This window comes from Bremerella sp. JC817 (assembly GCF_040718835.1).
GTDB lineage: Bacteria > Planctomycetota > Planctomycetia > Pirellulales > Pirellulaceae > Bremerella.
Window position 1 is genome coordinate 1 of sequence record NZ_JBFEFG010000247.1, and the last position, 115,343, is coordinate 115,343.

A 115,343-nucleotide genomic window follows, 5' to 3' on the forward strand; every position below is an offset into this window, starting at 1 on the left:
CCGGCCAAGAAGGCACCGGCCAAGAAGGCACCGGCCAAGAAGGCACCGGCCAAGAAGGCACCGGCCAAGAAGGCACCGGCCAAGAAGGCACCGGCCAAGAAGGCACCGGCCAAGAAGGCACCGGCCAAGAAGGCACGGGCCAAGAAGGCACCGGCCGAGAAGGCACCGGCCAAGAAGGGCCGGGTTAACTAGTCGCAATTGTGTAAACTAGCTGAGCCAGTTTCTTCTATCAGTTCCATGATTTTAAGTTTTACTTTTTCCGAAAGTTGACTCCACTTGTTGAATATGAACCGAAGTTGGGCCCTATCATTTAGGATTGCGTCGGATTCTGCGTTGGTCTTAGCTGAAATGGCATAATTCCTCGAGAAAAACGGATCTTCTTCGACTCCCCTAGGGGGTGCCTAAAGCCGCAGCGATGCGGCTTTTTTTATGCGCTGATTTTCGTAAATCATCGTTCTATATGTGATTGCGACGAAGTGGAGAGGGCAGGAAGAACGCCGTCTTCATCGCAACATCGCGACTTTCAGGCCACGGGCCTGATTTTAGAGAATCCCAGAGCGACCGCAGACGCCAACGTCCAGGCTGCTTGAACCGCTGCCTGTTGGGTGCGGACATGCAGGTGCGTGCGCTTGGCGGATTGTTCGTGGGCAGGTTGAGTTCGCGTTTCGCACCGTCCATCGTATGGGCGAACTTCCGCGATTCGTCGGCGTAGCTGTCCGCCACGATTCACTTGCCTTTCGTCGGGCCGATCCGTGCGGGGCGTGGTAGGCACGTGATTACCACAGCACCAGCGTGAAGCTTTCGCCAAGGATCAGCCGGCTACCCGAACCAATTTGGTCATATTCACGCCAAAGCGTCCCGACCAAAATTGTTAATGATTACTCTCTCCGTCAACTGCTTTGCAATTTTCGGGGAGACAAGGTCGGTTTCCAAGTCCTGATTCAGACTGCGTTGCATTGCCGCCGCTGCATCACCAGATTTGTAGGCAGCAATAACAGATGCCTCAGTGGGCGCTTCCCCAAACGCAGCACGAATCGCATCGAAGTATTCTTCGGCTGGCTCGTTAGGGTATGGCCAGTTCGGGACAATCACAGTAATCCACTGAGATATGTCACACGCCATGTGATGAATGATGTTCTCGCTTGACATCGTTATGATTCTGCAAACTCCAAGTTGTTATTGTTATTCACCTCGAGGATACCCTTGCCGTATCCATTCGCGGATTCCCTCGGCATCCCAAGGCGTCCAATAACTCATCTTTAGCGGCTTGGACATTGTGCCGTTGTTCTCCCATCGCCGGATGGTCGAGGGGGCGCATACAAAACACCATGCCAGGCTACCGGCACCGATCGGGATTATCCGGTCGTCGTCTTAATCCTGGCGAGGTTATCGTTTGTCGGTGTCATGTATATCCGCACCAGGAGCACCTACCAGTGTATCCGTCGGAGGAACCGGGTGTAGGGCCGTGCCGACCGGAGTGGTATGTGCCGTACAAGAGGTGTTCCTGTAGTAATCTGTGCCTTCGTTCCATCGTCTCCTAAGGGGAGGCCAAAGCCGTAGCGATGCGGTTTTTTTGTTTCTTGTCTTACGGTGGGCTGGGGCTCGGCGGGCGCACTTTCTTTGGGGTGTCGCCGGAATGTTGTGGATGGCCGGGCTCCGGATGTCAATTGGCTAGATCATCGGTGCTGTTCGTGGCCGTTTTCCTGCAAGTGCAGTGTGCGTCCGTTCTTGTTGACTTCGCGTGACTTGCGACCGATGGGAGGCACGTTGAGTTCTCCTGCAGGAGGGTCGTGCCGAACCTCTCGGCTTCGGTATACCGCACGGTGTCAGGCCGGAAAGTCAGGCAATCAGAACTACGTTTACTGATGACGAGGTACGTCGTCATCAAAGGCAGAAAACCAATAGCTGGAAGGGGTGGTCCAGTGACAAGTGATGTTTTACAAGAGAAAACGCTGTCGCGTATTCTTGTGATCGACGACAATCCGGCGATCCATGCCGATTTTCGGAAGGTACTCGAGAATAAAGAACCAGATAACGCCTTGTCGGATCTCAGCGCCGAGCTTTTCGGGGTGCCAGTGTCGTCGCCGGAAATCAAGCCTCGATTCCGACTCGATGCCGCGCAGCAAGGGGAAGAAGGTCTTGAGAAACTAAAGCAGGCACTCAGTGACGGCTCGCCTTTCTCATTGGCGTTTGTTGACATGCGGATGCCGCCTGGTTGGGACGGCCTGGAAACCATCGAGCATCTCTGGCAGGTCGACCCGCAATTGCATGTCGTGATCTGCACCGCCTATGCCGACTATTCGTGGTCGGACGTCGTCGAGCGATTGGGAGCGAACGATCGCTGGTTGGTGCTGAAGAAGCCATTCGATAACGCTGAAGTTTGCCAAATGGCCTCGGCCCTGGTCGAGAAGCGTCGGCTGTCGGAAAAGCTGCGGGCTCACCTGGGCGAACTGGAAGATCGCCTCGATGAAGGAACGATCGCCCTCAAAGAACGCGAGCAGCGACTACGAAATATTCTGGATACCGCCCCGGACGGAATCATCACGTTTGACGCCGACGGTAACATCGAGTCGGTCAACAACGCCGCCTGCGAGTTGTTTGGTTTCGAGGTGAAGGAAGTTCTGGGGAACAAGGTGCAAGCCTTGCTGCACGACCAGGATGCCTGCGCTGCCGCAAACGTGCGCGACGCCTTCAAGCTGACCGAATCCCGCAAGACGGCATCGATCGAACTCGATTCGACGCGGGTCAATCGATCGGTCTTTCCTGCCCAATGGACCGTCGGGCATTTTCGTAGCAGTGAAAGGCAGTTCTTTATTGCCATCGTGCGCGACTTGACCGAACATCGCCAATTGCAATGTAACCTGGCCCAGGCACAGAAGCTGGAGTCGGTCGGCCAGCTTGCCGCCGGAATCGCTCACGAGATCAACACACCAACGCAATACGTCGGTGACAATGTTCGTTTCCTTCGCGATTCGTTTGAAGACCTGACGTTGGCGCTCGACAAACTGCAGTCGTTGCACGCGGCGTGCGAAAGCACAAATTACCTGCCAGACCTGGTGAAAGATATTCGCAAGGTTCTGGAAGACTCCGATATCGAATTCATATTAAGTGAAGCCCCAGACACGTTCTCGCAAACGCTTGATGGGATTAACCGTGTGGCGTCGATCGTTCAGGCGATGAAAGAGTTTTCGCACCCTGGCGATGAAGAGAAGAAGTTAGTGGATATCCACGCGGCGTTGACGACTTCGATCACCGTGTCGCGTAACGAATGGAAATACGTGGCGGACGTGCAGACCGATTTCGCTGCAGACATGCCTCGGATTCCTTGCCTGATCGGAAAGCTTAACCAGGTCTTTCTGAATTTGATCGTCAACGCGGCCCATGCGATTGCCGAAGCCAACGGCAAGCAATCGAAGCAAAAGGGAACGATCACCATTCGAACTTCATATGGCGATGGCTGGGCACAGATCGATTTCACCGATACCGGGACCGGCATCCCGGCTGAAATCCAAGATCGCATCTTCGATCCGTTCTTCACGACCAAGGGGGTCGGCAAGGGAACCGGGCAAGGCTTAGCGATTGCTCGGAGCGTGGTCGTTGACAAACATGGGGGCACGATCGAAGTTTTCACCGCCCAAGGACGAGGGACGACTTTCCGAATTCGTCTGCCTGTGGAGTCCGCTGATCGCCGGACTCGTGGAATGAGTGTCTAGGAGGGGTGTGATGAGAACGATTCTTTTCGTCGATGACGAGCCGAATGTGCTGTCCGGGTTACGCCGGACGCTGCGCCAGTTTCGTGGCCAGTGGGCACTTCTGTTCGCCAACGGAGCGGAAGAAGCGGTCTCGATTCTGCGAAAACGAAAGCTCGATGTCATCGTCACCGATATGCAAATGCCTCGCATCACAGGGGCTCAGCTTCTGAAGTATGTTGGCGACAAATATCCCGATATTGTGCGAGTGATGCTTTCGGGGCAGTCGGACGAAGAGAGCTTGCAGCTTTCCGTTTCGCGAACGCATCAATACTTTACCAAGCCTTGCGATCCGATCGAGTTGTTTCAGGCCGTGTCGCGCTCGTGTGCCCTACGCGACCGGCTTTCTAACGAGAAGTTGAAGGCGTTGATCTCACAAACGCGAAGCTTGCCAAGCGCTCCGCAGATTTACGCGAAGGTGGTGGACGAGCTTCAGTCGACCGATGCCTGCCTGCGGACGATCGCCGATCTGATCTCGCAAGATGTGGCAATGAGTACCAAGCTATTGCAATTGGTGAACTCATCCTTCTTCAGTTTAAAACGCCGAGTGGAAAGCCCAGCCCAGGCCGCGGCGTTATTGGGACTGAATGTCTTGCGGCCGGTGGTGCTGACCGTGGGGATCTTCTCGCAGTTCGACGTGAAGAACGAGAGTCCGTTTTCGATGGTGGCTTTCTCGGATCACGCCATGGCTGTTGGCCAGGTCGCCGAGATGATCGCCGAAGATCTGGAGGCTCCTAAGCAAATAGTCGACGATTCGCAGATGGCTGGCTTCGTGCACGATGTCGGGCAGCTACTGCTCGCTTCACGAATGCCAGATACTTACGAACAAGTGCATCGCGATGTCGTCGAACGGAAGCAAGACCTGTACGAGACCGAAGTCCAATACTTTGGTACGACGCACCTTCTGGTCGGGGCGCACTTGTTAGCTTTGTGGGGATTGCCACAACCAATTGTCGAGGCCGTGGCCTTTCATGCCAAGCCGCGTGAAATGGAGACAGAAGAATTCAATCCGCTGGTCGCGGTCCATGTGGCCAACGTGCTGGTGAATGAAACCACGCTACAGAATCCGATAGAAGTCGATGCCCAACTTGATCTCGAATGGCTGGATGGTTTAGGCCTGGCTGATCACATCGATCGATGGCGAGATCGCGTTCGGGTGATGGTCAGCAAAGGGGGGCGACATGAATAAGCGCGTTCTGTTTGTCGACGACGACCCCAACTTGCTGCGAGGTTTGAACCGGCAACTCCGAAAGAAGTACGAAGTCTTCACCGCGGTCAGTGGCGAAGACGCATTGGCGATGATGGCCGACCAAGGGCCGTTTGCCGTGGTGGTTTCGGACATGCAGATGCCTGAAATGGACGGGGCGGAGTTCTTGTCGCAGGCAAAGCAACAGAATCGCGACACGATCCGGATCATGTTAACAGGCGACGCCGGCCAGGCCACGGCGATCGAAGCAGTGAACAGCGGCGAAGTGTTTCGGTTCGCGACCAAGCCTTGCCCGATCGAAAAACTGACGCCATTGATTGACGCCGGAATCGAACAGTATCGCCTGATTACATCGGAACGAAGTGTACTGACGAAGACACTTGGTGGCAGTGTGGGGGTGCTGACCGAGTTGCTTTCGCTGAATAATCCGGTCGCGTTTGGTCGCACTGGCCGCATTCGCTCTTTGGCGAAACGCTTCGCCCCGCTGATGCCAGAAGTCGAGGCCTGGGAAGTGGAGTTGGCCGCGATGTTGTTTCCAATCGGAAGCATGTCGGTGCCAGAGTCCCTTCTGGTACGTGCCGCGAGTGGTGAGTCGTTAACCAATGCCGAGCGTGATCAGCTCGATAGTCAGGCTGCCGTGGCGAGCCGGTTGATCAACAAGATTCCACGGCTGAAGAGCGTCGCCAAAATTGTCGCTTACCAGGCGAAAGCTTTCGATGGTACCGGCTCTCCTAAGGACAACGTATCGGGGGAAGCGATACCAGTTGGAGCGAGGGTCTTAAAGCTACTGCTCGACTTTGATGCCTTAACCGAAGCAGGCATGGAAGAGAGTCGTGCCGTGGCGATATTGTCCGGCAAGAAGGGGCAATACGATCCTGATATCCTCGAACTTCTGCGCGAGATGATCGGTGTCGACTACGTCATTCGCGAGATTCATATTGGTCAGCTCGAGGACGGCATGCTACTGGAATCGAATCTCTGCACCGAAGATGGCGAGGTCCTTCTGGCTCGCGGACGCTACGTAAGCCCCTTGATTCTGGAGCGGCTGCAAGAGTTTAAGCGATCGCGCCCCGTCAAGAAGATCATCCAGATTCGTGAATTGCGTCAGACGACCGTGTCGACGTCGAAAGATGAAACTCCTGTGCCTGCGTAAGCCGCGGCCATCAGCCTTTGGATACCTGTAAGAATGAACTGCCGAGCCTTTCAGAATCTATTTTCGATTGCGATCGTCACCGCTGTGATGTGGCAGGCAATGCCGATCGTTGTGGTCCAAGCCGAGGACGATGTCGTGATCGGTATGTCGACCGCTCTGTCGGGGCCAACCGCCAGGCTAGGGCTCGATATGCGCGCCGGGGTGAATGCTGCCTTTCAAGAGATCAACAACCAGGGAGGCGTGAATGGTCGGATGGTCCGGTTGATTGCCTTGGACGATGCCTACGAGCCCCGTAACTGTCGCAACAACATGGTGCAGTTGATTGGTAATGAGAATGTGATGGCGATCATTGGGAACGTCGGTACGCCGACGGCGGTTGTGGCGGTGCCTCTGGCGAATGAACATCGTATTCCGTTTGTGGCACCGTTCACCGGTGCGAGCTTGTTACGAAAATCGCCACCCGATCGTTACGTGGTGAACTACCGCGCCAGCTATGCAGAAGAAACGGCGGCGATGGTGAAGGGGCTTGTGCAGGCAGGGATTAAGCCGAGCGAGATCGCCTTCTTCACTCAGGATGATAGCTATGGCGACGATGGGTACTACGGCGGTCTAGCCGCAATTCAAAGCATTCGTCCCGAGATCACGCAGATCGAAATCGCCCATGGTCGATACGAACGGAATTCGCAAGCCGTCGAATCAGCGCTGGCCGATCTGCTGGTTCATTCGCCCACACCGAAGGCCGTGATCATGATCGGCGCGTATGCGCCTTGTGCCGAGTTCATTCGACTATCGAAGGCGAATGGTTTCGAGCCCAGGTTCTTGAACGTGTCGTTTGTCGGCGTCGATCCGTTACTCAAAGCGCTAGGCACACTAAGCGAGGGAGTCGTGGTGACGCAAGTGGTTCCGCACTATGAGGGTAATACCCCCATCGCCCTCGAGTATCGCCAGGCGATGCAGAAGTTTCAGCCAGACGAGCAACTCTCGTTCGGTTCACTGGAAGGGTACATCGCCGGCCGCTTGTTGCTGCGGTCGATGCAATCGATCGAAGGTAGGTTGACCCGAGAGAAAATTGTGGAGGCCTTCGACCAGATGGGTGACTTCGACCTCGGGCTGGGAGTCCCACTCCACTTGAGCTGCAACGATCATCAGGCCAGCAATATGGTTTGGCCGACGATCATTCGAGATCAGAAAATCCTTCCCATGAACTGGAGTGATGGGGATGATCAGTAATAAATCGTCACGTCCGGGAGCGAAAGTGAACTCGGCGGAAATGGCTCAATTGCGTGTCCGGAGATTGAGCCAATTGGCACTGATCGCCGGTTTTGGCATGCTTGGGATCATCACTGTGCTGGTGGCGTACACCTATTCGATCCATGCCAGTTCGGCCCACTTGGAAACGCGTTTGCTCAATTGCCGGATTTCCATTCAGCGTGCGCTCGTAGGTATCAATCGTGACGCAACTACCAAGCTGGCGGACGTCGGCGAATTACCCCGCACCGAGGCTCGTCCTCGGTGGTTGAAAGAACTAGAAGCTGCTTCCCGGAGCGCCAACGATTTAGCCCATTCGTCAGCACTTTCCGATCATGAATCGGACCTCGAAATCTCGACCAACCGCTTGCGTGCCTGGCATGATCGGACATCGCAGTGGCAACTACGGCAGCGTCTGACTCGCTTTGCCGCGGAAGAGAAGTTGAATCGGCTTCAATATCTGACCGGCGAGTTGCGTTCCGAGATCGAACATGAGAAAGGGCACGAGCGACTCAATGCGATTCTTGAATTTCGCCAGGCCGCCCAAGCGGAAAACAACTTCGAGCACGTGTCGCAGTTGGCCAAGTCGGCCATTCGAGCTTCGCGGTCTTCGCATCTGGAAGGCGACCTGGCTCAGTTGCAACTGGCAATTCTGCAGTTGGCGGCGGAAGTCGACCGATCGGAGTTGGAAGACCGAGTGCAGAACCAGATTCGTCCACGATTGTTGCGAATCAAATCGAGCGTGATGAATCCGGAACTGCGGGAACTGGTTTATGAAATTGAACAATCACTGTTCGAGCGTGCGCCGGATAGCGATCTCCGAAACGCCCAGGAGAATGGCCTCGCCATTTTGCAGGCTCAACTGACCGATCTTCAGCGTGAGAAGCGAGCATTGCTGCAAGAGTTGCAAGATGCGATTGCCGCGCTGAATGTCGAGCAGGAACAAATCGATCAGGCCAGCGCGCTACTGTCGGAACGACTCGGTACCCACTTCGTGAGTGCCGTGGTGATTGTGTGGTCGATTATCTGTTTGTGTGCCTTGGCCTTGTCGATCGTGTTCTGGAAGATGGGCAAGCGAGTTTCGACCCATATTTGTAACCAGGTGAAAGAACTCGATACCGTCGCCCACGAGCTGAATCAGGAAAAGATTGTGCTGACGGTGACGCAGCAAAAGTTGCAACGCGAGTTCCAGTGTCACAAAGTGACCCAGGAAGAGCGTGAGCGTCTGTTCAGCGAACTGGCTTCGGCTTCTCGCCAGGCGGGCATGGCTGAAATGGCGACGAGCGTGCTGCATAACGTGGGGAATGTGTTGAACAGCATTAATGTCTCGACGCAAGTTGTGATTGGAAAGTTGAAAACGCGTCGGGCGGCGGCACTGAAGCAAGCCTGTCAGTTAATGGGTGAACATCAAGACGACTTAGGAGCTTTCTTCGCGAACGATCCTCGCGGCAAGAAACTACCTGAGTTCCTCGACCGCCTGGCGGATCTGATGAGCAAAGAAAACGAGGAAGTGTTGGAAGAACTGACGTGTCTCGATGGTCACGTCGATCACGTCAAGCAGATCGTGAATGCTCAACAACAGTTTGCCAAGGTGACCAACCTGCAAGAGCCAGTCGATTTGGAACGTTTGCTTGACGATGCCGTGAAGATCAACGAGGCGTCGATGAAGAAGCACGAGATCGAGATCATTCGTGAAATCGAAATGCTACCGCAGGTGATTACCGATAAGAACAAGGTTCTGCAAATCCTGGTGAACCTGGTGAAGAACGCCAAGCAGTCGGTCTGCAAATGCCAGGGCAAACGCTGGATCCGTCTTCGCGTGCGTGCCCGAGATGCTGACACCGTGGTGGTGCAGGTGATCGACAATGGCGTCGGCATCGCACCGGAGCATATGCCGAAGATGTTCACGCATGGCTTTACGACCAAGAAAGATGGCCATGGCTTCGGTCTGCATAGCGGGGCCCTAACGGCAAAAGAACTGGGTGGTTCATTAACCGTTCAGAGCGAAGGTGTCGGCTTAGGTGCTTCGTTTACGCTCGCGTTGCCTCGCAACGAGATGTCCATGCCGCAAGAGGAAGAAGTGAGCCAGGATGAGATCGATTTCCACCAGGCGAGTACGATCTGAGTCGCTTAAAGCAACCAAGTTCCGAACGAGGTTCTGGCCTGACGATCGGTCAGACCGGAACCTGTCGGATTCGGCGACGGCATATGCCCCGGCGCCGACGGCCTCTTATTTCTGAACCTGAACCAATGGAAAGGCATCCTTCAGCGTTTTGATTCCGCTGTTGGTGACGTCGGTTCCATTCACGTTCATGCTTTTCAGAAGATACATTTCTTTGAGCTTTTCCATTCCGTGATCCGAAATCTCGGTGTTGCTGACGTCGAGTTTCATCAGCACATAACGAATCGAAGTGTCGTTGATGACGCCCAGATGATCGTCGTTGCAGTTGGTGTTGCTCAAGTCGAGCTCGACGATGTAGCCGAGCGAAGCAAGCTGTTCAAAGGTTTCGTCGTTCAGCGTTTGGCCGCTGAGGTCAATCGCCCAGGCATCGCCTTGGGGGAAGTTCTTCAATTCAAACTTCGCCCCGATCGCTTCGAGCTGATCTTTGGCCTGGGTTTTCTTCTGCTCGGCCCGCTCGTAATCGCTCAGTCCATCGTTGTAGCAGCCGAGAATCAACAGAAGGGCTGCTACGTAGACGTAAGCGACAAACTTCAGCGGAGGCTCCGGCTGGTGGTCGTTGCGCATGGTGTCCTCGGAACGGTGAATGAAATCGATAGGTGATGAAAAACCGCCGATGGCAACTGCGTGATGTTCTCGTCGAAGCAACGAGGGAAGCATCACGCAGAAGATTTGCTGCCCTGGCGTAAACAGGCCCGTAGGGACTGCGACAGTTTAGAATTCTTCGATCGCCTGGCCGTCCGACATGGCACACAGCTTGTTGAACGTACCGAATTGTTCCTTCAGCGTCGCAGAGAATGGAAGCCAGTCGATGTTTTCACTGAGGAAATGGACCGAGCCATCCCCAAAGACGAACTGAACGCCGCCTGGGTGCATGCTCGAGAACGCAGTGTCCGGCTTTTTGCCGGCAGTCACCGATTCGCCGTCACCAATGCGGTACGAGCCATAGCCCTGAATGGCATCGGTGTTGACGATGCCGTCCCCACTTTGCTTAGTGCGTTCACCCATCCACAGCGAAGCATAACCCGCTTCTGGGCTGCGACGTTCGCCGACCATGATCGTGTTGCTTAGACCGTCGGTTACTTCTTTGAACTTGACGCCAATCTTGCCACTGAGCATCCCCTTGCTACCAAGCGTGCCGGCACAGCCTGGATAGTTCGACTTGGCGATGTCTTGCGAGCTGCCATCGATCATGAAGGGACGATTGTCATTCAAGCTACCGCCTGGATCGGATGGACAGAGGTAAGCGTTAAGGGATGTCTGAGCGACTTCCAGATCGTTATCCAGGATGTCCTGAAAGGTGTTCTTCGACGAATTGACGCGCTGGTACAAGTTGTCTTGTTCCAGGTAAGGCAGCACAAAAAACGACCAGGCAAAGCCCGACTTGTCGTGAGCGTCAATGAAGCTGGGTGGAAGCTTCTGATGCGTGTCGTGGTACATGTGGCACGCCAGGCCGATCTGCTTCAAGTTGTTGTTGCAGTGGGCACGGCGAGCTGCTTCACGTGCTTGCTGCACAGCCGGGAGCAACAGGGCGATTAAGACACCGATGATGGCGATGACCACTAAAAGTTCCACAAGTGTGAAACCTTTTCGGTTGTTCATTCGTAGATCCTTCGTAGATGGGGGGATGAAATGAATGCGTGACATTGAGCTGGCAAACTTTGCGACGGTAAGTGGATTGATCGTCTGCCGTGGCCGCAAAGAATCTCCTGAGGGTTGACGTCGAGTCGCAATTGAGATGCCAGATGAACAAAATGGCGCAGAATAGCAACTGCAATGGCACGAATTGATAATCGCTTCAAGGCTTCCCCACCAATCGGTCCACATGTGCCGTAGGACGCCCTTTTAGCTGTCTTTACCGCGAAATCTACATTCGCCCAAGGGAGCATTGGGAGAGGTTTCGTCGATTAGAACTGGCCTCTGTAAAAATTCATGGGTTTGCCCGTGCTTGGTAAGACGAACGGGTTGCTTTGCCCAAGCTGCATGCATAGGCATGCGACACGTGATATAAATTTGCGCAACCGCATCTCAAAAGAGGGAGAGAGCGTTTCGCTTGAAGAGGGGGCGATTAAGGGCGCTCGCTTGGCAAAACCGGCAGTGCGGACGGCTTCGATTGAATGGCCCGCCAGATTGCTTCAGCTGCCACGGAATGCCCCATGGCATTTAGATGATGATCGGCCGATCCGATTTTCAACGTCGTCGAGTCAATTCCTTCGGACCACTTTCGCAAGTCGAGGGTGACCATGCCCGAACGCTTTGCCACGCCGACGATCGCATCGTCGGAAGCGGTTTCTTCCAGGATTTCGGGAATCGGCAGGTAGATCCAGACGGGCAAGATCTCACGCTCTCGGCAGTCTTGGTTGATGCCGGTATAGATGCATTCCGTGATCGCTTCGGCACGCGCTTGCAGCAAGACTTCGACCGCGCCCTGCGATGTTTGGCTTGTGATACCAGCCTCGTCAAGGATCTCGTCGATACAGGGATAAAGGAGCGCGTGTCCCTTCTGTTGAAACTGAGCGATGTGGCGTGGTGGTCCCTGAAATTCCCCCTGGTGGGCAACGTACCAAATGGCATCGGGCTGGAAGTCGAAAACTTTGGCTCGCAGCGCGGCAGCGGTGTGCAGCGCATAGTATCGGCCGATGCCAAAGTTTAGTAGTTCGACCTGGGGCCCATCTTTCGGCATTGCCGCGTTGATTTTCTGCTCAAGCAGGCGGACGAAAGTCTCTTGTTCTTCGACCCCATAGCCCATCGTCACGCTCGAACCGACCACGGCAACGCGATACGTGTTGGGGGCTTTGCGGTGGGAAACCGGCGGGTTCCGCATGCCATGGCTGTTAATCTCAATCGGTTTATCGACCAATGTGCCTCGCCAACCTGGAATCATTTCCATTTCCAGCAAGTCGTCGCGAGGGCGAGTAATCTCCTCGAAGATCACCGCTTCACCAGCCGGCCGCGGGTTGCCTCCGCGGACTAGTGGATCGGATTGGAAGTTGACATTGGCCAACTGTTCGTAATAACCCTGGACGTCGCGCGAGACTTCCGCAGCAGTGAGCATTTCGCGCTGCATATTGACGATTTTCTCGCGAGTTCGCAGATCGAATTGATCCGCGAACCACGGCATTCCCATTAGTAACAACGCAGCCATCGCCGCGGATACCACAGCGGGCGCTCGCCAGGCCGTGGTGGCAAATGCGGCAGTCTTGTCCTGCATTGCGAGCTTTCCGCCACACTGCCAGTGCAGAAAGGTTCCGCTGACGATCGTTGCCACCACGATCAGACACACGCTGCCGAGACCTTGCCAGAAGTCGGTATTCGTTGAAGCCAGCAGACCGATCCACTGGAAGAAACCAGGCACGGTCCAGCAGGCCCAAAACGTCGCGACCGTCAGGAAGACGCCCATCACTTGCAAGCAATGACGTAGCGAGTGGAGCAGGGGAGCGGTCATCGGCTTCGCGACTGGCCGGGCCGCTCGGTTGTAGTCGAGCAGACCATTAACGGCGACAACGATCCCGGCAATCAGCCACAGGCCGGCTTCGTTGATGCTGATCGGGAATTCACCCACCAGCCAGAAAACCTGGTACGAATGCAGTGCCCACGTTACGACGAACACAAACGCAATCGCTCCGACAATTGCCGCACGATCGCCAAAACGGCGCAGGTGAAAGAAGGCGGGATAAAAGAACTGACGCTCAAGGAAGACCTTCCAATAGATGTTAATGCGACGCCAGATATCGATGAAACTGGACGCCAGAAAGTAGTTCTCGTGTGTGCGAGGAAGGTTGAAGCCGAATAGATGCAAGATTCCGGTGATGATGTGAAACGAGCCAGAGATCCGCAAATACAACATATAGTTGGTGACCAGAAACAGCCCCACATCACTGACCGTGCGGACATCTTCGGGCGAAGGTAGCAGGAAATATTTGATGCCGCGATACAGCAGCAAGTGCATCAAGCCGCGAGCAATCCAGTTGATACCGCGCTGGGCGATTTCAATGCCTGGCCGATTGAACCAGCTATCGCAGAACGTTTGATAGTCGACGATCGGATAAAACGGAAAGCTGGCGTTGGGCAGCATGAAGAAGTACGACAACTGCATCGAAAGCGGTGCCGAGGTTCGATTTCGCTGCCGCACGTAGACCAGCAGCCGAAACATGAACATCGACCCCAGGATCGCCCAGAACAATTGGTCTTCGGTCGATCGATACCATGCCAAAGTCGCGCCACCGCCAACCAGGAGCAGGGCACGCAAGAAGAACGGAATCGGCAAGTGACTGATACCAATCAGCACACCGCCCAGACCCCAAATCCAGGCCGTTCCGATCCAGCCCACCACCTGGATACATGCCACGAGTGAAAGCAGCAAGAAGCCGGGGAGACGCATGCTCAGAGGCAAAATCGCATAAAGAACAAAGCCCCCCAGCACCAGGTAAAGCAGTTCGGCCAGGCCCCGTCCCTTTTCAATTTCAAACTCGCGGACGACCAGCACGATCAGCAGCAGTTGAAACAGAATCAGCAGCAAGGGACGCGAGGCATAGCGCCCGTTGCCGTTGGTAGCGATCTCTGAAATGCGGTCCGAAGTGGTTTTTTGCGTCATGAAGCGGGCGTCGGTCTTCTGGCGAAAGTGCTTCTCGCAAGCGAATCGATACGATGGTTTTTCGGCACGAGACTGCGAATCAGTCTATATCGCGCCCAAGGTTTTACCAGGGGCGATGTAGTAATACGCGCAGGTCTGCGGAAGACATCCTCTTGCTGAAGAAGCAGTTACGCGACCTCACAATGGCATCCTTGTTGTCGGAAACCATGCTGCGCTATAATCTACAACTCGCCCAGGCCCGTTCGCGTTCCTTTCTCTGAAAACAGAAGCCCATGACCGCTGCTGCCGAGCCGTCGAACCCGAATCCTCGTTCTGCCGAAGAGATTCGTCAGTGGGTAGCGACATATTTGGCCAAGCACCTTCAGGTCGAGCCGGCGAAGATCCGCTTCGATGAAAAGCTGATGGATGTCGGGCTCGACTCCATGCAATTTCTCGTGCTGGTCGGGGAACTCGAGAAATGGCTCGGTTGCCAGTTCGTCGACCCCTGGATCGACGATTTCACGATCGATACCTTGGCCCAGTTTCTCGCCGAGCAGGTCGCCCAAGGGAAAACGAAGATCAATCCAGCCGATCGCAATTAGGCAGCGATCTACTGGGATTTGCTGCCAGAGGCTCCTACTTCCGCAGCACAGGATTCAAGGTTGGCAAACGACTTGCCATCATTTCTTGGCAGAAGCTCAGACGCACGCGAACGGTCGTGACGGTTGTCTTGATTAGCCGATGCGCTTACCCACATCCGCCGGCTCGAGCGATGTACATGGTGCAACGCCCTTTGCGCCAACGCCGAAAGCAGAACCTGACAGGGAAGGATCGATCGGCACACATAAGTCTTGAGGTGGACATTCGACCGCCAGGGCATCGACGTGGATCTTCAGGGGTAGCAGAAGATGAGACGCTGGTTTCAATGCGGCATCGTTTCAGCCGCGGTGGGGATGTTGTTTCTCGCCGGGGCGGATGCGCTGCTGGGGCAAGGCATCATGCAGCCGTCGCAACCTCTCCGAGCGATTGATGCGGAACTGAGTGCCGAGATCGATGCGTTGTACCAGCGAATCACCGAGTTGGAAGCAAGGATCGCCGAGTCGCATCCCGACCCGGGCCCGATCGAACCGATCGAGTTCTATCCTTGTGTCTCGCCAGAGCCTCCGGTCTGTCCTTTCTCGAAGTGTGTCGGCTACGACAATGGTTTTTATCTTCGCACGTGCGATAAGAACTACTCGCTCAAGATTCGCGGGCTGCTCCAGTTCCGGCAATACTCGGACTGGCGAAACGTTACTACCGGCGACGATTTCGAGTCCGGCTTTGTGATCGAACGAGCTCCGATCTTGTTCTCGGGCAACTTCATCACGCCGCAACTGAAGTATTGGTACATCTTGCAAGCCAGCCGAGCCAGTGGCACCGAGTTCCTGGAAGAAGGCAAGATCATCTACGAGTTCGACAACGGACTGGTGCTGCAAGCAGGACGCTTTCGCGACCCAGGCTTCCTGCGAGAAATGGAAGTCAGCTATACCCGGCAGCTTGGTGTCGAGCGTTCGTACTACAACAGCGTGTTCGCTTCCGGCGTGCTGGAAGGGATGTCGTTGTCGAAGCAAAACGAAGGTTACCGCTGGATGGCCTTTTTGAACGACGGTCGCAACTCCGGTTCCTCCGCCGTGAACAAAGACTTTTATCAGGATTACACCGACATTGCTTTGTCGGCCAGCTTCGACATCAAGTTCTTCGGCGAGTGGGCCCAGTATGGCGACTTCACTTCGTGGCCCGACGAAGGACCGGCGTTGTTTCTTCGCACCTCGATGTTCTGGGAAGCAGGCGAACATGGCGACTCGGTGCCGGCGAATAATCAGTCCGGTTTCATTTCCTACGCCGGAGAGCTGACGTACGAGAACCATGGCTTTGCGGCGTTCGGTTCGCTGGTCGGTCGCCACTCGAAGAACGATGGGCCTGAGATCAATCAGTATGGTGGTCTCTGTCAGATCTCGTACCAGGTAATCCCCAATCACTTCGAGCCATTCGCCCGATACGAACATATCTGGTTCGATGGCTATACCGATGTCGGATACAACCTGATGCCGGTGAATCAAAGTACGCTGAACATCATGTCGGTCGGTTTCAACTGGTACTTCCACCGTCACGGGCTGAAGTTCACGATGGAAGCGCTGCACGCCTTCGACGAGGTTCCGTTCTCGGCCCCGAACACCGGCTTCCTGCAGGATGAACCAGGCGAAAGTGGCCAGACGGTGCTGCGATCGCAGATTCAGATGTTCTTCTAAACGGCAAGCGAGCCGGATCTGACTTCTGTGTGGGGGTAAGCCCTGGAACATTTGTAGGGAATAGGCCGCTTTCTGTTTGGGGTGGGCAACTTATTCCGGCAAAGGGTGCGGTTTCGATTGAGCCAGGTGCCTAGGGGAATTAGAGTGAAATCAAACTTTTTCACTCCCCATTCTCCTAAGGGTTAGGTAATGATTCGCCGCCGCGTAGCCTTGTTTGTTTGTGCCGCTGTCTTTCTGTTGGGAACCTCCCTCGATCTGCAAGCTGGTCAGCGTTTCCGCATCCGTCGAAGTTCGACGCCTCATTACTCTTCGTATGCCGTGCCGCAAACTCGTTACGCGACGCCTGGCTACGAATACCAGACCAGTCGCTATCAGGCCCGCACCACGGCTGGTTACCTGATGCTGTTTGGCATGTAGGTCGCACCCCTTCGGTATCGATCGGCTCAAGAGAGCGAAAAACGCTGGCTGCCAGCGCCGGCGTTTCTGTCGCGTGTTCTTCCGACGTCGGTTTAAACTTTGAAGCCGCCGACCAGTTCGTCGATTTCGTGGGCATACTGGGCCAGGCTATCGCCATAGCTTCGTGTGGTTGCCGCACCCGTTGCCGTGCGACGCGTTGCTTCGTCGACGCCGTTGACGTTCTCGGTAATTTCACGACTGGCCACGGCCGAGTCGTTCACGCCAGATGAAATCGAAGTTGCCGAGGTCGCGGTCTGGTTCAAGTTCGACGAAATCTGCTTGGTCGTGAGACTCTGCTCTTCGACCGCCGTGGCGATCGAAAGGCTGGCTTCGCGAATCTGTTCAATAACATCGGTGATTGCTCCAATCGATTTCACGGCATCGGTGCTCGACGACTGGATGTCGTTGACTGTCTTACGAATGTCATCGATTGCTTCAGTCGTTTGGTGAGCCAGCTCTTTCACCTCGGTGGCCACCACGGCAAAGCCTTTTCCTGCTTCACCAGCTCGTGAGGCTTCAATGGTGGCATTCAAGGCGAGCAGGTTGGTTTGCTCGGCGATATCTTCGATCACACCCACGATCTGGCCGATTGCCGCGGCTGCGTCGCCCAGCTTGTTGATTTTCACATTACTTTCTTCAGCCAGGGTCGCCGCATTGACGGCCACCGCCGAGGCGGTCTCGGTATTCTTCGAGATGTCACCAATGGAACTGGTCAGCTCTTCGACAGCATGGCCAACTGACGATATGTTGTCGGTCAATTCGTGAATCGATTGTGCCATGTTGGTCATGGTGGTTGCCATTTCTTCCGAAGCGGCAGCCACGCTGGTGCTGCGTCCCTTCGCTTCGTTGGCACCAGTCGAAAGTTCCTCGGCGGTGGTTAGCATCTCGCTGGATGTCTTCGATAGCGACGAGGCGGTACTGGCGACTCGGCTGATGATGCCCTGCAGCTTGTCCATAAAGACATTGAACCATTTCGCCAACTCGCCGATTTCGTCTTTCGATTGAATATCGATCCGCATCGTCAGATCGCCTTCTCCCTGAGCGATATCGCGAAGCGAATCGGTCACAATGGTCAAAGGCTTCACCAGCATCTTCGAGGCGTAGGCCACAAAGATCGAAATCGCACAGACAACCACCAAGGCACCCACCACAACGTACACCAGCATCCAGTTCAACGAGCTGCGGGCGCTCATAGCCGAGGCGCGGAAGTCATCTTTGTAGGTGCTGATACCCACGACCCAGTCCCATGGCTCGTAATAGAACAGCGCCGCCAGCTTTTCGCGGGCATGCTCTTCGCCAGGGTTCTGCCAGAAGTACTCGTGGAGAACCACTTCTCCCGGCTCAGCGGCCAGCGACTTGTCGATCATTTCGCGAATGCAAGGTTTGCCTTCGGCATCGACGGTGTCGAGAATATTCTCGCCATCCCGGGCACCACCCTTCGAGACCAGATAGGTTCCCTTGTCTTTGCCGGTCCCTTTCACCACGAACACATAGCCGCTTTCGCCTAGGTGCAGCTTCTGTAAGCGTTCCGGCAAATCGGCGGCTTCCTCTTGCAGCAGGCCCACATACAACGCACCAATCACTTGGCCATCGTGATCTTTCACCGGGTGATAGGCGGTTGAGTACCACTTGTCGACCACAAATGCACGTCCGTAATAAGGTTCGCCCGAGATCAATTTCGCGACGACCGGGTTGCTCACGCCATCGGGATTCGTAGCTGGAATAAACGTGCCAATGGCGCGGTTGCCATCCTTCGCGACGACGTTGGTCGCCACGCGAAGCATGTCGCCAGATTCGTTCAAACGCTGAAAGATGGTACACGTGCCGCCAGACCATTTGGCGACTTCATCGACAAAGGGAACATGTTGATCGAGATTGCGAACCTGGCCCAACGATTGACCGTCGATGGTCATCGTCGGAAGCTCGGTGGCCTGGGTCTCGCCCGTGAATTGATTCTTGCAGGTCCATTCGACGCTCTCATCCTGTAGCGTCAGGCTCCCTTTTTGTTGCAGCAGTTCTTCGCTGAATTGAATCGTGGCGTGCAACTGCTGGCTGGTGAGGTCGTTTTGCGATTCGAGCAAAAGCCGAACGTTGCTGGCAGCGGCATTGCACTGGGTGCGTGCCATGTTCTCGGCCTCGCTCAGCACGGTCTTGTCGAGGTGAGACCCGTTGATAACGACAATCAGCACGATGATGATCGCACAGGCAATCGGCCCTGCTAAACTTACCCCGAGAATCTTCTTTCCAATACTCATCGAATCTGCCCTGCGTTCTGCATCAATTTCAGTGGTGGTTGGTCGTTCACAACGGCACTCAATGGTCGTTGCCAAAAACCTAGGTCGTGTGGCGGGCCAAAAAATGCGGTGCGTAAAGAAGGTGTCAACAGGCAGTGTCTGGCTGTCAAATCAGCCCGATTCGATCGAGGGGAATTGGCAATCTAGCAGATGGGTGTTACTTCCTTCCTGGTTTCTTGGGCTTCTGTCAATTCGGTAAGAACGGTGTGTTTTTAAATCATTAATTGATCAATAGTTACTGGGATGTTGCAGCGGGTAACTCGGTTCCCTATCGGCCGGGAATCGGAAGCGAAGCGAAGCCCGAATTAAGGTGAGGATAGCTTTGCTAGGGGAGCATGGTTTGGCTCTCAGGTACACCGTGTGGATCCCCGCAAAGGGGAGTCAGGTCGTGGTCGCTCAGCGAAGCTTGGCATTCGAATGGCCGTTGCTGCGACGCGTGGTTTGGTAATCCAGCATGTAACCCAAACGGATGAAACATCACGCTTCGCGGCACTGGGCCGTTAAGGAAAGATGAAGTCTGGCAGATAATGGCGATCTCTGGCCGGTTGCCATCACGCTTGGCCTGTTGGGGGCAAGAGACGCGATATCTCGTGGTTTATAATTAAACCGCCTAACCATGAGGTGGCTAACTTCGATTCAACCTTCAAGGGATCCAACGGACGATGCAAGCAGGTAAGTTTTTGGTGGCAGTGGCACTGGTGGGATCAAGCATGGTCGCGACGAGTGAGGCTCAAATGATCGTAGCGCACCGTGGGGCATCGTTTGATGCTCCCGAGAATACGTTGGCTTCGTTCCAGGAAGCCTGGAAGCAGAAGGCCGACGCCATCGAAGGGGACTTCTATCTGACCAAAGACGGCCACATCGTCTGCATGCACGATAAGACGACCAAGCGAACCACCGGCGGTGCCGCCGAATTGAAACCGGCCGAAGCGACACTCGAAGAACTGCGGGCACTGGAAGTGGGGGCCTGGAAGAACGACAAGTTCGCGGGCGAACGTATTCCACTGTTGGAAGAAGTCCTGGCGACCGTTCCCCAAAACGGCAAGATCCTGGTTGAGGTGAAGTGCGGTCCCGAGATCGTCGAGCCGCTGCGGGTTGGTTTGGAGAAGTCGAGCCTGAAGCCAGAGCAGATCGTCATCATCTGCTTCGACGATGAAGTGGTGAAGCAATGTCGCGAAAAGATGCCGCAGTACAAAGCAAACTGGCTGACCAGCTACAAGCAGAACGAGGCAACCGGCAAGTGGAGCCCCAGCGTTAAGTCAGTCCTCAATACGCTTCGGGAAACGAAGGCAACCGGTTTGGGAACGCAGGCCCGGGATGAAGTTGTGACGGTCGAATTTGTCAAACAGATCCGCGATGCAGGGGTCGAATGTCACGTGTGGACCGTGAACGAAGAAGCCCAGGCCAAGCGTTACGCCGGGCTTGGTTTCGATTCGATTACCACCGACAAGCCAGCCGCAATTCGCCATGCCTTGGCGGAAGGCAAGTAGTTCACCGTCTACGAGGAAGAAGTCGACTTCTGACTGTCTTGCAGATCGAACAGCGGACTTGGTTCCGGTTCGCTGGTTGGAAGTCGAATGGTAAAGGTGCAGCCATTTCCCTGGCCATCGGAATTCAACGCAATCGTTCCTCCATGGAAATCGACAATGCGTTTGACGATGGCCAGGCCGATGCCGGTTCCGTCTGATTCAGGATCGAGTTTGTCGAACAACTGGAAAATGCGTTCCTGGTATTCTAAGGCCACACCAGGACCATTGTCGGCAATATCGATCGTGACAAACTCGTCGTCAGCTTTCCGCGCCGAGATCGTTACACGCGGGTTCTCTTTTCGATTGTGCTTGATGCCGTTGTCGATCAGGTTTTGAAACAACTGACGAATCTGCACCGGGTCGGCATAGATCGTCATCCCTTCGACTTGACTCTGAATGTCCGCCTCCCGCGATTCGATTTCGCCCGCCAACAAGGTGATCGCCTCGCGTACGACATCGTCCAGGGAAATCTCCGTTCGTGATTTCAGGTTTCGGCCAATGCGTGAGAGCTCGAGCAGGTCGTCCAATAGTTGTTTCATGCCATCGGCGGCCGAGCCAATGATCGAAAGGTCTTCGTCAATTGCCGCTTTGTCACCGGACTCGATATCTTCGCTCAGGATCCCGAGGAAACCCTTGATGGTTATCAGAGGCGATTTCAAGTCGTGCGAAACCGTATAGGTGAACTGCTTGAGTTCGGTGTTAGTCGCCTCCAGGTCACGAATCAGCGAGTCGCGAAGCTTTTCGGATTCAATCCGCTCGGTGATGTCGGTCAAGGCGAATACCACGCCGTCGAACTCGCCATTCTCGTCAAACAGCGGAGCACCATTGTTCGAGATGATCGTGTAGGCATCGTCACCAAACTGAACACGATAACGGGCATCGTAAATCGGTTGTAAGGTGCGTTTGATCGTCGCGAAAGGACGATTCTCTGGGGGAAGCGGTCGGCCTGCCATGTCGTAGACTTCCCAGTCGAGTTTCAGCACGTTCTTTCCTAATACTTCGTCACGACCGATACGCAGGGTTTTCTCGAGGGCCGTGTTCATGAAGCGAACATTCGCGTCGGCGTCCAGCACCATGATCGCGGCCACGCTCGTTTCCATCACCTGATCGAGCAAGGCTTTTTCCCAGACCAGTTGCTGTTCGGCTCGCACGCGATCCGAGATGTTGGTCGCGATGCCCATGATTTGGGTCGCATTGCCATCTTTGTCTTTTTGAAACACGACGCGATGGAATTCAAACCAGACCCAGTTTCCATCGGTGTCTGCCAGGCGAAAGTTGTCGCGACGGACGAGCGGCTCGCCATCTTCTTCTTTCCAAACATCCTGGGCGATCTTTAGCCGCGGGAGGTCATCGGGATGGATCACTTCTCCATAGAACTTCGAGCCCAGCTCCTCCACATATTCGCGGGTATAGCCAAGCTGCTTTTGCACGTTGTCGTTAATGAACACGATCGACTGCGTCGTGAGATCGAAAATGTAGATGAGCCCCGGTGTCGCGTTGATCATCTTCTCGGCGAACTCTTTCGCTTCCTGCAACTGCTTTTCGGCAGCCTTCCGTAACGTGGCATCGCGGGCCGCTGACATCACATAGGCCTCTCCTTCGCGCTCGATCAACGTCAAGCGGATTTCAACCGGAAAGGTACTGCCGTCTTTGCGACGATGTACGCGCTCGACCAGGGGATGGTAGCGTCCCCCTTCGCGTGCCAACTGGTTCCAGAGCCGGTTGGCATCTTGCCGCGTCCACTTGGTGTCGATATCGGCCACGGTACGGCCGATCAGTTCGTGGCGTTCATAGCCGAGGCTGCGGCAGGCTTCCTGGTTGGCATCCAGGATGGTCCCTTCGAGGTTTCGGAGAAAGATCGCGTCGGCCGCCCCGTCGAACAAACGCCGAAAACGGTCTTCGCTGGCTTCGATCGTGCGAAGATGTTCTTCCTGCTGACGCTGCGCCGCGTCAAGCTCGTCGGCGAGGTTGTTGAACGAGTCGGCCAGAATTGCATACTCGCCGCGTGTTTTCTCGGAAACGCGAGCCGTTCGGTCGCCGCGAGCATACCGGCGGATCGCTTGAATCATCTGCTGAAGCGGACGCAATGCACGCTCGCTGAAGAACAACGCCAGGATCACGGCTACCGTAATGCCACAGCAAACCGCGGTCACCTTCGACCAGGCCATGCGATTGTAAATCGATTTCACCTCCGCTTCCGGAATGGCCGCGATCAGGTACCAAGAGCTTTCTGGAATCTCCGACAGCGAGACCAGGTACTGAATGCCATGCGAATCGGTGACCAGTTCTTTGCCTGGGTTAAGTGGTCGATTACGAAGGAAATCGGCTTTCTCGGTCGCGGCAATCAGGCGGTTCTCGTGGTCGACCAACGCATAAAAACCACCTCGATCAACTTCCATCGAATGGACGAACGAGACCATGTTCGATTCCGGGATCGTCAGGCTGACCGCTCCCTTCAAGGTACCATCCAGAGCGTGGACCGGATTGATCAGCAGCACCACGTCATTACCCGACGAGCGGCTTTTCAGGATGCGGGTGATGACTTGTTTACCGTCCAACACGTCGGGAAAGTACAGCCGGTCCGAGACATCGAACATCGAGCCATCGGTCGCGTGCACTGTTCCGTCGAGTTCGACATAGAATAGCCCTTCAACATTCGGGCGGACAACCGATTCCTGGATCTTCAAATAGTCGACGATTTGCGGGATCTTACCGTCGGCGATCTGCGGCGAGATACTCAACGCTTTCAACAGTGAGAGATGCTCGTCCATGAACAAACGCACTTCCTGACGTTTGGCCTCGAGTTTGGCGTTGAGTGTCTGGTCGATCTGTTCCTGGAGCAAGGTCTGGGTGATCTGGTAGTCCAGAATCGTTGCCAGGCCCACCGCGATCAGCGCGGGGATCGCGCCGAGGAGAAAGTATTTGCGAAGTAGATTCACGGTGGATGATCTTCAGCTTGGTTTGCCGCCAGGGGATGCGAGACGTCCCCGATTATCGAAAAACAGGGCGACAGCGTCAAAACCGAAAACCGAGTCCAACGCGGAAATCTTTTTCGTAGCTGGCTAAGAACCTGCCAATAGGCAGATACAAAAGACAATCAGCGTAAGCTGGCTAAGAGAGACCGCGATTAGAAACAATCGCAGCCCATTCCGCAGGCAAGGCGAAAGATGGAGCCCCAGCAGGGCCCGACGACGCTGCTCGAAGCTGGGATAAAGCCACGACTTTTGATCGGGCCGCATGCCAGAGAGAAGGGTCAGTTGTGAAAGTGCCCGGACCAATACGCGGGCATTCTGCAGTCGACTGCCGTTGCGGGACGAAAGCAAGTCGACGGCGAAGAAGTCGGCCTGAAATTCCAGCAGTGGAGCTACCATGTGTAGCATGATCGACATATATCCCATCGTGCCGAGAATCACCCCAAACTGAATCAACGCCTGCCAGCCTTCAACTCCTTCCAACTGGTGGACCATCGCCATCCCCAACAGACCGCCGGCGAAAACGATACTCAGCCGGATCGGTACGTGCCACAGTCGCATATGACCGACTTCATGAGCAACGATCGCTGCGGCTCCATGGGGAGAAAGGTGCCGGAATAGGGCGTCGCTGACCATGACGAACGAGAAGCCTGGTACGCAGCCCAATACGGCTGCGTTGCAGATCCGTTCGCCGGTGTCCCATACGCGCAGTTGGCTGGCCCACTGCTGGTCGCCTTCGGGCAACGCACGCAGTAGCTGCTGCTTCTGGCGAAGCGTCGGCTCGTCCAGCGACAACAGTCGCCGGGCAATCAGCGGATAGGCAACGACCGCGGTCAGTGGGACCAGCCAGACTAGCCAAATCAGTTGATCCCAACCACTGGATTGGCTGGCAAGTAACGTCAGTAAGATCAACTCGGACAAAGGGTTCGCTCGAACTCGGAGGACGAAAGTGGTTGTTCAACGTCTCAGAGTAATTCGTTGGTCGACGCGTTCAATTCCACTTCGCGCAAAGAAAAACCGGTACGATTCCGCATCGTACCGGTTATTCCGATTGTGACGATTATCGCGAAGTTATCGCATCCAGGTTGGCATCTCGCCAGCGGCTGGCAGTTCGATCACTTTGCAGCTGGTGATGTGATCGCTCGACATCACTTCCTTGACCGATTCTTCGCTCGGCAGGCCATCCAGGTTCAACACGCCGACGGCACCGCCGGGCTGATTGCTGGAACGTCCGACCGCCATCTGGGCGATGTTGACGTTGTGGTTGCCGAAGATCGTGCCAACGCGTCCGATGATGCCAGGGACATCGTTGTGGGCGAAGATGAACATCGTGCCGTCCAGGTAAGCTTCCAGACGCTGTCCATCCAGCAGGATCAGACGTGGCATGTTGTTACCGAACAGGGTACCGCCGACCTGGTGGGTCTTGTTGCCCTCTTCGATCGTCGCGGTGATGCTGCTGGTGAAACTGCCGGTGTCGGTGCTGGTTTCGGTCGACAGCTCGACGCCACGATCGAGAAGCAGCATTTCGGCGTTGATGATGTTCGGTTCGTCCTCCAGGGCCTTCGCCAGGAACCCGGCACAGAACGAAGCGGTCAGCAGCTTGGGGCTCTTGTTGGCGACTTCGCCACGGTAGCTCAGCTTGACCGACTTGACGCCACCGGCATGCACCTGGGCTGCCAGCAAACCAAGGCGGTAAGCGACGTCCAGATAGCCGCGGATGTTTTCCAGCGTCTTGGGATCGAGTGGAGCAACATTGACGGCGTGACGAATCTCGCCGGTGGTCAGGTAGTTGGTCACCAACTGAACCGCTTCGACGGCGACCTGGGTCTGAGCTTCTTCGGTGCTCGCACCCAAGTGTGGCGTGCAGACGACGTTCTCCATACCGAACAGTGGGCTGTCGGTGCATGGTTCTTCGGCGTACACGTCCAAGGCAACGCCACCGAGGTGACCTGATTTCAGGCCTTCAACCAGGGCTTCTTCGTTGTAGATGCCACCACGAGCACAGTTGATCAGGCGGGCACCTGGCTTCAAGGTCTTGATCGATTCGGCATTGATCATGTCCTTGGTTTCGGGCGTCAGCGGCGTGTGGACGGTCAGGTAGTCGATGTGCGGCAGCATTTCGGGAACGGTCGGTGAGAGCTGGATACCCAGTTCCGCGGCACGTTCCGGGCTAACGAATGGGTCGTAAGCGATCACGCGCATCTCGAAGGCGAGAGCACGCTTGGCGACTTCCATCCCGATACGACCCAGACCGACCACACCGAGGGTCTTGTCGGCCAATTGGGTGCCCATGTACTTCTTGCGGTCCCAACGACCTTCGGCCAGGCTTTGGTGCGCGGCCGGGACGTTACGCGAAAGAGCCATCATCAAGCAGAAGGCATGTTCGGCCGTGCTGATGGTGTTACCGCTTGGGGTATTCATCACCACGATGCCGTGCCGGGCTGCGGCCTTCGAGTCGATGTTGTCGGTACCGACCCCAGCACGAGCGATCACTTTCAGGTTGGTGTTACCTTCCAGCGACTCGGCGGTGATCTTCACTCCACTACGACAGATGGCCCCATCGAATTCGTTGAGGGCACTTCGCAGCTCTTCGCCTTTCAGGCCGGTGCGAACTTCGTATTCAATCCCAGGGGCTTGATCCAATAGATCGAGACCTTCCTGGGCGAGCGTATCGAGAACAATGACTTTGGGCATGATGCGTTTCTTTGGCGGTTGAGGGTTTGCCAGCGAAGTAAGGGATGGTTTGGGGGCGTTTACTTCATGAACTTGAGCATGAAGTCGCGAAGTTTCTCGACGCCTTCCACTGGCATCGCGTTGTAGATCGAAGCACGAACGCCACCGACGCTGCGGTGACCGCCCAACTGGGTCAGGCCGACTTCATTGGCTTCAGCCAGGAACTTCTTTTCCAAAGCTTCGTCCGCCAGCTTGAACGTGACGTTCATCTTCGAGCGGACTTCTGGAACGGCGTGGCCGATGTAGAAACCGTTCGACTGATCGACGGCGTCGTACAGCAGCTTGGCTTTGGCTTCGTTGATCGCTTGGATCTTTTCCAGGCCGCCCATTTCTTCCTGCAGCCACTTGCAAACCAGGCCCAGCAGGTAGATGCCGAAGGTTGGAGGCGTATTCCACATCGAGTCGTTCTCGGCATGGTTACGGTACACCAGGTAACCTGGCAGGTCGCTGCTGGCGTGTGCCATCAGGTCTTTGCGAATGATCACGACCGTCACGCCGGCAGGACCAGCGTTCTTCTGGGCACAAGCGTAGATCAAACCGTACTTCGAGATGTCGACCGGACGGCTCATGAAGTCGGACGACAGGTCCGAAACCAGTGGCACGTTGCCCACTTCTGGTTCGCTGGCGAATTGAACGCCCTGGATCGTTTCGTTGGAAGTGATGTGGACGTAAGCGGCGTCCGAAGTCAGGTTCAAGTCGGCTGCGGTTGGCAGCGTGTTGAAGTTGCACGACTTGCCGTTCCAGGCAACGTTCGTCTTGCCTTCCTTAACGGCTTCTTCCAGGGCCTTCTGACCCCAGCTACCGGTCACGATGTAATCGGCCGTCTTGTCGGTCCCTTTGAGCAGGTTGATCGGGATCATCGAGAACTGCAGACGCGATCCACCTTGCAGGAACAGCACGTCATGCGTGTCTGGAATGTTTAGCAGCGAGACCAATCGGGCCTTGGCATCCGCGTGGATATCCATGTAGGTCTTGCCGCGGTGGCTCAGTTCCATCACCGAACTACCCACGCCTGGCAGCGCGACCAGATCGCGTTGGGCTTCTTCAAGCACAGGGAGGGGCATCACAGCAGGACCGGCGGAAAAATTGTATACGCGTTCTGGCATGACTGTCGGCTCAATGGGGAAGGGCACCGGCTTGGGCGAAGGTCGTCTCCCGAGAGACATCCCTGAGGAAACCGGGGGATAGCAAGTAAACCCAGATTTTACGAGGAATTCCACTTCGATAGAAGCGGCCCCCATGCCGCCTGTACAGAAATGGACCTACGGTGCGCAAATATGGGTATGTCAGAGGGATACGAAAGAGCACCAGCGGTTCAGACCGTGGTGAAGTGATCCCTCGAAGAAGCTGAAAAACTGTGCCCAAAGCGGCGAAAGCTGCGCTTCAGTGCACATTAATATCGCTGGCGCGAGTTGGGCTGGTTCGCAAGCTGAGTGCCCATGGCGGGCGAGAGGGTCGAGTATTCGCTCTGAATCCCCTGTCGCTGAAGGGAAGCGATCCGCGAGCCAACGCCACTATCCAGATTGTTCAACTGGTACGAACGCTGGTAGTTGGCCAACGCCTGCCCCAGTTCGCCCGATTGTTCTCGCAGGCTCCCCAGGGCAGCCCAGGCTCGAGAGTTATTCGCATCGACTGCCAATGCCTGATTGAGCTGATTCTTGGCGTTCTCTTTGTCGCCGAACTCTTGATAGAGTCGAGCCAGTTCGATTTTCGGATCGGCCATTTGTGGCGAACGCTGCTCCCAGCGTTCCATCAAGGTGAATGCGCTGTCGCTGCGCTGGGTGTCGATCAAAAGCACAGCCAGGCCGCGGTGGCATTCGGTGTGGTTGGCATCCAAGTCCAGGCACTGGTTATAGAGTGCTTCGGCCTGGTGCATCATGTTGCGGTCGTTCGACTGCTTTCCCATTTGGTGATAGGTAGCCGCCAGGTTGTAATACGCATCGGGATTGGCTGGATCGTGACTCAGTGCCTTCTGGAACTGAGTCACGGCAACCTGAGGCTGACCTTCTTCAGCGGCGCGCACGCCGGCAACGTTGTAGCCAGAAGCTGCCATCTGGCAGCCAGCACTAGCTACGAAGAGAGAAGCGAGAATCGCTAAGGGCATCATTTGTTGCTGAAGAGTCGTTTGTCGATGCACGTCATCAACCCCATTATCCTGAAATCAGGCGACGGTTTCTTTGTGAGTCGGGGGAGAATAATGGCGACTTCTTCCTCAATCAATACGAATTCTCTCAAGAAAAGATTCAGGGAGGCCGAGAAGGCCTCCCCAAACCGCTAGCAACGTTGGTTTGATGTTCGAAGGTTTTAGTCTTCGATCGCTGGAACTTCGTCCGAGAACGCGGGCGTTCGCTCGGTCGCTTCCACTTCAACAGTTTCTTCTTCAGGCAGGTTGTTTCCGCCACGGCTGTAACCCAGACCGCGGATCACTTCCAGGATCTCGCTGCAAGTCGGGAACATACGGCCGCTGGAACGCTTGTAAGCATCCAGAGCTTGCATGAATTCGATTTCGTCATTGGTGTAGTCGCGTTCGCAGGTCGTTGGATCGATCTGGCGGCGACGGTTGACCTTAGCACGACGTTCCATCTTGGGTTCGGCCGTTTCGAGCTTTTCTTCCACGACATCCTGCTTCGTCGTCTTTTCAGCAGCGACCTTGCTGCGGCGATCGGTTCGGCGACGTTCCATCGTTACTTCCTGGTCACCAGCTTTAGGCTTGCTCGTCTTGGCTGCCTTGGTCGAGGTCTTGGTGGCAGCCTTCGAGGTCGTCGTCTTGCGGGTCGTCGTTTTTGCTTTGGCCACGATGGTAAGCTCCGTTGACTTGGATGGTTGGGGAGGATGCGTTGGGAATACTCAACCTATCGGAGTCTGATGTGGTAACTTTGCAACATTCCGTAAAGCCTACAGATTGTGCAGATTGTTCCGATTAGCCGGACCTATGGGGCTGCGCAAAGTATGCATGCGTGCCACCAGCGGGGATTTTCTGAACTAAAGAGGGCGGGAGCCAAAAGAAAAACCACACGTAAAAACGTGTGGCTTCGAGAGAATCTGGCTGCGAGAACGGCTGGAAACTACGGGGTTTCCGCTTCTGGAGGTGGCTTAGGAGGCTCTAGAAATGAGGAGCTCAGGCATTTTAAGTGTTCGTCCAGATAGCCGTCCATCTCTGTAACTAGATGACCGAAGCGTTCTCAGCGGCTTCCAGAGGAGCCGGCGCGGCGGGATCGACCTGGATGGCGGGAGCCGTGTCGGTCTTTTCCTGCAGGAGCGAGAAGGCATTGGTGAGCGAATGGGTGCCTGGCATCAGGCTTCGCGTCAAGGTGTTGATCAGCGGGGCCGCTTCCTGATAGACGGCAAACTGATCATCGATCGGGTTGAAGTCGACCGCGACGCTACCGCCGAACTGATTGAGCGACTTGAACGCCATGTCGGTTTGCGAGGCCATGCTGCGAGCAATCGGAGCAAACGAAACCGTCGTCAGCCGGGCATACTCACGCTGTTCGATTGGCAGCGTGGTTTCGATCGGGCGAGGAAGCAAAGGGGGCGTGACCGTCGTGGTGGTCAATGCATTAACCGGAGCGACCTGATCGCTCCCTGTTTCAGGAAGCATCCCAGGCACGAATGCAACCAGCGTCAGGCAAAGTGCCAATGCGAGGGCGAGCCCAGGCAAGGAAGCCTGGTTCCAGCGACTGCCGGCCGGAGCCGTGGCAACGGTCGATTGAGGCTGAGGACGTTCCGCGAGTTCTTCCGGCGCCGAAGCGGCCAGACCGGCGAACAGCGAACGGTAGGCGAACAAGAGTTCTTCGCACTGAGGCCGATCTGCCTCGCAGACCTTGGCTACCAAAGCATCCGCCTCGTCGAGGCGTCCTTCGTCGAGCCAATCCTGCAGCGTGTTTTCAAACTCTTCAAATGTCACGGAGGTGTTCCTGAGCAAATGACCCGCGATACAACTTACTTACTTTTCTTCGGTCGATTTCGATAGCTGACTGTCGCGATATTCTTGAGTAACTCCTCGGTTGATGAGCCGTTGAACTAACTCGCGACGGGCTCGGTGGACCCAAGTCTTGACCGTTCCGAGGGGGCATTCCATTTGTTCCGCGATCTCGCCGTAGCTCATTTGGTGATCGTGGAACAAGAGAAACGCAGTGCGGTATTCTTCGCGGACATGAGTCAGAGCCAGTTGAACTTCTTCGGCCAGTAGTTGACCGCGATGATCGATGCCACGGTGATCCTCGACATGATCCTGGGTTTCGCAAGCGATTGGTCGGCGATTGCGTTGAGCTAGGTGGGTTCGACAGCGGTTGCCGGCGATTGTCAGGATCCAAGGTTCGATCGGACGCGTTCGATCCCAGCGATGCAGGTTTCGGAACACACGCAGGAAAGTCTCCTGGGCCATGTCCTCCGCCTCGTGATGCTCTCCGAGCATTCGATAGCAAAGCAGGTACACCTGGTTTCGAAATCGACGTACGAACTCAGAGACGGCGCTCTGGTCACCTTCCATGCATTGGTCGACTAGCAGGCTGAAATTCGTCAAAGGGGCGCTCCTGGACTGATCAGATCCACTCTGCATAGTACTACCCCGAAGCGATTGGTTTGGTTTCGCAGGAAAAGAAAAGTGCGGAGAATTGACCAGTTATTCCAAGCTTAGCGGCAAATCTTGGGATCAACGACCCAGAAAGTAGAAGATGGCAGACATCGGCCAGCCAAGGTAATAAAAAAAGCCGCTCTGGGTGCCAGAGCGGCTCATGTGTTGAAAACGAAGCGTAGGTCTCAAGCCAGATTAGCGGCGGTTGTCCATCAAACGACGAATCGCGTCGTTGGCGGCAGCCTGGCTATCTTTGGCAGCGGAAGATTCCATTTTAGGAAGCTTGCCGTAGTTCTTCTTTTTGGAACCGAACATGCCGAGCAACCCAGACTTGGTCTTGGAATCGCCACCTTCTTCGGCTTCGGCAGCCAGTTCTTCTTCCAGTTCACGAAGTTCGTCGAGCGAAACGGTTCTGGTTTCGTCTACGCGGAACTGGCGAGTCTCGGGGTTCTCGAGACGATGGCTACGTTCTTCTTCGTCTGCTTCTTCCAGCCAACTGGCAACGTCGTTGCTCATGTCGGCGGATTGGGCCACGCGGCTGGCAGCTTCTTTGACGCTGCTAACCTTGGAACGCTTGGCAGCGCCCAGAGTGTGATCAATCAAAATCAGGAAATCGAGCGGTCCGACGCGGAGTTCGTCTCCCATCTTCAACTCGATGGTGCCCTCGACACGCTCGCCGTTGACGTAAGTGCCATTCTTGCTTCCGAAGTCTTCCAGAAACAGCTTGGAATCACGAATCGCGAGCGCACAGTGTTTGCGACTTACCATGTCGCTTTTGGGCTTGAGATGACATCCGTCACCTCGTCCGATGACGAAGTTGTCGACTGGGAGTTTAAACTCCTTGCCGGCACTTGGTCCTCGGATTACTTGTAGCATGACTTGCATATTTAAATCCTTCCTGTGCAACGGCTAATCCCACATTTTGAGAAACTCAATAATGGCGATTGAAAAGGATGATCTTGGGATTCACCGAGCCGACCGAAGGGTCTGTGTCGATATCAGTGCAATCAGCGCGCCAGGACTGGGAATTCAGGGAAATATCGCGGGTTGCTGATGGCGACAGATGAGTCTTATCACAATAACCGTTCGGAAACGGTTTGCAACTGGTTTGTTTCGGGGTGCGGACACCCGTCAGAATAGTGTCAGGAAACTTAATTTGGGTGCCGAACCATAACTCTGTTATCGGCATTCCGTTGGGTTCCCTTAAATAAGCATAGTCCCCCATTAGCCCTGAGGCAACGGAGTTTTCTGTTGCATTGGCTATCTCTTATGGGTCCACCCATTGGCTTGGAACTTATCGGTCTCAATCGCCTGGGCTGAGCTTATTTCCTCCTTAGTGAGGGGAATGTCCACATAACTTCTCTGAAACTTGTTCTTTAGGGCTTCGCTCCAGGCCTCGATTAGCTGACCTTCGGTTATTTTCTGACCAGTTAGGTCGACCAAACCCGGCAGTTCGGGGGCCGATACGGATTGATGCAAAAGGACACTGCCATGTTGCAAAATGGCTGCCTGATGTCGCCTTTGGGCACTACCGCAGATTTTGAAGTCCTTCACGATGACATCGACCTCGTGTCGCCGCTGGAAACAAAGGAACGGATCGTCGTGCGAGCCAGGCTGAGGAGTGCCACTCAAATGTGCACTTATGCGCCAAGATGCCAAAACTTCAATCAGCGTTTCATGGAAGAGATCGAACCAGCGTGTGTACTCGTCGGAGCGTGAATCTTTGACCGGAGCGACGAAGCTGTAGGTTAGTTCGCGATCGTGCATGATCGCTCCACCACCGCTCGCCCGGCGGACACACGCCGACTCGCGACTCGCTTCGTGCTGCCAACGATCCTCGTATTTTTGAAAGTACCCTAGCGAAAGCGTGGGTTCTTCCCACTGATAGAAGCGGAGCGTCGGCATACCGAACTGCTCGGCATTTCGCAGAATGGCTTCATCGATCGCCATGTTCCAACTGCCCCGAGCAGGCGGATCCAGGATTAAGCGCATCTCGTTCATCGATCGTCAGGTCCGTACATGCAACATGCCCACGCAAAGGTGGGCATGGCAAAGTTTGAATTCGGGGGTTTTTGCCGAAATTAGGTGCTGCAGAAGTCGGCTCGAAGACATGGGCTGCGGGCAGCTTGGACTTCGTTGGGCCGGCTGATTGGCGTGGTGTGCGGTGCGTCGTGCAACAGCGCCGCATCTTCTTCGGTAATCTTGAACAAGGTCTCGACAAAGGCGTCGAGGGTTTCCTTGCTCTCGGTTTCCGTCGGTTCCACCATGATCGCTTCTGGAATGGTCAACGGGAAGTAGACCGTCGGGGCATGGAAGCCGTAGTCCAGCAGTCGCTTGCCGATGTCCATGGCGGTGATGCCTCGTTCCTGTTTCAGCTTGGAAGCGGAAGCAACAAACTCGTGCATGCAGCGTTCGCCGCGTGGCACCGGCAGGAAGTGCTTCACCTTGCTCAGCAGGTAGTTGGCGTTGAGCACGGCGTTTTCGGAAACCTGACGCAGACCGACTGGGCCATGCGAAAGGATGTAGCAGTAGGCACGCACCAGCACACCGACGTTTCCGAAGAAGCTACGCACGCGGCCGATCGATTGAGGACGATCGAACTCGAGCTTGTAGTTATCTCCTTGCTTCTTCACCACTGGCGATGGCAGGAATGGTTCCAGGGCTTCGGTCACACAGATCGGACCGGCGCCAGGACCACCGCCACCATGCGGACCGCTGAAGGTCTTGTGAGGGTTGTAGTGCATCATGTCGGCACCGAAGTCGCCTGGGCGAGCGATGCCGAGGATGGCATTCATGTTGGCACCATCCAAGTAGATGAGGCCACCCTTTTCGTGAACCGCGTCGGCGATCTCGCGAATGTTCTTTTCAAACAAGCCGAGCGTGCTCGGGTTGGTGATCATCAACACGGCGATGTCGTCGGTCAACTTCTTGCGGAAGTCTTCCATGTCGACGCCACCATTCGGATCGCTTTTGATGCTGACCGCTTTGAAGCCAGCCATCTGAGCACTTGCTGGGTTGGTGCCGTGCGAACTGTCCGGAGCCAGCACGACCTTGCGGTCTTCGCCGATGCTCTTGAAGTACTTGGCAGCCACCATCAAGGCCGCGAGTTCGCCATGGGCGCCGGCGGCTGGTTGCAGCGAGCAAGCGGGCAGGCCTGAGATCTCCGAGAAGATCCCTTGCAGCTCGAACAGCAATTGCAGCATGCCCTGGATCGTCGATTCGTCCTGATAAGGATGCAAGTCGACGATGCCTGGCATCGAAGCCAGGCGTTCGTTGCGCTTCGGGTTGTACTTCATCGTGCACGAACCGAGCGGATAGTAATGCGTGTCGACCGACATGTTCTTGGTCGACAGGTTCGTATAGTGACGAACGACTTCTCCTTCGGTCAATTCCGGCAACTTCAGGGCTTCGCTGGCCAGGAAGTTCGAGGGAATCAGCTCTTCCAGAGGTTGCTCCGGAACATCGCAGGCCGGCCAGCTAACCGCCGTACGACCAGGACGCGAGAGTTCGGAAAGCAGTTGAGTAGCTTGTTGGTTACGCATGGATCGTGGAACCCCCGGAATGAATGAGGGAGAAAGTTCGGGCCAGAGCGTCGATTTCCGACTTGGTGCGTTTTTCGGTGACACACACCAGGAAGCAGTCATCCATTTCAGGGAAGAACTGTCCCAGTGGAATCCCGCCGAGGAAGCCTGCTTCGCGAGCTTCGGCCAGCAGTCCTTCGACGTTACCTTGCGTATCGCGAAGCACGAATTCTTTGAAGAACGGGTTGCTGCTGAACACGGGCTCCAGTCGTTCGACTTCGCTCAACTTGGTTTGAGCGTAGTGCGCCTTCTGCGTGCAGAGCGTCGCGGCTTGCTTCATGCCGCCTGGGCCGAGCAGTGCCATGTAGATCGAGGCTCGCAGGGCAAACAGACCCTGGTTGGTGCAGATATTACTGGTCGCCTTTTCGCGACGGATATGCTGTTCACGTGTTTGCAGCGTGAGGACCCAGCAGCGTTTGCCGCGTCGGTCTTCGGTCTGACCCACGATACGGCCTGGCAAGCGGCGAACGAACTGTTCGTTGCAAGCCATGATGCCGAGGTAAGGACCACCATACTGCATCGGCGAACCGAGCGAGTGTCCTTCGGCAACGGCGATGTCGGCACCCAAGTCACCAGGGCGCTTTAGCAGCCCGAGGCTGATAGGGTCGAAGCTCTGGATCACGACGGCGTCGTTCTTGTGGGCGATCTCGGCGATCGCGGCGACGTCTTCGATACCACCAAAGAAGTTCGGCGATTGAACGACGACGCAGTTGGTATCTGCGTTGACGGTCTCTTCAACCTTGGCCAGGTCGGCGACACCATCCACACACGGGATCTCGATGATTTCGATACCGAGGTGCGTGAAATAGGTTTGCAGAATCTGGCGGTATTCTGGATGAACGGTTCCCAGCACGACGACCTTCTCGCCACGCTTGCCGGTGTTCAACGCCATGATGACCGCTTCGGCCAAGGCGGAACCGCCGTCGTAAAGACTCGCGTTGGAAAGATCCATTCCGGTCAGATCGCAGATCAATGTTTGGTATTCAAACATGGCCTGCAGATTGCCTTGAGAAACTTCCGGCTGGTAAGGCGTGTACGAGGTGTAAAACTCGCCACGCGATGCCAACGCATCGACGACAGCCGGAACGAAGTGATCGTAGCTACCGCCACCCAGGAAACAGGCGTGCGTCGCTGGCGAAGCGTTCTTCGCGGCCAAAGCCGAAATATGCTGCGTCAGTTCCAACTCGCCCATCATCGGCGGCAAGTCCAGGTCGCGTTTCAGACGAAGGTCGCTAGGAATGGTAGCGAACAGCTCTTCGATCGATTCGACCCCGATCGACTTCAGCATGGCTGCCTGGTCGTCCGGCGTGTTGTAGAGATAGGTCATCCAATCTGTTCCAGAATTAAAAGAGGCGTTCCGTTCCCGAGCGTCGAGGCCCGGGAACTTGCAAGGGAAACCAACAGCCTGCTTAGCCTTCTTCGGCACACATCTTTTCGTAGCCGGCCTTATCCATCAGGCTGGCCAGGGCCGAATCGTCGCTGATCTTGATCTTGGCGATCCAACCATTGTCGTAAGCATCTTGGTGCAGCGAATCCAGGTTATCCGGCAGGGCGGTATTGGCTTCCACCACTTCACCGCTAACCGGGGCGTAGATGTCACTAACCGCCTTCACCGATTCGATTTCACCGAACGATTCGCCGGCGGTGACTTCCTTGCCGACTTCTGGCAATTCCAGATAGACCAGGTCGTTCAGGGCTTCAATCGCATGAGCACTGATACCAACCGTGGCAATCTTCGCGCCGTCCGATTCTTCCACTTTGACCCATTCGTGCGTCTTGGCGAAAAGCAAATTGTCCGTGGACATGATCGGGAAACTCCTAACTAACTGCGAATAAAATGCGATGAAGGAAACGGAGGGGATCGAGCCAATGAACTCGACTATTTCCGTTTGTAGAAGGGAAGAGGAACCACTTTGGCGGCATGTCGTTTACCACGCACGTCGACATCGACCAGCGTGCCTTCCGCGGCGAACTGCGGAGCGACATATCCCATGGCAATCGGCGAACCCAACGTTGGCGATTGCGAACCACTGGTGACTTCGCCGATCTGCTGATCGCCGGAATACAGTGGGTAGTGTTCGCGAGGAACGCGACGATCTTGCATCTCCAGACCGACTCGGACTGGCAACGCGTTTTGATCGATCGCTTCCAGAGCGGTCTTGCCGATGAACTCGTGATCCCACGAAAGGGCAAAACCAAGGCCGGCTTGCAGCGGCGTGATTTCTTCTGATAGCTCGTGACCGTAAAGCGGCATCGCGGCTTCCAGACGCAGCGTGTCGCGGGCACCCAGGCCAACCGCATGACCACCCACTTCCGCGGCGGCAACATGCAAGGCTTCCCACGTCTTGATGGCCTTCTCGGCCGGAACTGTGAGTTCGACTCCATCTTCGCCCGTGTAACCGGTGCGGCTCACGAGGCCTGGGTGGCTGAGGATGTTGGCTTCGCGTCCCTGGTAATACTTCAGGTCGCTGATATCCCCTTCGATGTATTCCTGAGCGATCGCTATCGCTTTGGGACCTTGCACGGCGATCATCGCCGTTTGCTCGGTGTAATCGGTGAAGGTGACGTCGGCTGGCAGACGCTCGTGAATCCAGGCCGCGATCTTCTCGCGATTGCCAGCGTTGACCACCATCCAGACATACGATTTGCCTTCGCTGTCTTGGAGGTGATAGGTAAGAATGTCGTCGAGAATGCCGCCGTCTTCTTTGCAGACGAGGCCATAGCGAATACGGCCTGGCTTCAGGTCGGCGACTTTGCGAGTCACCAGACCATCAATGAAGGCGAGGGCGTTGGCACCGTCAAAGCGAAAACGGGCCATGTGAGAAACGTCGAACAAGCCGACTGCGTTTCGGGTGGCGTTGTGCTCGTCAATGATCGAAGTGTACTGAACCGGCATAGACCAGCCGGTAAAGTCGACCATTCGTCCCCCGTTCGCAGCGTGCCAGTCGTATAGTGGTGTTTTCTTAAGTGTTTCGGTCGTCATCCGTCGAACGTCTCGTTTCTCGTCTATGCCTGTCACCGCGCAAAGAAAGCGTTCTGGTCGAGTCCCGATTTCGGAACAAGCCAGTGGGGGTGACGTAGGCTCCGCGAAGTTGCGGGGCTCAGTCGAGCTAAGATGCCAATAAGCGAAGGAACTAATTTGATAGCTTGGATTGTATACGATCAGACGCGAGTGAGAAGGGGCGAGCTTACCTAGTTTATTAAGGTAACAGTTGAAATTGTTACCATGGGACAACCGGAATCAGGCCCCTAGAGGTAACCATCACCCTTCGCTTTTGTGACGAGAGATCGACTCGGCCCGTCGGGCAAGCTGATCCCTTTCTTCCAGCAATTCCACTTCTTTCAGCTCTGCCGCAGCTCGATCTGGCGGAGGGCTTCTTCGGGAGACCGCATCGCGTTAGATGCCTTCTGTTTAGTTGCGTGGTTCGAGAAAACGCAGATGATGGGCCGCGTGGGTGGTGTAGACCCGCAGCATGTCGGCATGGTTCAAGCGTCCGAACCCCGGATGCGGATGGAAAGGAGCGGTGTGATTCTCCAGACGCGCGACGCTCTCCTTATATAAGGAGACTTCGGTTGCATCGTCGGCATCCTCCCCAGGAACGAAGATGGATGTGGTCGGCACACCGATCGGCGAGTTGCCCGCCATGATCCGCGGCAGAAGGAAGGGGCGCACAAATGGCCGCATAAAGGCGAACAGCCCGAAATACCACGGATAGCCATCGATGCTGCAATCTTGAACGACCCGCAGATGCCGACAGGCCTGACCGAGCGTCCATTTGCCACGGCGCTCGTAACCCGTTTCCAGCAGCGACTCGGTCTCGGCGACTGCCTGGCTTAGGTTTTCAAAGCGAAGATCACGGAGGGATTCAGCAGTCGGCATGATTGTGGGCGATTCAACGGAGCAGGGGAGTGTGGTTGCGAGGCTGCATTCTAGTTCACCATGCCCTGGCGAAAAACCGCCGCAACCGTCGACTAGCTCAGAAGTTCTGCCTTGTTATGCGGTGTCGCTTACGTCAATCCCGAGTCGCCGAGCGACCTCTATCGCGGTTGCCAGCCGCTGGGAAGTGATTCCGCACGTGTGTTCTCGAATATGGGCCACCGTTTCAGGCGATGCGACTTCCGGAGAACCGGACGAGAAAGGAGGCTCCGGTGCATATTGAATCGCCAGTTGAATCTGACGCGCGACCTCTTCGCCCCGCAACATCGCAGCCACGCGGAGGGCCCCATCGATGCCAGAGGTCAGGCCAGCCGCGGTGACAAGATCGCCGTCGACGACGACCCGCTCGTTGGTCGGTATCGCGCCGAAGTACTTCAGCAAATGGAACGCGGTCCAGTGCGTCGTCGCCTTCTTCCCTTGGAGTAACCCAGCTGCCCCGCAGACTAAAGATCCAGTGCAGACCGAGAAGGTCAGCCGCGCGGCCGCCGATTGCCGGGCAACAAACTCCAGCACTGTGTCGTCATTCATCAATGCCTGTTGGCCATAACCGCCAGGCACAAGAAGGAGGTCGAGCGGTGCGGCCTCTGCCAAAGTGGCATCTGGCGATAGTCGCAGCCCCGACTGATCGCGGATCGATTCCTTGGTTTTCCAAAGAAGTAGAACGGGAAGCGAGGTCAGTCGACACAAGACCGAGTAAGGACCGGTCAGGTCCATCTGGTCCATGTCGGGGAAGATCAAAGCACCAATCCGAATCGGCTGATCGGGCGAGAACCAAGGCTCCGGAGAAACGGTCGCGACCATGGTAAACTTCCTTATTCCACCAGATGGGTGGTCTGATGCAGCAGGGTGGTGCGATAGCCCGTCCGCCTGCGGGTGGTCATCTGTTGACCAGGCGGGCAACTATTTAGATCTCCGAGCTGCCAATTGCAGTCCTGGCAGGGGAGGGTCATTCAGAATTTTCAGCTGTCGTTTGAATCGCCATCAAGGCAAGTTCAAATAACTCGAAATCGATTCGAGATCAGTGGCCGAGGCGGGGATCGAACCCGCACGAGGGTTACCCCTCGCAGGATTTTAAGTCCTGTGCGTCTGCCAGTTCCGCCACTCGGCCTTTAAGGGTGCCGCACATCACATTGCTATTTTTCAGGAAATGTGCAATTTTTGCTTTCCCTGAAACCCAGGTGGGTGGTGCGGTGTTATATTGCTGGGCGTTGGCAACGACTGGCATTGTGACACTACTAAGAAAGTCCCACAAGTAGTTCGAGCCCAAACAGTTCGGCATAAGGCACTTATCGATGCTCTGCATCTTGCCGCCCGATCGTCTGGATTGACTTTCACCCCAAGAACGAAACGATTCACCCGAAGTAGCATCAGAACTTCATGTATCGCTGATATGGGATTCAAGAAAGAAATCTACAACCATGAACTACCGACAGCCTAACGTCGTAGAGACCGTAATTTGGCTTGTTGCCGCCGCTATCGCTATGTTTATGGCGGTTGGGGCGACTTTACTGATGGTGTTCATCGGGGCAACGATGCTACTGGCCAGGATGGCAGGTGAGGCGGTTCGCGCACTGTTCGCAGGGTTTACCTCGGACGGGGCGTTTCACAAACATAATTCCAAGGAACAAGGAGCTCGTCCGGCAGTTGTTGAAGGGTATGTCATCAGTCGGCGATAGGCATTTGGCACAAAAAATGCACTAGTCGCTGAGCCCGAAGTTAGGAAGGCAGCCACGCGGAACATCCGCGTGAACTTCTCAGGCAAGCTTTGGGTCCTATGGACATTGGCATCTTGACCCTTTGAGGACTGGCGAACGAAGACGATGATCGCACCTCGACATTTTCATTTAGCAGGTACATCCCTGGCGGAACGCTTGGATGTGGTGTTGTCCCCTACGGGCAAAACATTTGTTGGCGGGAAGAGCATCATCCTGCAGGATCTGCTCAACAAGCTGTGCGCTGGTACGGTGTGCACCGACACGCATGTTCGTATCTTCGCCGGAGCGGCGTGCCGCTTTGATCATCTCGCCGATGTCTATCGTTTGTGCAAAGAGCACGGCATCAACAACGTCGAACTGGTTGCCTAGAAAAAATTCTTGGGGCAATTTGCGATGGTCCTCTCCCCCTCGATCTGGCGAGAGGGCCTCGCTCCGGTCAATTGACCTCACGCGCCTGCCCAACCTAGAATGAGTCCGCACGTAACGACTCTTTGGGGAACCGAGCATGGCTGGCGATTTAACGAGTGACCCGGTTCGATTAGCAATCGCAATCTGCCCATTGGCGGCATATCTCGCGTTAATCGGGTTCATCAATCTACGCCGCGGCCCATTCATCACTTCTGGCGGCCGGGATACGCTGGCTTTAGCGATTGGTCTGAGTGGTTTGGCAATGATTGGTCCCCTGGCATTGATGATGCCCAGTTGGTCGGCCAGTTATTACGGCGCGTATGCCTGGCCGATGATGCTGTTTCTTTACTTCCTGATGGTTACGTTCTTCAATCTGATTCGGCGACCACGGATCGTTGTTTACAACACCACGATCAAGAACATGCGACCACTGCTGCGGGAAGTAGCCGATGGGCTCGATCCGACGGCTCGTTGGGCTGGCGAGACCTTGTTCCTGCCGAGCTTGCAATTGCATCTGATCATGGAAGAAGACTACGGCACGCGCAACGTTTTGATCAAATCGGTTGGGCCTCGCCAGGACCTGGGCGGTTGGCGTCAGCTAGAGCTCTCGCTGGTTCAGGCTGCCCGTCAACACGCACGGCAGACCATCAATCCTTACGGGATCTTCCTGCTGGTCGTCGGGGCGTTCATGCTGCTGTCGGTTTGCATGCAGGTCTATGTGCATGGCGACTTCGTCGACTCGTTCCAGCACGACTTCTACTTGGATTTGAACGTCGATCCCGACTTCTAAGGCTGCCTGCTTGGCTCGCCGCTAGTCGGCATAGGGCTCGCCCAGTTCATAGAGATACTCGAACGTGAAAATGCCCGAGTCATGCCCATCGCTGAAAACAATCTGGTAGGCGTAGTGCCCGACCGGATTCATCCCTTTGATCGATATCGGTGCCATCTCTTCCGGGCTGAGAACGGTCAGTTCGTTGGTCGGTTTGCTGGACTGGGCGGAGTGCTTTTCACGCGTTAACGCGTCGGGGCTTGAGTCACGCAGGTCACGCGGGCGATAAACTCGCTTCGTGTCGTCGCTCCAGTCGATCTTCAGACGGCCATCCGGTAGCAGGGCCAAGGCAGTGGGGTGTGCGCTCAATGTTTTAGCCCTTTCGCGAATCGATAAATCGTCGGCCCTTGCCTTCAAAGCGAGGCAAACTTCCCGATTCGACCAGTGTCACTTCGACCTTTAAGCCAAGCCGCAAGTGAAGTTCCTGGGCGATCCGTTCTGGCTCTTGCTTGCGGTCTTCAACTTCGACCGAAATGGCGTCCATCGCCCCGCGTTTCACAGCGGTCAGGCGATACTCGACCACTTCTGGGAAGCTGCGGAGGATCTGTTCGATCGAAGTTGGGAAAACGTTCACGCCTCGAATGATTAGCATGTCGTCGGTACGCCCCAGTACGCCACCTTCCAGCAGCACGAAGTTGCAAGGGCCAGCGTTATTCCAACTCGGACGAACCAGATCGCCGGTGCGGTAACGAATCACAGGCGAGCCGTAACGCCCCAGCGTCGTCAGGATCAACTCCGATAGTTCCCCTTCTCCGGCTGCGGTGCCGGTATCCAGCGAGATGAACTCGGGCAGGAAGAAGGCTTCGTTAATGCAGACACCGGTTTGATTGGCGTTCGAGAAGCCCCACGGTCCGACTTCGGTCGCCCCGCTATGGTCGATCACCTTGGCGTTCCAGGCCGTTTCAATACGCTCGCGAATCTCGGGAATCGAGCCCCCTGGTTCGCCCGCCAGCACCAGGCGACGCACGCCCAGTTCGGCCAGGTTGATGTGGTTTTGCTGGGCGACTTCCGCCATGTGCAAGGCATAGGTCGGCGTACAAAAGACGACGGTCGCCTGGTTGTGCTGGATCAGTTCCAGCCGGCTGATCGTGCTGAGGCCCCCACTGGGGATCGCCAGGCAGCCCCGTTTGGTGACCGCATCGAAGGCGCTCCAAAAGCCGATGAATGGTCCGAAGCTGAACGCGAAGAAGCAGCGGTCCGAGCTATTGATCTCCGCCGCATCGATCACGTACTGCCACGCATCGAGCCACCATTGCCAGTCCTCCTCGGTATCGAGAACCACCATCGGACGTCCCCGGGTGCCGCTGGTGCGATGGAACCGGACATATTGTTCGATGCCGTAGGTTCGGTTGTTCGCCAGGTCGCCATTTTCGTGGCTGCCGATCAGTTCGTCTTTGAAGGTAAACGGCAGGTTCGCAAGCTGATCGAGCGAGGTGAGCGGCAGCTTCACATCAGCGAATTTCTCAGCGTAAAACGCATTATGAGGCAGAATCGCGGCGAGCATTTCGTTCAATCTGGCCAACTGAAACTCGGCGAGATTCTCGGGACTATCGCAGCGAAAGGATTCGCGTTGTTGAGGGGTATTCTTTTGCATAGTTGAATCTTAGAGCGTCTCTCTGGCCGAAACCACCCGGGCATTTCCAGGGACCATACCCGCCTAACACGGTAACCGGAATTCGGGCTAAAATAGGAAGTTTCCATCCCCCAGCTTTCGCCCTACCGGAGAACTGCATGTCGTCTTCCGATGCCACGACTCAAAGCTCGCCTGCCAACAAGGCGGCCCGTGGAATTGTGTTCCTGACAGTCTTTATCGACTTGTTGGGCTTCGGCATGGTTCTACCGTTGTTGCCAATTTACGCCGACCAGTTTGTCGTCGACGAGGCTGGATGGATTATCGGGATGCTGATGGCCAGCTTCTCGGCCATGCAGTTCATCTTCGCTCCCCTCTGGGGAAGGCTCTCCGACCGAATCGGTCGCCGCCCGGTGCTCATGATTGGTCTGCTCGGCAGCGTCGTATTTTATACGTTGTTCGGTATCGGAACGGTCATGCAGTCGCTGACGGTCTTGTTTATCTCGCGAATCGGTGCCGGGATTGCCGGGGCGACCATCTCGACCGCCCAGGCCTACATCGCGGATACGACCACCCTGGAAGAACGTCCCAAGGGGATGGCTTTGATTGGGATGGCGTTTGGACTGGGGTTCACCTTTGGACCGCTGTTTGGTTACCTGGCTGTGCCCAGCGGAACTGGCGACCCAGGTCCTTGGCCAGGCTATGCCGCTGCCGGCTTGTCATTTGTCGCGTTGATGTTGGCATACTTCAAGTTGCCAGAAAGCCGCTCGTCGCACAGTCCTTCGGCGGTCAAGCAGAATCTGTCGGTAGCAGGTCTGCGGGATGCGTTGTCGGTCCCATCGATCATGCTACTGCTGGTCGCGTTGTTTGTGGTGGTGTTCTCGTTCGCTAATTTCGAGACAACACTTTCGATGCTGCTGAAAGGTCGCGAACGCGAATCGCAACCGTTTCAGTTTACGTTTGGTCAGGTCTGTTTGACCTATGCCTATATCGGCTTCACGCTGGCCTTGGTCCAAGGTGGCATCGTTCGCCGCGTAGCTGGTCGAATCAGCGAAGGCGTTCTCGCGTCGTTTGGGTGTGTGCTGATGATCGTCGGCATGCTGCTGATTTTGAAAGCGACGCAGTACCAATCGGTCGGTATGTTGCTAGGGGCTTTGGCCGTGGTGGTCGCCGGCTTTGGTTTTATGATGCCCTCGATCAACTCGTTCATCTCGCGCCGGAGCGATCCAGGCAAGCAAGGTGGCATCCTCGGTCTGGGGCAAAGCGTAAATTCGTTGGCTCGCATCGTTGGATCGGCACTGGGCATTCCGCTACTGAAGCTTAACATCCTCGCCCCGTTTGCGTTCTCGGCAGCGATCATGGGGCTCGGCTTGCTACTGGTAATCCTCGCCTCACGAAGCGGAAAAGACTTCGTGCCGAGCGAAGGGGATGTGTAGCACACGCTCCGGTCAAATGCGTTGCTTCTAGCGGTTCTTCGCCGGACAATAAGAGGACTCTCAACCTCATCCCCAGGAGTCTTCTCATGCATCGCATCTGCTTAACGCCGGTTCTCGTTTTGCTTTTGTCGGCAAGTTGCCTGGCGGATGAGTCGCTCTGCCGCTGGTCATACGGCATCGCGACCGATCAGAAACAAGAGCTTGATTTGGAAGAGCGTTTCGTGCGCTTGCAGAAGGCTCTCGGTACGCCGCTGGCAACGCAATACGAATGCAAACGCAATCCTGTTTGCTGTATGTGGGTCACGTTCTGGAAACCGAACCCCAGCGGCGACGGCTACTTGATCCTCGTTCAGCCCGGCGGAGCGATTCTGATGGCATCCGACCTGAGGCAGTTCGATCGGGCGATTGAACGCATCGAAGCCGAGGCAGTGCGAAAAGGGAATGAGGTTCACTTGCCGGTCGGCGTGATGACCAGCTATTCGGTCGCGGCATTGTCGCCAGCGAAGTAATTGCTACTCCCTAAGAGCTTTCAGAGCGATCGAGGGCTCTCTCTTGCTTCGCAATCGATCTTCTTTGGGCAAGGTAGTTACCGATGGCCAGCAGCGGAATAAAGACCATGCCGGTCCCGAGCATGCCCATCGTCAGGTTGAAGCGAAGTAGACGTCCGAGCAGTTTGCGGGCTTCGACGGGCTCGGCCCAGATGGTGTGTTCTTCCTGAATCGACCAGACCAAAATGCCGCGATAGGTGTGGTAGGTAAAGGTCACGTCGCCCGGTTGGGGCGATTCATGCAGATCGATTCCCTGGAAGCACTTTCGTAAAGTGCCCAGGCCGATGTTATCGATGCCGACCCACAATACCCAAATCGGAATCCCGATCAGCAGGAACGGCGAGAGCATCGTCACGATTACCAACAGAAATTTGCCAATGCTCATGGATTCCATTAATCTTCCAAGCCTGAGACGCTGCCGAGGGCTCGCTCAGGGTTTTCCAGGAATGCGGTAAGAAGGATCTGGGCCGAAAGCATGTCGAGGCGAGCCTTGCGCCGTTTCTTCGTCAGGCCTGCTCCCTGCAGCAAGTCTTTGGCCATGCTCGTGGTGAAGCGTTCGTCGTAGAAGGTCACCGGCACGCCGGTCGTCTCGAAGAGCCACTTGCCAAACTGCCGAGCCTCGAACGACTTCTGGCTTTCGTCGCCGCTCATGTGCACCGGCAAGCCGACAACGAACATGACGACCCGTTCTAGCTCGGCAAGTTCCTTGAAGTACTGAGCGTCTTTAGAAGGACTGCGGCGGTTGTAGTTTTCCAGTGGACTCGATAAGACTCGTTCTGGATCGGTAATGGCAATACCAATCCGAACCGTGCCGTAGTCGACCGCGGCGATGCGTCCTTTGTCCGGAATCGAGGGAAGCTGGTTGCTCATGCGTGATCGACGTTACAGGTAACGCCGCAGTTCCCCCGACTGAAGCTTTTTGACCACCTCGCGGATGTCTTCTTCCCGCGACTTGTCGGCAACCAAGGTTGCGTCCGGAGTATGGACAATAATCAACTCGTCGGTTCCCAGCGTCACGATCAGGTGGCCATCTTCACCCCGAACAATGCACCCGTTCGAGTCGATCGCCAGCACCTCGCCCAGGTGCGTGTTGCCTGCTTCGTCTTGCCCATGCAGACGGGCCATGCTTTGCCAGTTGCCAACGTCATCCCAGTTGAAGGGAGCTTCGACAACGACGATCTTCTCGTGATGTTCCATCACGGCGTAGTCGATCGACTTGCCTTTAATCGCCTCGAATTCCTGATCGAACACTTCCGCTTGCTGCGGTGTGCCCCAGGCATCGGCGATCTTCTGCAGGTGGCCAAGCATTTCTGGTTCGTGCTGCTTGAGGGCATCGAGAAACGTCTTGGCCTTCCAGATGAAGATCCCTGCGTTCCAGTAGAAGTTGCCAGAGTCGAAGTATTCCTGGGCGACTTCTCCCTTCGGCTTTTCACGGAAGCGGGCGACCTCAAAGGCCTTGATGCCGGTGGCGTCCAGCGGCTTGCCTCGCTCGATGTAGCCGAATGTTTCCGCCGCGTAGGTCGGCGTGATGCCAAAGGTGACGATCGTTTCAGGATCGGCTTCCACCAGGTTGGCGGCGGCCTGAATCGCTTCGCGGTAGACCGATTCGGGCGAGATAACGTGGTCGGATGGCATTACGACCATCGTCGCGTCGGGGTCATTCTTTTGAACCAGCAGCGCGGCCAGGCCGATGCAGGGCGCGGTGTCGCGTTTGTAAGGTTCCCCCACGATCGAATTGGCAGGGATCTGCGGCAGTTGTTCCGCGATCGGTTCGACCAAATGCTGAGCCGTGAAAATGTAAAGCCGCTCCGGACTTACGAGGTCCCCCATGCGCGAGCAGGTGGCCTGGATCATCGACGCTTCTCCGGTCATGCGGAGAAGCTGTTTCGGTTGAGCGTTGCGACTGGCAGGCCAGAATCGCGTGCCGGATCCTCCGGCCATCACAATTGCGTGCAGCATGATGCGTTCCTTACGCTTCGATGAGATTCGCTTGTGCCAACTCTGGCTGGGCGACGAGTTTCGCTTTCAATTGGCCAGCATCCAATGCGGCCAGCGGGCTGATTTCGACCTGGCGGTCGGCTGGGCAATCGACGCCGCATTCGGTCAGCCATCCGCGATAAACAGCACACAAAGCTTCTTTGGCGGCCTGTGGTGTGTCGGAAGGGGCACCGTCGGCATTCTTCACCGGGGCAAACCGTTGAGCCGGATCGACTTCGACGACCATCGGTGCCTTGGCTTGGGGAAGCAGGTCGAAGATGAATCGCTCGAACTTGATCGCATTCGGTTCCGTTGGCGAAACGACGTCGCCGGCCGGGCTGACAAACGGGACCTTCTTGATCGCCTTGTGCCACGGCAAGCTACCGGCCAAGGTCGACATTCGTTCCAGGAACGACGTCTTCACGCCATGCACGGCAATGTTGCCGGCCCAATGCTTCAACGTGCCATCTTCGATCGTTTCCGCTGCTTGCTCGGCGGGGAGTTCGCTGTACTCGACCAGTTGCAGTTGACCATCAAGTTCAGCCAGGATGCCGAGCTTTTCTTCAGGCAGCTTCTTCGAGACAACCTGCGTCGACATTTCGCTCTCGGCCAGATGATGCAGACCAAGGAATTCTGGTTCGCCCACATCGGCCAGGGGATTGTCGACCTGAAAGTAATAGATCTGTTCGATGCCGCGCTGTTTCATGTCGGACAGGCAGCCGCTCTTTACCAATGCGGCGAGCATGCCGCCGTGTCCGTCCGGGCTGAGGGCCAAGGCGTCTGGCTCGGCCAGCAGAAGCTGCTTGGTTTCCAAGTCGATCGCTGGCATCGTTCCCTGGCAGAAGATGTGCAGGTCTTCCTTGGGCAGGCCGAAGCGGTCGTGCTGCTCGAGAAACTCGATCGTTTCTTCGTGCGTCGCCGGGCTGGTCATCAGGTACAGCGGAATCGGTTTGCCATAACGGCGGCTGCGGGCAACGATCTTTTCCAGGTGAATCTGAAACAGCGTCTTGCCAGAAACGGGACCAATCGGGAACATCCCCTTCGGGTGCTCGAAACCGAGTCGGGATCCTTGACCGCCGGCGACCAGCAGGGCCGCGACTTTGCCTTCGCTGAGAAGTTTCTCCCCCACTTCCCGGGCCTCGGCCAGTTTCGCAGTGTCCTGGTCCTTCAGGCGAACGGCTTTCGGGGGATGAAGCTTGGTGTAGTCGCGCGGCGATTCGGCGTTATCGCCACCACTGGCAAGTTCCGGCAGCTCTTGAAGGTCGACTTGCTGAAGCTGGGAAGCCAGCTTCGCCGCGGTCCCTTCATCGCATACTGCCAGATACTGGGCCATTTCAGTCTGGCCAGCGGCGTTGAGTTGATCGATCAGTTCCTGTTGCGACGCCATGTTGCTCTCCGAGATTCGTTGGGCTTCTATCGCATGTTCGCGAGACATGTTTTAGGGCTGCACGTCATTATTGGAAACGTGCAAAGACTTACAAGGGACGCAGGGCACATCACGCGCCGAAACTGCCCTAAGTGGCCGACATCGCGAAATTCTTCGTGGAAAATTCGTGAAATGCCATATGAAATCAATATGAATGGATGGTAGACGAACGACATGATAGAATCGCGGCCACCTCGTGCCTGGCTCCCTCCTCACCCATTCGCAGGAATTCGATCGTGTCTCAGGTCAATGACGATCCGTTCAAGTCGCCCACGGCATCCCAACAAATGCATCGCCCGCCGGGCGAAGGAAACTCTGGTTTAATTCTGGCGGTCGCCATTATCAACTATGTTTTCGGTGGACTTCAGCTTGCGTGTGGTGCGTGCACGATTATCTTCGGGGCCGGCTTTTCGCAAATGATGATTTCCGTCGCCAATGAAGACCCCAACTTCAATGCCGAAGGCAAAGCGGCGATGGGGTTAATCACCGTCTTTGTGATCGCCTTTGGCGTCGTCACCGCCCTGCTTGGTTTGCCGGTGATCTTGGCGGGCTACGGTGTGCAGTGTCGCCGAGAATGGGGACGCATCTTATCGATCGTTCTGGCGGTGATCGCGGCGTTCTTTGGGGTCGTGAGCCTGGTCGGGATGAGCCCGATCTGTCTGGTATATGGCGGCTACGCGATCTTCACGCTGATCGTTTTGTTGAACTCGGACAACGCTCGTATGTTTCGATAACGACGAGCCTTTCTGATGCCGGCCGGCTGCGGGAAGGGAGGTGGTGCATGAATGACGACGCGGAATCGATTCACGAATCCGAACTTGTTCCGGCCGTGCTGGTCGATGAGCCTAAGCCGCTGAATCTACAGATCCGAGTTCGGCCTGTACTGAAGCGCAAGAGAACGGCGGCGAGCTTTCCGGAAGGGCACATCTTTCTTGGGACCATCATCTGCTATGCGATCGGACTGTTTCAGATCATCGCGTCGGTGCTCATGATCTCGGTGATTCGTCAGATCATTGCGGTCTCGTACCGGCCGGTTGATCCGACCCGCGCCGCCATTGTTCAGGGAACCTACGTCGCGTTATGCGTCTGTGGATTTCTGATGCTGCTGGTAGGCATTGGCCTGCGAGAGCCGGGAGCTGCCTATCCCTTTTGGGGACGTATTCTGGGGCTGGCTCAGGGCGTCGCGGCGTTTGGTTTCGCGTGCTATGTCAGCAATCCGGCACTGCTCGTTCCGGCAGTGCTGGGGATGCTGGTGTTCGCTGCGATTCATCTCGAGCAAAAAGACCTGCGGCGCAAAGCGATGCTGCGGAATCAACCGCGATAGGAAACTGCCGCGTGGCTAGCAGGCTTCACGCATCTTCTTTTCCGCATCGATCGGGCAGAACGCCATGAATTCGAACACGGGAAGGGCTTCGACGGTCGAGGCGTCGCGTAGCTTCAGGTCGAAGCGAACGCCATTGGAAAGAACCTGACCTGGCTTGATCTGAACCTCGGGGCCTTCCAGTTGATGCAGTTCGACATGAGGCACCGCCGGCAGAGGAGGGCAGAAGCCGACATGCAAATAGGCATGGCGTTGCCCAGGCGTGAAGGTTGCCCGAACGAGGCCATGGATCTGTTCCTGGCCGAACTCGACCCCGCGCGTCAGACGTTGGGTGACGTTGAGTGGCAGGTCGAGCGATTCTTCTTCCAAAGCTTCTTCGACGGGCTCGTCCGCTTCCATTGAAGCAACGTGCAGGATCGGGGTTGCTGGTTCTGGCGTTGGTTCCATGCCAGGTTCGATTGCTGCCGGGGCTTCTTCCGCGATGGTTTCTGTTTTCGTTTGCAGCTTCTCGGTTGCTGCTTGGAGCCAAGGCGAGATCTTGTCGCCATAGAGCGTCGAAACAAACAGCGATAGCGTGATGCCCTCTTGGGCGAGCGCGGCGAACCAAAGCAGGAAGGTGGCGTAAGCCGTGATGGGTTGGAAGGTCACCGAGCGAGCCAACAAGATCGCACAGCAAAACGGAGCGACTGCGATGAGGGCATGGAACTTGTCGCCCAGGTCTTTCGGGGCCGCGACCAGCCAGGCGGCGCGGATCGAAGCACACCATGCTGCGGTCAGCAAGGTAATTGCCAGGGCAGGGCCGCTCGATAGAAAGCCCGCCCCTTCGGTCGACAAACGAATGCCACAAGCGACCAGCGAAACGGTGGCTAGCAAGGCGGTACCACCGACTGCCAGCGAAAGGCAAATCCCACGAAGCTCGGGCGAAACGGGCGTGTTGTGGCGTTCCATGCCGAAATTTCCTGCTGCAATGCGCAAAAAAAGGGTTCCTGTCGCGAAGTGTGACAGGAACCCCAAATTCTCGCAATGCGGAATCGGCTACGGATAGTACTAAGCCGAAACGGTGACGCCTGCCAGCTTTGCCAGCTCTTCCGCTTTGTCGGTTGCTTCCCATGGGAATTCATCGCGACCGAAGTGACCACCTGCCGCGGTAGCGCGGAAGATCGGACGACGCAGGTCGAGGTATTCGATGATGCCGCCAGGGCTGAGCGGGAAGGTTTCCTTGACGATCTCGGCAATCTTTTCGTCGTCGACCTTACCGGTACCGAAGGTATCGATATGGACGCTGACCGGATCGGTCACGCCGATGGCGTAAGCCAACTGAACTTCGCAGCGTTCGGCCAGTCCGGCAGCGACGATATTCTTGGCAACGTACCGGCCCATGTAGGCGGCACTGCGGTCGACCTTGGTCGAGTCCTTGCCACTGAAAGCACCACCGCCGTGACGGCCCCAACCGCCGTAGGTGTCGACGATGATCTTACGACCAGTCAGGCCGCAGTCGCCCATGGGGCCACCAACGACGAACTTGCCGGTTGGGTTGATGTGATAGACGATGTCGTCGTCCAGAAATTCTTCTGGCAAGCAAGGCTTAACAACCTTTTCGATGACGAAATCGCGGATCGTGGCGTTGTCGACATCGGCCGAGTGCTGGGTCGAAACAACGACGGTGTGAATACCGACCGGGCGATCGCCATCGAATTCGACGGTGACCTGGCTCTTGCTGTCAGGACGAAGCCAGTTGACTTCGCCGTTCTGGCGTGCTTCGGTCAAGCGATTGAGGATACGGTGCGACAGAGCGACCGGCAGCGGCATCAGTTCCGGAGTGTGGTTACAAGCGTAGCCAAACATCAGGCCCTGGTCGCCAGCGCCAATTTCCTTCCCCTTGGCCGAGTCATCGTTCACACCTTGAGCGATGTCTGGGCTTTGACGGTCCAGGGTCACCATGACGGCACACGTATCAGCATTGAAGCCCATGTCGTCGCTGGTGTAACCGATGTCACGAATGACCTGGCGGATGACGTCCTGATAGTCGATACGAGCCTGGGTGGTGATTTCACCAGCAACAATTGCCACACCGGTGGTGACCATCGTTTCGCAGGCCACGCGGCTGTAAGGGTCTTGAGCGAGCAAAGCGTCCAAGATGCCGTCCGAAATCTGATCGGCCATCTTGTCTGGGTGACCCATGCTGACCGATTCGCTAGTGAACAAATACTTTCCGGAAGCCACCGATAAATTCTCCTGAGATACAGGGCAGCGCTGCTGCGCGGGGAGGAATGGATACGCCAACACTTCGTCTCAGACCATTGGCGAATAGGGCATTATAGGGACAAGAGAAGATAGCGAACAACCGGGTAAATACGCTGAAATCTGCTTACAGGAAAGCAATTTCCCGCGGGTGAGACCAGTTCCTGGTGGGAGGTGTGGTTACAGTCGTTCTGGCGAGGCCAACGACTAAGCTGCCGTGCGAAATTTGACGATCGTCGGACGCTCGAGCAAAGGCATCAAGCCTTGCACGGTTCGCTCGGTTGCGCCTTGTTGCGCGAGGACCACATCGCGGGCCCGGGCCCCTTGGTTGTGACGCCAACCTTCGTCTGTCGCTGCCTTTACGACAAACGATGCCAACGACTGGGCGTCTTCGACCACGGTCAGTGCTTCGGCCGTACGAAGCCGCTCGGCGACATCTTTGAAGTTCCAGGTGTTGGGGCCAACCGCGACGGCCGCTCCGTAGGCCGCCGGCTCGATCATGTTCTGACCGCCTCGATTGCCTAAACTACCACCGACGAACGCAATATCGGCCAAACCCCACCAGGCCGAAAGTTCCCCCACGCTGTCGACCAGCAGGATCGAAGTTTCGTGCGGGGCAGGGGCAGAAAGTTGGCTGCGGCGGGCGAAGGGCTCGCCGCTCGTTTCCAGGAACTGGGCGACTTCATCGAAGCGATGGGGGTGCCGCGGAACCAAAAGCAGCTTCAGGTTAGGGACCTGCTGCCGGGCCGTTTGATAGGCCTGAAGGATTGTCGGCTCTTCGCTATTCTGGGTGCTGCCGGCCAGCCAGACGAGGTCGCAAGGGCCAAGCCCGGCCAGTTCCCGAAACTGATTGGTCTGGGGATTGTTGCGGTCGGGCGTGATGCCATCGAACTTGATCGAGCCGGTGACCTGGACGCGATCGACATCGGCTCCCAGTTCGCAGAACCGCAGGGCATACGATTGATCCTGAGCTCCGATCCAGTCGAGCTGTTTCAGGAGGGGGCGGACGAGCCACGAAAGCTTGCGATAGCCGCGAAGGCTTTTCTCGCTCAGGCGACCATTCACGACGGCGATCTTGGCGCCGTGACGGTTGGCGAATCGAATCAGGTTTGGCCACATCTCAAGTTCGACCAAAAGAACCGCGTCGGGTTGAATTCGACGATACGCTTGGTCTACCGCCCAAGAGAAATCGAGCGGAGCATAGCTGACCGTGTGGTCGGCGTACTTGGTCAAGGCAAGGTCAAAGCCAGCCTTGGTGGTCGTGGTGATATGAAACGTGGTGTCGGCATGTTGCTTCTGAAGCTCCGCGATCAGGGGAGCCAGCAAGTTGACTTCGCCCACGCTGACCGCGTGCAACCAGAGGTGCTGCGGCGAATCTTCAGGACGCGAAGGAACGCGTCCCAGGAACTTCTGAGCGAAGCCTTCGCGATACTTTCCCTTCGTGAACGCTGCCCATAGCAAATACGGAGAAAGGGCGGCAATCAAGGAAAGGTAAGTCAGATTTAGAAGCCAGGTGAGCATGTGGGATCCGTCCCGAAATTGCCACACTTCGCATGGAACCTCGTCCCGTAGTTGGGACGAGGGAAGTTGCCCTGCTGGGCTTACGTTGCCGAGTCCTGCTTCATGCAGCAGGCCTTGTACTTCTTGCCGCTGCCACATGGACATGGATCGTTGCGGCGGATCTTTTCGCCGACGTTACGAATCGGAGCGGTCACTTCGACTTCGCCTTGGGTGTTCGAGATGGCCTGCTCTTGTTCGCGAGCCATGTCCCCCAAGCCAGCGACCGAGTCGTGACGTGCTTCCGATTCTTTCCAGGTCGAGCTGACGAACTCTTCATTCAAGTTTTCAACCTTGAAGACCAGGTCGGTAACACGTTCGCCTACGCTGCGCCACATCTGCTCGAACAGACGCATGCCTTCGCGTTTGAATTCCACCTTCGAGTCGACCTGGGCATAACCGACGAAGCTGACGGCTGAACGAAGATGGTCCATCGCCAGCAAGTGATCCTTCCAGGCGGTGTCGATCAGTTCGAGCAGGACGCTTCGTTCCATGCGGGTCATTTCCGGACGGTATCGCTCGTAAACTTCTCGCAGCAGGCGTGCTTCGAGTTGTTCTTTGTCGAGCTGTTCCAGTTCTTCTTCCGGAATGTCGGCCGAGATGTTCGTCTGGATCCAAGCCTTCAGCGAGCCGAGCTTGCCATTGCCACCGCTGATGACCGACAGTGTCTGGTCTACCTGGTGGTCCTGGTAAAGCTGTTCGACTTTGTCTTCGACAACTCGCATCTTCTCGCGAGCGACGTTCTTGTGCTGCTCGCTGAGCGGGATGAGGAGTTGCTGGATTTCTTCTCGCTGCTTGCTCTTGAATTCTTCGGTGTCGAGTGGCGTCTCGAAGCGACTGCCGGCCCAGTTGAGCAGGCCTTCGCGATCGAGGCGAGCATGACCGCCGCTCTTGTCGCTGAACTTATACATACCCGTCAGAACCGGATAGACCGCTTCTTTGTGGTCGTAAACTTCAATCGCCTTCTGTTGGACTTGCTGGACAACGGCAGAGGTTGCCTTGTCGCGAAGTTGTTCGATGTCGATGTTGAAACCGAACTTGTAGTGGCACCAGTGATTCAGCGTGTTCAGGCCGAAGTCCTTATCCAGGAACTTCTCGCCATCGCTCAGGTCAATCTTGTCGATCGCTTCGTGGGCTTTGGCAACGAGGAACTCGTCGACCTGACCACGGCCGATCTTCTTCAGATCGCGATCGTTGAGGTTCAGCTTCCACATACCATTGGCGAAGCGAGCCATCGCGCCCCAGTTCCATTCCGACTCGTCTTCACTGTCGGGCAGGTTCTCGTCGATCGACGCCATGATATTCGTTTCGGCGGCACGCTGGGCAACATCCTTGGCATACGATTCGGCAGCTGGGAAGTCGAGCCCACGCAGGTCGCGGGTTTGCAGTTCGCAAGCCAATTCGCTACCGGCCCACTTGGCGAACGTTTCGACGCCGAAGTCTTTTTCCATGAACATGCGTACGTGGTAATCGACCTGTTCGCCAACCATGTCCATGATCAGGTCACGGCTGTCGCCACCTTCCAGGATCAATTGGCGGAAGGTGTAAACACGCTTGCGCTGCTCGTCCATCACCTCGTCGTATTCGAGCAGGTTCTTACGAGCCTCGAAGTTTTGTTCTTCGCGTTTCTTCTGGGCACCCTCGATACGACGCATGATCATCTTGCTTTCGATCGCGTCGCCCGGCTGCGGCCGCATGGCGGCTGGCATACGTTGGATGAAGTTCTTCGCCCAGTCGCCGAAGTAGATTCGCATCAGGTCGTCTTCCAGCGAGAGGAAGAACCGCGAGCTACCTGGGTCGCCTTGACGACCACAACGACCGCGAAGCTGAAGGTCGATACGACGCGATTCGTGTCGTTCGGTACCGAGCACGTGCAAGCCGCCCAGTTCCTTGACCTTCTTGCCCATCGCCTTCATCTGTTCTCGCTGTTCAATCTCGTTGACCAGCGCGTCCCATTCTTCTTGCGGGACATCCAGACGGGTTGGGTATTTGTGCTGTAGCTGAGCCCATGCCATCGTTTCTGGGTTACCACCCAGGATAATGTCGGTACCACGACCAGCCATGTTGGTGGCGATGGTAACGGCGCCGATGCGACCGGCCTGGGCCACGATATCCGCTTCGCGCTTGTGTTGCTTGGCATTGAGCAAGTCGTGCTTGATGCCGCGTTTGTCAAGCAGTCGCGAAAGCCGTTCGCTCTTTTCGATGCTGACAGTACCGACCAGGACGGGGCGGCCTTTGTATTGGATTGCTTTGATCTTGCTGCGATCGACGGTGGTCGGCTGCTTCTGACCCTTCGGGTGAATTTTGATCGAAGCGTCGGTTTCTTCCAGGATATCGCCCCACAGTTCGTCGCCGTTCTTGAACATGACGACGTCCCACTTGTTGGTGCGTTCAATCTCGTCGGCAACGGCTTCGTACTTCTCTTGCTCGGTCATGAAGATGACGTCGGTGTACGTGATACGCTGCATGTGCCGATTGGTCGGAATGGCGATCACGTCCAGCTTATAGATCTTCCAGAGCTCGCCCGCTTCGGTCAAAGCGGTACCGGTCATACCAGAGAGCTTGTCGAACAGCTTGAAGAAGTTCTGCAGGGTGATCGTCGCGAGGGTCTGCGTCTCCTCTTTGATCTTCACGCCTTCTTTGGCTTCGACGGCCTGATGCATACCGTCACTCCACTGACGGCCTTCCATCTTACGACCAGTGTGAACGTCGATGATGACGATCTTGCCATCTTCGACCACGTAGTCGACGTCGAGGTTGTACAGGTAATGGGCTCGCAGGGAGTTGTCGATCAGATGCGGCCACTCCATGTTGCCCGAGGTATAGAAGCTCTCGACACCGGCCAGGCGTTCTGCTTCGCGAACACCATCTTCGGTCAGGTTGGTGGTGCGGTCTTTCTCGTTGACGACGAAGTGCAGGTCTTTCTTCAACGTCCGAGCGATGCGATCCGCGTCGCCATATTTGTCTTTGCTGACGTTGGCCGGACCGCTGATGATGAGCGGAGTTCGGGCTTCGTCGATCAGAATGTTGTCGACTTCGTCGATGATGGCGTAATGCAAACGGCCTTGCGACTGTTGGTATTCTTTCGGGAAGCGATCGTCCCCGCGCGCGGCGCCCCGCATGTTGTCGCGGAGATAGTCGAAGCCAAATTCGTTGTTCGTACCGTAGGTGATATCGCAGTTATAGGCTTGCTGGCGGTCGCGAACCGACATGTCGTTCTGGATGGCATTCACGGTCAGGCCCATGCCGCGATAAAGCGGTGCCATCCATTCCATATCGCGGCGAGCGAGATAATCGTTCACCGTCACGACGAAGACGCCTTTACCTTCCAGGGCGTTCAGGTACGCCGGAAGTGTGGCGACAAGCGTCTTACCTTCACCGGTGACCATTTCTGCCACGTTGCCGCGGTGCAGAACGATACCACCAATGAGCTGAACGTCGTAATGCCGCATCCCGAGGAAGCGTTTACCTGCTTCTCGGCAGACAGCGAACGCTTCGACAAGGATGTCGTCGAGCGTTTCGCCCGAGGCGAGACGTTGCTTGAAGAGACGGGTCTGGTCACGAAGCTCTTCTTCCGAGAGGGCTTCGTACTTGGGTTCCAGTTCGTTGATGGCATCAACGAGCCCCTGTATCTTCTTGATATATCGGGCGTTAGAAGATCCGAAGGTCGACGTGATCAACCGTTCGAAGCCGCTAAGAAGACCGCCGAAAAAGAGGCTGATCTTTTCCCAAATCTGTTCCAAAATCTCCATCGCAGAATATCACCTGGGGTGGGGATGAAAAAAGCACTAGCTGAGGCGAAACAAGACCTGATTTGTAGACACCGCCGCAACTGAACCGTGCGCGCAAACCCTTCCCATCTCGTAGATTATAGGGATTGTTGAAGGGGGTCAACCGCGCTTGAAGGCTGGTGCCGGCACAGCTTGCTACCATGATATTCGCTCGAGGATCACTCTCGCTTACCCAGCTAGCGTAGATTTCGTGAAGTTTCGCGCTGGGAAATGATAGCAAACAAGCTGGTAGCCTGGCACCAATCTCGGTTCCTTCTCTCTTAGAAGCATTTTGACACCACGAGGTTACGCCCGCGTTGGGCACGCACCTGCCTGGGGGTTGCGTCGGCTGCTGCCATTTGCGATTCTCAGGCCAGCCAACGTCCACCCGAAAGACCTAGAATGAGCCAGTCTCCTCCTCCGAGTTCACCCAAGAAAGATATCGTCACGCGCGACATTGCTGGACGGCTCCTGTTTCTTGGGACCGGTACTTCGATGGGAGTGCCAGTGGTTGGCTGTGGATGCGATGTCTGCCAGAGCACGAATCCCAAGAACAAACGCCTCCGCTGCAGCGTGATCTTTGGCCTGCCGGGGGGGAACCTGCTGATCGACACGCCGCCAGATCTGCGGACGCAGCTTTTGAACAACGGGATTGGCATCATCCATGCCGTGGCATTTACGCACAGCCACGCCGATCACTTATTCGGCCTCGATGACGTGCGGCTCTTTCAGTTCTATTTAGGGCACGCGGTTCCTATCTATTGCGAACCGAACGTCGACGCCAAGATTCGCAAGGTGTACGACTACGCCTTCAGCAACGGGGTCCAAACCCACATCGGCTCGCGGCCGGCCCTCGATATGCGAGAGATCGGAACCGCTCCATTCGAAGCCCTTGGCAGCGAGATCATTCCGATTCGCCTGCAGCATGGGCCCAAGTTCGAGGTGCTCGGCTTTCGCGTTGGCAACGTTGCCTACTGCACCGACACCAACAAGATCCCGGATGAAAGTTGGGAGAAGTTGCAAGGGCTTGACTACTTGGTACTCGATGCCCTGCGGCCAGATCCGCATCCGACTCACTTCTCGGTCGAAGAGGCGGTGGAAGCGGCGCAGAAGATCGGGGCGAAGCAAACCTACTTTACCCATATCTCTTGCCGACTCGAGCACGAGCGAACCAATCATTGGTTGCCCGAAGGGATGGAACTCGCCTACGACGGACTCGAGATCCCGCTAACTTGATCGTTGCCGCTTTGACGCTTAGCTGCGCGGAATGATCCAGCACGAGTCGTGCTTTTCCATGCCAATGTGCGGGTAATAGCTGGCTGCCTTGGGTGCTGCCAACAGAAGCAAGATGGTGTGCTTGCCGGCTGCTTCATGGGTTCGCGAGATCAACTCTTTGCCGATGCCTTGCTTCTGGAACGCTTCGTCCACCGCCAGATCGGCCAGGTACGTTGCGTGGGCAAAGTCGGACATGCTGCGTGCGATTCCAATTAATCGGCCTTCGCTTCGGGCAGTCACCAGGATGTCGGCATTGGCGACCATCTTGCTCAGCTTCTCACGATCGTCGGCAGGACGACGTTCGGCCAGCGTGGAACGTAGAAGCACATCCAGATACTCGTCGACAGAAAGATCTGGCTCGATGTTGTATTCGATCATGGGGCAATCGCAGGGTGACAAAAGAAAGAACCGCTGGCTAAGACACGCAGGTCCGCCAGCGGTTCATCATAGTTCCGCGGATCGTCTTTCACCAAGGTGGTTAGGCAACCAGTGTTTCCTTGCCTGGCTTGCGACCGAAGAGTCGTGGGATGAACATCGGCACGGTCTGTTGATACTCGCGGTAGTCGTCGCCATGGAACTCGACCAGGTCACGTTCTTCGACGATCGCGGCCAGGCCCATGTAGGCGGTCATGCCGATGGCAAACAACAAATGGCCAGCGGTCATGGTCGGCGTGAACCAGAAGGCTGCCGTCCAAGCCAGGTACAGCGGGTGACGAACGATGCTGTAGAGCAGGGGAGTGCGAAATGGCAGCGGGCTGTATTCGCGTTCTTTCATGTGCAGCCAGGCCTGACGCAGCCCAAACAGATCGAAGTGATTGATCATCAGGCTGACGACCGGGACCATCGTAAATCCGATCAGGTATAACCCCCACAACAACGTCCGCATCGCAGGGTTCTGAACGTCCCAGATCACCATGTCGATCCCTTGCCAGCAGCCCATAACAATCGCCAGCACGACGATCGATGCGAAAACGTAGGTGGCTCGCTCCATCGGGGCTGGGACAATCTTTGTCCACATCTGCTTAAATCCTGGCCGCGCCATGGTCGAATGTTGGCCAGCAAACAGCAAGATCAAGGCAACGTCGACAGCGATCGCGCCGGCCAACGGAAGGCTTGAAGGCGTATCGATGGTCACGGGAACGAGGATGCCTGCGAGAAACGCCATGAAGTACGCGGCAATTGCCAGGAAGCCCAAGTAGCCAAGGATCGCGTAAAGGAAGGTGAATGTTCGTGCCATGATCGGATACCTTTTCGTGTAGTCGAATGAACGAGTGGTTGTTGATTCATCTCGGCGACCAGTGCCAAGACACGGCATTATCGGGGAAGGAGGCGATTCGTCGCGTTTACTTCTGGTACACTTCTGGTTGACTCGTGGTACACCTAAGAGTCGGGCAAAAGTGCTAAGGGGGAAATTATGGTCAAAGTGCCAACTCGAGATCGCTTGATCGAGGCCGCGAGTAACCGCTTCTATCGCGATGGCTTTCGCAATGTCGGTATCGACCAGATCCTGACCGACGTAGGTATCAGTAAGACCGCGTTTTATAAACACTTCGAGTCGAAAGACGACCTCTTGTTAGCTGCGCTAGACGAAAAAGGGGACTGGCTTTATTCGATGTGCCAGAAGGTCGTCTGGGAGCGAGGTGGTCCGACACCGGAAGGGCAACTTCGCTCGATTTTCGATCTCGTCGATATGTTCCTCGATGACGAAAAATTTCATGGCTGTTTCTTCGTTCGTGCCGCCATGGAGTTCCCTTTACCGCAAGAACCGGTCTTCCAGGCCGCCGCCCGCAACAAGATGACGGTCGAGTTGTTCATCACGCAGTTGGCTCGGAACTGTGGCGTTGAACAGCCAGAGGACCTTTCGCGCAAGCTCTGCCTGATCATTGAAGGGGCGTACGTAACCCGGCACGTGACCCAGAACCGCGATACCAAGCGAATGACGCGCGAACTGGCCGACATGATCATTGCGGAAGCTCTCGACAGCCGTTCGGCCGAGCCCACCGCTTAGTCGGCCGAAATCTTTCTGTCGCAAATCTGCCTCAGGCTCCCTGATCGTTCGGTAGTCTGCAAAGTAAACTAAGAAGCTGGTGATTCATGCTTGCCATCGGCACTTTCAGCCGACGACCAGGCTTCCTCTGACTTTGTTCGCAATCTTGTGAGTTCTATGCAGTCGATTTCCGCGATCGATCGTCGTCACTTCCTGGCATCTTTGCTCGCTTCCGGCAGCTTGCCGTTTCTCGATTCGATCGCCGAAGCGGAAGAGGCTGCGGCATCATCTGGCGGCGATGCCCTGGTCCGCTGGTGGCCAGTTCAAAAGAAGCCGGCCTCGGTCATTCGTACGACGCTGATCGAAGATCTGCCGGTGGTGCATGGCGAAGATGGCCAGCAATCGCAAGGAACCTTCGGGGCTCTTTCAATGTTGCTGCAATCGCTGTCGGGGCTCGCCGCTCAGGCAGTCAACGAAGAGCGATCGGACGAACTGATCTGGATCGAAACCAATCATCCGGCTTACCGGCGTTGGTATCGAGAGACGATCGCGCGGACAGGGATCGTCGACCAAGGGCAGCTCGACGTGTGGAAGTTGTTGGCTCGCTGTCAGCAGCGTGATCTGGTGAAGGGCTACGTGTTGATGCGGCTCGATCGATCCGAAGGAGCCGAGCATCAGGTCCGCGACAAGATCGACGAATCAGTCAACGTCGCCACGGCGCTATGCGGTGTTTTAGGAGCGATCTTGGTTGACGAAAGCTTGGAAGAACAGATCCGGGAACTTGGCTTCGAGAAACTCGCCGATGCCCGGCAGATGACGCTGGCGGACTGCTTTGAAACGTATCGCGACCAGTTCAATCGAAGCTTGATTCTGGCTCAGGATCCGCGCAAGCCGTTCATGCGCGAGCTCGCCATTGCCCATCGCTGTCTGGTCATCCATGGTCAGGCGAAGCCAGTTCCGCAGATCTTGCGTTGGCTAAAGCCACTTAGCAGTGTGCTTGGCTGGAATGCCGGCGATGAAGGTGCCCAGGTTCGTCAGTTCTCGGAATATGGTCACGTGCTGACGGTTTCGGATTGGGCTCGTGGGATTCCGCTGCTGTCGGTTGCCTACGACGAACAAAACTTGCCAAAGGTCGGGGGCATCGATCCTGCGAAGATCGATTGGTCGTGGCAGGGCCCATGCCATGCGATGGTGATGAGCGACGGCGACAACGTTCAATGGGCACTCGGCGATTTCACCGAGACTTCACGTCGCGAGTTCTGGGACGATCCGACCCATGGTTGGTTGCCCTTTTCCTGGACGACCCCGACGATTCCGCTCGCTCAAGCGGCGCCGGTGGCTGCCGACTACCTCGCGAAAACGAGGCGACGGAATGTTTCGCTGGTCGAGTTCGGAGGCGGATATATCTTTCTCGATTGTTTCGGACGACGACGCGACGAAGCAGATTTGCTCGATCAATACGCCATCCGCTTGGCGGCCTGGATGAAGGCGACCGATACCCGCGTGCTGAGTCTGCTGATGTGGGACATCGACAGCGAAGAGGCTCAGCGTGCCTATCAAACATTGGCCCGACGCATGCCAGACCTGGTCGGGATAATCGCGATCGAGTACTCGCCGTACGAAGGAGGCGAGGGCAGGGTGTTTTGGGTCGACAACGGTCAGGGGAGCCAGCTGCCGGTGATGACCTGTCGTTATGCCTTGTGGGCTCAAAGCAATCGGCCGAACACTGGTTCACCAAGCGAAGTCGCGGCGATGGTTCGTCGCGATCTGACGGCAGCAACCAAGCCCGAAGATCAACTCGCTTGGACGATCGTTCATGCGTGGTCGTGGTTTCGTGATGCCAACCGACCAGAGGAGGAAGAAGTGCGGCAGCAAGGTGCCGAACGACGTGGAGCCCGGCGTGGGCATGTGGTTGCTCATTGGTGCCAGGAGAAGCTGGGAGACGACGTTCGTCCGGTCTCGATCGAAGAACTGCTCTGGCGGCTTCGCATGGCGAAAGACCCCGAGCGAACCCGTCAGGCGATTCAATCGGAAGAGTAGCTCTTCACAGAATGCCGCTTGGTGGCGTCTTCTTCGGCGGAGATCGCTTCGTGTTGCGTTTCGGCATCTTCGTCGCTGCCGGCGGCCAAATCACCACGAAAGACTTCCTCCCAAAACTCGATTGCTCGCTGTTCGTATTCTTCAGGACGCGTATGCCAGCAGTTTGCGTGAGAGGCCCCATTCACTTTCCAGAATGTCTTGGGAGGTCCAGCCGAATCGTATACAGTTTGCGAGGTGTCCTCCGGGAAGAGCTGATCTTCTTCCGCATCGATAATAAAGATCGGCCGAGGCGAGATCTCTTTGACCGCCGTGCGAGGTTCCACCAGACGCAGTTTCGTACCGAGCGACCAGTCGACGATTGTCCGCAGGAATCCACCAATCAAATTGCGAGGAGCGCGGGTTAGCTTGTTCGCGACATGTCCCAACATGATGGTCATGGAAACGAAGGGACTTTCAGCCAGCACACCTCGAATATCACGATCTTTCGCGGCAGCCATAATTACACACGCGGCGCCGAGCGAAAGCCCATGCAGACCTACCAATCGTGGGTCGACTCCTGGCTGGCGGCGTATCCAATCGACGGCATGTAGCACGTCACGCCATTCGAGAAAGCCGAGGGTCGAAAATCCCCCTTCGCTATCGCCACGCCCACGGTTGTCGTACAGCAGGACGCTGTAGCCAGCGCGGTATAAGTACGAAACGTGTGGCATCATTTCAAGCGAAGGGCCATCGATGCCATGCACGACAACGATCGCTTTGTCACTGGAACCTTGCCAGAATCTTCCACGCAGCATCGTTGATTTTTCGCCGGAGAACTCCACACGCTGCGGTGCAGGTAGCGAGAAGTTGCGGGGACGATAAGGATCGACGATTTCGCCCGCCTTGTAGGTCCCGCTGAGCAGCTTGCGAACGAGGATCCGTATTCCCGCTGCAAACCCAATCAAGACGACCGTTAAAATAGCGGACGTTATCCAGATTCCGTTCATGATCGCTCTTTAATTGACGCGGACCGGCGCGATACTACCGTCGGTGCGGGCAACCGGTTCGAACAGTTCGTCGGACTCGAATAGTTCCTGAGGCGTGATCATGCCTGGCTGCTGTTCGAGAACACCGTTGCCGTCATACTCAGGCTGAGATTTCAAGCAATACGCCCCGAGAGCGCTGCAGAGCCAGCGGCTGTCGTCTTCGATTAGTGAATCGACCGCCCGGTTCGCTTCTTCCGAGGTCAGCCAATTGACGATCCAGCCGAAGAAGTTCTTCTGCAACGCAAGATTGGCCGTGGTGGTGTAGTCGAAGTCGGTCCCGAGTTGTTCTTCCGCCGTCTCCGCGATGCGATCGGCCAGATCCGCCGTCAAACCTTTTGGCTTACGGAAGATGACGTAGCGGTCGTCCTTCGGCCAGTACTCGACGCTCAGCTTCGAGCGGACAACCCCCTTGGGATACGCCGCTTCGACGCATTCGTCTTCGCCGGTAACTACAAAAACGTGCGAAACCGTGACGTCCGAAATCTGTTTCCACTGTTGAACCTGAGCAATACCCTTCGAGAACCAACTGCCGGCATGATTAAAGCCGATCCAGCCGCGTTCGTAGTCTTGCCCATACGTTGCCGGTGTTGTGTTGAAAATCTTAATGGGTGCCATGGTCCTATGTTAAACTCAAAAACGGGTGACATGGTTGTTAGGTTGCCGCGCCTTGCCCTGCTTCCAGTGCCGGTAGTTCCGCTGTGCAATGAGCGCAACGCGTTGCCCGGTAAGGAATCGTCGACAAGCAGTAAGGGCACTTCTTGTTTTCAGGGTCGCCTGGTTCCGGCTTCTGACCACCGAAGGTGTCTTCCAGCCTCTTATCGAGCTGGTTCACCATGCGGATGAGCAGAAACATGGCGAAAGCGACGAGCAAAAACGAGATGATATTGTTGATGAACAGCCCGTAGTTGATCGTCGTCAGACCAGCGGCTTGGGCCTGGGCCAGCGTCGTGATCGATGGATCTGTTTCCTTCTGGTTCAACACAAGGAACAAGTCGGAGAAATCGCTGCTGCCCAAAACGTAGCCAAGCGGAGGCATGATGACATCACTCACCAGGCTCTTGGCCACCGAAGTAAATGCGGCGCCGACCGTGAAGCCGACTGCCATGTCCATCAAGTTTCCCCGCAGCGCAAACTTCTTAAAGTCGCTGATCACCCCCATGGTGCGCATCCTCGTTACGGCATGTGATTGTTGTACGTTGCAAAGGTGCAACTCTCATGCCATTTTGGGCAAGATATGCCGGCCCCGACAATGCGAATGCGGCTTATCTACGGATAAAACCGGCGATTGGCTCGGTTTGCGGGTGTTTCGCTCAATAACCGTGATCGAACGATTGCTGAACACTCGGTCGCATTAAAACCAAAATGGTGAAGACGCCCAGGACCGTTCCCAGGGGAAACATCAAACAGGTGGCACCAGCTACCACCATGCAAGCCGTGTAATTCCGACGCTTCGGAAGCAGCATCGCAATCAACAAGTTGCCGACGATCATGATCAGGTTGATGCCCATCAGCACCAGGATGAAGAGCATGAAGACCGCGCCAAAGGGACGCATCGCTTCCGGCTGCGGTCCCCCAGAAGTAAACGCTAAGACGAACAACAACTGAATTCCCAACACGATCAAGCCCAGGACGTCGAACGCCGCCATCACGTAATAAAAGATCGACAGCATCTTCAAGTGCTGCTCGTCGTTGGAGTCGACTTCGGGGCTTGGGTTGCTGATTTCCATGAACGCTTGTCGGCGAAGAGTAGTAGTTAGGTGCACTTACCGCGAGCAACCATCGCTGAGTTGGCGATGATTGCCAAGGCTGATTGGCGGGGCGAAGTGGTTTAGTGCATTTCCGTTTCAACCACACCGATGCCACCACGATAGTAACTGAACGTGACGTTCGGGTGATCGGCCAGCAGCGAAATCGGAACGCTGGTGTCGGCGATCCCTTTGCTGATCATCAAGGCGGACAGCCGAATGCCGAACGGATTGTCGTGATGCCCTGGGTGCCAGATCGAAACGCGTTCTGCTTTCCAGGTTTCTTTTGGTCCGACGGTGCAGGCCCGAGTTGGGACCATTGGTACGTATCCACCCCCGCTCGTACGAGCGTTCTGAATAACAGTCATCGGATGCAAGTCGGTCACGCGCGTCCCGAGGGCTCGGTACACTTGTGGCGGCGGCGGAGCGTCGACGTAATCTCCTTCGCGTTTGGGGGGATCGTTGAAGGCCCAGTGTTTGACTTCGCCCTGGCCTCCTTGCATCACGACGCAGCGGATGTCGTCGTAAGAACCGGAATACGCATCGAGGTCACCGGTCGGGAAGTGCAGATTCGCTTCTGGAATTGCCAGCTTGGAATCGATACGGTCAAAGCAAAGGTCTTTGTCTGCCTTAGCGAATGACAACGGAAAGTCGACCGCGACTGGAATGTCGTTCGCGTCGACCCATTCGTCCATGCCCCAGAAGTGAGCGTCGTGCTTCTTGAGGTTGAGCCTCAGGGCGTTAACCATCCGCGCGACGAGCGGCAACTGTTCGGTCGGGCCAATCGGACCACAGATGCCGCAAGGATTGTCAGGCGTGCTTTGCTGCCAGGCTTCGATGTATTCGAGGGCTTCGGCGCAGTAAAGCTCTTCCAGCGTATCGAAGATACGAACCTCGAAGCCGGGACGCGAGAGCTGCAGCAGATCGTCGGCGGTCAGTTTGGCGGCATCGGCCAACAGGTGTTCGTCCAGCGTTGTGTAGTCCCACCACTGCGGTGCCACTTTGCTAATCGGTCGGGCCATCGTCGATTCCTTGCGTCTGGAGGAGGGAGGTTGTCAGCGGAGGCGGCATCAGGGGAGAAGTTCTGCGAGCAAGTCGTTCTGCGGAAACGCATGTCCGCGATGTTGCCGAAACGACTCGGCGTAGGGCTTATGGATCAACTCGCCACGTTGGGCGGAATGCCGCTTCATGGCGTCGATATATTCGTCCATGCCGTGATGGGCCCGTAACCATTCACGCTGCGAAGCATGGCAGGCGAGCATCTCGGCTTTGGTTTCGATCACCTCCGACACATCGATTGTCACTGTTGGCGTGACCATCTCGCCGGTGTAGGGATTCTTGCCTTCGATCGGATCGGCGTAGTAGAGGTGCGGAATATGGGCATCGGCCGGCAAGGGCAGTGTCGAAGCGTTCGGAATCGGAAAGCTGAACGCGGCGCTGCGAGCCAAAAGATGGGTTTGTTCGTGATCGAGCATGTAGTCTTCGCGCGGGTGCGTGATCACCAGGTGCGGACCGATCTGACGAAAGAGATTGATTGCCTTGCGGTTGGTCTCTTGGCTGAAGACGACATTCACGTCTGGCTCGGCCAGCGAGTGATAGGTGCCGCCGATCAGTGTCGCCGCGTCGCTGCCTTCCTGTTTGCGAATCGCGGCAATTTCTTCACGCGAAAGCTTATCCGAGCCGCAGTCGCCATTGGCCGAAGTCGCGATGTGCACCTCCCAGCCCAGCGATGCGAGGCGAATCAGAACGCCCCCGCACAAGATCTCGGCGTCGTCAGGATGGGCCATGAAACAAAGGACAACGGGCTTGGCTGGGCTCAAGGATCGCTCCCGGTCAACAATTCAGGAAGGTAGTCGCAGGAAGGGGGCCAGGACGGCGCGATGGAGGTGGCCAAAGTTTACCAAATGAATAGGCGATCGCCGAAAAGAATTTTCAGGTGTCCGGCAAAAAGAAGTTCGCAGGGCACGCGCATGAAAAAAGGCCCTGATTTACCAGGGCCTTTTCGCGTTTCAAGAGATGGCGATCGTCGGGCGAACCTAGTTGTTCGCGGCGACCTTCTGCTGTTCGAGCAGCTTGACGTAGTCTTCGGTGATCCGAATGACTTCGTCGAAGTAGTAATCGCGATCAACGATCTCGTTAGGATCTTTATCCTCAGAGTTCACGAGGCTTTCGATTTCCTTTTCCCGTTCGCTCAGGGCTTCATATTCCGCCATGAACTTCTTCTGGTTCAGATCGACCTGTTTCTTGTCTTTCTGTTCCAGGTAGGTGCCGATCATCTTGTTCAGCTTGGCGAAGTCTTCGGAAGACTGCACCCGCTGCTGCGACAAGCGATTCAGCTCGGTCACGATCGGAGTCGCGTTGGCATTGCTCTTCGGGAACTCGGTGGTGCGGACCGTATCGAACGGAACCGGGTAATCGAGGTCACCTTCAGCAATGTCCATGTTGGCGGTCAACGCTGGCAGTGGGACGTCGGCTTCGACACCCTTGAGCTGCGTGCTCTTGCCGCTTGGGCGATAGAACTTCTGTAGCGTGATCTTCAAAGCACCCAACGATGGAGGATTGACCGGGTTGGCACCCATCAGTTCTTCGCGACCCAAATCGAGCAGCGTTTGAACGGTACCCTTACCGTGGGTTTGTTCGTCACCGACAACGATACCACGACCGTAGTCCTGGATGGCACCGGCCAGAATTTCGCTGGCACTTGCACTCATCTTGCTGGTCAGCACGACCAGTGGGCCATCCCACAGCATGCCGCGGTTGATGTCCTTGTAAGGATGCACGTTGTTCTCGGCATCTTTGACCTGAACAACCGGGCCTTCGTCGATGAACAAACCGGTCAAGTCGATCGCTTCGGTGAGGCTACCACCACCGTTGCGTCGCAGGTCGAGCACAACCGCCTCGACACCCTTGATGCGGAAGTCGGCCAGCAGACGAGCGACGTCGACCGTGCTTCGCTTGACGTTCGGTTTTTGGGAACGAGCCGCTTCCATGTCCAAGTAGAACGATGGCAGGTCGATCCAACCGATCTTCATCTTGCGACCATCTGGCGTGGTGGCGTCGATCACTTCACCACGAGCTTCGCTATCGGTCAGGGCAACCTTGGCGCGGGTGATGTTGTAGATCTTGGTCTCGCCTTTACCCTTCTTCTTCACGCCAAGGCGAACAATCGAGTTCGCCTTGCCGCGAATCAGATCGACCACGTCGTTCAGCTTCATGTCGACCACGTCGACCATTTCACCATCGGTGCCCTGGCCCACGCTGACGATCACGTCTTCTGGTTCGAGCTTTTCTTCGGCGTTCTTTTTGCCGTGCTTGTCAGCCGCACCGCCTGGGATGACCTTCGAGACCTTGCAATAGCCATCCTCCGACAGCAGGGCAGCCCCGATGCCTTCCAGGTTCAATCGCATCTGGATGTTGAAGTTCTCCAGCGTGCCTGGCGACATGTAAGTCGTGTGCGGATCGTACGACGAAGTGATCGACGTCAGGAAGACCTCCAGCAGTTCGTCTTCGCTGGTCTGGGCGATTCGACGAGCGTAGCTGTGATAACGCTTGCCGATTCGTTCCTTGGCTTCTTCCAAGGTCTTGCCATCAGCCATTTGCGACAGCAGGTCGTACTTCAGACGCTTACGCCAGCGATCGGTCGCTTCGGCGTCGTTGGCTGGGTAATCAACCTTATCGCCGTCGGTCACAAACACTTCGTCATCGTCGAAGTTGAAGTTGTGGTCGGCCAGCAACTTGTCGACCGTTTCGACACGCTGCAGGGTACGCTGGATAAAGCGATCGTATACTTTGTGGGCGAACTCGGTGTTACCGCTGCGGATCTGGTCGTCCAGCAAGTTGCGGTTCACGGCGAATTCAGCGACGTCCTGCTGGGTGAAGTACAACTTCAGCGGATCCCAGAACTTCAGGAACTTGTCGAAGGCACGCTGGGAGATCGTATCGTCCAGCGGCATGTTCGAGAGATGATCACGAAGAAGCAGTCGCGAAACCATTCGCGAGATGTGACGTTCCGGCAGGTGCCGGTTCTGACCTGCTAGCGGCCCTTGGGCAGGCGCGTCCTTGGGAGCCAAGGAGGCTGCGACCAATGCGGCAAATGTAGCAATTACGGTGAATAGGAAGAACGCGGGATGGCGCAAATGTGTCCAATTCCGTCGAACGTTTGCCATGATATTTCCTTATCGCAAGTCGTGAGCGTAGTTTGAGCGATTAGCAGATTTGGGGGTATGCAGGAAGGTCATCCACTATCGTATAGGGCTGGGCAACTCCACTCAAGGTGAATGCTGGCTACCCTCTAGGATCGACAATCTTCTATCGATACGTCCAACAACCCACAAAAGTTGGCTGGGTTACGGATCAATTCCTGGCTTTTCCCTACCGTTTTTCGTGACCCGACTGGCAGGTTGAAGCGTAAATTCCATAAGATAAGTCAGGTGCAAAGTTTAGTCGCAAACTCCACGGTCACATACCGTAAGTGGGGTAATACGGGGAAGTCTCGGCCAAGCTGATGGCGATTTATAGCTACCTTAAAATGATTTCGGGCAACGGTCCGGGAAAGAACTTTCCCCTAGAGGCCTCGCGCGACAACCTTATCGGACGAGGGTTGGAGTGTGATGTCACATTGACCGATCCCCTCTGCTCGCGGGTCCACGCAGCGGTCTATTTCAAGAACGGAAAATGGTACGTTCAGGACCGAGAAAGCCGCAACGGCAGCTATTTGAACGACCAGCCGGTCCAAGAGGCCGAATTGAAAGATGGATCGCGATTAAAAGTTGGGGACACTGAGTTTACCTTTAACCACAGTGCCCAGCCCCCCACATCGCACGACGAATTGCCACCCAGCATCACGCAGACCATCGTCCGCAACATGCCGGTCAATCCGCAAGACACCAACCTGATCGCCCTGAAAGAACTAAAGGACTATCAGCAGGCTCAGCGGTTGCTACTGCTTCACCAGTTCGCCATCCGGTTGTTGGGCGAAGACGACCCAAATACCATCGTCCAAGTCACTTTGGAAATGGTGAAAGAACAGACCAAGGCGGTCGTCGTCGGGTTTTTATGGCTGAGCGACGACGGCAAGCTAAAGGCGAAACGGATCTACCCTGAGGATACCGAGGGGCCAGCTCCCCTCAGCGAAGCGTTGACCGAAGTGGTGACGAAGAAGGGGAATGCCGTCTGGATCGCCAACGAAGCCCCAGGCGAAACCAGCAAAAAACTGACTCATTTTGCCGACGCGATCTGCGTTCCACTGATTCACAACAAGAAGACATTTGGGGCGCTGCATCTGTATCGTGAACGCGAGCGGTTCTGGCATAACGAGCTCGATTTCGCGATCTCGGTCGGCAACATCCTGACGATTGCCTTGCTGCGGGCCTGGAAAGTTACCCAGTTGCAGGCCAGCTACCAGCAATTGGTCGATAAATCGGCCGCATTTGACGAGCTAATCGGCGAGAGTCCAGCCTTGGGCGAGCTGAAGCAGAAAATCGCTCGCATATCGAAGGCAGGCGGCTGTGTTCTCGTGCGGGGCGAAAGTGGCAGCGGGAAAGAGCTGGTCGCCAGAGCACTGCACAAAGCGTCGAACCGGGCCGATCGGCCAATGCTCAGTGTGAACTGCGCGGCATTGCCCGAGAACCTGATCGAGAGTCAGTTGTTTGGCCACAAAAAGGGAGCTTTCACTGGGGCCGACGCGGACCATATTGGCTTTTTCCAACAAGCCGACACGGGAACTTTGTTTCTCGATGAAGTGGGCGAATTAACCCTGGATGGTCAGGCCAAACTGCTGCGGATTTTGGAAGGGCACCCATTTTTGCCTTTAGGGGCGACTAAGGAAGTAAGTGTCGACGTTCGAGTGATCGCGGCGACGAATCGAGATCTGGCGGAATTCGTTCGCGAGAAACGGTTTCGGGAAGATCTCTATTATCGTTTGAGCGTATTTGAGCTATACATTCCTCCGTTACGGGAACGGGGGACCGATATTCTTCTTCTGGCTGATCACTTTCTCGAACACTTCCGCAAGTCGCATGGTCGGCCGTTATTGACCCTGTCCGATGGGGCGAAGAGCAAGCTTGCTGAATACAACTGGCCAGGCAACGTTCGCCAGTTGCGGAATGTGATCGACAGCAGTGTTGTTTTGGCCGATGGCGAGTCGATCCAGCCGCACGATTTAGGACTTCGCGATGCTGGTCTAAACGAGCCCGAGTCGTTAAGGTTTGACTTCTGGGAAAAGAAACTGATCGAAGAAGCCCTCTCCAGAACTGGAGGGAACATCCCGGAAGCCGTAAAATTATTGGGAACAAGCCGAGCGACACTCTATCGAAAGATCGAAGAGTACCAAATTCAGCGCTAGTAAAACGAACTGCATGGATGGCAGGGTAAAACCCTGCGGCTGAAAAATGCTGGCCAGATCTTCTTATGTACTGACCTCGGTGAGGCCATTCCGACCTCATCCATTGTTGCGCAATTCTCATGCGCAGACCATCCTTGGTGCGTACTGGCATGGACACGACATTAGTTACGCCGCTCGACAGCATTTTGTGCTGTTTGAAGACGGTGATCAGATCGTTTTGCATGACGATTGTCCCAAAACCTGGAAGCCGGGTCGGCGAACGGTCTTGCTGATTCATGGTCTGGGTGGCTGTCACAGCAGTGGTTACCTGGTGCGAATCGCCCATAAGCTTAATACGCTGGGGATCCGAACGTTCCGCGTCGATCTCCGTGGGTGCGGTGCCGGCAAGCACCTGGCGAAGCGACCTTTCCATGCCGGCTGCTCGGAAGACATCGCCCAGTGCGTCGAGGCCATCAGCGCCTTGTGCATGGGCTCGCCGATGACCTTGTGCGGCTTCAGCATGGGCGCGAACATTGTGCTGAAGCTTGCGGGCGAAATCGGCAATTCCCGGATGGGAGGCGTCGACAGTGTGATGGCGGTGGCTCCGCCGATCGACTTGGCCTACTGTTGCCAGAACATCTCGCGAGGCTTCAATCGGCTGTACGACTGGGACTTCTCGCGTCGTCTGGTGCGAATGGTCGAAGGGCGGATCGCCAAAGATAAAGACTTCTACGGTGGCTTTCGTTTCCAACAGAAGCCAGGTCGAATCGTCGATTTTGATACGGTCTTCACTGCGCCGCAGTGTGGATTTGAATCGGCCGACCATTACTACAAGACCGCCAGCTCGGCCCCGGTTTTGCCGAAGATTCAATTTCCCGGCCTTATTCTGACGGCCGACGACGACAGTGTCGTGCCGGTTGAGATCTTTTCGCGCAATCCTCGCTCGAGCAGTGTCGAGCTGGAAATCACGCGCGGCGGTGGCCATCTTGGCTTCATCGCACCCAAAAGCCTTGCTCCGGATCGTCGCTGGATGGACCAGCGTGTGGTCCAGTGGATCGCGAAGCTCGATTCTCGCTAGTCGATTCGGCTGAAATTGGCAGTGGATCCCTGGTTCTTTTGGTAGGCCCCGCTTTCGGCGTGGAAAGTCGACCCAAAACCGATTACCATCAAGGGCGAATGTCCCTTCCCCAGGTCCCGCCTTTTCCGTTCGGAATCGAATCTATGTCGACAAGTCGCCTCCTGCTTGCCGCTATGTTATTGGCTGTCACGACTTCCTCGCTCTCTGCTCAGCAGTGGACCCGTTTCCGTGGTCCAAATGGCAGTGGTATCGCGCCGGCGGCCGATATTCCTTCCGCTCCGCAGCCATCCGATTTCAATTGGAAGGTGAAGCTGCCAGGCCTGGGGCACTCGTCGCCTAGCATCTGGGGCAATCGCGTCTTTCTAATGAGCGCCGATCCCGATAGCGGCCTGCGATATGTGGTATGCCTCGATGCCCAGACTGGCAAAACGATTTGGCAAAAAGAGTTCGCCGCAGGGGCCAGCCATCTCCATTCCAAGAGTAGCTATGCCTCCTGTTCGCCCGCTGTCGACGATATGCATTTGTATGTGGCCTGGGCCGACGATGAACAAACAATCTTGATGGCTTTGAACCACGATGGCGAAACCTCATGGCGAATCGATCTCGGGCCTTGGGTCAGTCAGCATGGCTTCGGGACTTCGCCGATAGTGCTGGACGACAAGGTCATCATCTCGCTGATGCAGCTCGGCGATGAAGGCAAGCTGCGTGGTCGTCCGATTGGCAAGAGTCGACTGGTCGCCTTCGATCGCAAGACAGGCGAACGCGTTTGGGAAGTCGAACGAGAAAGCGACGTCGCGGCGTACTCGGTTCCTTGCCTGTACGAAGGGAAAGATGGCCAGAAGATGCTGATCTGCAACAGCAGTGCTCATGGCATCGCAGGGCACGATCCTGAAACTGGCAAGCAGCTTTGGAACGAAAAAGTCTTCAACATGCGAAGCGTCTCGTCCCCAGTCGTTGCCGGCAATCTGGTGCTGGGCTCCAGCGGTTCTGGCGGTGGCGGCAATACGATAAGTGCCGTCGATCCGAATGGTGGTGAGCCAAAGCTAGTTTGGAAAATGGCTCGCCAGGCGAGTTATGTGCCGACTCCTGTGGCGTACGAAGGCAAGCTATTTGTCTGGTACGACAAGGGAATCGTGAGCTGCCTGGATGCCGCCACCGGCAAGGTGCTAGGGCAGAAGCGAATCGGCGGCAACTATTACGGGTCGCCGGTCTTGGTCGGGGATCGTCTATTCTGCATCTCGGAAGAAGGTAACCTCGTCGTCGTTTCGGCCGACACCAACTTGGAAGTTTTGGGCGAAACGTCGCTCGGCGAAGGGAGCGAGTCGACTCCTTCGATCTCGGATGGGGTAATGTACCTGCGAACCTATTCGCACTTAATGTCACTTGGCGGTAAGTAGGCGTCGAGCAATCATATTCGAGTTTCTGTCGACGACTGAATTGAATCGCTGATACCTCGTGGTTACATTAGCGGGCCTACCAATCGAGAGGTCTGCAACCAAGAGGTATCTTCTGTGAGTCACGACGAAACGAACGAATCGAATCCATTCTCCTCGCCGATGGCCCCAGAGATTCGCACGGCCGCGACCAATGCCCAGGTCGGTCCTGGTTTTCTGTGCGATGGCACCGCTCTCGATTCTTTCGCTCAGGGCGGAAAGCTGATGGGAGAGCACTTCTGGTTGCTGCTGGGGTTGACGGTCCTTTCCATGGTCATCCGAGCGGTCGGCGACTACCTCGACAACGCGTTTAGTGCGGCAGGCTTCGAGCCGTCGCTTGGTGTGCTGTTGTTAGGCACGGCCTATAACATCTTTATCAGTATTCCGGTCGGTACCGGACTTGCCTATGTGTTCTTGCTGCCAGCCCGTGGCCAGCAGTTTGAATTGGGGGACCTATTTGCAGCGTTTCAGCGGAACTATATTCCCGCCGTCGCGGCAGGATTCGTGAAGGTGATCCTCATCATGCTGGGGTTTGTGCTACTGGTTGTGCCTGGGATCTATCTGGCGATTAAGTTTGCGTTTGTCGAGTATCTGGTGATTGATCGGAAACTGTCGACGCTTGATTCCCTGAAGGAAAGTTGGCATATGACCAATGGTCACGAGCTGACGCTGCTCGTAAACATGTTGCTCTCGATCTTGATTTTTATCGGGGGTATGCTGCTTTGTCTTGTTGGCGTGGTTTTCTCGATCATGTGGATCTCGGCTGCGTACGCAGTGCTTTTCTACTATGCGGAACGCTTGCGACAAGACGAGGGCATGCCGGAGCCGGAATCGACAAGCGACAATCCTTTCGCGAACTAAGATTCGATCGAAAGCGATCCAAGAAACAAAAAAGGAGTGCTCGCGAATGCAGGCACTCCTTTCTTTTTGAACATCAACAATCGATGGCATCCCTTACGGAACGGTGATTACTTCTCCGTTCTGCATTGTGCTGAGGCCACGCCAGACAGTGATGTCGATCGTTTCCGGCATGAAACGGACCGAGCCATCGCACATTGCTACTTGAACGCCGCCTGGGTGTTGACTTCGCGACGAGAATATCAAGGGATTGCTGGCATCGGCAATCGCCGTGTAGCCCTGGCAAGGCATGCCCCGCGTCGGGTTCGACTTGCAGAAGCCACTGTTCAGTGCGTCAGGCGAAGTGGTGTTCGGAGCGTAATGGGCTGTCACGCCGGAACCTGGTCCCCACCAGGTCAGCCCGCGAAGGTCCTGGCTTTCGAGACCTTGGCGAACTTCCATCAGCATCAAGGTGTTGCTGGTCCCATCGACAACGTCTCGCAGGCCGTAAGTCTTACAGGTGCCCGAAGCACTGTTCTCGTTGTGGAACGGCCCCGAGGCGAAGGTGACGCCGTTCAGCGGAGTGACTCGCAGCGACGACGTGTTGCCGAGGTTCACGGCATAGTTGTACTGCGGAATGCTGTTGTACCACTGGGTCTCGGTGTCGCTGGGACAACTCATCAGGTCGATTCGGATCTGGCAAACGTTCGACTGATTGGTTCCGGTGTTGTAGTTCTGGCTTTCGGTCCATTGATCGTACATCGCGTTTTGTTCGATGTAGGGCAAAACGCCTTTCACCCAGCCATCTCCGGTGGTGTCGCCGATGTAGCCAATCGGTAGCGAGTTCACCACATCGTGATAGTTGTGCATGGCCAGCCCCAGTTGTTTGAGGTTGCCACTGCACTGGATACGACGAGCCGCCTCGCGAGCCTGTTGCACGGCCGGCAACAGCAAGGCAATCAAGACGCCAATGATGGCGATCACTACGAGCAGTTCAACGAGCGTGAACCCGCGGCGACCTGGCAGAAGAGAAACGGACATGGAACTGTTCCTTGGGGAAAACGAGATGGAATGATGCGGAACCAAAATCGTTGAGAGCATCGGCAGCGATCGCAGTGTCTAATGGGCCGATGCGATGGAATTCTATCGGGTGATCAAGAAGTCGAACTTGTTCGGTCCAGACTCCGAGACATCTGCCGTGAGCTCGCTCTTCTTGTTGTATTTCGCCGGGATCAATTCTTTCCGCGGCGGGCCTGGGTTGTTCATCATGTCGTCGGCCGAGCGATTGTCTTCGACCGGTTCCAGGGCGTTGATATAAACGCGGTAGCTGCCGGGCAGAAGGCCTTTGTCGGCGGGGATCTCGTATTTGCCATCGGCAATCATGGCACCGGTCGCCGTGGTTCCGGATTGCGGTTCGAAGCGAATCGAACCTTCGACAATCGGCACACCATCCAAGGTGACATCGCCGGTGACTGCTTTCCGTCCGCCGGTATCAATCGCCGAGCCACAGCCAGCCAGTGTCATCGCGACTAAGAAGAATAAGGTGCCCGTCATCGCAAAACGGTAGGGATGCGCGCAGCGCGATCCTAATGCTGAATGAAGCATGTGCATGGATGGAGCTTTCCGAATGGAATAAAGGAAGAGTGCCTTGGGGGAGGGCAGTTCGCTGGCCGTGAAGAACCCACAGCCTTCATGATGGTTAAACCCGTCGATCGCGATGAAGGCTCGAACAAATTTCAGAAATCTAAGAAATTTGGTCGAGTCAATGCGGTGCGGATGCAAGGCACGCCGCAGCCGGGATGCCATCCCCGCATGGGAGAGAAGGCCAGAAGGGATTCATGTCGCCCCCAGGCAGAGAGCCAATTGGCAAAGCGATTGCCCAAGAGTGGTTCGCGTGCGAAGTGACCAGTCGAACCAATCAAGACATCGGCCATTTCGAGGTCGCCGAGCCTTGATTGTTGTCGGATCGCGAACGCTTACAGCCCGCTGTTGCCGAGGATGTCGGCCAGGTTGGTCAGCACCTTCGTCAGGTTCGGATAGCTGCTTTCCTCGATCTGTTCGTTGCGCTGCGCAAGAGTTTCGCGGAGCGATGGATGACGCAGGGCTTCGGTGTCTTCACGATGCAGTGCATCGTTGATCGACTCCATCACACCTTCGAGGTGGCTCTTCGTTTCGTCGTCCAGTTGGTCGACATCACGCAGTTCGCGTTGCAGTTCAGAAAGGGTGTCGCGGAGTTCGTTCAGCTTGTCTTGCATGGAACCGTCGATCAAGTCGTGGGGGTGCTGCGGAAAACGTCTTCGCCCGGCAGAGCGAATCTGCCCCAAGGTAATTGGGCTTGGCCCGATAGGCTACTGGCAGCTAAAGGGCCAATAGCCATTTTACCTCGTTTGGTCCCTGATGGGGAAGAAGTCGAGGGCCACGGACCCGATTAGTTCGACGTTTCGCGAGGAATCCAGCGAGTTTCGCCTGGATCCAACTGCTCGTCCGAGATCACCGGCTTGGCACTCAAGCGGGACTGAACGTATTCCCCTTTGCTGGTCGCCCCAGCGGCCGATAGCATCTTGGTCACGCTTCGCGACAAGTCGTCCGCCGGAATGGCAAACGTCGCCACACGGCCAGCTCGAGCGATATTCAGGCCGACGACCTGACCGTCGAGGTTCACGATCGGACCACCGCACTGTTCTGGCTGCAGATAGCTGTCGTGCTGAAATACCGAAGGGAATCCGCTTCGTCGTTGGCTCAGTTCACCACCCAGATGGTTTTGAAACTCGTGCCGAGCCTGGTTCGGGCCAGCGACCCATTCGCCCAGGATCACGTTCAGGTTCATTTCTTCTTCGGAACGCTTCAGTTTGACTCGCAGCGAATCACCAGGCTCGTAAGTCCGGACCAGCTCAATCAGGTGCGTCCCGGTGTCGATCAATTGGTCGTTGATCGAAAGGATCACGTCTTGAGCCAGGATACCAGCCGTTGCGGCGGCACTTTTCTCGACGACCATATCGACCCGCGCCGGGCCAGGATCGCGCGAAAGCATCACGCCGAGCATCGCGTTCTTCATTTCAACCGCATGCGGTGTCAGACCATAGACGCCGATCGCGACTGGCTCTTCGCCGAGTCCAGCGGTTGCCAGAAGACTGCCAACGCCAGGCTTGTTGCCGCTGGCCAGTTCCATTACCGGCAAGTTGCGGGCTTCAATGCGAACCAGGGCCAGGTCGTTTTCTTTATCGACCGCGGCGATCTCATTCACCAGGTATTGGTCGCCATTGGCCAGTTCCGCCACGAGAGGCGTCTTGCTGCCGAATGTATTGACGAGGCTCCCTTTGGTGACGATCAGACCGGTCGAGTCGACGATCCCGCCCATGGCAACCCGTTTGCCATCACGCTTCAGTTCGACCGTGGCGGACCGAACGTTTTGCACCACCGAGTGAAAAGCCCCTAAGACTTCACTGCTGCTGCGTTGGTGGACGCGTTTCATGAAACGCATCGCGATGCCGTCACTTTCAAAGACCTGGGCGCTGACTGGGGTCGGGGCGAAAACCGCGATCGCCAGTGGCGCTACGATGGCCAAGGACAGCAAGGAATTCAAACGAAACCGGGGCATGTGCTCACTCCGTTGTTTCGTCGCCTATTGGTACGGTGGGCACTGATTTCATGTGCGTGCCCATATCGAAGCTAGTGTTCCCTCTAGTTCGTGTCCAACTTGCGACGGTCTGCAAGTTCAACTTCAAGAGTAATAACGTCGCCCGAGCCGCGCCGTATCCGTACCTTTACGCGATCGCCCGGAGAATACTGATTCACCATCAGCTTCAAATCATCGAAAGAACTGATCGCACGACTGTTGAATCGCAAGATCTGATCTCCCTCTTGGATTCCCGCCAAAGCTGCCGGGGAATCCGGGGTGACGCGTGTGACAACAACGTCCTGTCGGTCAGGTTCACAACGTACACCCAAATATGGTTGCGTTCCGCCCAAGCGGCCCCACACCTCCGACTTCTTCAGTCGGTCGATGTTTTCGAGGTACTGCGAGGCAGGGACGTGAAGGTTGGCGGTGATGCGGTTGCCGATGCGGCTGTTAATTCCGATCACGTTGCCTTGAATATCGAGCAAAGGTCCGCCGCTGTCTCCGCCGACCAGCGTGGCATCGGTCGCGATGACATCTTGGCTGCTGGCCAGCACGCGGCCAATTCGCAGGGCAGGGCGGCGATCTTTCACAATCCCGCCGGCATGACCCATCACCAGTACCCATTCCCCTTCGCGAAGGTTCGCGGTGGCACGGACATTCAGGTGAGCGTATTTGCCTGGCGTGGTAATCTGGATGGCACCTGAGTCGATACTACGGTCCATCCCCAGGGTTACTCCTTTGACTCGACGTCCATCGTTCAAGATGACTGTCACATCTCGGCCAGGCTCGCCGATCACGTGGCCGGCTGTCAGGATCAAGCCATCTTCGGTGACGATCACGCCGGAACCTTGAGCGGGTCCGACGATCACGCCGACAGTGGCGTTCATCGCTTTCTTGGTCGTTTGCTGAATCTGGCTCTCCATCGATCGCAGATCGGCGACATCATGAGGAGCATCGCCAGTCAGGATTTCCGAAAAGTGCGCCGTGCGTTGGATCTGCGGCGTCGCCTTATCTTGAGCAGATGCGAGGACCGGCAAGCAAAGAACGAGAACGCAAACCAATGAGAATTTTCGGATGGTAGCTACCTGGCTGCCAGAAGCAAAAGAAAGAGAAGTTGTGTTCCGATAATTCATGATTTGCCCTTTGGATTCTGATTTGACAACCTCGAATACGCGGGAAACGCATCGGGGTTCGGTCTTATTCTAGGAATCCGATCAAGAGCTTGTCACGCTCTTGGTCACCAGCAGCCGAGGTGGCACTAAGTCTCGTGGGGCGCTGCGTTCACGATATAACAGCTCCATAGTAGTTAACTCCGCAAGGCTTTGGTAGGGGCTTGTTGGAATTGGTAAAAACGTCAGAAGCGGTGAATTTGTCACGATTTAGCGATTGCCAGCATCCCGTAGCTGGAGGAGTTTAGGCGAAATGTCCACACGCACGCGAATGGTTGTCGGATGTGGCTATGTAGGTCGACCGCTGGCGGCTGCATGGCAATTAGCGGGGGATAAGGTTTTCGCAACGACTCGGCAGCAAGGGCGAGCCCGACAGTTTGAAAACGCTGGTTGGCTACCTATTTTGGCTGATGTCACTAAGCCGGAAACTTTGCGCCACTTGCCAGAGGCCGACACGGTGGTTTTCGCCGTTGGTTACGATCCGAAAGGGGAGGCAACCCGCGAACAAGTTTACGCCGAGGGTCTGAAAAATGTCCTGGAGAATCTTCCCGAGTCGACGAGACGCTTGGTGTTCGTCAGCACGACCGGTGTCTACGGCGATGCCGCGGGACAGACGGTCGACGAGAACACTCCTTGCGATCCGGCTCGACCAGGCGGCAAGGCATTCGTCGAAGCCGAGAGCTACCTGCGAAACCATCCCATCTGGTCGCAGCGAAGCGTGATCTTGCGAATGGCCGGCATCTATGGCCCCGATCGGATTCCTCGTTCGGCCGACATTCAAGCCGGCAAACCGATTCCAGCCCCAGGCGGCGGTGCCTTGAACTTGATCCATGTCGACGACTGCGTCGCGGCCATTCGATTGGCGGCCGATGCCGAAGTTGTCTCGCCAGTCTACATCGTCAGCGACGGAACACCGGTCGATCGTCGCGATTACTACCGCGAAGTGGCCCGGCTGCTTAACGCACCCGAGCCGACATTCGAAGAGCCTGATCCCGATTCTCCCGCAGGCCGGCGTTCCCAATCTGATCGAAAGATGAGCAACCAAAAGCTCGTCGACGAACTTGGGTTTCAGCCGTTGCATGGCAGCTATCGCGAAGGACTCGCCGCCATCCTGACGGGGGACGAGAGTTAAACAAGGTTGTTAGCGGCCAGGACAAGTAATGCGAGGCAGATTGGGATGACAAGTCCCAGGTAGTGGTAGCGGTCGCGCGGGACGCCCCGATAGTTGTCGCGAGCAATTCCGACGAGCATGAGAACAGCAAGAGCAGCTCCGATCAGGTAGTCACTGGAGTGGATCTGTCGCAGCAGCCCATGGATCGGATTCGTCGGCTCCGTTACGAAAAAATCACTGGCGATGCTTGGAGTGAATAGCAACGCCGAGAAAAAGAGTTGGCTGCCGATCTGCATTAAGACCAGCAGGATAAACCACTTCCAGTAGCCTCTTTCGTGCGTGCCCTTAATAAGCCAACAGACCAGCAGCACTTGTAGGCTGTACGCCAGGAAATCGGGGACATTCAACAGGATAATCGCTGTCTGCTTGGTCATGTCAGGGACAAGATTGGCCAGAAGAAAGGCCCCTTCCGTCAACAAGTTGGCCAAGGAATCAAGCAGCGAAATCAGCAGAAGCCAGTGCCCTGGCTGTAAGGCAGGAAATTGCTTTTTTCCAGCGGCAAACAGCCCGATCGCCAGTCCCAGCCCGGCAGCAATTCCGAGAAGAACAACACGGCTGACAAAAATCAGCCCTGCGAGCGGACTAAAGTCGAGAGCAAAGTCTAATGCCTCATAATCGACTGCGATTGAAAGCAGGACACCCCCGACGACATAGGCCCAAACCCAGCGAGGAGTCAGCCGAACGCCGGCGTCTGCCATCGGTGACTTCGGCGTTGCTTCCGACGGAGATTGGAAGGGATTCTCAGTAGACGCTGGTGCCATGCTGCATCGACCAGGGAACGGATAGTGAACCGCCAGGTTGGATCAGCCTAGGCGAGTTCCCTGGTCAAAGCAACATTTGTGCTATTCATGGTGCGTTAGGGAATTGATCTGCTGGAATACCGCGGCGAAGTTGCCACTCGATTCTGACGTTCGTAGTGGCATCACGCGATCGACGAGGATTTCGCCATCGGGCGTTCCATGTTCGATAATCTGCATCACCTCGGCGATGAAGTCTGCCAGTGGCATCGCATTCGGATCGCTGGCCTGATGCTCGCCCAACAGCGTTGTCTGCACGTAAGGTGGCGCGAGCTCGAGGACTTCAACCGAAGTTGGCTTCAGTTGCTGACGAAGCGAGATCGCGTACGAGTGAATCGCGGCCTTGGTGGCGCAGTAGGTGGGCGTGAGCGCGAATGGCGTGAAGGCGAGTCCCGAGGTCACCATCATGATGGTTGCCTCCGCTTGCTTCTTCAGGTGCGGCAACAGAGCCGCCGTCAGCCGAATCGGCCCCAGCAAGTTGGTCGCGATCGTGGCCTCGGCGGTCGCCAGATCGACTGGCTCGGCCGTCAGGTCTTCGGGACGCATGATGCCAGAATTGTTGATTACCCCGTTCAAGGCCGGGTGTTCGGTGGTCACCTGGGAAACAAGTTGCTCGATCGACTCTGGCGAGTTGACATCGACCGTATAAGCAGCCATGTCAGGATGATCGGCCACCATGGCATCGAGCGGCTGTTGACGCCGGCCGGCGATGATCACCTGGTTGCCACGTTCGTAGAACGCTTCGGCCAGTCCCCGTCCAATGCCAGTACCTCCGCCGGTTATCAAGATCGTGTTGCCGCTGGTTTTCATGCGAACTCCTTGAATTTCGTTGACAGAATCAGGCTTCTCCATTCACGATAGAAGTGGTGGTTACCAAAAGAAAGAAGGCACCGAAAAGTGCGATACTTACCCAATAGTGAGTAATGGAATTGGCCGAGAAAAAGTCGCAAATAAAATCATCGACATCTTCGTCTCCGGCCTGGTCCGAGCTAGACCCTAAGGTCAATGCGCTGGTAAACGACATCATCGGACGGGTCGCGGATAAGTGGACATTGCTCATCCTGGAAGCGCTCGACGAGAACGGAGTCGTTCGCTTCAAAGAGCTCAGTAGGCTGATACCTGGCATCAGTCAGAAGATGCTGACGCAGACATTACGGCAGATGGAATGCGATGGCCTGGTGAAGCGAACCGTCTACGCTGAAGTACCTCCGCGCGTCGAATACGAACTGACTCCGCTGGGCTTCAGTCTGGGGGAAGCGTTCTGCGGCGTGTGGACCTGGGCGGAAAAGCACTACGCCGAGATCGAAGCGGCCCGCAAAAAGTTTGCCCGCCGACAACGCGGCTGAAGTCCTTCGTCGCAAAGGCAAACGATCACATCCCTGCCGGGAATAGCAGCCACCAGAACAGCACCAGCAGGATGCCAATGTAGTGATAGACATCACGTCGCCGGCGATCACGCAGGTCGAGGGCGATATTCACCAGCATGATCACCAGCGTCACGCCAGAGAGCATTACCTTGGCCAGCATATATGGTCCCATTCCCATCGCTGGCAACAGGCCGGTGAAGTAGAGCGGCTCTCCTAAAGTCAAAAGCCCGAAGTAAGTCAGCGAGATCCACGCATACGATCGCCAGCCTTCCCCTTCTCTCGTGGTCTTCACGACGAAGCCATAGAAGATGGCGGCCAGTAAGTTGCCGATGCCGAACGAAATCAAGTAAGCCGCCTCCCACTGGGAATAGGCTGATTCCATATCAGTGCTGTCTTCCAGTCCGCTCTGCAGATAAGAAACGCTGATCCAGGCACCCTCGGTGATGAGCGTCGTCGAGAGGGCAATCAGCCGCCAATGTCCAGGCATCAACTGCGAGAATCGATTCCTCGCAATCGCATCGATCAGCAGTGCAATGCCAACTCCATAGATCGCGCCTGAGACGCCATGCATTCCCAACGCCAGGGGTTGATCGGCGATGGAAAAGATCGGGAACACCAGCCCCAGCTTGATCGCCGCTCCGATCAGCATGCAAAGGGCGATTAACCTGAAGTCAGGCAGGCTCGAAGGTTTCGACGCTTCTGCCTCCTCCACCGCAGTCGCGGGAGATTGGAAGGGATTGTCTGGCGGATGGTTTGCGTTGGTGTCTTCCACGCAGTTGCCTCGGCGAGTGCAGGTGTCAGGCGTTTCTCGCAAGAGCATAGCACGATTTTTTTCCTGACAGAATCCAGAGAGCCTCGGTTGGTGTAGATTGAAAACAGAAAGCCATTTTCGTTTGCCCGCCCGATCGCTGTTCGCCTGCCATGGATTGCTTTTCGATGATTCGTCCGCTCTTGGTTCTCGCTGCCATCTTCGGTTGTTTTACTACCGCTTCGTCCGCCGCCGATCGTCCGATGAACGTGTTGTTTATCATCTCGGACGATCTCACGCCGACGGCGCTTTCGTGTTACGGCAACACGGTTTGCCAGACGCCGAATCTGGATCGACTCGCAGGGGAAGGAACTCGTTTCACGCGAGCCTACTGCAATGCGACCTATTGCGGACCGAGCCGGGCCTCGTTTCTTTCAGGCTACTATCCTCACGCAACTGGCGTGTTTGGGTACGTTAGTCCACGACCGCAGATTGGCGAGCGAGCGATGTGGCCGCAGCACTTCAAAGATCATGGCTACTACACGGCTCGCGTGAGCAAGATCTTTCATATGGGTGTGCCCGGCGGAATCGAAGAGGGGAGCGACGGCGCCGACGATCCGATTTCGTGGAACGAACGCTTCAACTCGCCTGGCCCTGAATGGAAAGCCCCAGGCGATGGTGAAACGCTCGAAGGAAACCCCGACGGCAAACGCCCGGTGGTGGGTGGCAACACGTTTGTCGTCGTCGAAGCAGACGGCGACGACCTGGTGCACAGCGACGGCAAAACCGCGGCCAAGGCGGTCGAACTTATCCAGACGCACGCCAACGCCGACAAGCCTTTCTTTCTGGCGGTTGGTTTCGTGCGACCTCATGTACCCTTCGTCGCACCGCGGAAGTATATGGAAAACTACAAGCCGGACGATCAGCAGCAACTGCCACCGAAGGTGCCTGGCGATTGGGACGACATCCCGAAGATGGGCATCAACTACAAGACCAGCAGGAACATGAAGATGGATGTGCGGCAGCAGAAGAAGGCGGTCGGTGGTTATTATGGCGCGGTTTCGTTTTTGGACGCCCAGGTCGGCAAGGTGCTCGACGCGCTGGAGGCCAGCGGTCAGGCCGACAATACGATCGTCATCTTCACCAGCGATCACGGCTTTCATCTCGGCCAGCATGATTTCTGGGCGAAGGTGAGCCTGCACGAAGAGTCGGCCAGTGTTCCGCTGATCATCAAAGTGCCGGGCATGAAACCCGCCGTCTGCGACTCGCTTACACAGTTACTCGATCTCTATCCAACAACCGCCGCCCTTTGTGGATTGAACGTGCCCGAGCGGCTGCAAGGCAAAGACATCACACCTCTACTAAAAGACCCGAAGGCAACGGTTCATGATGAAGTGCTGAACGTCTCGCCGATGCAGAAGGGCTTTCTGCTGCGGACCGACAAGTGGGCCTTCATCCAATATCAAGAGAACGGCAAAGGGGGCATCGAACTGTTCGACATGGAGAAGGATCCAGGGCAGTTCCGTAACCTGGCGGGTGATCCGGACCATGCCAAGATCGTGGCCGAGTTCCAGCAGCGATTGGCCAAGAAGCTGCAAGAGGTCCGTCAAAACGATCTGGAACTTGGTGGAAAGAAATAGCGGGAATACGTGCCGGCGGAATAAGTCCCCTCAGGCGGCCATCTGGGGGGCGTGCCGCAAGTGGAAAGCTACCCAAACTGCCCCTTGCCATCACTGACCCCCTAGTCGAGAATAAACCTCTTGTTCCAGGGGCTTCTCCACCTTCCTAGGGGAAGTGAAATTCCTGGTTTGCCTGGTATCTGGCCCGCTCGGCAGCGGTGCCATGAACCGAGGCGGTTTTCAGTTTCACGGTCCATTCGCCTGCGAGCATCAAAATGCCAAGCTGTGTCCTTGCTTACTCTGGGGGTCTCGATACTTCGGTCATCTTGGGATGGCTTCAAGATGAAGGGTATGACGTCCATGCCGTGTACGTCGACTTGGGGCAGCCTTGCGAAGACCGCGAAGCGATTCTGCAGAAGGCCAAGGACTGCGGTGCCGTGTCGGCTCGGATTGTCGATGGTCGCGAAGAAATGTGCCGTGACTTCGCCTTCCCAGTGCTGCAGTGGCAAGCGAAGTACGAATCGATCTACCTGCTGGGTACCTCGATCGCTCGCCCGCTGATCTCGAAGCTCTGTCTGCAGGTTGCCCGCGAAGTGGGTGCCGATGCTTATGCTCACGGTGCGACCGGTAAGGGTAACGATCAGTGCCGCTTCCAGTTGGCTGCCGAAGCACTTGATCCAACCGTGAAGGTGATCGCTCCTTGGCGTATCGAAAAGTTCCGTAAGGCATTCCCAGGCCGAACCGAACTGATCGCCTACTGCAACGAAAAGAACATCCCCGTCAAGGCTTCGACCGCCAAGCCTTACAGCAGCGACGAAAACTGCCTGCACATCAGCTATGAAGCTGGCGAACTGGAAGACCTCGGCGTCAACGGTGTCGAACTGGTCGACTTCGGCATGACCGTCAGCCCACAGGAAGCTCCGGACCAGGCAGAAACCGTTACCATCAAGGTCGAAAAGGGTGTGCCAACCCACGTCAATGGCGAGAAGTGCACCGCCCTGGAAATCGTTACCAAGCTGAACGAAATCGGCGGCCGCAATGGTGTGGGTCGAATCGACATGGTCGAGAACCGTTTCGTCGGTATGAAGAGCCGCGGTGTGTACGAAGCCCCGGGCATGACCATCCTGTACGACGCCCTGCTGAACGTCGAACAGTTGACCCTCGACCGCGACCTGATTCACTTGCGTGATCAGTTGAAGTCGATCGTCGCTGAAGACGTTTACAACGGCTTTTGGTACAACGCCAAGATGGATGCTCTGCTGGCCTTTATCGCCAACGCGATGGAGAAGTGCACCGGCGAAGTGGCCTTCAAGCTTTACAAAGGCAACATCATCGTCGACAGCCGTTCGAGCGAAACGAGCCTCTACGACGAAGGAATCGCCACGATGGAAGGTGGCGGCAGCTACAACCAGGACGACGCCGAAGGCTTTCTGCGAATCCAGGGCCTGCCAAGCCGCGTCCAAGGCCGAGTCACGCCTCGCGCTTACTAAGCAGAAGCGAGATTCAGCGATTCAAGGCCCGCCCGATGGCGGGCCTTACTTTTGCGCTCGATGAAACTTGAAGGCAACGGGACCGATGGCACTCGATATCTACGTCATGCCGCTGTGGCGATTCAAAGCAGGGGAGTACGACTCGCCTTTGGAAGCGTGGCTCGACGATTCAGACACCCAAAACCCAGTCACGCCGCGACGTTCCTTTTCGCCGATCCAATGGTGGAGACGTTGGAAAGGCAAACGTCAAGCCAAACAGATTGTTGCTGCCGCCGCTCGGCAACTCGATTGCGATCTGGCGTGGAACGACGACGGCGAAGTTGTCTTGGAGGAACAAGCGGCCTATGGATTCGTTGCCTTAAGAGCCTATGCCCAGTGGCTCGATCTACGGGAAGCGATACCGCGTTTCGAGCATAGCCCGCGAGGCAACTACTACGAACATCCGGTCATGCTGCGACAAGAATCGCCACTGCCGCGGTTTCAACACCTTGTCGAGCATAATTGCCACAACGGCTATCTCGTGCCGGTGGCGTTCGATCGCGTCGTTCAAGTCGAACCATTTCAGGTTTGGGGTGGATACGAATTCTTTCACTCGTTCGGTTCCATCCCGGCGATCAGCAAGGAACTGGCGACGCTCAAGCCATTGTTGCCTTCCCCCGATGATCCTGCGGTCGCGGATGAAGCAAAACAGTTCATTCAGGATGGCTTCAACACGCTGGAAACCGCCTGCCAAATTGGGCTGCAGCATGGATTGCCAGTCATTTTTTACGGTTGAGAACTTGCGCGGCGATCGGTGCTTAATCGGGACGATCGGTCACCCGTACCGACAAAGTGTCCATGTTGGCGGTCAGTTGAAGGCGTTGACCAGACCGCCACGGCTCTGGAATCTCCAGAGAGTCGGTGATCTGTAAAACTTATTGGATTGCTTTGAAACCTTTCTTGTGGATAATTAGATCGCGTGCGATTTAATCGCGGAAGACTACAGTGATGTTGTTCGGAGGAGATTCCATGGCGTCTGAAGACCCGCAGTTCTATGACTTTCATGCCAACTCGCTGCGTGGCGAAGATGTCGACATGGCCCAGTATCAGGGGAAAGTCGTGCTCGTGGTCAACACGGCCAGCAAGTGTGGCCTGACGCCGCAGTATGCTGGGCTCGAAGAGCTTTACAAGAAGTATCAGGACGATGGGCTAGTGATCCTGGGGTTTCCCTGCAATCAGTTCGGCAACCAAGAGCCGGGCGATGGCGAATCGATTGAGTCAGGGTGTGTGCTGAACTATGGCGTCAGCTTTCCGATGTTCGAGAAAACGTTGGTGAACGGTGGTGAAGCCCATCCAATCTTTCAATGGCTGAAATCGAAGCTGCCAGGCATGCTCGGCAGTCGCATCAAGTGGAACTTCACGAAGTTTCTGCTGGGCCGCGATGGGAAGCCGTTGCAGCGATTCGCTCCGACTACCAAGCCCGATAAGCTTGAGCCGGCCGTCCGCGAAGCGTTGGGGAAGTGACGATGAAAGCCTGGAACGAATCTTCTCAAGCCAGCCTATTACGTCTCGATTCGCAGTTGTGCTTTTCGCTGTACGCTGCGTCGCGGCTGATGACTCGTGCCTATCAGCCCTTACTGGAACCGCTCGGTCTGACCTATCCGCAGTACGTGGTCTTGCTGGTGCTGTGGGAAGACGCGCCTTGCAATGTTTCGCAGGTGGGGCAACGCGTGATGCTCAATAGCAATACCTTGACGCCACTGCTGAAGCGTCTCGAGCAACTTGGCTACGTGACCCGGGCCCGCAATGCCGATGACGAACGCGTGGTCGAAGTCGCGTTGACCGCCGCAGGGCGAAAGCTGCGGGGGAAGTGTGCCTGCATCCCTCAGAAACTATTGGAAGGCGTGCCTGCCGATTCGTTGGACGAGCTGCTTCAGTTGAAAGGTTCGCTCGATCGACTGATCGGTTTGATGGTCGCGAGCGAAGCCGAGCCCGTTTAAGCCCTGTCTGCGATTGCAGTTGGGGAAGTTTTCGCGGAGATCGAACTATTTTTTTGGGGAAACACCCCAAGATTGGCTCTCTAGTTGCGAATAGTTTCAGGGAGAGATCCCCGGCCTATTCCCTGAAGGCCATCGCTGGACATCACGTCAGGGACCTCTACGATTCCTGATGTGCCAGGAGCAAACGAAATATGAGTGCAGAAGCTTACGATCGATTGAATGAATATGCGAAGCGGGCGAAGTCGGCCGACATCAATGAACTGCGCGAGAAGCTGCAGGGGATGCATCGCGGCCCGGTCCGTAAAATCTGGGACGACGTCTTAGCCTTATGGCGAATGGTCGTCGATCCGAAAGCAAGTTGGACGTCGAAGGCGATTGCTATCGGCGCGGTGCTTTACCTGGTCTCGCCGCTGGATGGGATCCCGGATCTGTTACCGCTGGTGGGTCTGACGGACGACGTGGCGGTGATTGTCGCCGCAGTCGCAACGTTGGCATTCGAGCTAAAGAAGTACCGTGACTCTCAAGATCGCACGGTTGTCGACGCCAAGTAGCGATCGTTGTCAGGCAGGTGGAAGGATGACCGCTCGCTGCTGTTCGAACGGCCATCCTTCGCGCAAGCATCTTAAAAATGCCTGCCGGCGGGGAGTGCCGGCAAGCAGATCGAATCGGGTTGGCCCGGTTCGGTTGGGTGGCTTTATGGTGTTTCTTTGCCAACCATCTTGATTGGCATGTCACCATTGTTACGAGGTCACCTAAGCCGAAGATGAAGCGAAGATAAAATCGACTTCATCTATCGTGATCGAAGGGATGTTTTTCTCCCTCCTCTTCGGAATGGAATTTGCTTACCTTGGCGGGTAACAACATGCCACTTCTGGGATCTTCCGAGAGGAACCAAGATGATTATCGATTGCCACACCCACCTGAATAACTATCACGAAGAAAAAGTCCGTTCAATTGACGAGTGTCTCGAGAACCTTCAAACCGACATGGACGCCAACAATGTCGACTATGCCTTGGTGCTCAGCTCGTACAAGATCACTCCTCATCGGCCAGCAACCCGTGACGTGGTCAACGCGACCCGCGATCTCGACAACATCGCTGTCGTGGCAGGCATTAGCTACCTGCACTATCAACAACGCGATCTTCGTGAAATCGCCGATTTCCTGGCCGATGGCCTGGTGAAAGGATTGAAGCTATACCCAGGGTATGAGCCTTTCTATCCGCACGATCGTCGGCTTCAGGTGATCTACGACCTGGCGATGGAATTCGACGTGCCGGTGATGATCCATAGCGGCGATACCTACAGTCCTACGGGCAAGGTACGTTACTCGCATCCATTGCATGTCGATGACGTCGCGGTTGACTTCCCTGATTTAAAGCTGGTGATCTGCCACGTCGGCAATCCCTGGATTCGCGATTGCATGGAAGTGGTCTACAAGAACGAGAATGCCCATGCCGACATCAGTGGCTTGGTGCTGGGTGAGTTCGAGGACCGCTTCGAGCAGTTCATGTTGCAAGAGATTCGCCAGATGATTCTTTATGCTGGCGAGCCGCGCTATCTGCTTTATGGCACCGATTGGCCGATCTGCGGGATGAAGAGCTACTTGAAGTTCATTCGTGGACTCGGGCTGCCTGAGAAGAGCCTCGAACTGATCCTGTGGCAAAACGCCGCGCGGCTGTTCAAGCTGGAAGTGAAGGATGGCAAGGTAATCAACTGATTGCCTGGCAGGCGTCAGCCAGCTTTCTGCTCCGAGAGGAACGACTCGACACGCTCTTCGATCATTTTCACCAGTCGCGGATCCATGAACTGGAAGCGGTCAGGGATGTCGAGCACATGCAACGTGCGCCCGACAAGGCGATTACGAAAGCTCGATCGTAGCCGGGCAAGGTGTTCTTGTTCCATCACCATGATGACATCGGCCCAGTCTAAATCTTGCGGCGAGATTCGTCGCGCGGCCCTTGGACTGAGGCCGCGCGACCGAACCGCGAGTCGCGGATCATTGCAATAGATCCGCTCTGCCGTAGGACTACGCCATAGATTTCGGGAACAGATAAACAAGATTTTGGTTGGATTCACGGTCGAGAGCTTCCTGCCGGGGACGATTATCGACGGGGACGTGGCGGTGGAGGACCGAAGCCTGGGCGACGTTGGCCCCCAGGCGGACCTTGCTGCCCGGGACCACCTCGGTCGAAGTCGCTGGAGGGCTCGCCGCGGAAGTTACGCGGAATGACCGGCCATTGATCGCTCAGGTAATACGCATAGGTCCCTTCCGGATAGTCGGGCGTCACGCCAAATCTTCCGTTGCACTCGTCGAGGTCGCCGGCCCCTTCGACGAACTCGTGGTCCGCCAGAAATGTTCCGTCGTATTGCCCGCCTGGGTTGCCATTGCCACGGGGACGTTCGCCACGCTTCAAACGATACGAACTCTTCAGTTCGACAATCTCACTCTCCGCATTGTTCGCGTCCTGGTAGCCATACAAGGCATAAATCGGAAATCCATCCGCAGCCCAGCCGACGATCGGCGAGTGTTGACCACGCACGACTTTCAAGCTCTTCAGCAGACCACTGGGCAAGCCATGGTAGTGATAGGCACCGGTTGGTTGAACGTGGGCATGGTTCGTATCGATGCCCAGCGGAACCGCGCCGGAGAGGGCTTCATATTGCCAGCCACCGCGCGGATCGCCATGGAACCATTCGGCCGCGCCTGGGTCGAACGGAATCCCGTTCACTCCGATCCCAAAGTTCTGCATGCCTAGCGGAGTGATGCGATCGGCCGGCTTCGGTTCGGCGGCGACGCGATATACGTACTGCTGCTGCGAGATACCGTTGGGATTGCCATGGTTCGGGAACGCCCCGGTCTGATGATCGGGTATCCCATTGGACTGAATGATTCGCTTGCTGCCGACCACTTCAATCGATACCTGGCTGGCACCTGGCGGCCGCGAATCGGCGGGAACCAAACGCAAGCCACGCGACTGATTGGTATCGTGCTGCCGAAATCTCGGAGCGAACTGAGCCAGCATCGGGGCAGAGCCCAAGGCAATGGCAAAAAAGAGCAACAGCGCGAACTGGTTTTTCAAAATCATCGGGGGCGAACTCCGGTAGCTGTATTCTACTGGTTTAGCAGTATATCGGTTCTTAAACCGGAGTGCGAGAGATTTGTTTCGCCCAAATTGGTGGAAATTAGAAAGTGGTCGCCTTATTCTCGTCCTCTCCCGAACCCATGCTCCATCATTGCCCGCCCTGGAAGGATTTCACTCCATGCATCGTCTTACGATTCTGTCGATTGTTGGTCTCTGGCTGCTATTGCCGACCCTTGTTGGTGCTGAAGAGAAATCCCGCGTTATCAAAGATCTAGAGTTCGCCAACGTCGACGGGCACAGCTTGAAGCTCGATCTCTATTTGCCGGTGGAAAAGAACGCCCCGCTGATTGTGTGGATTCATGGCGGCGGTTGGCATGCCGGCAGCAAGGCGAGTTGCCCGCTGCAGTGGCTGACCAAGGAAGGCTTCGCCGTGGCCAGCATTTCGTATCGCCTGACTGACAAGGCAACCTTCCCGGCCCAGATCCACGACTGCAAAGGGGCCATTCGCTGGTTACGGGCCCACGCCGATCAGTATGGCTATTCCTCCGAAAAGATCGCCGTTGCCGGTTCGAGTGCCGGCGGGCATCTCGCGGCGCTGGTCGGAACCTCGGGCGATGTGAAGCCACTGGAAGGTGACGTTGGCGGCAATCTTGATCAGTCTTCGCGAGTTGGCTGTGTCGTTGATTACTACGGTGCGACCGACTTCATTCTACGATCGAAAACGCAGCCGCATCGAGCGAACCAAGAAGGCTCGGTCGTTTACAAGCTGCTCGGCGGTGGCGCGGACGAAAAAGTCGAACTTGCCAAACAGGCCTCGGCGGCGTTCCATGTCACGCAAGACGATCCGCCGTTTCTGGTGCTGCACGGAGACAAAGACAACACGGTCCTGCTGGATCAATCCGAGCGAATTCAACAAGTCTATGGCGATGCCAATTTGCCATTGGAATTGATCGTTGTGCCTGGCGGTGGCCATGGCGGCGATGTCTTCTATCAAGGCGAGAATCGAACTCCGGTCCTTCGCTTCCTGAAGAAGCACTTGTCGGAAGCGGCGACTGAATAATCGAGCCGAGTCCAACAAGGAGATCGGATTGACGATGGAGGGTCAGTAATGCATTCCGAAGAGGACGCATCGTTCGTGGAATCTCCATCGCCTCCATTGGAAGCGAAAGGCAAGCGGTGGCAGTTCTCGCTGTCGACAATTATTCTACTGATGGCACTGGTTGCGATGGCGGCTTCGCAGGTCCTTTTGATCCAACGGGAACGCAGTGCCCACGCCAAGATGATGGCGGCCAGGCAAGAGGCCGAGTTCTACAAAACGCAGATGAGCGAGATCACGATCTACGATCGCAATAAGATCTTTGCCCGAGCGATCCCCAATCCAGAAGAAAATCAGGATCGTTGGCAATGGCGAATCTTCGTCCCCGATACCGAGCAGCGTTATCATCTCTGCTTTCGCAAGGGTGATATCCCGGCAACAGGCTTTCCAGAATATGGTGGCCAAGGATTCATCGATTTGGAACCGGGGGAATCAGAGGTGATTGTCCGCATCGATCGCGATGTAGGGGACTACGGACGTGTGGAGGTGGATGTTGAGTCTACCGATCCAAACCGTGAAGCCATCACTGACGACTTCCCGGCGAAGCCAAGATCTTCCCACCGAATTAATCGGTCGAATGGGCTTTCTATGTCGATTGATGAATGGTCTAAGCCTTATGTCGAAGGCCAGGGATACGCAAAAACCGGCGGAGTCGTACTTTCTAACGGAGAGGTCAGTTGGGAAGCGATGGAGAAAGCGGTGCTACTTCGGCATCGCGTCAGCGGTCCTAGCAAAGATGGCAGGCTTCGTTTGCCTGAAGGTCCGACCCAGGGATTGATGCTCTGGATCGAACCGGTCTCGACGGACTAGCGAACATGCTAGTTCGACTCGCTGTGCTTGCGAATGAACGACGTCATCAGCAGGACGCCTGGTTCGACCATGTTGCCATGGGTGAAGCCTTCCAGCTCGTACAGTTCTGCATCAGGATGCTTGGCGACGTTCAGCATCCGCCAGAGCAGGGCGTTTTCTTCGTAGCGGCCTGGGAATTCCAACTCGCGATCACCTGCCAAAAGTAAGATCGGCGGAGCGTCGTTGCGAATGTGATTCAGCGGCGCCAGATCGTCGACCACCACGATGTTCTGGTCGATGCCACGTTCTTTGCGGATCGTGAAGTGGGTGATCGTATGGCCGCTGAACGGGATCGAGCCAGCTAACTTGTCGGCGTCGATCTTGTGGGCTTCCATCCAGCGTTTGTCCAAGGTCAGCATGCTGGCAAGGTAGCCACCGGCCGAGTGACCGCTGACAAAGATCTTGTTCGGATCGCCGCCATACTTCTCGATGTTGGCAAAGGTCCACGCCAGGGCCGCGGCGGCGTCTTCGATGTAGACCGGCGACTTCACGTGCGGATGATGGCGATAGTTGGCCGACACCACGGCATAGCCTTGGTCGAGCATGTACTTCGGAATCTTCTTATCGCCGCCGCTCAAACCGCCGCCATGGAACCAGACGACCGTCGCAAAGCCTTCCTTCTTGGGATAGTGAATGTCGAGACGGCACTGCTTCTGAGCGTACTCGTCGAGGCCTGTTTCGTTCAGGTACAGAATATCGGTCTCGAGGGACGACTTGGCCGAGTCTTCCGCGATGGCGACCGAACAAGTGGCGACCGTCAACAACAGGCACAGCAGATGGCGAAGTGATTGAGTCATGGTGCTAGGCATGGATGGCTAGGGAAGGGGGAATTGTGTGATTCCTTCCATCGTAACACAAAGCCTTACAGCTCTCGATAAGGAATGCTGAAGGTGTCGCCTGCTTCCATATCCCCGGTTTGGAGCCCTTTATAGAACCATTTGGCCCGTTGTTTCGAGGTTCCGTGCGTGAACGATTCCGGCACAACGAATCCACGTGACTGCCGCTGCAAACGATCGTCGCCGATGGCGGTCGCGGCGTTGAGGGCCTCTTCCACATCCCCTTCTTCCAGGATGTTCCAGTTCTGTTGGGCATGGTGAGCCCACACGCCAGCGTAGAAGTCGGCCTGAAGTTCGAGCCGCACCGAAAGCTCGTTTGCCTCTTCCTTACTGGTCTGATTTTGCAGTCGATGAACCTTGTCGCTCACACCCAACAGGTTCTGGACGTGATGCCCCACTTCATGGGCAATCACGTAAGCCTGGGCAAAGTCGCCGCCGGCACCAAGACCTTGCTCCATTTCGTCAAAGAAGCTGAGGTCGATGTAAACCTTCTGGTCGAGCGGGCAATAGAACGGGCCGGTCGCCGCTTGTTGAAAGCCACACGCCGATTGAACCTGATCGCGAAACATGACCAGGGTCGGGTCGCGATAGGTATTTCCAAGCTGCTGAAACTGCTCGGTCCAGACTTCCTCGGTATCGGCCAGGACCACAGAAACGAACTGAGCTCGTTGGTCCTCTTGTGGATCGACCTGGGCCGGAGCTCCCCCTCCGCCCCCTTGTTGGTTCTGCACACCCTGGAGCACGGCCAGTGGATTGCCACCCAGCAGCCAGACCAAACCCATCACCAGCAGAATACCGACCAGGCTTCCACCGCCCGCAATCACTGGGCCGCGAGCCGATCGTCGATCTTCTACGTTATCACTTCCTCGTCGTCCTCGCCATCGCATCGGGGGCTCTCCTGGTTGTTGGGCTTGAAAAGTGGATGCTGCCGCAGCACGTCAATTTTCGCCAACGCCGACGAGAAAAGGGATGCGATTTTGCAAAAACTGTCGGCCAGAGTGCCTTACAAGAAGCATGAAGCGGTCCGCTACGGAAAAATCGTAGGGACCGCTTCTGGGGTGTTGTTTTCGTTCCGCGTCGCCGTGCTGGACACTCAGGAACTGACGGGCAATTGGATTGCCTCAGCTTTCCTGGTTCGCCTTACGCTGCTGTTTGCGGTATTGGCTTGGCGTCAGGTTCAATTCGTCCCGCAGCAATTTGTTGAGGTACGAGTAGTGGCTGTAACCCACCATCGCCGCAATTCGTTGCGTGGAAAGGTTGGTCGTTTCGAGAAGCTGCTTGACCCGTTCCAGGCGGACTTCACGAATGACTTCCCCCATCGAGCGGCCAATTTGCTTTTTGAATTCGATTTCCAAGGTACGAATCGGAATCCGCACGGCGCTGGCCACGTCTTTCAGGCGAATGCCATCGCAGGCGTGATCGCGGATGTAGTTCACTGCCCGGTCGATATCGGTCACGGCGGCGCGTTTCCAGCCGGCGGTCGAACGCCGGGCAACCACCGTTTGGGCTGGCACCTCGAAGACTGTTTCCTTCGGCGTGTTTCCCAGGATCATCGAGTGCAGCAGCGAAGCACATCGGTAACCGATTTCGACGCCTGGGGTCTGGACGCTGGAAAGAGGGGGATCGGCCATGCGGGCACGTTCCGAGTCACCCACGCCGAGCACGCCAATTTCATCCGGGATCGAGAATCCGAGCTCCTGGGCACACTTGGCAACCCATTCACCAATCACGTCGTTCAGAGCCACGATCGCCAACGGCTTCGGCGACTTCTCAAGCAGTGTCTTTAGCTTTTCGATTGTCGATTCCGAAACATAACGCTGGTTTTCCAAGGCATCCATCGGCGCTTCTTTAAGGGCGAGCGCCTTTAGCTTGATGCCGCGTTTGGCGAGCTCATCGGCCAGACCTTCGCGGCGACGCTTGGAACCATCCGACTTCTGATAGCCGATGTAGGCAATGTGGTCGAAGCCAGCGTCGGTCAGGTGAGCTGCCGCCAAACGACCTACCGAGTGCACGTCGGTATAAACCGACACCATGCCCGAGTCGATCATATCGCCGGTTGCCAACACCACCGGTACTTTGCCGCGTCGCAGCCAGGTCGTCACGCCGGCGTTACGACCGGCCGAGACAATCACGCCATCCACTTTGCCCGTCCACGGCGGATTGCCTGCCAAATCGGGGTCGCTGCTGGAGAAGCGAAAGTCGCGAACTTGGATGTTGGGATATTCTTCGATGTAATTCAGCAGACCTTGCAGCACACGTCGAGAATGCTCGGTCCAGGAAGCGGAATGAATTCCGATCGTAATTTTTTCGCTCATAGATTGGCTGGTTTCGCAGGTGGGCTCGTCACGGGAGAGGACGTCGACGTGCGCGATCTTGTATGGATATCTGCGCAGAGTTTTACGTGCAATTTCGCCCGGATGCAATAGACTGGGGGTCAGTTTACGAATGTTAGTCTACCTCGAACCTGGTAGTTTGCCGGCAAAAACTCCCTCGAATGCCCGGTCTGCATGGGGCGATCGCCTGCGAATTGCCCCCAAAAAAGCGATATTCCTGCCCAACATGCCAAGCTGACCCCTCTCCAGGATTCATTTCTGCTATGAAACGAAATTTTTTCTGTCTGGTTCTTCTGGTGGTGTGTGCTTTTGCGCACAACGAGGTCCAGTCTGCCGATTTGACGTGGGCCTCACCCTTCCAGGATCACATGGTTTTGCAGCGAAATATGCCTGTTACCATCTGGGGAAAGGGCACGCCTCGCGAGACCGTCGACGTGCAATTCGACGGCCAGACCGCTTCCGCCAAGGTGGATGACGACGGCAAGTGGATGCTGCACCTGAAGCCGATCGCAGCGGGCGGTCCCCATGTTCTTTCCGCCTCCAGTGCTGGCCAAAAGATCGAGTGCCGCGATGTCCTGGTTGGCGAAGTATGGATCTGCTCAGGCCAATCCAACATGCAGATGGGCTATAAGTCGATACCCGAAATCAATGCCTTAGCGGAGAAAGCCAAGTCGCTGCCGATCCGCTGTTTGCGCGTCACCCAGGACGTCTCATTCGAGCCGCGCGAAAGCTGCGAATGCGAATGGATCGTTGGCCCTGGGATTAGTGCCGTAGCGACCACGTTTGCTAACGACTTGCAGCAAGCCCTCGACGTGCCGGTCGGCGTGATCGAAACCTGCTGGGGAAGTTCTTCCATTGAAGGTTGGATGCCGCGATCGCTGGCCGAACAGTTACCCCATTTTCGGGCGAAGCTGGAAACATTCGATACCGAAGATCACGACCGCGTGGCGAAGTTGATTGATGAAGCGACTTCCGGCAAACGCTGGCAACGGGACGATAACATCTACCTGCGAACTCGGCCGAATATTCTCTACAACGCGATGCTTCATCCCTTGGCTCCACTGACGGTTCGCGGAATGGTTTGGTATCAGGGAGAATCGAACTCGCACTCGATCGAGACGATGCAGCAATATGGCGAGACCCTTTCGGTCTGGACGAAGTTCCTGCGAAAGGAATTCGATGACCCAGACTTTCAAATGCTGGCCGTCATGTTGCCACGCTTCGGACGGATCGCGCGAAGCAGTCCCACGAAGGATGTCGAAGATCCGACCGCGCATGGCTGGGCATGGATTCGCGAGTCCCAGGCACGCCTGTTGGAACTTCCCAATACGGCCTTGGCAACCACGATCGATCTGGGGCACATGACCAACATCCATCCCACCGACAAGAGACCGGTGGGGAAGCGATTGGCACTGAAGGCTCAAGCACTCCTCTCGCCTGGAAGCGTGGAAGACTCAGGCCCAATGCTCGAAGAACTGACGGTCGAAGGTTCGACGGCCGTGGTGCAGTTCTCGCATGCTGCAGGCTTAAAAACGACCGATGGCAAGGCACCGACGGCGTTCTGGATTGCGGGAAAAGATCGGCAGTGGAAGCCTGCCGAGGCGACGATCGAGGGAACCACGGTTCGTTTGACCAATGCCGAGGTGCCCAAGCCTGTCGCCGTGCGTTACGCGTTTGCTTCATTTCCCGAGGTGAATCTGGTCAACGCGGATGGTTTGCCGGCGGTGCCATTCCGAACCGATCGTGACCAGCCCTAGCACATGTGGCGGATCCGATTGTCATTGAAAACCTCGGGAAATGGGTGCTTCGGCCCTGATTTCCTGATACCGTAGACCACTGCTCGCTGGCCTCCACGGCTTGATTTCCTACCTATTGTCGAGTCCCTTCCATGTTGCGCTCTCTCTTCGCATTATCGCTGTTGCTGTTGGCAACCTCGTCGCTTTCGGCTGCGGAAACGAGTCGGCCGAACATCTTGATCTTGTACGCCGACGATCTTGGGTTTGGTGACCTTTCGTGCTACGCCCAGAAAGGAAAGATTCAAACGCCGAATCTCGATAAGCTGGCCGCCTCAGGCATGCGATTCACCGACGGGCATTCATCCTCCGGAATCTGTACACCCAGTCGATACGCACTGCTGACCGGGCGACATCACTGGCGCGATTTTCATGGCATCGTGAATGCATTCGGCAAGTCGGTCTTTCAGCCAGAGCGATTGACCATGCCTGAGGTGCTGAAAGAAAAAGGTTACGCGACTGCTTGTATCGGGAAGTGGCACCTCGGCTGGGACTGGGACGCGATTCGTCGCGGGAAAGGGATCCAGCCGGAAGACTTCGATTGGACCAGGCAGATTCCCGATGGACCACTGGCCCACGGCTTCGATCATTACTTCGGCGATACAGTCATCAACTTTCCACCTTACGCGTGGATTGAAAATGACAAGGTCGTCGATGTGCCTGACACGATGAAGGACGAGTCGAAGTGGAAGAAGATTAAGGAAGGAAGTTGGGAGTGCCGCCCAGGCCCGATGGTCACCGGATGGGATCCTTACGCCGTGCTGCCAACGCTGACTGAAAAAGGGGTTGCGTATATCGAGTCGCGGAAGGATGAGCAGGAACCATTCTTCTTGTACTTCGCGTTCCCTTGTCCACATGCTCCGATCATTCCGAATGACGCCTTCGACGGGACCAGTCAGGCCGGGCCGTTCGGAGACTTCGTCGTCGAGACCGACGCGATGGTCGGCAAGTTGCTCGCCGCGCTCGATGCCTCAGGGCAGGCCGACAACACGATCGTCGTCTTCAGTGCCGACAACGGCCCAGAGCACTATGCCTATGCTCGAGACGCGAAATTCGGTCACTGGTCGCCGGGACCTTTTCGAGGTTTGAAGCGTGACGTCTACGAAGGGGGACACCATGTGCCGTTCCTCGTGCGCTGGCCTGGTGTCACGCAACCTGGCACGGTGAACGATGCCCTGGTCTCGCAGATCGATCTGATGGCGACCTTCGCCGCGGTGGTGGGCTATGAACTGCCGAACGACGCCGCCGAGGACTCGCACAACTTGTTGCCTCTGCTGGAAGGGAAGAGCGAGACCGCACGAACCGCGATGGTGCACAACACGTTCGCCAATGAATACGCGATTCGTGAAGGCGACTGGCTGCTGCTGGATGCCAAGACCGGTTACAACTCGAAAGGTTGGAAGGCTTGGGAGCAGCGTCACGACTACCCTGGCGACGACGATTACCCGGTCGAACTGTACAACATGAAGCAAGATCCAGGTCAGCGAAAGAATGTCGCCAGCGAGCACCCGGACAAGGTCGCCGACCTGCAAAAACTGTTGGCGAAGATTCGAGCGCAAGGCCATTCCGCACCACGACTAGCCCAGCCATAAAGTGAGAGACGCGTGACTCGATCCCTTTGGTATTTTCTGGCGATGGTTGGATTGCTGCCTGGATTAACCTTGGCAGCAGACCGGCCCAACATTGTGGTCATCTTATGTGACGACCTGGGTTATGGCGATGTCCATTGTTTGAATCCAGAACATGGCAAGATCGCGACGCCGTGTGCCGATCGGCTGGCTGCCGAAGGAATGGTCTTCACCGATGCTCACAGCGGATCGTCCGTTTGCACGCCGACTCGTTACGGTCTTTTGACCGGGCGATACAGTTGGCGATCGAAGCTGCAAAGTGGCGTCGTCACCGGCTTCGCACCTTGCTTGATCGCGAAAGATCGCCCGACGGTCGCTTCGTTTCTGAAAGACCAGGGCTATCAGACGGCGATCATCGGCAAGTGGCATTTGAACTTTCAGTATTGCGATCCGCAGTCAGGCAAACCGTACCAGGCAGGCGACTTCAAGTCGCCGCCCGTTGGTACGAAGATTCCCGATGGACCACTGGCCCGCGGCTTCGATTATTATCACGGCTTTCACCATGCCCGGGATATGCAGACGGTGATCGAGAACGACACCGTGATCGCGCACGATCCGCCGATCAACATGCTCCCCCGTCTGACGCGCAAGTCGGTCGAGTACATCGACCAGCACGCCAAGTCGGATGAACCTTTCTTTCTTTACATCCCACTCGGATCGCCTCACACGCCGATCTTGCCGACGCCTGCCTGGCAGGGGAAAAGCGGACTGGGGGACTACGGTGATTTCGTGATGGAGACGGACCATGTCGTGGGGGAAGTGAGTAAGGCTCTCGAGCGAAATGGTCTTCGCGAGAATACGCTGGTGATCTTCAGCAGCGACAACGGATGCAGCAAGGCGGCTGGTATTCCGAAGCTGGTCAAACAGGGGCATCTCGTTAGTGGCGAGATGCGAGGCTCGAAGGCGGACCTGTGGGATGGTGGTCATCGCGTGCCGTTTATCGTTCGCTGGCCGGCGCAAGTCTCGGCGGGTTCACACTGCGATCAATTGATCTGTCTGACTGATTTGCTGGCGACCGTCGCTGACGTGGTTGGACGCGAGATGCCGTCGGGCTCAGGCGAAGATAGCGTCAGTTTTCTACCGGCACTCCAAGGCAAGCCAATCGAATCGACACGAAGCGGTGTCGTGCATCACTCCATCAGTGGTCACTTTGCATATCGACTGGGTGACTGGAAACTGCTGCTGGCGAAAGGTTCCGGCGGCTGGAGCTCGCCAACCGAAAAGCAAGCCGGCAACGATGCTAGTGGTGTTCAGCTTTACGACATGCAGCACGATTTAAGCGAATCGAATAATCAGTTTGCCAGCGAGCCAGAAACGGCACGGAAGCTGTTGAAGCAACTGCAATCCGATGTCGATCGTGGCCGCAGCACGACCGGGCCACCGGCAAAGAATGACCTTCCACAGATCGATTTGTGGAAGAGTGAAAAGAAAAACCCTGCCCCCGATACCTTTCCGAAGAAAGCCTCGTCATGAAATTCTCTTTCCGTCTAATGGCATCCCTTATGGGGCTGTTGCTGCTGGCCAGCAGTGGCCTGGCGGCCGATCGTCCGAACATCTTGTTTATCATTGCCGACGATCAATCACCATTCGATTTCAAGTTCTATAACCCGGACAGCAAGCTGCAGACGCCGGTTCTCGATCGTCTGGCGGCGGAAGGAATGGTTTTCGACGCGGCCTATCATATGGGTTCGTGGTCTGGGGCGGTTTGTACGCCGTCGCGACATATGGTGATGAGCGGCCGAACCGTTTGGCACATTCCGAGCAAGCAGAACCGTAAAGAGAATCCCAACGAAAACAGCAAGCAGTTAGTGCCACCGAACCTGGCGAACTTTACGATGGGCGCGGTATTCAATCGAGCTGGCTACGACACGATGCGTACTTGTAAACAGGGAAACAGCTATGCCGCGGCGAACAAGCAGTTCACGGTCGTTCACGACGCGACGAAACGGGGCGGGACCGATCAGGCTGGCAGCCCCTGGCACGCCAAACAGGTTCTCGAATACCTCGACCAGCGTGAGAAGTCGGCCGATAGCGATCCGTTTTTGATCTACTTTGGCTTCTCGCATCCACACGATACACGCGACGGCACACCGGAGTTGCTGGCGAAGTACGGGGCGACCAACCATGCCGACCCCAAGACATTGCCGGCCGCCAATGCCAAGCAGCCCCCGATGCCAGAGAACTGGTTGCCGAAGCATCCGTTCGAGAACGGTCATCTTGCGGTGCGCGATGAAGTGAACGTGAGTGGTGTCTGGAAGAACCGCGACGAGCAAACGATTCGCAATGAAGTTGGACGTGAGTTCGCCTGTAGCGAGAACATCGATATTCAGATCGGAAAGGTTCTCGAAAAGTTGGAAGCGATGGGGGAACTCGATAACACCTACATCTTCTACACCGCCGATCATGGGATCGCGATCGGTCGCCATGGCTTGCAGGGAAAGCAAAACTTGTACGAACACACGTGGCGGGTTCCTTTCCTGGTCAAGGGACCTGGGATCAAGCCTGGTTCACGTGCCCCTGGCAACATTTACTTGCTGGACATCCTGGCGACGATGTGCGATCTGACCGGAGTCGAGCCACCCAAGAGCAACGAAGGAATCAGCTTCAAGCCGGTTCTTTTCGGCGAGCAAGAAACCGTGCGCGATGTGCTGTACGGCGTGTATTGTGGCGGTGAGAAACCAGGCATGCGGTGCGTGAAGAAGGGTGACTGGAAGCTAATCAAGTACGACGTGCCAAGTGCTGGCGTGCACGAGACGCAGCTCTTCAATCTCGCCGAGAATCCACACGAGTTCCTTCCGCAGCATCACGAGCATGAGGTCGCGAAGGTTAGCGGCATTCAGCCAACTGCCGAACAAACGAACCTGGCGGACGATCCTCGCTATGCGGCACAGCGGGAAGAGCTGGAGTCGCTGCTGCAGGCAGAAATGAAACGTCTCGACGATCCCTTCACATTGTGGGATCAGAAGGGACAGAAGTAACGACTCTTACGAAAGCTCGGCCAACGCGTTGCCGCGATTCTTCAGCGGCAGCGCGACTCGCTGACCATTCTGGCAGTGCGAAGCGAAGACGCCGCAAATCATCTCGATTGTCGTGGCTCCTTCGTGGATATCGCAAATCGGAGCCCGGTCTTCGTCGATCGCTGCGATCAAATCGATCCCTGCCCGAACGTGGTTGTGAACCGATTGAATCAGCTTCGGATCGGTTTCAGGCTTGTTGACTCCGGCTGAAGTGATCGGCCACCACTTGCGTGGTGGCAAGGCTGGATCGAACGGATTGCCAGGAGTAAAGTGCGCGGCTGGGTCACGATCGATGTGCCAGGTCACAACACCTTGGCTGCCAATGATCTGGAAACAATAGCCATTCCCTTTGGTGCCATCGTTGGCAACCGAATCGTAATAAGCGGTCACGCCATTGCCCATTAAATACTGGGCATGCAGTTCATTCGCGGCGAGCGGGCCAAGCCCTTCGGCTCCATTCTTCACGTCGCCGGACGTGACCGGCTTGCCATCCTGCAGCATGATTGCCGAGCAGCTTTGAGGCTGACCGCCGAAATAGGCGAACAGATTCACGACGTGGGAACCGAGCACCCACAAGTCTTCGCCACCACCTCGGCGGTCCCCTTTTCCTTTGCCTCGAAGTTCGAGCACTTTGCCCATCTCGCCTGATGCGATCAAGGCATCGATGTGAGCGAGGGCTGGGTGATATCGATTGCGATGAGCGATCGCCACCTTCGTGCCATGTTTCTCGGCAGCGGCAATCAAACGATCGGCCTCGGCAGGCGTGCGGACGAAGGGCTTCTCGCAGTAAATACCGCGGGCACCTGATTCGATGGCGGCCAGAACCATATCGTGGTGCTGATCGGCGTGACGAGGCCCCACGGCGACAATCTCTGGCTTGGTGGTCTTCAGCATCTCGTGATAGTCCGAGAAGCTTTGCTTCAAGCCAAGTCGCTGAGTCGCCGAGGCCAGGCCTTTCGGGTTGGCATCGGCAACCGCTACCACCTCGGTACCTTCGATCTTGTCCCACATCGTGTCGAGGCCATGCCCGTAGTTGCCGCGACCAGTATTGCCAATCACGGCAACGCGCCGCTTCGGTTGGTCTTGGGCCATTGCCAACGTCGGAGCCAACAAGGCAGCGGAGGAAGCAGCGAGAAAGGTGCGGCGTTTCATGGGCGAGGTGTGGGGCTGCAGGAGAACGAAGGAAGGGAAGAGTAGGTTAGTCGGCGGCTGATTCGAAGGCACCCAGGTCTGGAGCCTTGCCCTGATAGGGAAGTTCAACCGGGACGCCGCGATCGATCAGTTGGCTTTCTGGCGACAAGTGCAGAAAGCGAATCGCAGGCAAACTGCCATCAGCCTGGCGAGGCGATGTCAGGTGCTGATCTTCCTTCAGGTCGAGGAAGTCGGATGGGCGGATCTCAAGATTCAAGTCGAACGAATTTGCTTCCAGCTCGCACTTGCTTTCATCGATATTGATCAGGTCACGTCGACTGCCGTATGAAAGATTGTTCTTCAGCACATGGCCGTAACCGTCGACGTCGTCGGTGTTGTTGGCCAGGCGGCACAGCATGTTGAAGTTGGTGCCGTTGCGATAGGCGGTGTTGTTCAGCCAGACGCCGCCGCCTGGGTGATGATTGGCATAGAAGCCGCTTGCCTTGTTGCGGACGGCCATGCAGTTCTGCACGACATGCACAGGGATTTGTCGCGGGAGGCGATGGGCAGGCAAGGTTCCGTACCCGCCTGCTTTAAAGCCATTGCCATCGGCCAGGCTCTTGAACTCCGGCGAATAGCCATTCCAAAACGCCCAGCAGTTTTCAAAGCGAACCGCTTCCGACGCGGTGATGCAATCGAAGCCGTCGTCGCTGTTTAGCCAGGCACGGCACCCACGAAAGACGTTGCCAGTCGATCCTGGTGTGGGATGGCAACCGAACCCATCAACGTTGCCGCCACGGCCTCCCTGGGAAACGGGATCGTGGTTGCGATAGGCATCGCAGTTGAGGAATAGGTTATCGCTCCCGCGAACCGAGTAGATGCCGATCGCATGGCCATCGTGCATGCTGAGTCGTTCGAAGATGTTGTGGCTGCCATTGTTGGCAAAGCAGATCGATTGGGTGTGCCCGGTCATGGTGACCTGGACGCCGATCACTTCGATCCCACGCAAATGAATCCACGAACCGTCGACCGAGAACGCATGGACGCGACGTCCTTCCGGTTTCACGTCGGTGAAATCGAAGATCGGTTGTTCCTGCTGGTAGGCGAAGTAGCGAATCGGTTTGTCTTCTTCGCCACTCTTTCGCAAATGAATCACGTGCGCCCAGATGCGACGCTGCGAATCGATTTCATCGGGTTGAATGCGATAGGTGCCGCCACGAATCCATACTGTATCGCCAGGAGCGACAAACGTCTGCGCGTTTTGAATGGACGCGAAGGGGGCATCTGGTGTGCCGGGGTTCGCATCGTCTCCATCAGGAGCAACGAAGTACTCAGCGGCAGAAATCGGACCGGCAGCGGCCAGCAGCAGTGCCGTCAACAGAAGGGTTCGGCAAGCGATCATACAGGTTTGTGGGGGAGGGGAGGGGGTACGTTCGGTCATCGAACGCAGGCAGGGGGCAAAGGTGTGTCTTTGGAGTCTAACACGCCGCCTGGACCAACGCCACAAACCAGGGTTTATTCCAGCTCTTCCAGTTCCGCCAAACGCTTGCGAAGACGGGCCTTTTCATCCTCGACCGAAACGGGAGCGGACGACTGGGGAGGATCGTTTCGTACTTCATTCTGGGATTTAGATGGCCGACTGACGATCCGGTCTTCTGTGAAATAGACACCACTAAGCATCGACGTTTTGATGTACCCTTCGTGGATGCAGCCCTCTTTATCGCGGTATTTGACCTGGTAGATTCGCGAGTCTTTCTCGCCGAAAAAGCCAGGGCCAAAGGGTGCCCACTGCAGCGAGATAATCTTGCCACCTCGCCGCGTGACATATTCTCGAACCCGGGAATGATCGAGCCCGCCGGCTCCCAGGCGAATGATCAGAGAAATGAATACGAGCACGGCGATAACGGCAATGACTTCGCCAGGTCCGTTCATGGTGAGCTTCCGAAGTGCGACTTCGGGCCTATTTAGGTGGAAGTTGGGGTGAATGTCTTAGGCTATTCGTCCCCTGACTATCGATCTTGGAATTTAGATCCCTCGATTAAAGGGGAGGCTAATCACCACTGGCAACTATAAATCACCCTTGTTGCGGCCGTTCTCGTCATAGCGGACGAAGGCGAAGTACAGAAACATCACCACGAAGATAGGGATCAGAAACAGAAAGAACGGCGTCACCAGGTACGCAACGACGATGATCGCCGCTAGAAAAATAAACCACAACCACCATGTGTCGCGCCACAAGCCGCGGAGAGGGCCCATCGAGCATTCCTTCCAAGATCCAACGTTGTTTCACCTTTTGAGCTGGGCAGAAGGCCGCCGCTCGCAAGGTGATTCTACGAGATCGCTTCCAGCAAGACACCACGGGAGGTGGGATACTGGACGAAGGAGAGAATGCCGCTACGGCATCAGGTTATAGCTGAACACATTCGAGCGACCCGCCGCGACGACCGCACGAAGCTGCGACGTTTGATAGTCGCCGTACTGATCCGGCAGAAGACTGGTGGTGCTGGTCTGCGGTGGAATCGCAGGGTCTTCGCTGTCTCGAACGATCTTGTGCTCTGACTTTTTGATCGAAACCTGATAGTGGCCTTCCGGGGCACCGTCATCTGGTTCGTAGGTCGTCAGTGAATAGTGCCCGGTCGCGTCGGTCTTGCCATATGCGGTGATTTTCAGCTTCTCGCTGAAGAACATCACTGTGGCACCTTCGACGGGAAGTCCTGCCTGCGTGATGACCCCGGTCACCGGGTGCGTGGCATTGCGACCGGGAAGCAGCCCAGTCTGGTCGACACGGCAGCCCACCAGCAAAGAGGCTGCGAGCAAAGTCGTGGCGATAAAGATCCGATTCATCGTCATTCGCTTCCAGGCGTATATTCTGCGCCACTCTTACTGCCCATCGATCCCCAGACCCCGTACGGGCTGGTGCCGGTTGCGACCGAGGTTGCCCCTTGGTTGCCGGCATCGATCGTTTCGGTAATGAAACGGACCGAACCATCGGCGAAGGTTGCCATGACGCCGCCAGGATGGGCGCTTGAGGCGGTGTAGAAACCATCCTGGGCATCATGACTGGCGTAAGCACATTGCGGACTGTTCGGTGGCAGACAGGTATTCATGGCCGAGTAAGCCGAACCGCCGTCAGTCCAACGATTGCCTGGGGCATCGTGCGAAAACGCATAGCCGCTGGACGAATCAAACGTCAGGGCACATTCGGCCGGCGTGGCAGGGTCGCTGCCGTAGTTCACGTTCGCTCGGTCACGTGAGTGGCTCGGGAAAAGGTGCTCGGAGAAAGCGAGCGTCGTGCTGGTACCATCGGTGATGCTGTCGATCGTCGTGTGCTTAACCAGACCGAAGATCCCGCGTGGATCGAGCGATTCGGTATCGACTGAGTCGCCAGCACAAAAGGTATAGTTCGAGTTGGCAATGGTATCGGCCGCGAAGTGCTCGTTGCTGGAAGGGCAAAGCAGCAGTTCGATTGGCGTTTGCCATGGCTTCCATTCCTCCCAGGGAACCCGAGCCAGACCGATTGCTTTGATCTCGTTGGCCAGGGCATGTTTACCCATGTACGGCAACAAGCTGACGAAACCGCTTTGTCGCTGATAAGGGGCCATCGGGCCACCATTGTGTTGGTGCTGCCCCAGTCCGCCTTCCCGATAGGGGAAGGCAAGGAACGTGTCGTGATAATTGTGCAGCGCGATCGCCAACTGCTTCATGTTGTTGGTGCACTGCATCCGGCGCGAGGTTTCTCGAGCTTGCTGGACGACCGGCATCAGCAGGCCAACCAACACACAGACAACGGCGAAGACGACTAGAAGTTCGACCAGAGAGAAACCACCTCGTGTGGAACGATGCATGGTGAACTTGTGCTCCAGGCTGATCTAGTAGAAATGGCGGACAAAATCAAAAACGAACTTCCGTACTACTACTACTCAAACAGCGTTCCAAACCGACAAGTGGTTTCCGATAGACCGTGTCGGGCCTCCGAACGAAGCGTCGAATCGCACCGCAATTACGCTTTGTTTTCCGTAATTCCCAACTCAAGGTACGTTGATTCCCCTAATGATTAATGCGCAACTTTGCCGCATAAAACGTTTTCTTTCTCTCAATTTCGTTATCACTGCCCCGTTGGAAGGGGGTGTGCCGACTACTTGGGCGGCTGCAGAGGGGATTGCCCATTCACTAAGCTTCCTCGCGATATGGTCTGGTGTGAAGATCGAGCCGATTAGGCAATCCAGGCAACCCGATCGCGGGAGAAGCGATCTCGGCCGCGACGAAAACATCCTCAATGGCAAGGGAAAAGCACAAGTCTTTGTCGCAACGTTTTCCGCAGCAGAGACAGTCATCGATTCGAGCACGAATCGAAGTTCCTTGCACGGCAAACCAGACCGTGATCTTGGCGACTCGGATGCCAAGTCGCCGAGTAATATTTACCGTGAGCCAAGAGGGCGGCCCTGACGGTTGAGAATCTTAGCCGGAGGGTAGCGTTTAATTCCGCCAGAGGGGTAGAATGGGCAAACCTCGTCATCGAACCAAGAGCCTCTCGCTGCCTGCTAAGGTTTCGCTTCTTATGTATTTGCTCGAGAATCCAGTCCTGCAGCGCGAGTTGCTGGTGAATCTGCGGACGATTCGTGCGTTTCTTCTGCTCTTGGCGTATCAGATACTTCTCGCGGCGATCGTCTACTTTGCCTGGCCGCAAGTCGAACGCCTCGACCTCTCTTCCGATCAGGAAGCTGCCCGGCGTTTGTTCGATTTGTTCTTCCTGGGGCAGTTCGTGTTGGCCTCGTTGATGGCCCCAAGCTTTGCTTCCGGGACACTAACCGGCGAGAAAGAACGGAAAACGTACGAGATGCTGCTGGCCAGTCCGCTCAAGCCTGGGGCGATTGTCATTGGTAAGCTGTTCGCTTCGCTCGCTCACCTGGCGCTGCTGATTTTCACGTCGTTACCGATCGTGATGTTATGCCTGCCGCTGGGTGGTGTTTCGCTGTACGAGTTGCTCGCTGCCTACGCGATTTTGATGGTGGCTGTGGCGACGTTTGGCATGATCAGCGTGGCGTGCAGTAGCTTCTTTCAACGAACCTCGGCGTCGCTGGTTGTTTCGTATCTGTTGATCTTGCCGATCGCTTTGGCCGGTGCATTCATCTGGCAGATGCTCGGCGAAAACGGCGGTCTGCGCTTGTTAGTGTTGTTGGTCACGGTGCCACCGTTGGCTGGTGCGACGATCGTCCTGTTGTCCCTATACACCGCGCGGACGCTGCTTTATCCGAATGACGTCGGCAGCGAAGGGAAGGATGTCGTCGACCTCGAGAAAGAGGCGCGCGAAGCGGTTGGTCTGGTGATCCAGCGGGATCAGTTTCCGGATCGTTTGTTCGCTCCGCCGAAGCGAACGCAGCTTCTAGAAGACCACCGGAACCCGGTTTACGACAAAGAGATCCATAGCGAAATCTTCGCCCAGGGAACCTTGATGCTGCGTCTGGTGATTCAGATCAGTATGTTCCTGGCGATTCCTTTGATGGCGGTCTGCCTTTACTTCAAGCCGCAGTACGCACCGTTCTATATGGCGTATGTGATTTTGTTCAACGTGCTGGTCGGGCCCGTTTTCTCAGCGGGAAGCATTACTTCGGAACGGGAACGCGAAACGCTCGACTTGCTGCTGACGACCGAGATCTCGCCCTGGATGATCTTGTCAGGCAAGCTGGTTGCCGGCTTCCGCGTTTCGAGCGTGTTGACTGGCTTTTTGCTGTGGCCGCTGCTGTTGGCCTGCGTGATGGTACCGTATTACTGGACCAATTGGCTTTCGGTGATCGCGTATTTATCGGTGATCCTGGTCACATGTATTACCACGTCGATGCTGGCCTTGTTTTGCTCGGTAATGTTCCGCAAGACGTCGCATAGCTTGATGTGCACTTACCTGGTGATCATCGCTTTGTTCTGCGGGACACTGGCGTTTGATTACTTCGCCCAACTGGCCTTCGCCCCGCCCGTGGACACCAGCGAAACCCAATACGCAATGGTCTCGTCCACAACGCGAACGGCAGAGCCTCGATTATCGGCGGTCGCTCAGGTCTCGCGCGACTTGACGGTCGTGAGCCCGTTTTCGGCCTTGTGGGACGTGCCACTGAAAGTCGATCTCGACGGTGCGAAAGACAACGACGGCGACTGGGCACGGTTCGGTGTTTATATGGCACTGGCGATCGGCATGAACTTCTTCATGTTCATCACCATGGTCTGGCTGTTCCGCACTCGTTGGCGAGTCGCTTACTAGGCCCGCCGGTTTTTCAATGTTCCCATAAAAAAAGCGTGCCATAGCTCTCGCGAACTACGGCACGCCGGGAAAGATTGAGTGGGTGCGTCGCTTCTAGAATGGCGACTTGTCGACTGGGGCCCGGCCCGAGGCCATCCGCAGCGGAGCCAAGATGCTGCCGAAGATATCGTCGACTGAGCTGGTCGAATCTTCAACGATCACAACACGGTCGCCAGCTTGAAGCTGGTAATCGTATTCATACGGGATCTGACCCGCGTGGTGATCGTACTGCGAAATCAGCTTCTGAGGCTGACCACCTTGATGCTGTGGGAATCGCGAAATGGCGATATGGAAACGCTTGTATTTGCTTTCGACACGCGATTGATCGACGGCGGCTTGCAGCGTTGGAGCCGCATGGAGCGGAATCTTCTGCGTTGAACGCGTGCCTTTCTCTGGCGATTGCATTTCGACCAGGATCATCGGCTGATTCGGTGGTGCTGGTGCCTGGGCCTGAGTGATGGCCGAATCGGATGTCGGCACCGTGCTGCAGCCGCTGCCCAACATGATGATGGCCAGCACGGGGAAGGTGAACAAAGGAAGTCGATAGTTCATCTTCACAATCCCTTGCGAAGTAGTTGTTGTCCGGGGGAGCGATCTCGTCGGCGCATTTTTTTATGCACGGTCTCAATACTCGGTATCGGCATTCTGGATTACGCGAGTTGAATCGAATTCAAAGAAAATTCGGATCAGGAAAGATAGGCAGGTGCATGCACGCTAGCCAGCCCAAAATCCGGCGCAGAACTAACCCTTGCGGTGGGCAAAATGAGGTTAACCGAAGTAACTCGTGCTATCGGCACTATCGTCAAGATTAACGATTGAGCGACCCGTACAGCCGGCAAACTTACTCTCCAACTCCAGACGATTATTCCACCGATAACGTTTGTGGCGGTCATCTCCTTGGGAGGTGGACTATCAAGGAATCAAAAGGTTAGCTTGCGAACGGTTATGCGAAAATCAAGATCTAAGAGCAAAGCTCCCGTTATTATTGGCAAGCTGGTGCTTGGTGCTGTCACCTCGGCGGCATTGGGACTCAGTGGTTGTTTGGTTGGCCCGGACAATATCGATCCGGGGGCGCCTTTCCGTTGCGAGTGGATTCAGCCGCTCCCACCGGGGGTAAGCCAGTCGCCGAACGACTCGGTCGCGTGGTGGACCAAGTTCGACGACCCGATTCTGACCAGCTTGATCGTCCGGACCGCGCAACAAAACCTCGAGTTAGGGCAAGCCGCCGAACGAATCGCCGAAGCCCGTGCTATTCGCGGTGTGGTTCGTGGCGGGCTGTTCCCCGACATTGACGGCACATCCAGCTACTCGCGACGCAAAACGTCCGGAAGTGGTAACAGCTTCGGTCTGGCAAACTTCAGTCCGCCTCCATTCAATTACTGGTCGGCTGGTTTCGATGCTTCGTGGGAAATCGATATCTTCGGTTCCGTGCGTCGCAGCATTCAGGCCGCCGATGCGGACATCGATGTTGCCATCGAAGACCACAACAACCTGCTGGTTTCGCTTCAGGGTGAAGTTGGTGCGAACTACATCCAGGTTCGTACCCTGCAGCGTCGTATTCAGTTCGTCGAACGCAACATCGAACTGCAACGACAGTCGTTGAAGATCACCGAAGATCGTCTGGCCGCTGGTACGATCAGCCAGCTCGACGTCGAACAGGCCAAATACAACTTGTACAGCACCGAAGCTGGTCTTCCGCTGCTGCGTCAAGAAATGGAACTGGCCTATCACCGACTGTCAGTGCTGATGGGCGAACCACCAACGGACCTGTCGACCGAGATCACGCCTCAGCAGCGATTCCCTTCGATTCCAGCCGATATCGACGTCGGTCTGCCAATCGAACTGATTCGTCAGCGTCCCGATATTCGTTCGGCAGAACGCCAACTGGCTGCTCAGGCCGCTCGTATTGGTGTCGCGGTTGCCGAACTTTACCCTCGCTTCACGATCACCGGTACGTTCACCGTCGACTCGACGAAGTTCAACCGTTGGTTCACCAGCGACAGTATCGCATATGCCTCGGGCCCTGCGATGCGATGGCGACTGCTGGACTTCGGTCGTGTTCGTAGCGACATCGAAGCCAACCGTGCTCGCTGGCGAGGGCTGGTCTTCGCTTACCAGAACTCGGTCGTTACCGCCGCGGCGGAAGTCGAAGATGCTTTGTCGCAATACCGCTACACGGTCCGCCGTGCTGCCAGCCTGCGTCAGGCCGCCTTGGCTGCTCGTTCGGCTGCGGTGATTTCGGAAGAGCAATACAAGGGTGGTATCATCCCGTTCCAAACCTTGCTGGACGCTCAGCGGCAACAAGCCGAGTTGGACGACCAGACGGCCAATGCGGAAGGGGATATCTACCTCTCGGTGGTCTCGCTCTACAAGGCACTCGGTGGTGGCTGGATCGATCCATTCGCGGTCGCTCCTGACCCAACCGCCGTTCCGCCAGGCGAGCCAATTGAACCGACTCCGGCGAACTTGAACCCAGCAGAACCAGATCCGGCCGATCCGACCGATCCTATCCAGAACCCACGGGCTCCACTGGATAACGATCTGATCCCGGCCGAAGCTCTACCGCTGCCTAAGCCAGGCGAAGAGTAAGCCGAAAACGACCAATTCCCCAGGCAACGCCACGGAGAGCTCGGTAACCATCACCGAGCTCTCCTTTTTTTGGGCCCCAGTCCACGCTGGCTTCCTTGGGGGGATTGCCTCCGATTTCGGCTTCCCCAGGTTGTGACTGAGGGCCATAGTCCGTAGAATTTGGCCCAATGTGAAACCGGCCCGATTCGCTTACTTTTTCTGGGATTCCATGGAGACGCCTGGTTTTCTCGAGCCCTTCAAGGGCCGCTGGACAAAGCGGCATCTGCTCGATTTGGAAAGTTTATCGTCGGACGAAATCACCCTTCTTCTCGACGTTGCTCAAGCGTTCAAAGAATCCACCAACAATTGCCGCACCAAGTTGTCGGTCCTGACGGGACGGACGAGCGTCAATTTATTCTTTGAAGACTCGACCCGGACTCGAACCAGTTTCTCGCTGGCTTCCCGTCGCCTGGGGGCCGATGTGATCGAGTTCTCCGCTTCCAGCAGCAGTCTCTCCAAAGGGGAAACGCTGCTCGATACGGCCAAGACCATCCAGTCGATGTGCATCGATACGCTTGTCTGTCGCCACAAGGCCCCGGGCACGCCGCAGATGCTGGCCGAGAACCTCGACTGCGGTGTGATCAACGCCGGCGACGGCCCGCACGAGCATCCGACGCAAGGTCTGCTCGACATTCTGACTATTCGTCAACATCGAGGCGACCTCGCCGGCAAAACGGTGGCCCTGGTGGGCGATATTGCCCATAGCCGAACCGCTCGGTCGAATATCTGGGGCCTGCAAAAGCTGGGGGCCCATGTGATCGTTTGTGGTCCTTCGACGCTCGTCTCGCGACGCTGGGAAGAGTTTGGCGTCGAGGTCTCGCATGATCTCGATTCGATCCTGGAACGCTGCGACGTGTTAAACCTGCTGCGAATCCAGTTCGAGCGGCAATACACTCGGCCATTCCCATCGGTTCGCGAATATGCCTTGTTGTATGCCATGGATCGCAAGCGAATGCAGCGGGCCAAGTCCGACATTTTGATCATGGCACCCGGACCTATTAACCGTGGTGTCGAGATCACGCCTGAAGTGGCCGACGGCGAGCACTCGGTCATTCTGCACCAGGTGAATAATGGTTTGGCGGTCCGCATGGCGGCGATGTGGCTCCTCAACGAAGGCCGGGCAACCACTTAAGCGGATGTTGGAAAAGATGCTTCGAACGCTAATTCAAAATGGTCGGGTTATCGACCCAAGCCAAAACATCGATCGCGTCACGAACCTGTTAATCGAGGAAGGTCGCATTGCCGCGATTGACGTCCCGGCAGATGGCAGTGCCCACGTGATCGACGCGACCGGCAAGCTGGTCGTCCCAGGACTGATCGATCTGCATGTCCAAATTCGCGAACCAGGTTTCGAGGAAGACGAAACGATCGAGTCTGCCGCCTATGCCGCACTGGCAGGAGGCTTCACTTCGATCGCCGCGATCTCTGAAACGAACCCGCCGGTCGATAGTGCCGCCGCAGTGACGTACCTCGGACGTCAGGCGTCGGAAGCGGATCACTGCAATGTGTATCCGGTGGCCTGCGTCAGCAGCGGACGTCATGGCGAAGAGATGGCCGAAATCGGCATTCTGCATAATGCCGGGGCGATTGCTTTTAGTGATGGTCAACGCCCAGTCTCGAATCCCGAGCTTCTGCGTCGTGCGTTGGAATACACCTTGATGTTCGGTCGCCCGGTCCTCAAT

General features: G+C 56.2%; 104 protein-coding genes and 1 tRNA gene (1 of these 105 running past the window's edge). 44 read left to right on the forward strand and 61 right to left on the reverse strand.

All coding sequences use genetic code 11. The features are described 5' to 3' along the window. Window positions 1–192, forward strand: a 192-nt coding sequence (locus AB1L30_RS03035; RefSeq protein ID WP_367011884.1) for a hypothetical protein, incomplete at its 5' end; no start/stop codon positions are given. 651 nt (window positions 193–843) lie between these two features. Here the strand turns inward: AB1L30_RS03035 and AB1L30_RS03040 are convergent. Then, window positions 844–1,149 carry a hypothetical protein gene (locus tag AB1L30_RS03040; protein ID WP_367011885.1) on the reverse strand — a complete coding sequence of 102 codons (306 nt, stop codon included), beginning with the start codon at window positions 1,147–1,149 and terminating at the stop codon, window positions 844–846. A 773-nt stretch (window positions 1,150–1,922) separates the two neighbouring features. Here AB1L30_RS03040 and AB1L30_RS03045 point away from each other — a divergent pair. Genes AB1L30_RS03045 through AB1L30_RS03065 form a run of 5 tightly spaced genes read left to right on the forward strand, consistent with a single transcriptional unit; the run spans window position 1,923 to window position 9,482 of the window. After that, window positions 1,923–3,713, forward strand: coding sequence for an ATP-binding protein (locus tag AB1L30_RS03045; RefSeq protein WP_367011886.1), 1,791 nt, complete (start codon window positions 1,923–1,925; stop codon window positions 3,711–3,713). A gap of 10 nt (window positions 3,714–3,723) precedes the next feature. Continuing rightward, window positions 3,724–4,938: a response regulator gene (locus tag AB1L30_RS03050; protein WP_367011887.1), complete on the forward strand. Its 1,215-nt coding sequence runs from the start codon at window positions 3,724–3,726 to the stop codon at window positions 4,936–4,938. Next, window positions 4,931–6,109: an HD domain-containing phosphohydrolase gene (locus tag AB1L30_RS03055; protein WP_367011888.1), complete on the forward strand. Its 1,179-nt coding sequence runs from the start codon at window positions 4,931–4,933 to the stop codon at window positions 6,107–6,109. The genes AB1L30_RS03050 and AB1L30_RS03055 overlap by 8 nt, the downstream gene beginning before the upstream one ends. Window positions 6,110–6,142: 33 nt before the next feature. Then, a complete protein-coding gene (locus AB1L30_RS03060; RefSeq protein WP_367011889.1) occupies window positions 6,143–7,339 on the forward strand; it encodes an ABC transporter substrate-binding protein in 1,197 nt (398 codons plus the stop codon). Further along, window positions 7,329–9,482 (forward strand): ATP-binding protein, encoded by a 2,154-nt coding sequence (locus tag AB1L30_RS03065; RefSeq protein WP_367011890.1) that lies wholly within the window; start codon window positions 7,329–7,331, stop codon window positions 9,480–9,482. Before AB1L30_RS03060 ends, AB1L30_RS03065 begins: the two co-directional genes overlap by 11 nt. Window positions 9,483–9,587: 105 nt before the next feature. Here AB1L30_RS03065 and AB1L30_RS03070 read toward each other — a convergent pair whose 3' ends face one another. From AB1L30_RS03070 to AB1L30_RS03080, 3 genes are all read right to left on the reverse strand, one after another. Beyond that, the gene (locus tag AB1L30_RS03070) at window positions 9,588–10,103 is read right to left on the reverse strand and encodes a hypothetical protein (RefSeq protein WP_367011891.1); all 516 of its coding nucleotides are present in this window, start codon (window positions 10,101–10,103) and stop codon (window positions 9,588–9,590) included. Between the two features lie 147 nt (window positions 10,104–10,250). Continuing rightward, window positions 10,251–11,138: a DUF1559 domain-containing protein gene (locus AB1L30_RS03075; RefSeq protein WP_367011892.1), complete on the reverse strand. Its 888-nt coding sequence runs from the start codon at window positions 11,136–11,138 to the stop codon at window positions 10,251–10,253. A gap of 466 nt (window positions 11,139–11,604) precedes the next feature. Further along, window positions 11,605–14,130, reverse strand: coding sequence for a hypothetical protein (locus AB1L30_RS03080; RefSeq protein WP_367011893.1), 2,526 nt, complete (start codon window positions 14,128–14,130; stop codon window positions 11,605–11,607). A 272-nt stretch (window positions 14,131–14,402) separates the two neighbouring features. On the opposite strand from AB1L30_RS03080, the gene AB1L30_RS03085 reads away from it, so the two are divergent. The 3 genes from AB1L30_RS03085 (at window position 14,403) to AB1L30_RS03095 (ending at window position 16,814) form a co-directional block, all read left to right on the forward strand. Then, on the forward strand, window positions 14,403–14,711 hold the full coding sequence (locus tag AB1L30_RS03085; protein WP_367011894.1) for an acyl carrier protein: 309 nt from the start codon (window positions 14,403–14,405) through the stop codon (window positions 14,709–14,711). A gap of 306 nt (window positions 14,712–15,017) precedes the next feature. After that, on the forward strand, window positions 15,018–16,397 hold the full coding sequence (locus AB1L30_RS03090) for a hypothetical protein (RefSeq protein ID WP_367011895.1): 1,380 nt from the start codon (window positions 15,018–15,020) through the stop codon (window positions 16,395–16,397). 189 nt (window positions 16,398–16,586) lie between these two features. After that, complete coding sequence (locus AB1L30_RS03095; RefSeq protein ID WP_367011896.1) at window positions 16,587–16,814, forward strand: hypothetical protein; 228 nt, start codon at window positions 16,587–16,589, stop codon at window positions 16,812–16,814. A 92-nt stretch (window positions 16,815–16,906) separates the two neighbouring features. On the opposite strand, the gene AB1L30_RS03100 is transcribed toward AB1L30_RS03095, so the two are convergent. After that, complete coding sequence (locus tag AB1L30_RS03100) at window positions 16,907–19,108, reverse strand: methyl-accepting chemotaxis protein (protein ID WP_367011897.1); 2,202 nt, start codon at window positions 19,106–19,108, stop codon at window positions 16,907–16,909. Window positions 19,109–19,881: 773 nt separating this feature from the next. On the opposite strand from AB1L30_RS03100, the gene AB1L30_RS03105 reads away from it, so the two are divergent. After that, on the forward strand, window positions 19,882–20,637 hold the full coding sequence (locus tag AB1L30_RS03105) for a glycerophosphodiester phosphodiesterase (RefSeq protein WP_367011898.1): 756 nt from the start codon (window positions 19,882–19,884) through the stop codon (window positions 20,635–20,637). A gap of 8 nt (window positions 20,638–20,645) precedes the next feature. Here AB1L30_RS03105 and AB1L30_RS03110 read toward each other — a convergent pair whose 3' ends face one another. The 17 genes from AB1L30_RS03110 to AB1L30_RS03190 form a co-directional block, all read right to left on the reverse strand. Further along, window positions 20,646–23,615: a PAS domain S-box protein gene (locus tag AB1L30_RS03110; RefSeq protein ID WP_367011899.1), complete on the reverse strand. Its 2,970-nt coding sequence runs from the start codon at window positions 23,613–23,615 to the stop codon at window positions 20,646–20,648. Between the two features lie 123 nt (window positions 23,616–23,738). Next, window positions 23,739–24,569 carry a M48 family metalloprotease gene (locus tag AB1L30_RS03115; protein WP_367011900.1) on the reverse strand — a complete coding sequence of 277 codons (831 nt, stop codon included), beginning with the start codon at window positions 24,567–24,569 and terminating at the stop codon, window positions 23,739–23,741. Between the two features lie 150 nt (window positions 24,570–24,719). Beyond that, the gene (serA, locus tag AB1L30_RS03120; protein WP_367011902.1) at window positions 24,720–26,342 is read right to left on the reverse strand and encodes a phosphoglycerate dehydrogenase; all 1,623 of its coding nucleotides are present in this window, start codon (window positions 26,340–26,342) and stop codon (window positions 24,720–24,722) included. Window positions 26,343–26,401: 59 nt separating this feature from the next. After that, window positions 26,402–27,487 (reverse strand): 3-phosphoserine/phosphohydroxythreonine transaminase, encoded by a 1,086-nt coding sequence (gene serC, locus AB1L30_RS03125; protein WP_367011903.1) that lies wholly within the window; start codon window positions 27,485–27,487, stop codon window positions 26,402–26,404. Window positions 27,488–27,774: 287 nt separating this feature from the next. Then, window positions 27,775–28,434 carry a tetratricopeptide repeat protein gene (locus AB1L30_RS03130; protein ID WP_367011904.1) on the reverse strand — a complete coding sequence of 220 codons (660 nt, stop codon included), beginning with the start codon at window positions 28,432–28,434 and terminating at the stop codon, window positions 27,775–27,777. Between the two features lie 251 nt (window positions 28,435–28,685). Beyond that, entirely contained in the window at window positions 28,686–29,177 is a 492-nt protein-coding gene (locus AB1L30_RS03135) for a hypothetical protein (RefSeq protein WP_367011906.1), read from the reverse strand. Between the two features lie 367 nt (window positions 29,178–29,544). After that, the gene (locus AB1L30_RS03140; RefSeq protein WP_367011908.1) at window positions 29,545–30,288 is read right to left on the reverse strand and encodes a hypothetical protein; all 744 of its coding nucleotides are present in this window, start codon (window positions 30,286–30,288) and stop codon (window positions 29,545–29,547) included. 39 nt (window positions 30,289–30,327) lie between these two features. Beyond that, window positions 30,328–30,942: a sigma-70 family RNA polymerase sigma factor gene (locus AB1L30_RS03145; RefSeq protein WP_367011909.1), complete on the reverse strand. Its 615-nt coding sequence runs from the start codon at window positions 30,940–30,942 to the stop codon at window positions 30,328–30,330. Between the two features lie 210 nt (window positions 30,943–31,152). Beyond that, window positions 31,153–31,842 carry an FHA domain-containing protein gene (locus tag AB1L30_RS03150; RefSeq protein ID WP_367011910.1) on the reverse strand — a complete coding sequence of 230 codons (690 nt, stop codon included), beginning with the start codon at window positions 31,840–31,842 and terminating at the stop codon, window positions 31,153–31,155. A gap of 375 nt (window positions 31,843–32,217) precedes the next feature. Further along, entirely contained in the window at window positions 32,218–32,949 is a 732-nt protein-coding gene (locus AB1L30_RS03155) for a biotin/lipoate A/B protein ligase family protein (protein WP_367011912.1), read from the reverse strand. 89 nt (window positions 32,950–33,038) lie between these two features. Further along, window positions 33,039–34,499: an aminomethyl-transferring glycine dehydrogenase subunit GcvPB gene (gene gcvPB, locus AB1L30_RS03160; protein ID WP_367011913.1), complete on the reverse strand. Its 1,461-nt coding sequence runs from the start codon at window positions 34,497–34,499 to the stop codon at window positions 33,039–33,041. Further along, window positions 34,492–35,865 carry an aminomethyl-transferring glycine dehydrogenase subunit GcvPA gene (gene gcvPA, locus AB1L30_RS03165; protein ID WP_367011914.1) on the reverse strand — a complete coding sequence of 458 codons (1,374 nt, stop codon included), beginning with the start codon at window positions 35,863–35,865 and terminating at the stop codon, window positions 34,492–34,494. Before gcvPA ends, gcvPB begins: the two co-directional genes overlap by 8 nt. Before the next feature lie 82 nt (window positions 35,866–35,947). Beyond that, window positions 35,948–36,343, reverse strand: a complete 396-nt coding sequence (gene gcvH / locus AB1L30_RS03170) for a glycine cleavage system protein GcvH (protein ID WP_345087311.1) — start codon at window positions 36,341–36,343, stop codon at window positions 35,948–35,950. Between the two features lie 74 nt (window positions 36,344–36,417). Beyond that, window positions 36,418–37,521, reverse strand: coding sequence for a glycine cleavage system aminomethyltransferase GcvT (gene gcvT, locus AB1L30_RS03175; protein ID WP_367011915.1), 1,104 nt, complete (start codon window positions 37,519–37,521; stop codon window positions 36,418–36,420). A 429-nt stretch (window positions 37,522–37,950) separates the two neighbouring features. Then, the gene (locus AB1L30_RS03180; RefSeq protein WP_367011916.1) at window positions 37,951–38,418 is read right to left on the reverse strand and encodes a DUF1569 domain-containing protein; all 468 of its coding nucleotides are present in this window, start codon (window positions 38,416–38,418) and stop codon (window positions 37,951–37,953) included. 114 nt (window positions 38,419–38,532) lie between these two features. Then, window positions 38,533–39,276 (reverse strand): DJ-1/PfpI family protein, encoded by a 744-nt coding sequence (locus AB1L30_RS03185; RefSeq protein ID WP_367011917.1) that lies wholly within the window; start codon window positions 39,274–39,276, stop codon window positions 38,533–38,535. Window positions 39,277–39,497: 221 nt separating this feature from the next. Continuing rightward, window positions 39,498–39,583, reverse strand: a tRNA-Leu gene (locus AB1L30_RS03190). A 310-nt stretch (window positions 39,584–39,893) separates the two neighbouring features. Between AB1L30_RS03190 and AB1L30_RS03195 the strand changes: the two genes are divergently transcribed. The 3 genes from AB1L30_RS03195 to AB1L30_RS03205 all read left to right on the forward strand — a co-directional run bounded on the left by AB1L30_RS03195 (window position 39,894) and on the right by AB1L30_RS03205 (window position 41,388). Next, window positions 39,894–40,151 carry a hypothetical protein gene (locus tag AB1L30_RS03195; RefSeq protein WP_367011918.1) on the forward strand — a complete coding sequence of 86 codons (258 nt, stop codon included), beginning with the start codon at window positions 39,894–39,896 and terminating at the stop codon, window positions 40,149–40,151. A gap of 144 nt (window positions 40,152–40,295) precedes the next feature. Further along, a complete protein-coding gene (locus AB1L30_RS03200) occupies window positions 40,296–40,559 on the forward strand; it encodes a hypothetical protein (protein ID WP_367011919.1) in 264 nt (87 codons plus the stop codon). 136 nt (window positions 40,560–40,695) lie between these two features. Continuing rightward, window positions 40,696–41,388 (forward strand): hypothetical protein, encoded by a 693-nt coding sequence (locus tag AB1L30_RS03205; RefSeq protein ID WP_367011920.1) that lies wholly within the window; start codon window positions 40,696–40,698, stop codon window positions 41,386–41,388. Window positions 41,389–41,409: 21 nt separating this feature from the next. On the opposite strand, the gene AB1L30_RS03210 is transcribed toward AB1L30_RS03205, so the two are convergent. Continuing rightward, the gene (locus tag AB1L30_RS03210; protein WP_367011921.1) at window positions 41,410–41,736 is read right to left on the reverse strand and encodes a DUF971 domain-containing protein; all 327 of its coding nucleotides are present in this window, start codon (window positions 41,734–41,736) and stop codon (window positions 41,410–41,412) included. A 4-nt stretch (window positions 41,737–41,740) separates the two neighbouring features. Next, the gene (locus AB1L30_RS03215; RefSeq protein WP_367011922.1) at window positions 41,741–43,021 is read right to left on the reverse strand and encodes an AMP-binding protein; all 1,281 of its coding nucleotides are present in this window, start codon (window positions 43,019–43,021) and stop codon (window positions 41,741–41,743) included. 137 nt (window positions 43,022–43,158) lie between these two features. On the opposite strand from AB1L30_RS03215, the gene AB1L30_RS03220 reads away from it, so the two are divergent. Together AB1L30_RS03220 and AB1L30_RS03225 are read left to right on the forward strand one after the other, a co-directional pair. Next, window positions 43,159–44,433, forward strand: a complete 1,275-nt coding sequence (locus tag AB1L30_RS03220) for an MFS transporter (protein WP_367011924.1) — start codon at window positions 43,159–43,161, stop codon at window positions 44,431–44,433. A gap of 86 nt (window positions 44,434–44,519) precedes the next feature. Next, window positions 44,520–44,942, forward strand: coding sequence for a hypothetical protein (locus AB1L30_RS03225; RefSeq protein WP_367011925.1), 423 nt, complete (start codon window positions 44,520–44,522; stop codon window positions 44,940–44,942). 10 nt (window positions 44,943–44,952) lie between these two features. Here the strand turns inward: AB1L30_RS03225 and AB1L30_RS03230 are convergent, their stop codons facing one another. Genes AB1L30_RS03230 through AB1L30_RS03245 form a run of 4 tightly spaced genes read right to left on the reverse strand, consistent with a single transcriptional unit; the run spans window position 44,953 to window position 48,393 of the window. Then, a complete protein-coding gene (locus AB1L30_RS03230) occupies window positions 44,953–45,366 on the reverse strand; it encodes a hypothetical protein (RefSeq protein WP_367011926.1) in 414 nt (137 codons plus the stop codon). Window positions 45,367–45,374: 8 nt separating this feature from the next. Beyond that, complete coding sequence (gene ruvX / locus AB1L30_RS03235; RefSeq protein WP_345087285.1) at window positions 45,375–45,851, reverse strand: Holliday junction resolvase RuvX; 477 nt, start codon at window positions 45,849–45,851, stop codon at window positions 45,375–45,377. Between the two features lie 12 nt (window positions 45,852–45,863). Then, complete coding sequence (locus AB1L30_RS03240; RefSeq protein WP_367011927.1) at window positions 45,864–46,940, reverse strand: mannose-1-phosphate guanylyltransferase; 1,077 nt, start codon at window positions 46,938–46,940, stop codon at window positions 45,864–45,866. A gap of 10 nt (window positions 46,941–46,950) precedes the next feature. Then, window positions 46,951–48,393, reverse strand: a complete 1,443-nt coding sequence (locus tag AB1L30_RS03245) for a UDPGP type 1 family protein (RefSeq protein WP_367011928.1) — start codon at window positions 48,391–48,393, stop codon at window positions 46,951–46,953. A 227-nt stretch (window positions 48,394–48,620) separates the two neighbouring features. Between AB1L30_RS03245 and AB1L30_RS03250 the strand changes: the two genes are divergently transcribed. Together AB1L30_RS03250 and AB1L30_RS03255 are read left to right on the forward strand one after the other, a co-directional pair. Next, window positions 48,621–49,118, forward strand: coding sequence for a hypothetical protein (locus AB1L30_RS03250; protein WP_367011929.1), 498 nt, complete (start codon window positions 48,621–48,623; stop codon window positions 49,116–49,118). A gap of 47 nt (window positions 49,119–49,165) precedes the next feature. Then, window positions 49,166–49,708 (forward strand): hypothetical protein, encoded by a 543-nt coding sequence (locus AB1L30_RS03255; RefSeq protein WP_367011930.1) that lies wholly within the window; start codon window positions 49,166–49,168, stop codon window positions 49,706–49,708. Window positions 49,709–49,723: 15 nt separating this feature from the next. On the opposite strand, the gene AB1L30_RS03260 is transcribed toward AB1L30_RS03255, so the two are convergent. The 4 genes from AB1L30_RS03260 to AB1L30_RS03275 all read right to left on the reverse strand — a co-directional run bounded on the left by AB1L30_RS03260 (window position 49,724) and on the right by AB1L30_RS03275 (window position 57,255). After that, on the reverse strand, window positions 49,724–50,653 hold the full coding sequence (locus AB1L30_RS03260; protein ID WP_367011932.1) for a hypothetical protein: 930 nt from the start codon (window positions 50,651–50,653) through the stop codon (window positions 49,724–49,726). A gap of 99 nt (window positions 50,654–50,752) precedes the next feature. Continuing rightward, complete coding sequence (gene metK / locus AB1L30_RS03265; protein ID WP_367011934.1) at window positions 50,753–51,928, reverse strand: methionine adenosyltransferase; 1,176 nt, start codon at window positions 51,926–51,928, stop codon at window positions 50,753–50,755. A gap of 225 nt (window positions 51,929–52,153) precedes the next feature. Continuing rightward, complete coding sequence (locus tag AB1L30_RS03270) at window positions 52,154–53,467, reverse strand: 3-deoxy-D-manno-octulosonic acid transferase (protein WP_367011935.1); 1,314 nt, start codon at window positions 53,465–53,467, stop codon at window positions 52,154–52,156. Window positions 53,468–53,547: 80 nt separating this feature from the next. Next, window positions 53,548–57,255 carry an SEC-C metal-binding domain-containing protein gene (locus AB1L30_RS03275; RefSeq protein WP_367011937.1) on the reverse strand — a complete coding sequence of 1,236 codons (3,708 nt, stop codon included), beginning with the start codon at window positions 57,253–57,255 and terminating at the stop codon, window positions 53,548–53,550. Between the two features lie 420 nt (window positions 57,256–57,675). On the opposite strand from AB1L30_RS03275, the gene AB1L30_RS03280 reads away from it, so the two are divergent. Continuing rightward, window positions 57,676–58,509: an MBL fold metallo-hydrolase gene (locus AB1L30_RS03280; protein WP_367011939.1), complete on the forward strand. Its 834-nt coding sequence runs from the start codon at window positions 57,676–57,678 to the stop codon at window positions 58,507–58,509. An 18-nt stretch (window positions 58,510–58,527) separates the two neighbouring features. Here AB1L30_RS03280 and AB1L30_RS03285 read toward each other — a convergent pair whose 3' ends face one another. Together AB1L30_RS03285 and mddA are read right to left on the reverse strand one after the other, a co-directional pair. Further along, window positions 58,528–58,926 carry a GNAT family N-acetyltransferase gene (locus AB1L30_RS03285; RefSeq protein ID WP_367011940.1) on the reverse strand — a complete coding sequence of 133 codons (399 nt, stop codon included), beginning with the start codon at window positions 58,924–58,926 and terminating at the stop codon, window positions 58,528–58,530. 100 nt (window positions 58,927–59,026) lie between these two features. Beyond that, the gene (gene mddA, locus AB1L30_RS03290; RefSeq protein WP_367011941.1) at window positions 59,027–59,785 is read right to left on the reverse strand and encodes a methanethiol S-methyltransferase; all 759 of its coding nucleotides are present in this window, start codon (window positions 59,783–59,785) and stop codon (window positions 59,027–59,029) included. 177 nt (window positions 59,786–59,962) lie between these two features. Here mddA and AB1L30_RS03295 point away from each other — a divergent pair, with 177 nt between their 5' ends. Both AB1L30_RS03295 and AB1L30_RS03300 read left to right on the forward strand, forming a co-directional pair. Further along, on the forward strand, window positions 59,963–60,556 hold the full coding sequence (locus AB1L30_RS03295; protein WP_367011942.1) for a TetR/AcrR family transcriptional regulator: 594 nt from the start codon (window positions 59,963–59,965) through the stop codon (window positions 60,554–60,556). A 156-nt stretch (window positions 60,557–60,712) separates the two neighbouring features. Further along, window positions 60,713–62,575: a hypothetical protein gene (locus AB1L30_RS03300; protein ID WP_367011943.1), complete on the forward strand. Its 1,863-nt coding sequence runs from the start codon at window positions 60,713–60,715 to the stop codon at window positions 62,573–62,575. Here AB1L30_RS03300 and AB1L30_RS03305 read toward each other — a convergent pair. From AB1L30_RS03305 to AB1L30_RS03335, 7 genes are all read right to left on the reverse strand, one after another. Then, on the reverse strand, window positions 62,560–63,561 hold the full coding sequence (locus tag AB1L30_RS03305) for an alpha/beta fold hydrolase (RefSeq protein ID WP_367011944.1): 1,002 nt from the start codon (window positions 63,559–63,561) through the stop codon (window positions 62,560–62,562). The genes AB1L30_RS03300 and AB1L30_RS03305 overlap by 16 nt on opposite strands. 9 nt (window positions 63,562–63,570) lie before the next feature. Next, window positions 63,571–64,215, reverse strand: coding sequence for a hypothetical protein (locus AB1L30_RS03310; protein WP_367011946.1), 645 nt, complete (start codon window positions 64,213–64,215; stop codon window positions 63,571–63,573). A gap of 37 nt (window positions 64,216–64,252) precedes the next feature. Further along, a complete protein-coding gene (gene mscL / locus AB1L30_RS03315; RefSeq protein ID WP_367011947.1) occupies window positions 64,253–64,759 on the reverse strand; it encodes a large conductance mechanosensitive channel protein MscL in 507 nt (168 codons plus the stop codon). A 151-nt stretch (window positions 64,760–64,910) separates the two neighbouring features. Beyond that, window positions 64,911–65,327 (reverse strand): hypothetical protein, encoded by a 417-nt coding sequence (locus AB1L30_RS03320; RefSeq protein ID WP_367011949.1) that lies wholly within the window; start codon window positions 65,325–65,327, stop codon window positions 64,911–64,913. Between the two features lie 101 nt (window positions 65,328–65,428). Then, window positions 65,429–66,367: a glucosamine-6-phosphate isomerase gene (locus AB1L30_RS03325; protein WP_367011950.1), complete on the reverse strand. Its 939-nt coding sequence runs from the start codon at window positions 66,365–66,367 to the stop codon at window positions 65,429–65,431. Between the two features lie 48 nt (window positions 66,368–66,415). Further along, a complete protein-coding gene (locus AB1L30_RS03330) occupies window positions 66,416–67,165 on the reverse strand; it encodes a PIG-L family deacetylase (protein ID WP_367011952.1) in 750 nt (249 codons plus the stop codon). A 216-nt stretch (window positions 67,166–67,381) separates the two neighbouring features. Further along, window positions 67,382–69,511 (reverse strand): carboxy terminal-processing peptidase, encoded by a 2,130-nt coding sequence (locus AB1L30_RS03335; protein ID WP_367011953.1) that lies wholly within the window; start codon window positions 69,509–69,511, stop codon window positions 67,382–67,384. Window positions 69,512–69,873: 362 nt separating this feature from the next. Here AB1L30_RS03335 and AB1L30_RS03340 point away from each other — a divergent pair, with 362 nt between their 5' ends. The 4 genes from AB1L30_RS03340 to AB1L30_RS03355 all read left to right on the forward strand — a co-directional run bounded on the left by AB1L30_RS03340 (window position 69,874) and on the right by AB1L30_RS03355 (window position 75,039). Next, window positions 69,874–71,688 (forward strand): sigma 54-interacting transcriptional regulator, encoded by a 1,815-nt coding sequence (locus AB1L30_RS03340; RefSeq protein ID WP_367011954.1) that lies wholly within the window; start codon window positions 69,874–69,876, stop codon window positions 71,686–71,688. Window positions 71,689–71,791: 103 nt separating this feature from the next. Further along, entirely contained in the window at window positions 71,792–72,745 is a 954-nt protein-coding gene (locus tag AB1L30_RS03345; RefSeq protein WP_367011956.1) for an alpha/beta fold hydrolase, read from the forward strand. 143 nt (window positions 72,746–72,888) lie between these two features. Next, a complete protein-coding gene (locus AB1L30_RS03350) occupies window positions 72,889–74,142 on the forward strand; it encodes a PQQ-binding-like beta-propeller repeat protein (protein ID WP_367011957.1) in 1,254 nt (417 codons plus the stop codon). Window positions 74,143–74,256: 114 nt separating this feature from the next. Continuing rightward, the gene (locus AB1L30_RS03355; RefSeq protein ID WP_367011958.1) at window positions 74,257–75,039 is read left to right on the forward strand and encodes a hypothetical protein; all 783 of its coding nucleotides are present in this window, start codon (window positions 74,257–74,259) and stop codon (window positions 75,037–75,039) included. 93 nt (window positions 75,040–75,132) lie between these two features. Here AB1L30_RS03355 and AB1L30_RS03360 read toward each other — a convergent pair whose 3' ends face one another. From AB1L30_RS03360 to AB1L30_RS03380, 5 genes are all read right to left on the reverse strand, one after another. Further along, window positions 75,133–76,056, reverse strand: a complete 924-nt coding sequence (locus tag AB1L30_RS03360; RefSeq protein ID WP_367011959.1) for a DUF1559 domain-containing protein — start codon at window positions 76,054–76,056, stop codon at window positions 75,133–75,135. Between the two features lie 102 nt (window positions 76,057–76,158). After that, window positions 76,159–76,569 (reverse strand): hypothetical protein, encoded by a 411-nt coding sequence (locus tag AB1L30_RS03365; RefSeq protein ID WP_367011960.1) that lies wholly within the window; start codon window positions 76,567–76,569, stop codon window positions 76,159–76,161. Window positions 76,570–76,991: 422 nt separating this feature from the next. Then, window positions 76,992–77,270 carry a DUF4404 family protein gene (locus AB1L30_RS03370; RefSeq protein WP_367011962.1) on the reverse strand — a complete coding sequence of 93 codons (279 nt, stop codon included), beginning with the start codon at window positions 77,268–77,270 and terminating at the stop codon, window positions 76,992–76,994. Window positions 77,271–77,443: 173 nt separating this feature from the next. Then, a complete protein-coding gene (locus tag AB1L30_RS03375; RefSeq protein WP_367011963.1) occupies window positions 77,444–78,613 on the reverse strand; it encodes a PDZ domain-containing protein in 1,170 nt (389 codons plus the stop codon). 83 nt (window positions 78,614–78,696) lie between these two features. Continuing rightward, window positions 78,697–79,695: a S1C family serine protease gene (locus tag AB1L30_RS03380; RefSeq protein ID WP_367011964.1), complete on the reverse strand. Its 999-nt coding sequence runs from the start codon at window positions 79,693–79,695 to the stop codon at window positions 78,697–78,699. A gap of 361 nt (window positions 79,696–80,056) precedes the next feature. Between AB1L30_RS03380 and AB1L30_RS03385 the strand changes: the two genes are divergently transcribed. After that, window positions 80,057–80,935, forward strand: a complete 879-nt coding sequence (locus AB1L30_RS03385; protein WP_367011966.1) for an SDR family oxidoreductase — start codon at window positions 80,057–80,059, stop codon at window positions 80,933–80,935. On the opposite strand, the gene AB1L30_RS03390 is transcribed toward AB1L30_RS03385, so the two are convergent. Together AB1L30_RS03390 and AB1L30_RS03395 are read right to left on the reverse strand one after the other, a co-directional pair. Then, the gene (locus AB1L30_RS03390; RefSeq protein WP_367011967.1) at window positions 80,932–81,672 is read right to left on the reverse strand and encodes a hypothetical protein; all 741 of its coding nucleotides are present in this window, start codon (window positions 81,670–81,672) and stop codon (window positions 80,932–80,934) included. The two genes, AB1L30_RS03385 and AB1L30_RS03390, sit on opposite strands and share 4 nt — an antisense overlap. Window positions 81,673–81,816: 144 nt before the next feature. Next, complete coding sequence (locus AB1L30_RS03395) at window positions 81,817–82,581, reverse strand: SDR family NAD(P)-dependent oxidoreductase (protein WP_367011968.1); 765 nt, start codon at window positions 82,579–82,581, stop codon at window positions 81,817–81,819. Window positions 82,582–82,700: 119 nt separating this feature from the next. Here AB1L30_RS03395 and AB1L30_RS03400 point away from each other — a divergent pair, with 119 nt between their 5' ends. Further along, window positions 82,701–83,117 carry a helix-turn-helix domain-containing protein gene (locus tag AB1L30_RS03400; protein WP_367011969.1) on the forward strand — a complete coding sequence of 139 codons (417 nt, stop codon included), beginning with the start codon at window positions 82,701–82,703 and terminating at the stop codon, window positions 83,115–83,117. A gap of 25 nt (window positions 83,118–83,142) precedes the next feature. Here the strand turns inward: AB1L30_RS03400 and AB1L30_RS03405 are convergent, their stop codons facing one another. Further along, window positions 83,143–83,958, reverse strand: coding sequence for a hypothetical protein (locus tag AB1L30_RS03405; RefSeq protein WP_367011970.1), 816 nt, complete (start codon window positions 83,956–83,958; stop codon window positions 83,143–83,145). Between the two features lie 191 nt (window positions 83,959–84,149). Here AB1L30_RS03405 and AB1L30_RS03410 point away from each other — a divergent pair, with 191 nt between their 5' ends. From AB1L30_RS03410 to AB1L30_RS03440, 7 genes are all read left to right on the forward strand, one after another. Beyond that, window positions 84,150–85,526, forward strand: coding sequence for a sulfatase (locus tag AB1L30_RS03410; protein WP_367012074.1), 1,377 nt, complete (start codon window positions 84,150–84,152; stop codon window positions 85,524–85,526). Window positions 85,527–85,780: 254 nt separating this feature from the next. Further along, complete coding sequence (locus tag AB1L30_RS03415) at window positions 85,781–86,995, forward strand: argininosuccinate synthase (RefSeq protein ID WP_367011971.1); 1,215 nt, start codon at window positions 85,781–85,783, stop codon at window positions 86,993–86,995. An 85-nt stretch (window positions 86,996–87,080) separates the two neighbouring features. Further along, the gene (locus AB1L30_RS03420) at window positions 87,081–87,770 is read left to right on the forward strand and encodes a hypothetical protein (RefSeq protein ID WP_367011972.1); all 690 of its coding nucleotides are present in this window, start codon (window positions 87,081–87,083) and stop codon (window positions 87,768–87,770) included. Between the two features lie 233 nt (window positions 87,771–88,003). Then, window positions 88,004–88,498 (forward strand): glutathione peroxidase, encoded by a 495-nt coding sequence (locus tag AB1L30_RS03425; RefSeq protein WP_367011973.1) that lies wholly within the window; start codon window positions 88,004–88,006, stop codon window positions 88,496–88,498. Window positions 88,499–88,500: 2 nt separating this feature from the next. Then, entirely contained in the window at window positions 88,501–88,974 is a 474-nt protein-coding gene (locus AB1L30_RS03430; protein ID WP_367011974.1) for a MarR family transcriptional regulator, read from the forward strand. 191 nt (window positions 88,975–89,165) lie between these two features. Beyond that, on the forward strand, window positions 89,166–89,525 hold the full coding sequence (locus AB1L30_RS03435) for a DUF1232 domain-containing protein (protein ID WP_345087206.1): 360 nt from the start codon (window positions 89,166–89,168) through the stop codon (window positions 89,523–89,525). 345 nt (window positions 89,526–89,870) lie between these two features. Further along, complete coding sequence (locus tag AB1L30_RS03440; protein WP_367011975.1) at window positions 89,871–90,692, forward strand: amidohydrolase family protein; 822 nt, start codon at window positions 89,871–89,873, stop codon at window positions 90,690–90,692. 14 nt (window positions 90,693–90,706) lie between these two features. Here AB1L30_RS03440 and AB1L30_RS03445 read toward each other — a convergent pair whose 3' ends face one another. Both AB1L30_RS03445 and AB1L30_RS03450 read right to left on the reverse strand, forming a co-directional pair. Beyond that, on the reverse strand, window positions 90,707–90,883 hold the full coding sequence (locus tag AB1L30_RS03445; protein WP_367011976.1) for a hypothetical protein: 177 nt from the start codon (window positions 90,881–90,883) through the stop codon (window positions 90,707–90,709). Window positions 90,884–91,077: 194 nt separating this feature from the next. Further along, window positions 91,078–92,061 carry a YHYH protein gene (locus AB1L30_RS03450; RefSeq protein ID WP_367011978.1) on the reverse strand — a complete coding sequence of 328 codons (984 nt, stop codon included), beginning with the start codon at window positions 92,059–92,061 and terminating at the stop codon, window positions 91,078–91,080. A gap of 175 nt (window positions 92,062–92,236) precedes the next feature. Between AB1L30_RS03450 and AB1L30_RS03455 the strand changes: the two genes are divergently transcribed. Both AB1L30_RS03455 and AB1L30_RS03460 read left to right on the forward strand, forming a co-directional pair. After that, window positions 92,237–93,118, forward strand: coding sequence for an alpha/beta hydrolase (locus tag AB1L30_RS03455; protein WP_367011980.1), 882 nt, complete (start codon window positions 92,237–92,239; stop codon window positions 93,116–93,118). 48 nt (window positions 93,119–93,166) lie between these two features. Beyond that, window positions 93,167–93,964, forward strand: a complete 798-nt coding sequence (locus AB1L30_RS03460; RefSeq protein WP_367011981.1) for a hypothetical protein — start codon at window positions 93,167–93,169, stop codon at window positions 93,962–93,964. 8 nt (window positions 93,965–93,972) lie between these two features. Here the strand turns inward: AB1L30_RS03460 and AB1L30_RS03465 are convergent, their stop codons facing one another. From AB1L30_RS03465 to AB1L30_RS03475, 3 genes are all read right to left on the reverse strand, one after another. Further along, entirely contained in the window at window positions 93,973–94,800 is an 828-nt protein-coding gene (locus AB1L30_RS03465) for an alpha/beta hydrolase (protein WP_367011983.1), read from the reverse strand. Between the two features lie 65 nt (window positions 94,801–94,865). Further along, window positions 94,866–95,726, reverse strand: a complete 861-nt coding sequence (locus tag AB1L30_RS03470; RefSeq protein WP_367011984.1) for a neutral zinc metallopeptidase — start codon at window positions 95,724–95,726, stop codon at window positions 94,866–94,868. A gap of 234 nt (window positions 95,727–95,960) precedes the next feature. Next, window positions 95,961–97,154, reverse strand: coding sequence for a substrate-binding domain-containing protein (locus AB1L30_RS03475; protein ID WP_367011985.1), 1,194 nt, complete (start codon window positions 97,152–97,154; stop codon window positions 95,961–95,963). Between the two features lie 281 nt (window positions 97,155–97,435). On the opposite strand from AB1L30_RS03475, the gene AB1L30_RS03480 reads away from it, so the two are divergent. The 4 genes from AB1L30_RS03480 to AB1L30_RS03495 all read left to right on the forward strand — a co-directional run bounded on the left by AB1L30_RS03480 (window position 97,436) and on the right by AB1L30_RS03495 (window position 103,571). Then, window positions 97,436–98,929, forward strand: a complete 1,494-nt coding sequence (locus AB1L30_RS03480; RefSeq protein WP_367011986.1) for a sialate O-acetylesterase — start codon at window positions 97,436–97,438, stop codon at window positions 98,927–98,929. Window positions 98,930–99,060: 131 nt separating this feature from the next. Beyond that, the gene (locus AB1L30_RS03485) at window positions 99,061–100,557 is read left to right on the forward strand and encodes an arylsulfatase (protein WP_367011987.1); all 1,497 of its coding nucleotides are present in this window, start codon (window positions 99,061–99,063) and stop codon (window positions 100,555–100,557) included. Between the two features lie 12 nt (window positions 100,558–100,569). Then, entirely contained in the window at window positions 100,570–102,066 is a 1,497-nt protein-coding gene (locus AB1L30_RS03490; protein ID WP_367011988.1) for an arylsulfatase, read from the forward strand. Continuing rightward, window positions 102,063–103,571, forward strand: coding sequence for a sulfatase-like hydrolase/transferase (locus AB1L30_RS03495; RefSeq protein ID WP_367011989.1), 1,509 nt, complete (start codon window positions 102,063–102,065; stop codon window positions 103,569–103,571). The genes AB1L30_RS03490 and AB1L30_RS03495 overlap by 4 nt, the downstream gene beginning before the upstream one ends. Before the next feature lie 6 nt (window positions 103,572–103,577). Here the strand turns inward: AB1L30_RS03495 and AB1L30_RS03500 are convergent, their stop codons facing one another. The 6 genes from AB1L30_RS03500 to AB1L30_RS03525 all read right to left on the reverse strand — a co-directional run bounded on the left by AB1L30_RS03500 (window position 103,578) and on the right by AB1L30_RS03525 (window position 108,586). Beyond that, window positions 103,578–104,762 carry a Gfo/Idh/MocA family oxidoreductase gene (locus AB1L30_RS03500; protein WP_367011990.1) on the reverse strand — a complete coding sequence of 395 codons (1,185 nt, stop codon included), beginning with the start codon at window positions 104,760–104,762 and terminating at the stop codon, window positions 103,578–103,580. Between the two features lie 46 nt (window positions 104,763–104,808). Beyond that, complete coding sequence (locus tag AB1L30_RS03505; RefSeq protein ID WP_367011991.1) at window positions 104,809–106,143, reverse strand: right-handed parallel beta-helix repeat-containing protein; 1,335 nt, start codon at window positions 106,141–106,143, stop codon at window positions 104,809–104,811. A 113-nt stretch (window positions 106,144–106,256) separates the two neighbouring features. Further along, complete coding sequence (locus AB1L30_RS03510) at window positions 106,257–106,673, reverse strand: hypothetical protein (RefSeq protein WP_367011992.1); 417 nt, start codon at window positions 106,671–106,673, stop codon at window positions 106,257–106,259. Window positions 106,674–106,808: 135 nt separating this feature from the next. Continuing rightward, entirely contained in the window at window positions 106,809–106,997 is a 189-nt protein-coding gene (locus tag AB1L30_RS03515) for a hypothetical protein (RefSeq protein WP_367011994.1), read from the reverse strand. A 138-nt stretch (window positions 106,998–107,135) separates the two neighbouring features. Beyond that, the gene (locus tag AB1L30_RS03520) at window positions 107,136–107,585 is read right to left on the reverse strand and encodes a carboxypeptidase-like regulatory domain-containing protein (RefSeq protein ID WP_367011995.1); all 450 of its coding nucleotides are present in this window, start codon (window positions 107,583–107,585) and stop codon (window positions 107,136–107,138) included. 2 nt (window positions 107,586–107,587) lie between these two features. After that, window positions 107,588–108,586 carry a DUF1559 domain-containing protein gene (locus AB1L30_RS03525; protein ID WP_367011996.1) on the reverse strand — a complete coding sequence of 333 codons (999 nt, stop codon included), beginning with the start codon at window positions 108,584–108,586 and terminating at the stop codon, window positions 107,588–107,590. A 205-nt stretch (window positions 108,587–108,791) separates the two neighbouring features. Between AB1L30_RS03525 and AB1L30_RS03530 the strand changes: the two genes are divergently transcribed. Together AB1L30_RS03530 and AB1L30_RS03535 are read left to right on the forward strand one after the other, a co-directional pair. Next, window positions 108,792–109,187, forward strand: coding sequence for a hypothetical protein (locus AB1L30_RS03530; protein WP_367011998.1), 396 nt, complete (start codon window positions 108,792–108,794; stop codon window positions 109,185–109,187). Between the two features lie 112 nt (window positions 109,188–109,299). Next, complete coding sequence (locus tag AB1L30_RS03535) at window positions 109,300–110,994, forward strand: ABC transporter permease subunit (RefSeq protein ID WP_367012075.1); 1,695 nt, start codon at window positions 109,300–109,302, stop codon at window positions 110,992–110,994. Between the two features lie 93 nt (window positions 110,995–111,087). On the opposite strand, the gene AB1L30_RS03540 is transcribed toward AB1L30_RS03535, so the two are convergent. Continuing rightward, window positions 111,088–111,585, reverse strand: coding sequence for a hypothetical protein (locus AB1L30_RS03540; RefSeq protein WP_367011999.1), 498 nt, complete (start codon window positions 111,583–111,585; stop codon window positions 111,088–111,090). A gap of 393 nt (window positions 111,586–111,978) precedes the next feature. Between AB1L30_RS03540 and AB1L30_RS03545 the strand changes: the two genes are divergently transcribed. The 3 genes from AB1L30_RS03545 to AB1L30_RS03555 all read left to right on the forward strand — a co-directional run. Then, complete coding sequence (locus tag AB1L30_RS03545; RefSeq protein WP_367012001.1) at window positions 111,979–113,622, forward strand: efflux transporter outer membrane subunit; 1,644 nt, start codon at window positions 111,979–111,981, stop codon at window positions 113,620–113,622. Between the two features lie 208 nt (window positions 113,623–113,830). Next, window positions 113,831–114,793 (forward strand): aspartate carbamoyltransferase catalytic subunit, encoded by a 963-nt coding sequence (locus AB1L30_RS03550; RefSeq protein ID WP_367012002.1) that lies wholly within the window; start codon window positions 113,831–113,833, stop codon window positions 114,791–114,793. Between the two features lie 16 nt (window positions 114,794–114,809). After that, a protein-coding gene (locus tag AB1L30_RS03555; RefSeq protein WP_367012003.1) for a dihydroorotase crosses the window boundary here: on the forward strand, window positions 114,810–115,343 show its beginning. The gene runs 750 nt beyond the window's last position; the window shows 534 of its 1,284 coding nt (coding positions 1–534); the start codon lies at window positions 114,810–114,812; its stop codon lies off the right edge, out of view.

Bases quoted from the DNA above. Each gene is read 5' to 3' on its own strand.
- AB1L30_RS03040 (WP_367011885.1), bottom strand. From the start codon at position 1,149: ATGTCAAGCGAGAACATCATTCATCACATGGCGTGTGACATATCTCAG.
- AB1L30_RS03050 (WP_367011887.1), top strand. From the start codon at position 3,724: ATGAGAACGATTCTTTTCGTCGATGACGAGCCGAATGTGCTGTCCGGG.
- AB1L30_RS03055 (WP_367011888.1), top strand. From the start codon at position 4,931: ATGAATAAGCGCGTTCTGTTTGTCGACGACGACCCCAACTTGCTGCGA.
- AB1L30_RS03060 (WP_367011889.1), top strand. From the start codon at position 6,143: ATGAACTGCCGAGCCTTTCAGAATCTATTTTCGATTGCGATCGTCACC.
- AB1L30_RS03065 (WP_367011890.1), top strand. From the start codon at position 7,329: ATGATCAGTAATAAATCGTCACGTCCGGGAGCGAAAGTGAACTCGGCG.
- AB1L30_RS03070 (WP_367011891.1), bottom strand. From the start codon at position 10,103: ATGCGCAACGACCACCAGCCGGAGCCTCCGCTGAAGTTTGTCGCTTAC.
- AB1L30_RS03075 (WP_367011892.1), bottom strand. From the start codon at position 11,138: ATGAACAACCGAAAAGGTTTCACACTTGTGGAACTTTTAGTGGTCATC.
- AB1L30_RS03080 (WP_367011893.1), bottom strand. From the start codon at position 14,130: ATGACGCAAAAAACCACTTCGGACCGCATTTCAGAGATCGCTACCAAC.
- AB1L30_RS03085 (WP_367011894.1), top strand. From the start codon at position 14,403: ATGACCGCTGCTGCCGAGCCGTCGAACCCGAATCCTCGTTCTGCCGAA.
- AB1L30_RS03090 (WP_367011895.1), top strand. From the start codon at position 15,018: ATGAGACGCTGGTTTCAATGCGGCATCGTTTCAGCCGCGGTGGGGATG.
- AB1L30_RS03095 (WP_367011896.1), top strand. From the start codon at position 16,587: ATGATTCGCCGCCGCGTAGCCTTGTTTGTTTGTGCCGCTGTCTTTCTG.
- AB1L30_RS03100 (WP_367011897.1), bottom strand. From the start codon at position 19,108: ATGAGTATTGGAAAGAAGATTCTCGGGGTAAGTTTAGCAGGGCCGATT.
- AB1L30_RS03105 (WP_367011898.1), top strand. From the start codon at position 19,882: ATGATCGTAGCGCACCGTGGGGCATCGTTTGATGCTCCCGAGAATACG.
- serA (WP_367011902.1), bottom strand. From the start codon at position 26,342: ATGCCCAAAGTCATTGTTCTCGATACGCTCGCCCAGGAAGGTCTCGAT.
- serC (WP_367011903.1), bottom strand. From the start codon at position 27,487: ATGCCAGAACGCGTATACAATTTTTCCGCCGGTCCTGCTGTGATGCCC.
- AB1L30_RS03130 (WP_367011904.1), bottom strand. From the start codon at position 28,434: ATGGCAGCTTCTGGCTACAACGTTGCCGGCGTGCGCGCCGCTGAAGAA.
- AB1L30_RS03145 (WP_367011909.1), bottom strand. From the start codon at position 30,942: ATGCAGAGTGGATCTGATCAGTCCAGGAGCGCCCCTTTGACGAATTTC.
- AB1L30_RS03150 (WP_367011910.1), bottom strand. From the start codon at position 31,842: ATGCAAGTCATGCTACAAGTAATCCGAGGACCAAGTGCCGGCAAGGAG.
- AB1L30_RS03155 (WP_367011912.1), bottom strand. From the start codon at position 32,949: ATGCGCTTAATCCTGGATCCGCCTGCTCGGGGCAGTTGGAACATGGCG.
- gcvPB (WP_367011913.1), bottom strand. From the start codon at position 34,499: ATGCGTAACCAACAAGCTACTCAACTGCTTTCCGAACTCTCGCGTCCT.
- gcvPA (WP_367011914.1), bottom strand. From the start codon at position 35,865: ATGACCTATCTCTACAACACGCCGGACGACCAGGCAGCCATGCTGAAG.
- gcvH (WP_345087311.1), bottom strand. From the start codon at position 36,343: ATGTCCACGGACAATTTGCTTTTCGCCAAGACGCACGAATGGGTCAAA.
- gcvT (WP_367011915.1), bottom strand. From the start codon at position 37,521: ATGACGACCGAAACACTTAAGAAAACACCACTATACGACTGGCACGCT.
- AB1L30_RS03180 (WP_367011916.1), bottom strand. From the start codon at position 38,418: ATGCCGACTGCTGAATCCCTCCGTGATCTTCGCTTTGAAAACCTAAGC.
- AB1L30_RS03185 (WP_367011917.1), bottom strand. From the start codon at position 39,276: ATGGTCGCGACCGTTTCTCCGGAGCCTTGGTTCTCGCCCGATCAGCCG.
- AB1L30_RS03195 (WP_367011918.1), top strand. From the start codon at position 39,894: ATGAACTACCGACAGCCTAACGTCGTAGAGACCGTAATTTGGCTTGTT.
- AB1L30_RS03200 (WP_367011919.1), top strand. From the start codon at position 40,296: ATGATCGCACCTCGACATTTTCATTTAGCAGGTACATCCCTGGCGGAA.
- AB1L30_RS03205 (WP_367011920.1), top strand. From the start codon at position 40,696: ATGGCTGGCGATTTAACGAGTGACCCGGTTCGATTAGCAATCGCAATC.
- AB1L30_RS03215 (WP_367011922.1), bottom strand. From the start codon at position 43,021: ATGCAAAAGAATACCCCTCAACAACGCGAATCCTTTCGCTGCGATAGT.
- AB1L30_RS03220 (WP_367011924.1), top strand. From the start codon at position 43,159: ATGTCGTCTTCCGATGCCACGACTCAAAGCTCGCCTGCCAACAAGGCG.
- AB1L30_RS03225 (WP_367011925.1), top strand. From the start codon at position 44,520: ATGCATCGCATCTGCTTAACGCCGGTTCTCGTTTTGCTTTTGTCGGCA.
- AB1L30_RS03230 (WP_367011926.1), bottom strand. From the start codon at position 45,366: ATGAGCATTGGCAAATTTCTGTTGGTAATCGTGACGATGCTCTCGCCG.
- ruvX (WP_345087285.1), bottom strand. From the start codon at position 45,851: ATGAGCAACCAGCTTCCCTCGATTCCGGACAAAGGACGCATCGCCGCG.
- AB1L30_RS03240 (WP_367011927.1), bottom strand. From the start codon at position 46,940: ATGCTGCACGCAATTGTGATGGCCGGAGGATCCGGCACGCGATTCTGG.
- AB1L30_RS03245 (WP_367011928.1), bottom strand. From the start codon at position 48,393: ATGTCTCGCGAACATGCGATAGAAGCCCAACGAATCTCGGAGAGCAAC.
- AB1L30_RS03255 (WP_367011930.1), top strand. From the start codon at position 49,166: ATGAATGACGACGCGGAATCGATTCACGAATCCGAACTTGTTCCGGCC.
- AB1L30_RS03260 (WP_367011932.1), bottom strand. From the start codon at position 50,653: ATGGAACGCCACAACACGCCCGTTTCGCCCGAGCTTCGTGGGATTTGC.
- AB1L30_RS03270 (WP_367011935.1), bottom strand. From the start codon at position 53,467: ATGCTCACCTGGCTTCTAAATCTGACTTACCTTTCCTTGATTGCCGCC.
- AB1L30_RS03275 (WP_367011937.1), bottom strand. From the start codon at position 57,255: ATGGAGATTTTGGAACAGATTTGGGAAAAGATCAGCCTCTTTTTCGGC.
- AB1L30_RS03280 (WP_367011939.1), top strand. From the start codon at position 57,676: ATGAGCCAGTCTCCTCCTCCGAGTTCACCCAAGAAAGATATCGTCACG.
- AB1L30_RS03285 (WP_367011940.1), bottom strand. From the start codon at position 58,926: ATGATCGAATACAACATCGAGCCAGATCTTTCTGTCGACGAGTATCTG.
- mddA (WP_367011941.1), bottom strand. From the start codon at position 59,785: ATGGCACGAACATTCACCTTCCTTTACGCGATCCTTGGCTACTTGGGC.
- AB1L30_RS03295 (WP_367011942.1), top strand. From the start codon at position 59,963: ATGGTCAAAGTGCCAACTCGAGATCGCTTGATCGAGGCCGCGAGTAAC.
- AB1L30_RS03300 (WP_367011943.1), top strand. From the start codon at position 60,713: ATGCAGTCGATTTCCGCGATCGATCGTCGTCACTTCCTGGCATCTTTG.
- AB1L30_RS03305 (WP_367011944.1), bottom strand. From the start codon at position 63,561: ATGAACGGAATCTGGATAACGTCCGCTATTTTAACGGTCGTCTTGATT.
- AB1L30_RS03310 (WP_367011946.1), bottom strand. From the start codon at position 64,215: ATGGCACCCATTAAGATTTTCAACACAACACCGGCAACGTATGGGCAA.
- mscL (WP_367011947.1), bottom strand. From the start codon at position 64,759: ATGGGGGTGATCAGCGACTTTAAGAAGTTTGCGCTGCGGGGAAACTTG.
- AB1L30_RS03320 (WP_367011949.1), bottom strand. From the start codon at position 65,327: ATGGAAATCAGCAACCCAAGCCCCGAAGTCGACTCCAACGACGAGCAG.
- AB1L30_RS03325 (WP_367011950.1), bottom strand. From the start codon at position 66,367: ATGGCCCGACCGATTAGCAAAGTGGCACCGCAGTGGTGGGACTACACA.
- AB1L30_RS03335 (WP_367011953.1), bottom strand. From the start codon at position 69,511: ATGGCAAACGTTCGACGGAATTGGACACATTTGCGCCATCCCGCGTTC.
- AB1L30_RS03340 (WP_367011954.1), top strand. From the start codon at position 69,874: ATGATTTCGGGCAACGGTCCGGGAAAGAACTTTCCCCTAGAGGCCTCG.
- AB1L30_RS03350 (WP_367011957.1), top strand. From the start codon at position 72,889: ATGTCGACAAGTCGCCTCCTGCTTGCCGCTATGTTATTGGCTGTCACG.
- AB1L30_RS03360 (WP_367011959.1), bottom strand. From the start codon at position 76,056: ATGTCCGTTTCTCTTCTGCCAGGTCGCCGCGGGTTCACGCTCGTTGAA.
- AB1L30_RS03365 (WP_367011960.1), bottom strand. From the start codon at position 76,569: ATGACGGGCACCTTATTCTTCTTAGTCGCGATGACACTGGCTGGCTGT.
- AB1L30_RS03370 (WP_367011962.1), bottom strand. From the start codon at position 77,270: ATGCAAGACAAGCTGAACGAACTCCGCGACACCCTTTCTGAACTGCAA.
- AB1L30_RS03375 (WP_367011963.1), bottom strand. From the start codon at position 78,613: ATGCCCCGGTTTCGTTTGAATTCCTTGCTGTCCTTGGCCATCGTAGCG.
- AB1L30_RS03385 (WP_367011966.1), top strand. From the start codon at position 80,057: ATGTCCACACGCACGCGAATGGTTGTCGGATGTGGCTATGTAGGTCGA.
- AB1L30_RS03390 (WP_367011967.1), bottom strand. From the start codon at position 81,672: ATGGCAGACGCCGGCGTTCGGCTGACTCCTCGCTGGGTTTGGGCCTAT.
- AB1L30_RS03395 (WP_367011968.1), bottom strand. From the start codon at position 82,581: ATGAAAACCAGCGGCAACACGATCTTGATAACCGGCGGAGGTACTGGC.
- AB1L30_RS03405 (WP_367011970.1), bottom strand. From the start codon at position 83,958: ATGCTCTTGCGAGAAACGCCTGACACCTGCACTCGCCGAGGCAACTGC.
- AB1L30_RS03410 (WP_367012074.1), top strand. From the start codon at position 84,150: ATGAACGTGTTGTTTATCATCTCGGACGATCTCACGCCGACGGCGCTT.
- AB1L30_RS03415 (WP_367011971.1), top strand. From the start codon at position 85,781: ATGCCAAGCTGTGTCCTTGCTTACTCTGGGGGTCTCGATACTTCGGTC.
- AB1L30_RS03420 (WP_367011972.1), top strand. From the start codon at position 87,081: ATGGCACTCGATATCTACGTCATGCCGCTGTGGCGATTCAAAGCAGGG.
- AB1L30_RS03425 (WP_367011973.1), top strand. From the start codon at position 88,004: ATGGCGTCTGAAGACCCGCAGTTCTATGACTTTCATGCCAACTCGCTG.
- AB1L30_RS03430 (WP_367011974.1), top strand. From the start codon at position 88,501: ATGAAAGCCTGGAACGAATCTTCTCAAGCCAGCCTATTACGTCTCGAT.
- AB1L30_RS03435 (WP_345087206.1), top strand. From the start codon at position 89,166: ATGAGTGCAGAAGCTTACGATCGATTGAATGAATATGCGAAGCGGGCG.
- AB1L30_RS03440 (WP_367011975.1), top strand. From the start codon at position 89,871: ATGATTATCGATTGCCACACCCACCTGAATAACTATCACGAAGAAAAA.
- AB1L30_RS03445 (WP_367011976.1), bottom strand. From the start codon at position 90,883: ATGGTGATGGAACAAGAACACCTTGCCCGGCTACGATCGAGCTTTCGT.
- AB1L30_RS03450 (WP_367011978.1), bottom strand. From the start codon at position 92,061: ATGATTTTGAAAAACCAGTTCGCGCTGTTGCTCTTTTTTGCCATTGCC.
- AB1L30_RS03455 (WP_367011980.1), top strand. From the start codon at position 92,237: ATGCATCGTCTTACGATTCTGTCGATTGTTGGTCTCTGGCTGCTATTG.
- AB1L30_RS03460 (WP_367011981.1), top strand. From the start codon at position 93,167: ATGCATTCCGAAGAGGACGCATCGTTCGTGGAATCTCCATCGCCTCCA.
- AB1L30_RS03465 (WP_367011983.1), bottom strand. From the start codon at position 94,800: ATGACTCAATCACTTCGCCATCTGCTGTGCCTGTTGTTGACGGTCGCC.
- AB1L30_RS03470 (WP_367011984.1), bottom strand. From the start codon at position 95,726: ATGCGATGGCGAGGACGACGAGGAAGTGATAACGTAGAAGATCGACGA.
- AB1L30_RS03475 (WP_367011985.1), bottom strand. From the start codon at position 97,154: ATGAGCGAAAAAATTACGATCGGAATTCATTCCGCTTCCTGGACCGAG.
- AB1L30_RS03480 (WP_367011986.1), top strand. From the start codon at position 97,436: ATGAAACGAAATTTTTTCTGTCTGGTTCTTCTGGTGGTGTGTGCTTTT.
- AB1L30_RS03485 (WP_367011987.1), top strand. From the start codon at position 99,061: ATGTTGCGCTCTCTCTTCGCATTATCGCTGTTGCTGTTGGCAACCTCG.
- AB1L30_RS03495 (WP_367011989.1), top strand. From the start codon at position 102,063: ATGAAATTCTCTTTCCGTCTAATGGCATCCCTTATGGGGCTGTTGCTG.
- AB1L30_RS03500 (WP_367011990.1), bottom strand. From the start codon at position 104,762: ATGAAACGCCGCACCTTTCTCGCTGCTTCCTCCGCTGCCTTGTTGGCT.
- AB1L30_RS03505 (WP_367011991.1), bottom strand. From the start codon at position 106,143: ATGATCGCTTGCCGAACCCTTCTGTTGACGGCACTGCTGCTGGCCGCT.
- AB1L30_RS03510 (WP_367011992.1), bottom strand. From the start codon at position 106,673: ATGAACGGACCTGGCGAAGTCATTGCCGTTATCGCCGTGCTCGTATTC.
- AB1L30_RS03515 (WP_367011994.1), bottom strand. From the start codon at position 106,997: ATGGGCCCTCTCCGCGGCTTGTGGCGCGACACATGGTGGTTGTGGTTT.
- AB1L30_RS03520 (WP_367011995.1), bottom strand. From the start codon at position 107,585: ATGAATCGGATCTTTATCGCCACGACTTTGCTCGCAGCCTCTTTGCTG.
- AB1L30_RS03525 (WP_367011996.1), bottom strand. From the start codon at position 108,586: ATGCATCGTTCCACACGAGGTGGTTTCTCTCTGGTCGAACTTCTAGTC.
- AB1L30_RS03530 (WP_367011998.1), top strand. From the start codon at position 108,792: ATGATTAATGCGCAACTTTGCCGCATAAAACGTTTTCTTTCTCTCAAT.
- AB1L30_RS03535 (WP_367012075.1), top strand. From the start codon at position 109,300: ATGTATTTGCTCGAGAATCCAGTCCTGCAGCGCGAGTTGCTGGTGAAT.
- AB1L30_RS03540 (WP_367011999.1), bottom strand. From the start codon at position 111,585: ATGAACTATCGACTTCCTTTGTTCACCTTCCCCGTGCTGGCCATCATC.
- AB1L30_RS03545 (WP_367012001.1), top strand. From the start codon at position 111,979: ATGCGAAAATCAAGATCTAAGAGCAAAGCTCCCGTTATTATTGGCAAG.
- AB1L30_RS03550 (WP_367012002.1), top strand. From the start codon at position 113,831: ATGGAGACGCCTGGTTTTCTCGAGCCCTTCAAGGGCCGCTGGACAAAG.